The sequence below is a fragment of the Arthrobacter sp. 10T419 genome (genome assembly GCF_056394105.1).
This window is the reverse complement of the sequence record NZ_JBFTHF010000001.1, coordinates 445,869-558,212: the sequence shown is the minus strand read 5'-3', so window position 1 is coordinate 558,212 and position 112,344 is coordinate 445,869. Positions and strand designations below refer to the sequence as shown.

Annotated in this window: 107 protein-coding genes and 3 tRNA genes (2 of these 110 running past the window's edge); 42 read left to right on the top strand and 68 right to left on the bottom strand. The window is 68.1% G+C overall.

Annotated elements, in window-relative coordinates; all coding sequences use genetic code 11:
• Nucleotides 1-482 carry the 5' portion of a LuxR C-terminal-related transcriptional regulator gene (locus AC1DBD_RS02660; RefSeq protein WP_441417021.1) on the bottom strand. 208 nt of this gene lie to the left of the window's left edge, so 482 of the gene's 690 nt are visible here — the first part of the coding sequence; its start codon is at nt 480-482; its stop codon lies beyond the left edge, outside the window.
• Nucleotides 479-1,843, bottom strand: a complete 1,365-nt coding sequence (locus tag AC1DBD_RS02655) for an ATP-binding protein (RefSeq protein ID WP_476981365.1) — start codon at nt 1,841-1,843, stop codon at nt 479-481. The genes AC1DBD_RS02660 and AC1DBD_RS02655 overlap by 4 nt, the downstream gene beginning before the upstream one ends.
• 125 nt (nt 1,844-1,968) lie before the next feature.
• On the opposite strand from AC1DBD_RS02655, the gene AC1DBD_RS02650 reads away from it, so the two are divergent.
• The 5 genes from AC1DBD_RS02650 (at nt 1,969) to AC1DBD_RS02630 (ending at nt 6,097) form a co-directional block, all read left to right on the top strand.
• Complete coding sequence (locus AC1DBD_RS02650; RefSeq protein ID WP_476981364.1) at nt 1,969-3,597, top strand: PspC domain-containing protein; 1,629 nt, start codon at nt 1,969-1,971, stop codon at nt 3,595-3,597.
• A gap of 1 nt (nt 3,598) precedes the next feature.
• The gene (locus tag AC1DBD_RS02645; RefSeq protein WP_441417018.1) at nt 3,599-3,859 is read left to right on the top strand and encodes a hypothetical protein; all 261 of its coding nucleotides are present in this window, start codon (nt 3,599-3,601) and stop codon (nt 3,857-3,859) included.
• A 3-nt stretch (nt 3,860-3,862) separates the two neighbouring features.
• On the top strand, nt 3,863-4,117 hold the full coding sequence (locus AC1DBD_RS02640) for a PspC domain-containing protein (protein WP_441417017.1): 255 nt from the start codon (nt 3,863-3,865) through the stop codon (nt 4,115-4,117).
• A 187-nt stretch (nt 4,118-4,304) separates the two neighbouring features.
• Nucleotides 4,305-5,330, top strand: coding sequence for a 6-phosphofructokinase (locus AC1DBD_RS02635; protein WP_175321157.1), 1,026 nt, complete (start codon nt 4,305-4,307; stop codon nt 5,328-5,330).
• A gap of 56 nt (nt 5,331-5,386) precedes the next feature.
• On the top strand, nt 5,387-6,097 hold the full coding sequence (locus AC1DBD_RS02630; RefSeq protein ID WP_441417016.1) for a GNAT family N-acetyltransferase: 711 nt from the start codon (nt 5,387-5,389) through the stop codon (nt 6,095-6,097).
• 35 nt (nt 6,098-6,132) lie between these two features.
• Here AC1DBD_RS02630 and AC1DBD_RS02625 read toward each other — a convergent pair whose 3' ends face one another.
• The 6 genes from AC1DBD_RS02625 to AC1DBD_RS02600 form a co-directional block, all read right to left on the bottom strand.
• Complete coding sequence (locus tag AC1DBD_RS02625; protein WP_441417015.1) at nt 6,133-7,671, bottom strand: DHA2 family efflux MFS transporter permease subunit; 1,539 nt, start codon at nt 7,669-7,671, stop codon at nt 6,133-6,135.
• Nucleotides 7,672-7,701: 30 nt separating this feature from the next.
• Nucleotides 7,702-8,118 carry an ankyrin repeat domain-containing protein gene (locus AC1DBD_RS02620; protein ID WP_441417014.1) on the bottom strand — a complete coding sequence of 139 codons (417 nt, stop codon included), beginning with the start codon at nt 8,116-8,118 and terminating at the stop codon, nt 7,702-7,704.
• Nucleotides 8,115-9,197 (bottom strand): CAF17-like 4Fe-4S cluster assembly/insertion protein YgfZ, encoded by a 1,083-nt coding sequence (gene ygfZ, locus AC1DBD_RS02615; RefSeq protein WP_441417013.1) that lies wholly within the window; start codon nt 9,195-9,197, stop codon nt 8,115-8,117. The genes AC1DBD_RS02620 and ygfZ overlap by 4 nt, the downstream gene beginning before the upstream one ends.
• A 22-nt stretch (nt 9,198-9,219) precedes the next feature.
• Nucleotides 9,220-9,978: a flavodoxin family protein gene (locus AC1DBD_RS02610; protein WP_441417012.1), complete on the bottom strand. Its 759-nt coding sequence runs from the start codon at nt 9,976-9,978 to the stop codon at nt 9,220-9,222.
• Nucleotides 9,979-10,049: 71 nt separating this feature from the next.
• On the bottom strand, nt 10,050-10,664 hold the full coding sequence (locus tag AC1DBD_RS02605) for a nitrobindin family protein (RefSeq protein ID WP_441417011.1): 615 nt from the start codon (nt 10,662-10,664) through the stop codon (nt 10,050-10,052).
• A gap of 177 nt (nt 10,665-10,841) precedes the next feature.
• Nucleotides 10,842-11,576 (bottom strand): permease, encoded by a 735-nt coding sequence (locus tag AC1DBD_RS02600; RefSeq protein ID WP_441417010.1) that lies wholly within the window; start codon nt 11,574-11,576, stop codon nt 10,842-10,844.
• 363 nt (nt 11,577-11,939) lie between these two features.
• On the opposite strand from AC1DBD_RS02600, the gene AC1DBD_RS02595 reads away from it, so the two are divergent.
• The 16 genes from AC1DBD_RS02595 to asd all read left to right on the top strand — a co-directional run bounded on the left by AC1DBD_RS02595 (nt 11,940) and on the right by asd (nt 26,216).
• A complete protein-coding gene (locus AC1DBD_RS02595) occupies nt 11,940-12,638 on the top strand; it encodes a winged helix-turn-helix transcriptional regulator (protein WP_175321149.1) in 699 nt (232 codons plus the stop codon).
• 269 nt (nt 12,639-12,907) lie between these two features.
• Nucleotides 12,908-13,927 (top strand): mycothiol synthase, encoded by a 1,020-nt coding sequence (mshD, locus tag AC1DBD_RS02590; protein WP_476892107.1) that lies wholly within the window; start codon nt 12,908-12,910, stop codon nt 13,925-13,927.
• Between the two features lie 103 nt (nt 13,928-14,030).
• Entirely contained in the window at nt 14,031-16,295 is a 2,265-nt protein-coding gene (locus tag AC1DBD_RS02585; protein ID WP_441417008.1) for an RNA degradosome polyphosphate kinase, read from the top strand.
• A gap of 11 nt (nt 16,296-16,306) precedes the next feature.
• Entirely contained in the window at nt 16,307-17,272 is a 966-nt protein-coding gene (locus AC1DBD_RS02580) for an NUDIX hydrolase (protein ID WP_441417007.1), read from the top strand.
• Between the two features lie 79 nt (nt 17,273-17,351).
• The gene (locus AC1DBD_RS02575; protein ID WP_476981363.1) at nt 17,352-19,010 is read left to right on the top strand and encodes a hypothetical protein; all 1,659 of its coding nucleotides are present in this window, start codon (nt 17,352-17,354) and stop codon (nt 19,008-19,010) included.
• Nucleotides 19,007-19,456, top strand: a complete 450-nt coding sequence (locus AC1DBD_RS02570; protein ID WP_441417005.1) for a GntR family transcriptional regulator — start codon at nt 19,007-19,009, stop codon at nt 19,454-19,456. The genes AC1DBD_RS02575 and AC1DBD_RS02570 overlap by 4 nt, the downstream gene beginning before the upstream one ends.
• 9 nt (nt 19,457-19,465) lie before the next feature.
• On the top strand, nt 19,466-20,269 hold the full coding sequence (locus AC1DBD_RS02565; protein ID WP_476892104.1) for a thymidylate synthase: 804 nt from the start codon (nt 19,466-19,468) through the stop codon (nt 20,267-20,269).
• Nucleotides 20,266-20,859 (top strand): dihydrofolate reductase, encoded by a 594-nt coding sequence (locus AC1DBD_RS02560; RefSeq protein ID WP_441417003.1) that lies wholly within the window; start codon nt 20,266-20,268, stop codon nt 20,857-20,859. Before AC1DBD_RS02565 ends, AC1DBD_RS02560 begins: the two co-directional genes overlap by 4 nt.
• On the top strand, nt 20,859-21,077 hold the full coding sequence (locus tag AC1DBD_RS02555) for an NF038396 family protein (RefSeq protein ID WP_441417002.1): 219 nt from the start codon (nt 20,859-20,861) through the stop codon (nt 21,075-21,077). Before AC1DBD_RS02560 ends, AC1DBD_RS02555 begins: the two co-directional genes overlap by 1 nt.
• 179 nt (nt 21,078-21,256) lie before the next feature.
• Nucleotides 21,257-22,339, top strand: coding sequence for a WXG100 family type VII secretion target (locus tag AC1DBD_RS02550; protein WP_476981362.1), 1,083 nt, complete (start codon nt 21,257-21,259; stop codon nt 22,337-22,339).
• A gap of 14 nt (nt 22,340-22,353) precedes the next feature.
• Entirely contained in the window at nt 22,354-23,007 is a 654-nt protein-coding gene (locus tag AC1DBD_RS02545) for a hypothetical protein (RefSeq protein WP_476892102.1), read from the top strand.
• On the top strand, nt 22,994-23,413 hold the full coding sequence (locus AC1DBD_RS02540) for a hypothetical protein (protein ID WP_476981361.1): 420 nt from the start codon (nt 22,994-22,996) through the stop codon (nt 23,411-23,413). The genes AC1DBD_RS02545 and AC1DBD_RS02540 overlap by 14 nt, the downstream gene beginning before the upstream one ends.
• A gap of 161 nt (nt 23,414-23,574) precedes the next feature.
• Complete coding sequence (locus AC1DBD_RS02535) at nt 23,575-23,955, top strand: hypothetical protein (protein ID WP_476981360.1); 381 nt, start codon at nt 23,575-23,577, stop codon at nt 23,953-23,955.
• 110 nt (nt 23,956-24,065) lie between these two features.
• The gene (locus AC1DBD_RS02530; protein ID WP_441416997.1) at nt 24,066-24,482 is read left to right on the top strand and encodes a hypothetical protein; all 417 of its coding nucleotides are present in this window, start codon (nt 24,066-24,068) and stop codon (nt 24,480-24,482) included.
• 82 nt (nt 24,483-24,564) lie between these two features.
• The gene (locus tag AC1DBD_RS02525; protein WP_441416996.1) at nt 24,565-24,981 is read left to right on the top strand and encodes a hypothetical protein; all 417 of its coding nucleotides are present in this window, start codon (nt 24,565-24,567) and stop codon (nt 24,979-24,981) included.
• Between the two features lie 92 nt (nt 24,982-25,073).
• Nucleotides 25,074-26,216 (top strand): aspartate-semialdehyde dehydrogenase, encoded by a 1,143-nt coding sequence (asd, locus tag AC1DBD_RS02520; protein ID WP_441416995.1) that lies wholly within the window; start codon nt 25,074-25,076, stop codon nt 26,214-26,216.
• Between the two features lie 15 nt (nt 26,217-26,231).
• Here asd and AC1DBD_RS02515 read toward each other — a convergent pair whose 3' ends face one another.
• Nucleotides 26,232-27,347, bottom strand: coding sequence for a winged helix DNA-binding domain-containing protein (locus AC1DBD_RS02515; RefSeq protein ID WP_441416994.1), 1,116 nt, complete (start codon nt 27,345-27,347; stop codon nt 26,232-26,234).
• Between the two features lie 109 nt (nt 27,348-27,456).
• Between AC1DBD_RS02515 and AC1DBD_RS02510 the strand changes: the two genes are divergently transcribed.
• Nucleotides 27,457-27,942 (top strand): hypothetical protein, encoded by a 486-nt coding sequence (locus AC1DBD_RS02510; protein ID WP_441416993.1) that lies wholly within the window; start codon nt 27,457-27,459, stop codon nt 27,940-27,942.
• Between the two features lie 19 nt (nt 27,943-27,961).
• On the opposite strand, the gene AC1DBD_RS02505 is transcribed toward AC1DBD_RS02510, so the two are convergent.
• The 4 genes from AC1DBD_RS02505 to AC1DBD_RS02490 are packed head-to-tail and all read right to left on the bottom strand — an operon-like array spanning nt 27,962 to nt 31,287.
• A complete protein-coding gene (locus tag AC1DBD_RS02505; RefSeq protein ID WP_476981359.1) occupies nt 27,962-29,029 on the bottom strand; it encodes a UDP-N-acetylmuramate dehydrogenase in 1,068 nt (355 codons plus the stop codon).
• A gap of 53 nt (nt 29,030-29,082) precedes the next feature.
• Nucleotides 29,083-30,360 (bottom strand): MFS transporter, encoded by a 1,278-nt coding sequence (locus tag AC1DBD_RS02500; RefSeq protein ID WP_476925367.1) that lies wholly within the window; start codon nt 30,358-30,360, stop codon nt 29,083-29,085.
• Nucleotides 30,361-30,375: 15 nt separating this feature from the next.
• The gene (locus AC1DBD_RS02495; RefSeq protein ID WP_441416990.1) at nt 30,376-30,813 is read right to left on the bottom strand and encodes a MaoC family dehydratase; all 438 of its coding nucleotides are present in this window, start codon (nt 30,811-30,813) and stop codon (nt 30,376-30,378) included.
• A gap of 3 nt (nt 30,814-30,816) precedes the next feature.
• Nucleotides 30,817-31,287 carry an FAS1-like dehydratase domain-containing protein gene (locus AC1DBD_RS02490; protein ID WP_441416989.1) on the bottom strand — a complete coding sequence of 157 codons (471 nt, stop codon included), beginning with the start codon at nt 31,285-31,287 and terminating at the stop codon, nt 30,817-30,819.
• A gap of 149 nt (nt 31,288-31,436) precedes the next feature.
• Between AC1DBD_RS02490 and AC1DBD_RS02485 the strand changes: the two genes are divergently transcribed.
• Both AC1DBD_RS02485 and AC1DBD_RS02480 read left to right on the top strand, forming a co-directional pair.
• Nucleotides 31,437-31,814 carry an ArsR/SmtB family transcription factor gene (locus tag AC1DBD_RS02485; protein ID WP_476908445.1) on the top strand — a complete coding sequence of 126 codons (378 nt, stop codon included), beginning with the start codon at nt 31,437-31,439 and terminating at the stop codon, nt 31,812-31,814.
• Nucleotides 31,811-33,499, top strand: a complete 1,689-nt coding sequence (locus tag AC1DBD_RS02480) for a SulP family inorganic anion transporter (RefSeq protein WP_476925368.1) — start codon at nt 31,811-31,813, stop codon at nt 33,497-33,499. Before AC1DBD_RS02485 ends, AC1DBD_RS02480 begins: the two co-directional genes overlap by 4 nt.
• Here the strand turns inward: AC1DBD_RS02480 and AC1DBD_RS02475 are convergent.
• The 5 genes from AC1DBD_RS02475 to AC1DBD_RS02455 form a co-directional block, all read right to left on the bottom strand.
• Nucleotides 33,489-33,713: a DUF3188 domain-containing protein gene (locus AC1DBD_RS02475; RefSeq protein ID WP_441416986.1), complete on the bottom strand. Its 225-nt coding sequence runs from the start codon at nt 33,711-33,713 to the stop codon at nt 33,489-33,491. The two genes, AC1DBD_RS02480 and AC1DBD_RS02475, sit on opposite strands and share 11 nt — an antisense overlap.
• 52 nt (nt 33,714-33,765) lie before the next feature.
• Complete coding sequence (locus AC1DBD_RS02470) at nt 33,766-34,716, bottom strand: DUF2797 domain-containing protein (RefSeq protein WP_476981358.1); 951 nt, start codon at nt 34,714-34,716, stop codon at nt 33,766-33,768.
• A 29-nt stretch (nt 34,717-34,745) separates the two neighbouring features.
• Nucleotides 34,746-35,609, bottom strand: coding sequence for an HpcH/HpaI aldolase/citrate lyase family protein (locus tag AC1DBD_RS02465; protein WP_441416984.1), 864 nt, complete (start codon nt 35,607-35,609; stop codon nt 34,746-34,748).
• Between the two features lie 185 nt (nt 35,610-35,794).
• Entirely contained in the window at nt 35,795-36,772 is a 978-nt protein-coding gene (locus tag AC1DBD_RS02460) for an aldo/keto reductase (RefSeq protein WP_441416983.1), read from the bottom strand.
• Nucleotides 36,769-38,475: a glycoside hydrolase family 13 protein gene (locus AC1DBD_RS02455; RefSeq protein ID WP_441416982.1), complete on the bottom strand. Its 1,707-nt coding sequence runs from the start codon at nt 38,473-38,475 to the stop codon at nt 36,769-36,771. Before AC1DBD_RS02455 ends, AC1DBD_RS02460 begins: the two co-directional genes overlap by 4 nt.
• Nucleotides 38,476-38,548: 73 nt before the next feature.
• Between AC1DBD_RS02455 and AC1DBD_RS02450 the strand changes: the two genes are divergently transcribed.
• Both AC1DBD_RS02450 and AC1DBD_RS02445 read left to right on the top strand, forming a co-directional pair.
• On the top strand, nt 38,549-39,778 hold the full coding sequence (locus tag AC1DBD_RS02450) for an ROK family protein (protein ID WP_441416981.1): 1,230 nt from the start codon (nt 38,549-38,551) through the stop codon (nt 39,776-39,778).
• Nucleotides 39,779-39,969: 191 nt separating this feature from the next.
• Entirely contained in the window at nt 39,970-42,828 is a 2,859-nt protein-coding gene (locus AC1DBD_RS02445; protein ID WP_476917455.1) for a M43 family zinc metalloprotease, read from the top strand.
• 24 nt (nt 42,829-42,852) lie between these two features.
• Here the strand turns inward: AC1DBD_RS02445 and AC1DBD_RS02440 are convergent, their stop codons facing one another.
• The 4 genes from AC1DBD_RS02440 to AC1DBD_RS02425 form a co-directional block, all read right to left on the bottom strand.
• Nucleotides 42,853-44,424 carry a Na+/H+ antiporter gene (locus AC1DBD_RS02440; RefSeq protein ID WP_441416979.1) on the bottom strand — a complete coding sequence of 524 codons (1,572 nt, stop codon included), beginning with the start codon at nt 44,422-44,424 and terminating at the stop codon, nt 42,853-42,855.
• Between the two features lie 132 nt (nt 44,425-44,556).
• Nucleotides 44,557-45,216, bottom strand: a complete 660-nt coding sequence (locus AC1DBD_RS02435) for an SDR family oxidoreductase (protein WP_441416978.1) — start codon at nt 45,214-45,216, stop codon at nt 44,557-44,559.
• A gap of 183 nt (nt 45,217-45,399) precedes the next feature.
• Entirely contained in the window at nt 45,400-46,098 is a 699-nt protein-coding gene (locus AC1DBD_RS02430) for a hypothetical protein (protein ID WP_476981357.1), read from the bottom strand.
• Between the two features lie 504 nt (nt 46,099-46,602).
• Nucleotides 46,603-47,745 (bottom strand): tyrosine-type recombinase/integrase, encoded by a 1,143-nt coding sequence (locus AC1DBD_RS02425; RefSeq protein ID WP_476981356.1) that lies wholly within the window; start codon nt 47,743-47,745, stop codon nt 46,603-46,605.
• A 526-nt stretch (nt 47,746-48,271) separates the two neighbouring features.
• Here AC1DBD_RS02425 and AC1DBD_RS02420 point away from each other — a divergent pair.
• Nucleotides 48,272-48,493, top strand: coding sequence for a hypothetical protein (locus tag AC1DBD_RS02420; protein ID WP_476981355.1), 222 nt, complete (start codon nt 48,272-48,274; stop codon nt 48,491-48,493).
• A 1,439-nt stretch (nt 48,494-49,932) separates the two neighbouring features.
• On the opposite strand, the gene AC1DBD_RS02415 is transcribed toward AC1DBD_RS02420, so the two are convergent.
• Nucleotides 49,933-50,265 (bottom strand): hypothetical protein, encoded by a 333-nt coding sequence (locus AC1DBD_RS02415; protein ID WP_476981354.1) that lies wholly within the window; start codon nt 50,263-50,265, stop codon nt 49,933-49,935.
• 275 nt (nt 50,266-50,540) lie between these two features.
• On the opposite strand from AC1DBD_RS02415, the gene AC1DBD_RS02410 reads away from it, so the two are divergent.
• Nucleotides 50,541-51,116 carry a recombinase family protein gene (locus AC1DBD_RS02410; RefSeq protein ID WP_476981353.1) on the top strand — a complete coding sequence of 192 codons (576 nt, stop codon included), beginning with the start codon at nt 50,541-50,543 and terminating at the stop codon, nt 51,114-51,116.
• An 84-nt stretch (nt 51,117-51,200) separates the two neighbouring features.
• Here the strand turns inward: AC1DBD_RS02410 and AC1DBD_RS02405 are convergent, their stop codons facing one another.
• The 5 genes from AC1DBD_RS02405 to AC1DBD_RS02385 form a co-directional block, all read right to left on the bottom strand.
• Nucleotides 51,201-52,328: a DUF4238 domain-containing protein gene (locus AC1DBD_RS02405; RefSeq protein ID WP_476981352.1), complete on the bottom strand. Its 1,128-nt coding sequence runs from the start codon at nt 52,326-52,328 to the stop codon at nt 51,201-51,203.
• Nucleotides 52,329-52,656: 328 nt separating this feature from the next.
• Nucleotides 52,657-52,733 (bottom strand) — tRNA-Met (locus AC1DBD_RS02400).
• 62 nt (nt 52,734-52,795) lie between these two features.
• Nucleotides 52,796-52,867, bottom strand: a tRNA-Thr gene (locus AC1DBD_RS02395).
• A 270-nt stretch (nt 52,868-53,137) separates the two neighbouring features.
• Complete coding sequence (locus AC1DBD_RS02390; RefSeq protein WP_441416972.1) at nt 53,138-55,174, bottom strand: DEAD/DEAH box helicase; 2,037 nt, start codon at nt 55,172-55,174, stop codon at nt 53,138-53,140.
• Nucleotides 55,175-55,600: 426 nt separating this feature from the next.
• Complete coding sequence (locus AC1DBD_RS02385) at nt 55,601-56,248, bottom strand: MOSC domain-containing protein (protein ID WP_476981351.1); 648 nt, start codon at nt 56,246-56,248, stop codon at nt 55,601-55,603.
• 54 nt (nt 56,249-56,302) lie between these two features.
• Here AC1DBD_RS02385 and AC1DBD_RS02380 point away from each other — a divergent pair, with 54 nt between their 5' ends.
• The gene (locus AC1DBD_RS02380) at nt 56,303-57,490 is read left to right on the top strand and encodes an acyl-CoA dehydrogenase family protein (RefSeq protein WP_476917049.1); all 1,188 of its coding nucleotides are present in this window, start codon (nt 56,303-56,305) and stop codon (nt 57,488-57,490) included.
• An 87-nt stretch (nt 57,491-57,577) separates the two neighbouring features.
• Here the strand turns inward: AC1DBD_RS02380 and AC1DBD_RS02375 are convergent, their stop codons facing one another.
• The 6 genes from AC1DBD_RS02375 to AC1DBD_RS02350 are packed head-to-tail and all read right to left on the bottom strand — an operon-like array spanning nt 57,578 to nt 64,216.
• Nucleotides 57,578-58,387, bottom strand: a complete 810-nt coding sequence (locus tag AC1DBD_RS02375) for an SDR family oxidoreductase (RefSeq protein ID WP_476981350.1) — start codon at nt 58,385-58,387, stop codon at nt 57,578-57,580.
• Nucleotides 58,388-58,409: 22 nt separating this feature from the next.
• Nucleotides 58,410-59,744: an MFS transporter gene (locus AC1DBD_RS02370; RefSeq protein ID WP_476917048.1), complete on the bottom strand. Its 1,335-nt coding sequence runs from the start codon at nt 59,742-59,744 to the stop codon at nt 58,410-58,412.
• A complete protein-coding gene (locus tag AC1DBD_RS02365) occupies nt 59,741-60,259 on the bottom strand; it encodes a winged helix-turn-helix transcriptional regulator (protein WP_476917047.1) in 519 nt (172 codons plus the stop codon). Before AC1DBD_RS02365 ends, AC1DBD_RS02370 begins: the two co-directional genes overlap by 4 nt.
• Before the next feature lie 55 nt (nt 60,260-60,314).
• A complete protein-coding gene (locus AC1DBD_RS02360) occupies nt 60,315-61,592 on the bottom strand; it encodes a glycosyltransferase family 87 protein (protein WP_476981349.1) in 1,278 nt (425 codons plus the stop codon).
• Nucleotides 61,593-61,598: 6 nt separating this feature from the next.
• Nucleotides 61,599-62,813 (bottom strand): cystathionine gamma-synthase, encoded by a 1,215-nt coding sequence (locus AC1DBD_RS02355; protein ID WP_441416965.1) that lies wholly within the window; start codon nt 62,811-62,813, stop codon nt 61,599-61,601.
• A 17-nt stretch (nt 62,814-62,830) separates the two neighbouring features.
• Nucleotides 62,831-64,216, bottom strand: a complete 1,386-nt coding sequence (locus AC1DBD_RS02350) for a cystathionine beta-synthase (RefSeq protein WP_476981348.1) — start codon at nt 64,214-64,216, stop codon at nt 62,831-62,833.
• Nucleotides 64,217-64,347: 131 nt separating this feature from the next.
• Between AC1DBD_RS02350 and AC1DBD_RS02345 the strand changes: the two genes are divergently transcribed.
• On the top strand, nt 64,348-65,481 hold the full coding sequence (locus AC1DBD_RS02345) for an SLC13 family permease (protein WP_476892291.1): 1,134 nt from the start codon (nt 64,348-64,350) through the stop codon (nt 65,479-65,481).
• A gap of 7 nt (nt 65,482-65,488) precedes the next feature.
• Here the strand turns inward: AC1DBD_RS02345 and AC1DBD_RS02340 are convergent, their stop codons facing one another.
• On the bottom strand, nt 65,489-65,926 hold the full coding sequence (locus AC1DBD_RS02340; RefSeq protein WP_476981347.1) for a VOC family protein: 438 nt from the start codon (nt 65,924-65,926) through the stop codon (nt 65,489-65,491).
• 174 nt (nt 65,927-66,100) lie between these two features.
• On the opposite strand from AC1DBD_RS02340, the gene AC1DBD_RS02335 reads away from it, so the two are divergent.
• Entirely contained in the window at nt 66,101-67,081 is a 981-nt protein-coding gene (locus AC1DBD_RS02335) for a DNA-3-methyladenine glycosylase family protein (RefSeq protein ID WP_441416962.1), read from the top strand.
• Between the two features lie 80 nt (nt 67,082-67,161).
• Here AC1DBD_RS02335 and AC1DBD_RS02330 read toward each other — a convergent pair whose 3' ends face one another.
• Both AC1DBD_RS02330 and AC1DBD_RS02325 read right to left on the bottom strand, forming a co-directional pair.
• Complete coding sequence (locus tag AC1DBD_RS02330) at nt 67,162-68,082, bottom strand: hypothetical protein (RefSeq protein ID WP_476908431.1); 921 nt, start codon at nt 68,080-68,082, stop codon at nt 67,162-67,164.
• A gap of 132 nt (nt 68,083-68,214) precedes the next feature.
• Entirely contained in the window at nt 68,215-69,891 is a 1,677-nt protein-coding gene (locus AC1DBD_RS02325) for an AMP-binding protein (protein ID WP_476981346.1), read from the bottom strand.
• Nucleotides 69,892-70,003: 112 nt separating this feature from the next.
• Between AC1DBD_RS02325 and AC1DBD_RS02320 the strand changes: the two genes are divergently transcribed.
• Complete coding sequence (locus AC1DBD_RS02320) at nt 70,004-70,282, top strand: putative quinol monooxygenase (protein ID WP_441416959.1); 279 nt, start codon at nt 70,004-70,006, stop codon at nt 70,280-70,282.
• A 106-nt stretch (nt 70,283-70,388) separates the two neighbouring features.
• Here the strand turns inward: AC1DBD_RS02320 and trxA are convergent, their stop codons facing one another.
• The 8 genes from trxA to AC1DBD_RS02280 all read right to left on the bottom strand — a co-directional run bounded on the left by trxA (nt 70,389) and on the right by AC1DBD_RS02280 (nt 75,043).
• Nucleotides 70,389-70,796 carry a thioredoxin gene (gene trxA, locus AC1DBD_RS02315; protein ID WP_441416958.1) on the bottom strand — a complete coding sequence of 136 codons (408 nt, stop codon included), beginning with the start codon at nt 70,794-70,796 and terminating at the stop codon, nt 70,389-70,391.
• 79 nt (nt 70,797-70,875) lie between these two features.
• Complete coding sequence (locus AC1DBD_RS02310) at nt 70,876-71,421, bottom strand: acyl-CoA thioesterase (protein WP_441416957.1); 546 nt, start codon at nt 71,419-71,421, stop codon at nt 70,876-70,878.
• Between the two features lie 49 nt (nt 71,422-71,470).
• Nucleotides 71,471-72,199 carry a Type 1 glutamine amidotransferase-like domain-containing protein gene (locus tag AC1DBD_RS02305; RefSeq protein ID WP_476981345.1) on the bottom strand — a complete coding sequence of 243 codons (729 nt, stop codon included), beginning with the start codon at nt 72,197-72,199 and terminating at the stop codon, nt 71,471-71,473.
• 30 nt (nt 72,200-72,229) lie between these two features.
• Complete coding sequence (locus AC1DBD_RS02300; protein ID WP_441416955.1) at nt 72,230-72,634, bottom strand: VOC family protein; 405 nt, start codon at nt 72,632-72,634, stop codon at nt 72,230-72,232.
• A gap of 21 nt (nt 72,635-72,655) precedes the next feature.
• Nucleotides 72,656-73,213, bottom strand: a complete 558-nt coding sequence (locus AC1DBD_RS02295) for a GNAT family N-acetyltransferase (RefSeq protein WP_476981344.1) — start codon at nt 73,211-73,213, stop codon at nt 72,656-72,658.
• Nucleotides 73,203-74,366 carry an EAL domain-containing protein gene (locus AC1DBD_RS02290; RefSeq protein ID WP_476917038.1) on the bottom strand — a complete coding sequence of 388 codons (1,164 nt, stop codon included), beginning with the start codon at nt 74,364-74,366 and terminating at the stop codon, nt 73,203-73,205. Before AC1DBD_RS02290 ends, AC1DBD_RS02295 begins: the two co-directional genes overlap by 11 nt.
• The gene (locus AC1DBD_RS02285) at nt 74,363-74,539 is read right to left on the bottom strand and encodes a DUF1059 domain-containing protein (RefSeq protein WP_441416952.1); all 177 of its coding nucleotides are present in this window, start codon (nt 74,537-74,539) and stop codon (nt 74,363-74,365) included. The genes AC1DBD_RS02290 and AC1DBD_RS02285 overlap by 4 nt, the downstream gene beginning before the upstream one ends.
• Nucleotides 74,540-74,650: 111 nt before the next feature.
• Nucleotides 74,651-75,043 (bottom strand): DUF7793 family protein, encoded by a 393-nt coding sequence (locus tag AC1DBD_RS02280; RefSeq protein ID WP_441416951.1) that lies wholly within the window; start codon nt 75,041-75,043, stop codon nt 74,651-74,653.
• A 146-nt stretch (nt 75,044-75,189) separates the two neighbouring features.
• Between AC1DBD_RS02280 and AC1DBD_RS02275 the strand changes: the two genes are divergently transcribed.
• Nucleotides 75,190-75,903 (top strand): alpha/beta fold hydrolase, encoded by a 714-nt coding sequence (locus tag AC1DBD_RS02275; RefSeq protein WP_476981343.1) that lies wholly within the window; start codon nt 75,190-75,192, stop codon nt 75,901-75,903.
• 98 nt (nt 75,904-76,001) lie between these two features.
• Here AC1DBD_RS02275 and AC1DBD_RS02270 read toward each other — a convergent pair.
• Both AC1DBD_RS02270 and AC1DBD_RS02265 read right to left on the bottom strand, forming a co-directional pair.
• Nucleotides 76,002-76,083 (bottom strand) — tRNA-Tyr (locus AC1DBD_RS02270).
• 150 nt (nt 76,084-76,233) lie between these two features.
• Nucleotides 76,234-76,488, bottom strand: coding sequence for a hypothetical protein (locus tag AC1DBD_RS02265; RefSeq protein WP_476981342.1), 255 nt, complete (start codon nt 76,486-76,488; stop codon nt 76,234-76,236).
• Nucleotides 76,489-76,688: 200 nt separating this feature from the next.
• On the opposite strand from AC1DBD_RS02265, the gene AC1DBD_RS02260 reads away from it, so the two are divergent.
• A complete protein-coding gene (locus AC1DBD_RS02260) occupies nt 76,689-77,180 on the top strand; it encodes a YajQ family cyclic di-GMP-binding protein (RefSeq protein WP_138768479.1) in 492 nt (163 codons plus the stop codon).
• A gap of 120 nt (nt 77,181-77,300) precedes the next feature.
• On the opposite strand, the gene htpX is transcribed toward AC1DBD_RS02260, so the two are convergent.
• Entirely contained in the window at nt 77,301-78,173 is an 873-nt protein-coding gene (gene htpX / locus AC1DBD_RS02255) for a zinc metalloprotease HtpX (RefSeq protein ID WP_441416948.1), read from the bottom strand.
• A 64-nt stretch (nt 78,174-78,237) separates the two neighbouring features.
• The gene (locus AC1DBD_RS02250) at nt 78,238-79,509 is read right to left on the bottom strand and encodes an MFS transporter (protein WP_441416947.1); all 1,272 of its coding nucleotides are present in this window, start codon (nt 79,507-79,509) and stop codon (nt 78,238-78,240) included.
• Nucleotides 79,510-79,588: 79 nt separating this feature from the next.
• On the opposite strand from AC1DBD_RS02250, the gene AC1DBD_RS02245 reads away from it, so the two are divergent.
• Together AC1DBD_RS02245 and AC1DBD_RS02240 are read left to right on the top strand one after the other, a co-directional pair.
• Nucleotides 79,589-80,056: a Fur family transcriptional regulator gene (locus AC1DBD_RS02245; RefSeq protein ID WP_441416946.1), complete on the top strand. Its 468-nt coding sequence runs from the start codon at nt 79,589-79,591 to the stop codon at nt 80,054-80,056.
• 24 nt (nt 80,057-80,080) lie between these two features.
• Nucleotides 80,081-81,589 carry a catalase gene (locus AC1DBD_RS02240; RefSeq protein WP_476981454.1) on the top strand — a complete coding sequence of 503 codons (1,509 nt, stop codon included), beginning with the start codon at nt 80,081-80,083 and terminating at the stop codon, nt 81,587-81,589.
• 85 nt (nt 81,590-81,674) lie between these two features.
• Here AC1DBD_RS02240 and AC1DBD_RS02235 read toward each other — a convergent pair whose 3' ends face one another.
• The 7 genes from AC1DBD_RS02235 to exaC form a co-directional block, all read right to left on the bottom strand.
• Nucleotides 81,675-82,565: an ABC transporter ATP-binding protein gene (locus tag AC1DBD_RS02235; RefSeq protein ID WP_476981341.1), complete on the bottom strand. Its 891-nt coding sequence runs from the start codon at nt 82,563-82,565 to the stop codon at nt 81,675-81,677.
• Nucleotides 82,555-83,328, bottom strand: a complete 774-nt coding sequence (locus tag AC1DBD_RS02230; protein ID WP_441416943.1) for an ABC transporter permease — start codon at nt 83,326-83,328, stop codon at nt 82,555-82,557. The genes AC1DBD_RS02235 and AC1DBD_RS02230 overlap by 11 nt, the downstream gene beginning before the upstream one ends.
• A complete protein-coding gene (locus tag AC1DBD_RS02225; protein WP_476981340.1) occupies nt 83,325-84,167 on the bottom strand; it encodes an ABC transporter permease in 843 nt (280 codons plus the stop codon). Before AC1DBD_RS02225 ends, AC1DBD_RS02230 begins: the two co-directional genes overlap by 4 nt.
• 14 nt (nt 84,168-84,181) lie before the next feature.
• Nucleotides 84,182-85,168 carry an ABC transporter substrate-binding protein gene (locus tag AC1DBD_RS02220; protein ID WP_441416941.1) on the bottom strand — a complete coding sequence of 329 codons (987 nt, stop codon included), beginning with the start codon at nt 85,166-85,168 and terminating at the stop codon, nt 84,182-84,184.
• Between the two features lie 273 nt (nt 85,169-85,441).
• Nucleotides 85,442-86,992 carry an amino acid permease gene (locus tag AC1DBD_RS02215; RefSeq protein WP_476981339.1) on the bottom strand — a complete coding sequence of 517 codons (1,551 nt, stop codon included), beginning with the start codon at nt 86,990-86,992 and terminating at the stop codon, nt 85,442-85,444.
• 175 nt (nt 86,993-87,167) lie between these two features.
• Entirely contained in the window at nt 87,168-87,575 is a 408-nt protein-coding gene (locus tag AC1DBD_RS02210) for a DUF779 domain-containing protein (RefSeq protein ID WP_175321362.1), read from the bottom strand.
• An 87-nt stretch (nt 87,576-87,662) separates the two neighbouring features.
• Nucleotides 87,663-89,186 (bottom strand): acetaldehyde dehydrogenase ExaC, encoded by a 1,524-nt coding sequence (gene exaC / locus AC1DBD_RS02205; RefSeq protein ID WP_441416939.1) that lies wholly within the window; start codon nt 89,184-89,186, stop codon nt 87,663-87,665.
• 376 nt (nt 89,187-89,562) lie between these two features.
• Between exaC and AC1DBD_RS02200 the strand changes: the two genes are divergently transcribed.
• Nucleotides 89,563-92,913: a lamin tail domain-containing protein gene (locus AC1DBD_RS02200; RefSeq protein ID WP_476981338.1), complete on the top strand. Its 3,351-nt coding sequence runs from the start codon at nt 89,563-89,565 to the stop codon at nt 92,911-92,913.
• Between the two features lie 88 nt (nt 92,914-93,001).
• On the opposite strand, the gene AC1DBD_RS02195 is transcribed toward AC1DBD_RS02200, so the two are convergent.
• The 4 genes from AC1DBD_RS02195 to AC1DBD_RS02180 form a co-directional block, all read right to left on the bottom strand.
• Nucleotides 93,002-94,429, bottom strand: a complete 1,428-nt coding sequence (locus AC1DBD_RS02195; RefSeq protein WP_476981337.1) for a GAF domain-containing protein — start codon at nt 94,427-94,429, stop codon at nt 93,002-93,004.
• Nucleotides 94,430-94,542: 113 nt separating this feature from the next.
• On the bottom strand, nt 94,543-94,830 hold the full coding sequence (locus tag AC1DBD_RS02190) for a hypothetical protein (RefSeq protein ID WP_476981336.1): 288 nt from the start codon (nt 94,828-94,830) through the stop codon (nt 94,543-94,545).
• Between the two features lie 61 nt (nt 94,831-94,891).
• The gene (locus tag AC1DBD_RS02185) at nt 94,892-96,340 is read right to left on the bottom strand and encodes an amidase (protein ID WP_476981335.1); all 1,449 of its coding nucleotides are present in this window, start codon (nt 96,338-96,340) and stop codon (nt 94,892-94,894) included.
• A 116-nt stretch (nt 96,341-96,456) separates the two neighbouring features.
• A complete protein-coding gene (locus tag AC1DBD_RS02180) occupies nt 96,457-97,917 on the bottom strand; it encodes an FAD-dependent oxidoreductase (protein ID WP_476981334.1) in 1,461 nt (486 codons plus the stop codon).
• A 180-nt stretch (nt 97,918-98,097) separates the two neighbouring features.
• Here AC1DBD_RS02180 and rarD point away from each other — a divergent pair, with 180 nt between their 5' ends.
• The gene (rarD, locus tag AC1DBD_RS02175) at nt 98,098-99,147 is read left to right on the top strand and encodes an EamA family transporter RarD (RefSeq protein ID WP_476892066.1); all 1,050 of its coding nucleotides are present in this window, start codon (nt 98,098-98,100) and stop codon (nt 99,145-99,147) included.
• Between the two features lie 29 nt (nt 99,148-99,176).
• Here the strand turns inward: rarD and AC1DBD_RS02170 are convergent, their stop codons facing one another.
• Nucleotides 99,177-100,049, bottom strand: coding sequence for a universal stress protein (locus AC1DBD_RS02170; RefSeq protein WP_441416933.1), 873 nt, complete (start codon nt 100,047-100,049; stop codon nt 99,177-99,179).
• A 190-nt stretch (nt 100,050-100,239) separates the two neighbouring features.
• Between AC1DBD_RS02170 and AC1DBD_RS02165 the strand changes: the two genes are divergently transcribed.
• Nucleotides 100,240-101,073: an AMIN-like domain-containing (lipo)protein gene (locus AC1DBD_RS02165; protein ID WP_476981333.1), complete on the top strand. Its 834-nt coding sequence runs from the start codon at nt 100,240-100,242 to the stop codon at nt 101,071-101,073.
• Between the two features lie 129 nt (nt 101,074-101,202).
• Here the strand turns inward: AC1DBD_RS02165 and gabT are convergent, their stop codons facing one another.
• Both gabT and AC1DBD_RS02155 read right to left on the bottom strand, forming a co-directional pair.
• Nucleotides 101,203-102,558, bottom strand: coding sequence for a 4-aminobutyrate--2-oxoglutarate transaminase (gene gabT / locus AC1DBD_RS02160; protein ID WP_476892064.1), 1,356 nt, complete (start codon nt 102,556-102,558; stop codon nt 101,203-101,205).
• Between the two features lie 68 nt (nt 102,559-102,626).
• The gene (locus AC1DBD_RS02155; protein WP_441416930.1) at nt 102,627-104,057 is read right to left on the bottom strand and encodes a gamma-aminobutyraldehyde dehydrogenase; all 1,431 of its coding nucleotides are present in this window, start codon (nt 104,055-104,057) and stop codon (nt 102,627-102,629) included.
• Between the two features lie 160 nt (nt 104,058-104,217).
• Between AC1DBD_RS02155 and AC1DBD_RS02150 the strand changes: the two genes are divergently transcribed.
• Entirely contained in the window at nt 104,218-105,660 is a 1,443-nt protein-coding gene (locus AC1DBD_RS02150; RefSeq protein WP_441416929.1) for a PucR family transcriptional regulator, read from the top strand.
• Between the two features lie 94 nt (nt 105,661-105,754).
• On the opposite strand, the gene AC1DBD_RS02145 is transcribed toward AC1DBD_RS02150, so the two are convergent.
• Nucleotides 105,755-106,291, bottom strand: coding sequence for a hypothetical protein (locus AC1DBD_RS02145; RefSeq protein WP_441416928.1), 537 nt, complete (start codon nt 106,289-106,291; stop codon nt 105,755-105,757).
• A 171-nt stretch (nt 106,292-106,462) separates the two neighbouring features.
• On the opposite strand from AC1DBD_RS02145, the gene AC1DBD_RS02140 reads away from it, so the two are divergent.
• Entirely contained in the window at nt 106,463-107,329 is an 867-nt protein-coding gene (locus tag AC1DBD_RS02140; protein WP_441416927.1) for a DUF1206 domain-containing protein, read from the top strand.
• A 126-nt stretch (nt 107,330-107,455) separates the two neighbouring features.
• A complete protein-coding gene (locus tag AC1DBD_RS02135; protein WP_441416926.1) occupies nt 107,456-108,037 on the top strand; it encodes a hypothetical protein in 582 nt (193 codons plus the stop codon).
• A 27-nt stretch (nt 108,038-108,064) separates the two neighbouring features.
• Here the strand turns inward: AC1DBD_RS02135 and AC1DBD_RS02130 are convergent, their stop codons facing one another.
• The 4 genes from AC1DBD_RS02130 to AC1DBD_RS02115 form a co-directional block, all read right to left on the bottom strand.
• Entirely contained in the window at nt 108,065-109,054 is a 990-nt protein-coding gene (locus AC1DBD_RS02130; RefSeq protein ID WP_476981332.1) for a DNA topoisomerase IB, read from the bottom strand.
• 159 nt (nt 109,055-109,213) lie between these two features.
• A complete protein-coding gene (locus AC1DBD_RS02125) occupies nt 109,214-110,668 on the bottom strand; it encodes an FAD-dependent oxidoreductase (protein ID WP_476981331.1) in 1,455 nt (484 codons plus the stop codon).
• 41 nt (nt 110,669-110,709) lie between these two features.
• A complete protein-coding gene (cobA, locus tag AC1DBD_RS02120) occupies nt 110,710-111,987 on the bottom strand; it encodes a uroporphyrinogen-III C-methyltransferase (protein WP_476981330.1) in 1,278 nt (425 codons plus the stop codon).
• 149 nt (nt 111,988-112,136) lie between these two features.
• Nucleotides 112,137-112,344: the 3' portion of a putative quinol monooxygenase gene (locus tag AC1DBD_RS02115; RefSeq protein ID WP_476892059.1), read on the bottom strand. 89 nt of this gene lie beyond the right edge of the window; 208 of the gene's 297 nt are visible here — the last part of the coding sequence; the start codon falls outside the window, past its right edge; its stop codon occupies nt 112,137-112,139.

Sequence of the window (112,344 nt, the reverse complement as noted above, 5' to 3'; positions counted from 1 at the left end):
ATGTCCGCCGGGGCGGTGCCGAAGGCGTCGAGGACAAAGCCCGCCAGCCGGGGTGAGAAGACGGCGTCGCCGCCCGCCACGCGGCGCACCGCGTCGCTGATCCCCGCCCCTGAAATGCTCTTGGTGACGTAGCCCCGCGCTCCGGCGCGGATTACGGAGACGACGTCCTCGGCGGCATCCGAAACGCTCAGCGCAAGGAACCTGGTGCTGCCCAGCAGCGCCGCGGAGCCGGCCAGGACCTCGCGTCCGCCGCCGCCCAGTCCGCCGGGAAGATGGACGTCCAGCAGCACGACGTCGGGACGCGCCTCGGCGATGACGGCGACGGCTTCTTCTACGGTGCCCGCCTCGCCGACCACGAGGATGCCGGGATCCAGGTCGGCCTTCAACCCGGAGCGGAAGATGGCGTGGTCATCGACGATCACCACGCGCGTGGCCACGGGAGGGGTCCCGGCCCCGCTGCTGGCCAAGGGCTGGGTGCTCATGGTTGGTCCTCTCCGTTGGTTCTGGTGCCGTTGCCGGCGGCTGTGTTGTTGGTGGTGGCAGCGAGCGGCAGCCTGAGCCGCACCTCGGTACCGTCGGGGCCGCTGGCGATGGCGGCGGTGCCTCCGTGGCGCCGCATCCGGCCGATGATGGATTCCCGGACGCCCAGGCGGTCGGCGGGGATCGCGCCCGGATCGAACCCCGGCCCCCGGTCCTTGACGAAGACCTCGACGGCGTCATCGGTGACTTCCAGGTACACCGAGACGGCGCCGCCGCCGTGGCGGGCCGCGTTGAGCATGGCCTCGCGGGCTGCCTGGACGAGGGCCTCGAGGCGTTCTGTCATGGCGCAGTCCCCCACGGTCACGACTTCCACGGCGTGCCCCAGGGAGTCCTCGACGTCCGCGGCGGCAGCCTTGAGCCCGGCGGAGAGCTGGCCCGAGTCCGGCCCGGGGTCGCGGTAGAGCCAGCCCCGCAGCTCCCGTTCCTGGGCGCGGGCGAGGCGGACGACGTCGTGCTCGTTGGCGGCGCGACGCTGGATCAGCGCCAGCGTTTGGAGCACGGAGTCGTGCAGGTGGGCGGCGATCTCGGCCCGTTCGGTGGCACGCACCCGGCCGGCGCGCTCGGCCTCCAGATCACGCCAGAACTTCAGGCCCCAGGGGAGCAGCACCAGCGCCACGCCGCCCAGGACGGCCACGGAGGCCAGCAGCGCGAGCCAGGTCTGCTCCCAGGAGCCCGAGCCGGACACCATCAGCAGCACCCCGGCCACCACCAGGGCGAGCCCGGCCGCGAGCCTTGCCCAGCCCCCGGCTTGGTCGGCCTTGGTCTTGTCCACGAGGCCGGCCCGCCGCGTTTCATCCAGCTGCATCCAGGCAATGGCGGCGCCGCCCAGGATCGCGGCAACCGGGATAAGTGTGCCTAGCGGCACGTCCAGGCCAAAGAGCCGGGCGATCAGGATGCCGGCCGCCAGCAGCAGCCCGGCGCCGAGCAGGATTTCCTTGCCGTACGGCATGCCCGGGAACCGCGTCCGCCAGGCCCCTGCCGGGACGCCGGCGCCGGCGTCCACGCCGACGCCGCTCGCCCCGCCTACCGCGGGACCGCCTACCGTGGGCGCGCTCACCGCGGGAGCGATCGGCGACGCCGGCTGACGGGCGTTGCGCTTAGAGTTCTCGTCCGCGGTGGGCACCATGATCCAAAGCCAGGCATAGAACGCGACCCCGGCGCCGCCCGCGAGCGCCGCCACCACCATGCCGATCCGGACCATCCGCACCGGCCAGCCCAGATGATGGGCCAGGCCCGCGCAGACGCCGGCGATCACGCGGTCGCTGCTGCGGACCAGCGGCGGGCGGGAAACGGCTGTCGTCATGGGTCAATCCAAACACGGACCGGGGTTTCCCGGAGCCGTTTTCGGGCGGAACCGGGGACCGCTCAGGGGCCGTTCAGGGTCTTCCCCAGTAGAGCGCCGGGCCCCCTGGGCGGGAGGATCGAGGTATGAACCCGCACACTCCGCACCCAGATGAGGACCCGAACGCTTCGGGCCGTCCGGATAGCACTCCGGACGCCACTTCCGGCGGCCCCGCCGACACCACTGCGGCGGCCGGCGAACCAGCGCAGGAGGCTCCGCCGCTTTACCCGCCGGGCGGCCCGTACCCGTCCGGCCCCGGGGCCACCCCTCCGCCGTACACCGGCGCCCCGCCGGCCCCGGGCGTGCCGCCGCAGAACTTCTTTGACTGGATCCGCAGCCACGGGATCTACCGCGGCCGTCAGCGCTGGGTCGGCGGCGTCGCCAGCGGCATTGCCCAGCGGCTCGGCGTCGACCCCTTGATCGTGCGCGGCATCCTGATCGTTCTGACCGTGTTCGCCGGCGTTGGCGTCCTGTTCTACGGCCTGGCCTGGGCGCTGCTGCCGGAGCCGGACGGCCGGATCCACGTCCAGGAGGCGGCCGCCGGCCGCTGGAGCTCGGGCATGACCGGCGCCCTGATCACCACCATCATCGGGTTCCCCAGCCTGGGCAGCGGCGTCTGGGGCTGGGACCGCTACGGCTTCGGCGCCTTTGTCTGGACCGTGTTCTGGGTGGGCGGCGCCATCTACGTCATCTACTACCTCACGCAGCGCAACAAGGCCCGGGCCGGCGGACCCCCCGCGTCCCCAGGGCCGGGGACGGGAGGTGCCGGCTGGAGCGCGGCGGGCGCCGGCACCTACGGCACCATGTCCGGCACCGGCACCGGCCCGGGCAACCCCGCCACACCCGGCGACAGCGCCTTCGACGGCACCTACGGGAGCACTTACGAGAGCACCTACGGCGGCACCGGGCCGACCCCCACCGGCACTAACCAGACCCTCCCGCTGGAAGGACTCCCGGCGCGGAATTGGGAGGACTCCGGAGCTGCCCCCGGCTGGGCGGCACCGCCCCCCGCCGGCCCCACCCCGCCCTACGGCGGCGGTTACGGCCCCGTGCCGCCGGCCGCGCCGGTGCCGGCCCCCAAGCCCCGCAACCTGGGCCCCGGCGCTTCTGCCGTGGCGGTAACCGCCGGCATCGCACTCCTGGTCGGCGGCGGCATCAAGGCCCTCGACGCCGCCCACGCGATCAACCTCGGCACCGCGGGCAACGCCGTCGTATGGGCCAGCGCCGCGGCGGTGCTGGGTCTGGGGATCCTGGTCTCCGGGCTCCGGGGCCGGACGGCGGGCATCCTGGGGTTCTTCGCCGTCGTGGCACTGATCATCGGCGGGATCTTCAACCTGGTGCCCAACGCTGACCGGGCCCGCTTCCAGAACATCGACTGGGCCCCGGCGAGCATCGAGCAGGCCCGGGACGGCTTCGACATCACGGGCGGGACCGGCACGGTGGACCTGACCAAGCTCAACCTGAACCCGCCGCTGGGTTCCGACGTCGTGGTCCGGCTGGATGCCACGGCGAGCAATGTCACGGTGGCCATCCCCACCAGCGTCCCGGTCCAGGTCCAAGCGGACATGACGATGGGAAACCTCAGCGACAGCCGCGGCAACCACGGCGGCATGACCACCCAGCAGAACGACTACAACACGGACAAGCCCGGCAGCCGCCTGATCGTCAAGATCTCGGGGACCCTGAGCAACGTCACCGTGAAGGAAGGGAACTGACATGAGCAGCTACGACCCGGCGGACACGCCGGCAGGGCCCTCGACCGACGGCGGTCCGCGGGCCCGCGTGGGAACCGTGGTTTGGGGGCTGATCGTGCTGGCGCTGGCCGCGCTGATCATCATCTCCCGGCTGGGCCTCGTCGCCCTGAACGGAACCTATGTGCTGATCGGCCTGATGATCGGGGCCGGCGCCGCGCTGGTGGTCGGCGGATTACTGTCCGCCCGCAGACGTGACAAAGACACTACGACAGGGAAGTCTTGAACCATGGATAAGTTCTTCAGCATCGTCCGGGGCCTAGGCCTGAAACGCGGCCCGCAGCGCTGGCTGGGCGGCGTATGCGGCGGGATCGCCGCCAAGCTGAACGTCGACGTCGCGTACGTCCGGATCGGGTACCTGCTTTTCGCCCTCATCCCCGGCCCCGCCTTCGTGTTCTACCTGGCAGCCTGGCTGATCCTGCCGGACCAGCGGAACGCGATCATCCTCGAGTCCTTCCTGGAGAGGCGCGCCGGTCGGCCCTGACCCGGCCCTGAGCCGCGGCGGCAGCCGCCGGCCCCACCACGAACGCGCAGTGCCCCCGCCGACTCCGGCGGGGGCACTGCGCGTGGGTCACCGTTTGTGTGCTGCCCCACATCCGCGATTACACTTCTAGGTGAGCTCAGCGTGGCGCTCTGCCTGTACCCCTTCGAACCAGGATTTGAGCCGAGACATGAAAATTGGAATCCTCACCAGCGGCGGAGACTGCCCCGGACTGAACGCCGTGATCCGCGGTGCCGTCCTGAAAGGCATCGCCGTCCACGGCCACGAATTCGTGGGGTTCCTGGACGGCTGGCGCGGCGTGGTCGAAGGCGACATCATCGACATCCCGCGCGCGCTGGTCCGCGGCATCGCCAAGCAGGGCGGGACCATCCTCGGCACCTCCCGGACCAACCCGTTCGAGAACAACGGCGGCCCCGAGGTCATCAAGGCGAACATGGACCGCCTCGGCATCGACGCCATCATCGCCATCGGCGGCGAAGGCACCCTCGCCGCCGCGAAGCGCCTGACCGACGCCGGGCTGAAGATTGTCGGCGTGCCCAAGACCGTCGACAACGACCTCGACGCCACCGACTACACCTTCGGATTCGACACCGCCGTCGAGATCGCCACCGAGGCCATCGACCGCCTGCGCACCACCGGGGAATCCCACCACCGGACCATGATCGCCGAGGTCATGGGCCGCCACGTCGGCTGGATCGCCCTGCACGCCGGCATGGCCTCCGGCGCCCACGCCATCCTGATCCCGGAGCAGAAGGCCTCCATGGAACAGATCACCGAATGGGTCATCTCGGCCCGCGACCGTGGCCGCGCGCCGCTGGTCGTCGTCGCGGAAGGCTTTGTCCCCGAGGGTCAGGAGTCCCCGCACTCCGAGCGCGGACTGGACACCTTCGGCCGGCCGCGCCTCGGCGGCATCGCCGAACTGCTGGCCCCCGAACTGGAGGCCCGCACCGGCATCGAGACCCGGGCCACGGTGCTGGGCCACATCCAGCGCGGCGGTGTCCCCACGGCTTTCGACCGGGTGCTGGCGACCCGCCTCGGCATGGCGGCGATCGATTCGGTGGTGGAGCAGCGCTGGGGAACCATGGTGTCGCTGAACGGCACCGACATCGTCCATGTCGGCTTCGACGCCGCCTTGGGCAACCTCAAGAGCGTGCCGCAGCACCGCTACGAGGAAGCGGCCGTTCTCTTCGGCTGAGGCGTCCCCGGGCTGGGCTTTCCCGGCTGGGCGTTGCCGCTGGGTAGGGTTGAGGCATGACTCTTGCGCCCGGTTCCGCTGAAATCATCCAGCTCGCGTGGGCCCGCCGGCTGGGGCTCGACGACGGCGCTTTTGCCACCGCCGCGGGTCGCCGCCTCACCCGGGTGGACGACGCGGCCCGTTCCCTGCAGTTCGTCCGCCTGTTCGGCAGCTCCGCCCTGGTGGGGCCGGGATGGGCCATCGACGCCGCGGCCGGGTACTCCGAGGAGGAGCTGGCGCAGCACGTCACGCTGCTGACCATCACGCGCGGGCACGGCGGCCACGGCCTGGGCGCCGCCGCACTCTTCTTCGCCGACGACCTGCCGCTGCAGCAGCCGGCCGAGGAGCTGACCGTCTCGCAAGGGAACCCGGAAGCGATCGAACTCGAAGCACTGTGCCCGCCGGACGACGTCAACGAGGTCGGCCTCGCGGACCTCGAACACCGCTTCACGATCATGCACGTCGAAGACGGCCGGCGGACGCCCGTGGCCTGCGGCGCCTACACCGAATGGGAAGGCATCTTGGCACAGCTTGGCGTGCTGGTGGCCCCCGAGTGGCGGCGCCGCGGCGTCGGCACCCTGGCCGCCTCGATTGCGGCCCATGAGGCGCTGGCCTCGGGGTTGACGCTGCAGTGGCGCTCCGATGTCAGCAACAAGGGCTCGCTGGCCCTGGCCCGGAGCCTGGGCTTCACCGCCGGCGGCATCCAGACCAGCGTGCTGCTGGGCTAGTCGGGCCGGGTCCGGTTGCGCCCGGCCGCGTTGCCCTAGCCCCGCTGGGCGTCGGCGTCCTCCGTGACGGTGGCCCCGCCGGTTACTGCCGCCGGAACCGTGCCGGGGGTTCCCCAACCCTCGTGCGGCTGCGGCTTGGCGAAGAACAGCGCCACGGCAGCGCCGAGCAGGATCACCGCCGCGGGCAACAGGATGGACTGGCCCATCGCCGTCGAGAATCCCTCGTGCAGCGCCTCGGGCAGCCTGCCGCCGAACGCCATCGGGTTCGACTCCCCCGACGCACCCGGGGCTGCCGGGAGTTCCGCGGCAAGGCGGGCCTGGATCAGCACGGCGATGGCAGCGCTGCCCAGGACCGCGCCGATCTGGCGGGTGGTGTTGTAGACGCCGGAGCCGGCCCCGGCCTGGCGCGGCGGCAGGTTCCGGGTGGCGGTGGAGCTCAGCGGCGCCCAGATGCCGGCGTTCGCGAATCCCAGCACGGCGCTGGGCAGCAGGAAGAGCCAGATGGGGGTGTCCGGGTGCATCAGCGAGGCGTTCCAAAACAGCGCCACTGACATCAGGACCAGGCCGCCGGCCGTGATGAACTTCGGGTTGACCCGGTCGATGATCTTGCCCACGACCGGTGCCAGGCCGCCGGAGATCACGGCCATCGGAACCATCATGAGCGCGGACTGCGTCGGGGTGAGGCCCCGGACCACCTGGTAGTAGAAAATCAGCGGCAGGCTGAAGGCGGTCACGGTGAAGCCAACCGTGGTGATGCCCACGTTGGCCAGCGAGAAGTTGCGGTCCTTGAACAGGCCGAGGGGCAGCAGCGGTTCGCCCTTGTTGAACCGCTGCCAGGCCACGAAGGCGACGAGGACAACGACGCCGCCTATGATCAGGCCCCAGACGGTGATGGGGCCGGTGATGGTGCCCCAGTTGTAGGTTTCGCCTTCCTGGATCCCGAACACCAGCAGGAACAGTCCGACGGCGCTGAGCAGCACGCCGGGGATGTCGAACTTGTGCGGGTGCGTGCTCAGGGCCGGAACGAAGCGCAGGGCCAGGATAAAGCCGGTGATGCCGACCGGAATGTTGATGAAGAAGATCCACTCCCAGCCCAGGCCGTCCACCAGGACTCCGCCCAGGATCGGCCCCACCAGGGTGGCAACCCCGGCCGTGGCACCCCAGATGCCCATGGCGGCGCCGCGGCGGTCCGGCGGGAAGATCCGCGTGATGACGGCCATGGTCTGCGGTGTCATCATCGCGGCCCCGAGGCCCTGCAGCACCCGGGCCTCGATCAGGGTGTGCACGTCGCCGGAGAGCCCGCACCACAGCGAGGCAAGGGTGAAGACCACCAGTCCGGACAGGTACAGCTTCTTCGGACCGAAGCGGTCGCCCAGCCTGCCCGTGATCAGCAGCGGGACGGCATAGGCCAGCAGGTAGGCACTGGTTACCCAGATCACCGAGTTGATGTCAGCGTTCAAGCCCTCCATGATCCGGGGGTTGGCCACCGAGACGATGGTGGTGTCGATCAGGATCATGAAGAATCCGATCACCAAAGACCAGAGGGCGGCCCACGGCCTCGCTACGTTTTCCATTAGGTTCCTTAGGGTGCGTGGGTGGCCGGTTCAGGCGAGGAGCGCCAGAATATCGTTCCGGGCAAACATTTGGGCGGCTGCCCGGGCGGAGGGACTTCCGGCGTCGGGGTCGGCGCCCGCGTCCACGAGGACCTGGACCACGTCCGGGTAGCCCTTGAACACGGCCCCGGCCAGCGGTGTCTGGCCGCGGTCGTTGGCTGTGTTGGCGTCGCCGCCGTGCGCCAGGATGAGCCGGACGGTGTCCGCGTGGCCATGGTAGGCGGCAAGCATCAGCAGGGTATCGCCGGCCGCGGTGGTCAGCGTGGCGGGCGCCCCGGCGGCGAGGTAGCTGCCGAGCAGGGCGGAGTTGCCGTCGCGGGCGGCGTCGAACAGCGCGTGGGCGAGGGCGAGGGTCTCCTCGTCGGGGGCGGCCGGCTCGGAAGCGGCCGCTTCCGGCCCGCCGCTCACCGGGTCCCCCGGAGGAAGCCGGTCTGGCGTCCCACGACCTGACCGGCGTCGGGCGCCACAATGAGTTCCTGGGCGGCGGTGTACGCTTCGTCGCCGTCCATCACGGTGAGCACCTCGTCCGGGGCGACGGAGCGCTTGATGACGGCCAGGGCCACCGGACCCATTTCGTAGTGCTGCGCCACGGAAGTCAGCGTGCCGACCTTCCGCTCGCCGGCCCGGACTTCGCTGCCGACGGCGGGCAGCGTGTGCTGGGACCCGTCCAACTGGAGGAACACCAGCCGCCGCGGGGGATGACCTAGGTTGTGCACCCTGGCGACTGTTTCCTGTCCCTTGTAGCAGCCTTTCGCCAAGTGCACTGCCGTGCGCAGCAGGTCCAGTTCGTGCGGGATGGTCTTGTCGTCGGTCTCCGACCCCCAGCGGGGGCGCCACGCGGCGATGCGCAGCGCCTCGGCCGCCAGGACACCGGCCAGCGGGCGTTCCGCCACGGTGGCCTCAAGCTCTGCAGCCGGCACGAGGTATTCGAACCACGGCCGTTCCAGGCCAGGGTGGGTGTCCTCGCCCACCACGGCGTAGGAGTACCCGCCGGCGCCGACGTGCGGCCAGGGATCTTCCCAAACACGGAGACCGGACCACTCCGGAACCGGCCGGGTGGCGCCCAGCACAGCCCAGTCCGCCGAGACGTCGGCGACCTCGACCCGGAGCATGAACTTCATCCTGGTCAGCCATTCGGCCAGCGGCGCGGCCTCGGCCGCCTCCACGATCAGCCAGGTGGTCTCGCCGTCGTCCAGCACCCGCGCGTCGAACTCGATCCGGCCCTGCACGCTGAGCAGCAGCAGTTCGGTGGACTGGCCGGGGGCCAGGGCCGTGAGCTGCTGCGAGGACAGGGTGTTGAGCCAGCTCAACCGGTCCGGCCCGCTCACCGTGACCACGCCGCGCTGGGACAGATCGACGACGGCGGTGCCGGCAGCCAGGGCGCGCTGCTCGCGCAGCGGTTCGCCGTAATGGGCGGCGACGCCGGCGTCGGCACCGGCCGCTTCGACGGCGCCCGGGCGCGACAGCAGGGGGCTCTTGGTAGTCATATGAAGTAGAAGTCCTCAGCGCTCAGCGGTATTCCGGATTTTCGAAGTCGAATCGGGTGCCGGCTTTCCAGCCTTCGGGCAGGTTGCCGTACGCGGGGATGCCGCCGGCATCCTTGAGCATCCGGGCCAGGTGCAACAGGTTCCACGTCATGAAGGTGGTGTTGCGGTTGGTGAAGTCACTTTCCGGGCCGCCGGAGCCTTCGTCAAGGTAGCTCGGCCCCGGTCCCACCGCACCGATCCAGCCCGCATCAGCCTGCGGCGGGATGGTGAAGCCGATGTGCTGGAGGCTGTAGAGCACGTTCATGGCGCAGTGCTTGATGCCGTCCTCGTTGCCGGTGATGAGGCAGCCGCCCACCTTCGGATAGAACGCCCACTGGCCCTTGGAATTCAGCTCGCCGGAGTGCGCGTAGAGACGCTCGATCAGTTTTTTGGTCTGGGACGAGTTGTCCCCCAGCCAGATCGGGCCCGCCACCACCACAATGTCCGATTCCTGCACCGCCGGGTACAGCGCGGGCCACTCGTCGCTCGCCCAGCCGTGCTCGCGCATGTCCGGGTAGACGCCGCTGGCAATGTCGTGGTCCACCGTCCGGATGACGCTGGTGGCGACGCCCTGCTTCTCCATGATCCTGCGGCTGATCTCGATCAGGCCCTGCGTGTTGGACGTCTCCGGGGATTTCTTCAGGGTGCCGTTGAAGAAGACTGCCTTGAGGTCGCCGTACGTGCCGGGTCTCGCCGCGTCAGTGCCGGTTTCATTTGCGGTGCCACTTGCTGTGTCGTTCACTGTGGTGCTCCCTGCGTTCGCTGCGGACAACGGAAATCCAGTGAGACCCCGGCTTCGGCCGGACGTGCGGTTCAGCCGACCTTGCTGAGGATGGCGGAGGCGTGCGCTTCCAGGCCGCCGCCCGGCGTCGAGCCCTTGCCGGCGGCGACGTCCCAGCGCCAGAGCAGCTTGCCGTCGACCAGGCCGAAAATCCGTGTTGCCGCGGTGTACTCCTTGGAGTGGCTGCCGCGCATCACCATGTCGGTGCTGAGCTGGATCTGCGGTCCCTTGATCTGGCCGTAGTAGAGCTCGGAGATCCCGCCCGGATGCGAGATGGAAACGGAAATGTCGAAACCGCCCTCGCTGTTGCGCAGTTCCTCGACCTCGTCGGCGCTCTTGAGCACCGGGACGATGTCGGCCGGAATGAGCCCGGGGCCGCCGTCCTCCTCGCGCTGCTTGCGCTCAAGGGCCCAGAAACCGGTCTCCACGGTCAGCGGCCGGAGTTTGGTTCCCTCGTCGTCCGTCAGCCACGATTCGGCCCGGTACTGCAGGTACGGCAGGCCGTTGTGGGTGAAGGAGACGTGCTGGAGGAAGTGCTCCGAGTCCTCTTCCCCGGCGCCGAGCCGGCCGCGGCCCTCCCACTCACCAATGAGCCAGGACAGCGGAACAAGTTCGGGGGTCAGATCTGTAGGAATTTCAATCGGCACAGCAGCTACCTCTGGAAACTACGGGTTCTGGACGCTTAGCGGCTTTTTACTTCTGGCCCTTGAAGAGCCGGTACACCACGAAGCCGGCAAACCAGGCCATGGAAAGGCCGGCGACGGCAAGCAGGACAAGGAAGAAGATCTCAAATGCAAGTACGGACATGATGCCATCCTAACGCGTTAGTGGAGGAGTAGTTTGTCTATGAAGTAAGCCAGCGAACCGACCGCGGAGACGGGCGCCAGGCCCATGCTCAGCACGGCCGGCAGGTTCAATGTAGCGCCCCGGATGATCACCAGCCGGCGGAAGCTGACCAGGACGGCCCCGACCACGATCCCGACGAGGGCGGCCGGCAGCACGGCGATGTCGGAGAGCACGAGGCCGGCCAGCGGGCCGGCAAGCCCTGCCCCGACGATGCCGAGCGGAGCGACGATCCGGTCCGGCCAGCGGATCAGGCCCGCCATCAGGGCGATCGCCGCGCTGATGGCGGCAACGAGCAGCATTTCCCTGACCCCGTTGAAACGCGAGCAGGCGATCCAGCCGGCGCCGAGGCAGGACAGCAGCACGCCGGCGCTGGACCCCAGGGTGGACTCCAGCCGCTGGGCCTGGCCCGTGCCGCGGATCAGCTGCATGACGAAGATGGCCATCACCCCGGCCGCCACGAATGCTGGCGTCCAGTTCAGGAACCCCGGCGCGGGCAGGTAGGTGGCGGCCACAGCGGAGCCGATTCCGGGGAGGCCGATCAGGGCGGCGAGGGTCTTCTTGGCCGGGATGCCGAGGAAGTGCGGCCAGCCAATGCCGACGCAGGCCGCGGTGAGCACCGCGACGGCCAGCAGGACCTCAGGCGCGGAGTAAGCCCCGGCAATGATCGCGGCGAGTCCGGCCAGGCCGATGACGCCGACACTCCAGGACTTCACAGTTCCCCCTCCAACGTCTGTCTCAAAGCCCTCCCCAGCAGGGCACCCGGAACGCGGTCCCCCACGATCAACTTAGCCACGATCAACCGGTACCTTCGCTCACTGCGGACCCGTTGGGCCTGCTCGACTCGCCGGGCTGGAGGCCCTGACGGATCAATCCTGCCCTATGTGAACGTTTTGTGTCGCAAAAGGGCCAAGCTGGAGCGGCGGAACAGTGCCTGTCGGGGGCCGTTTGGGTATACTCAAAGCTCAGCTACGCTTCCTCCGGCAGCCGCAGGCAGGTCACCGTCCGGAAGCTCAGTACCGGCCGGTGAGAGCCCGGCTCAGACGCCCAACGATGCGCGGACACCCCTTGGAGGAACCATGTCGCACATCCTGCTACTGACGAACAGCACCGGGTCATCGGTGGATGTCCTGCCTGCGCTGGAACTGCTTAATCACCGCGTCCACATTCTTCCCGCTGAGCCCACGGCCCTGCTCGAGACCGACCCGTGCGACATCGTGCTCCTCGACGCCCGCAAGGACCTGGTCGGCGCCCGCTCCCTCACCCAGTTGCTCAAGGCGACCGGGCTGAGCGCACCCCTCATGCTGATCCTGACCGAAGGCGGCATGGCAGCGGTCTCCTCGGCCTGGGCCGTGGACGACATCCTGCTGGAGTCGGCCGGGCCCGCGGAAGTCGAAGCCCGCATCCGCCTCGGCGTCGCGCGTGCCCTGCCGGACCAGGACGACACCCCCACGGAGATCCGGGCGGCCGGCGTCGTCATCGATGAAGCCAGCTACACGGCCCGGGTCAACGGGGCGGCGCTCAACCTGACGTTCAAGGAATTTGAACTGCTCAAGTACCTCGCCCAGCACCCCGGCCGCGTCTTCACCCGGCAGCAGCTCCTGACCGAGGTCTGGGGCTACGACTACTACGGCGGCACCCGCACCGTGGACGTCCACGTCCGGAGGCTGCGGGCAAAGCTCGGCGCCGACCACGAGAACCTGATCAGCACCGTCCGCAATGTCGGATACCGCCTGACGCTGGTCCGGCAACCGGATGAGGAACTCACCGAGGCCTGAGCGGCTCCGCCCACCGCGCTGGCCCGTTTCGAACACAGAAAAGCCCCGGACTCAACAGTCCGGGGCTTCCTTACGCCGCTTGGCGCTGCAGTGGAGGACATACGGGTCGAACGTATCGAGGCCACCCCAGTGGTGGATCCCCCTCGCATCCATTCAACGTTTCGAACCGTTGAGCCGGATGAGATAACGACTATACGTGCCCCGAACGGATGCATCAAATCGACGCGGCCCCCACCCGCCGGCGGGCAGCGGACGTATAGCCTTGCATCATGAGTCCTGCGCATCCGGAAAACTGGCCCGTACTCACCCTGCAGGGAGCTGTGGACGAACAGCTGCTGCGGGACGTCAAGACGCTCGTGGCGGCCGCCGAGGAGTCCGACGGCAACCCGCCGCTGTCCGAGCAGACCCTCGTGACGCTCCGCGCCGCGGGCGCGGGCCCGCATTCCGTGCTGGCCTTGGCCCTCTACTCCCCCGACTATTCCCGCGAGGACTCCGGCGTGGATGCCGCTGCCCCCGGCCACGCCGGATCACCACACCCGGGCCGGGGCAACGACTTGGCGGGCTTCGCCGTCGTCGTCGAGGAGGCGGACGGCACCGGGGTGCTGGAGGTGGCCGTCCATCCGAGCTACCGCAACCAGGGCGTCGCAGACCGGCTGGTCGGGGAACTCCGGAAGGTGCGCGGCTTCGCGGGCCTGAAGGCGTGGTCACACGGCAACCATGAGGCCGCCGCTGACCTGGCCGCCCGCTACGGCTACGCCCCGGTGCGCGAGCTGTGGAAGATGCGGCTCGCCACCGCGGCCTCGGAACTGCCCGACGTCGCCCTGCCCGACGGCGTGTCGCTGCGCAGTTTCGTGCCCGGCCGGGATGAGGAGGCCTGGCTGGCGGTCAACCGGGCCGCCTTCGCCCACCACCCGGAACAGGGAAATATGAGCCGCGCGGACCTGGACGCCCGTATGGCCGAGCCGTGGTTCGACCCGGCCGGCTTCCTGCTCGCGGTCGACGCCGACGGCCGGATCCTCGGCTTCCACTGGACCAAGGTGCACCCCCGTCACGGCGAGCACCCGGCAATCGGCGAGGTCTACGTGGTCGGCGTCGCCCCCGAGGCGCAGGGCACCGGCCTGGGCAAGGCCCTGACCGTGGCCGGCATCAAGCACCTGCAGCAGCAGGGCCTTCACGCCGTGATGCTCTACGTCGACGCCGACAACATTCCCGCCGTCGCACTGTACCGGCGTCTGGGCTTTTCACGCTGGGATGTGGACGTCATGTATGCCCCGCTGGAAGGGCAGTAGCCGGGCCGGCGGCCGGGCACCCGGCCGGGGTCGAAACCTGGGCTCATCCGGATCTGATTCCTTGTAAGGTTGAAGCTAAATCGCGCCAGCATTAGGAGAGACCATGCAACGGGAATCTGCCCGGACAGCCACGTCTGAAGCCGCTACGCCGGACAAGGCTGCGCGTCCCGTGCGGGCGCGGTTCGGTTCCTCCGAAGTGCCCGCCTCCCGCGCCACCCAGGACCGGATCGACATCCCCGAGTTCGCCCCCAACCTGGAACCGGAAGGCGACATCAGCCCGGACCGCTTCCTGGACCGGGAGCTGAGCTGGCTCGCGTTTAACTCACGCGTCCTGGAACTCGCCGAAGACCCCAACCTTTACCTGCTGGAACGCGTCAGTTTCCTCTCCATCTTTGCCTCCAACCTGGACGAGTTCTTCATGGTCCGCGTCGCCGGCCTCAAGCGCCGCATCGCCACCGGCCTGGCGGTGCCCTCCCCCGCCGGCCTGAGCCCAATGCAGGTCCTGGAACAGATCGGCGACGCCGCCCACCGGCTCCAGCAGCGCCACGCCAGGGTCTACGCGGAACAGATCCGCCCCGCGCTGGCCTACGAGCACATCCACCTGATGCACTGGGAAGAACTCGACGACCAGGCCAAGGACCAGCTCAGCGCCATGTTCGCGGAAAAGGTCTTCCCGATCCTGACGCCGCTGGCCGTGGATCCGGCCCACCCGTTCCCGTACATCTCCGGGCTCTCGCTGAACCTCGCCGTCGTGGTCCGCAACCCGGTCAGCGACAAGGAGCTCTTCGCCCGCGTCAAGGTCCCGGACCAGCTGCCGCGGCTGATCTCCATTGACGGCCCGCGCGCCGGCTCCGTGCCCGGGCGGGTGGCCCGATTCATCGCGCTTGAGGAAGTCATTGCCGTCCACCTGGACCAGCTCTTCGCCGGAATGGAGGTGCTGGAACACCACACCTTCCGCGTTACCCGCAACGAGGACGTCGAGGTCGAAGAGGACGATGCCGAGAACCTGCTGCAGGCCCTGGAGAAGGAACTGCTGCGCCGCCGCTTCGGCCCGCCGGTCCGGCTCGAGGTCACCAACGACATCAACCCCAACATCCGGGCGCTGCTGATCCGCGAGCTCGGCGTGGAGGAATCCGAGGTCTACTCCGTCCCGGCCCCGCTGGACCTGCGCGGGCTCTCCGTGATCGCGGGGATCGACCGCGCGGACCTGCACTACCCCAAGCATGTGCCGCACACGTCCCGGTACCTCAACGAGTCGGAGACCTCCAAGGCAGCGAACGTCTTCGCGGCCATGCGGCGCCGGGACATCCTCCTGCACCACCCCTACGATTCCTTCTCCACCTCCGTGCAGGCCTTCCTCGAGCAGGCCGCCGCGGACCCCAAGGTGCAGGCCATCAAACAGACCCTGTACCGCACCTCCGGCGACTCGCCCATCGTCGACGCCCTGATCGATGCCGCGGAGGCCGGCAAGCAGGTGCTCGCCCTTGTGGAGATCAAGGCCCGCTTCGATGAGCAGGCCAACATCTCCTGGGCCCGGAAGCTGGAGCAGGCAGGGGTGCACGTGGTCTACGGCATCGTGGGCCTCAAGACCCACTGCAAGCTCTCGCTCGTGGTCCGCCAGGAAGTCGACGGGCTGCGCCGCTACTGCCACATCGGCACCGGGAACTACCACCCGCGTACCGCGCGCTATTACGAGGATCTCGGCCTGCTGACGGCCAACGAGCAGGTGGGCGAAGATCTGTCGAAGCTGTTCAACCAGCTTTCCGGCTATGCACCCAAGTCCACCTTCAAGCGGCTGCTGGTTGCTCCAAGGTCGGTGCGCTCCGGGCTGATTGACCGGATTGAAACGGAAATCCGGAACGCCCGGGCGGGAATCGCCGCCCGCGTCCAGATCAAGGTGAACTCGATGGTGGACGAAGCCATCATCGATTCCCTCTACCGTGCCTCGCAGGCCGGGGTGCAGGTGGACGTCATTGTCCGCGGCATCTGCTCCCTGCGTCCCGGCGTCCCCGGACTCAGCGAGAACATCACTGTGCGCTCCGTCCTGGGCCGATTCCTGGAACACTCCCGCGTCTTCGCCTTCGCCAACGCCGGAGACCCGGTGGTCTACATCGGCTCGGCGGACATGATGCACCGCAACCTGGACCGACGGGTGGAGGCCCTGGTGCAGCTCAGCAGCGGGGACGACACCTCGTATGTCCTGGACATGCTCCGCCGCTACATGGATCCGGGTACCGCCAGCTGGCATCTGGACAACAGCGGCGAATGGGTCCGCCACCACCTCGCGGAGGACGGCACCGCCCTGCAGGACGTCCAGTCATGGCTGCTCGCATCGCGTTCGCGGCAGCGCTCGGCGAGCCTGCGCTAGGGCCTCCGGTTGTGAGCAGCGATTCACTGGTCGCGGACCAGACCGACCATCCCGGCGAGGCCATAGCCGTCGTCGCGGCCGGCGCCCTGCCGTGGCGCGTCAACAAAGACAAGCTTGAGGTCCTGCTGATCCACCGCCCGCGCTACGACGACTGGTCCTGGCCCAAGGGCAAGCTTGATCCGGGCGAGACCGTTCCCGAGTGCGCCGCCCGCGAGGTGGAAGAGGAAATCGGCCTCAAGGCTCCCCTGGGCATCCCGCTCCCGCCCATCCATTACCACGTGGCAGCAGGCCTGAAGGTGGTGCACTACTGGGCGGTCGACGTCGACGGCGCCCCGCTCCGCCCGGATGGCAAAGAGGTGGACAGCGTCATGTGGTGTTCGCCGGAGAAGGCCGCCGGCCTGCTCAGCAACCCCAGCGACCGGGCCCCGCTGGAGCACCTCGCGGCAGCACACTCCCGCGGCGAACTGGACACCTGGCCGCTGCTGGTGTTGCGTCATGCCAAAGCCAAGCCGCGCTCGTCCTGGTCCAAGGCCGAGGGCGACCGTCCGCTGGCTGCCACCGGGACACGCCAGGCCCAGGCCGTGGGCCGGCTGCTCCAGGCCTGGAGCCCGTCGCGGGTGGTGACGAGTCCCTGGCTGCGCTGCGTAGCCACGGTCGCGCCCTATGCCAAGGCCGTCGACGCCAAGGTGAAGCTGCATGAATCACTGACCGAGCACCTGCACGGCCGGAGCCCGCACAAGACCGCCAACGTCGTCGAATCCCTGTTCGACAAGGGGCGCCCGGTGGCACTGTGCACGCACCGCCCCGCACTGCCCACGGTCTTTGCGCAACTGGGCAAGCACATGAACTCCCGGCTGCGGGCCCTGCTGCCCTCAAACGATCCATTCCTCTCGCCCGGGGAAATCATCGTCTGCCATGTCTCGCACAGCAAGGGCAAGGTCGTGGCCGTGGAGCAGTTCCGGCCCTTCGACGACTAGGGTCCTTGACCCCGGCGTCCCCCGGCCCTAGTTTGTATCAAGTACTTGGTACATAACTGCGGGATCTTTGGGGGATTTCATGCCGGGCGAGTTCTACTTTCCATCGATGCTGCTGTTCGGCCCGATCATCGCCGCCGTGCTGGTCTACGCCGTGCTGCGCTGGGTAATCTGGGCGCCGGATACAGGCACCTCCCCGGCATCGGTGTCGGAACACGCATTGTGGGTGGGGGTCATCGGCTGGCTGGCGAGCTCGCTGCAGGGCGCCATGAATCTGGGCATCATTCCGGCCGACCCTTCCGCCGGCGGCGCCATGACGACCCCCGCGACGATCCTGCCGGCCCTTACCTGGCCGATCCTGGGTTGCCTGGGCGTACACGCGCTCGGCCAGGTCAGCTATCCGGGGCCGCGGCGAATGCGGCGGCAGACCGTCCTGTCGGTCCGGCGGATCCGCGACTTCCTGCCGCACCGGCTGGCCGCGGTCACGGCGGCCGTCTTTGCCGCCGCCGGCGCGCTCATCGCGTGGACCGCCACGCTCCCGGGGTTCGCACCCGTGCCGCCCACAACCGGGGCGGACGGCCCGTACACCCGGCAGACGCTGGGCGTTGACGGCCGTATTCCCGGGGTTGAGCTAGCCGCCTGGCTGGGCGGAGCCCTGGCCGTCCTGGCCGCCGGGACGATGCTGGTGCTGTGGCTGATTGCCAGCCGCCGCCAGCTGGAGGCCCTCGACGCCGGCGACAATGCGGTGCTGCGCACCATCGCCATGAACCGCCTGCTGCGGACCGCTTCCATAGTGGCTGCGGGGCTGGGCGTGATCGCAGGCAACTTCGCAGCGCGGCCGGACCCGTCAACCGGCGTCTCGTCCTGGACGAATGCGGCCGGCCTGGCGGGCATGGGTGTCCTCTTGATGATGTGGTTTTGGGGGCCGCCGCGGCTCGCGGCCGCCGGGCTGGGCGCGCGCAACCGGCCGCCTGCAGGACTGCAGGCCGGCGGCCAGCACCCCGCGGCCCGGCTGGTCTCGTCGCTGGGTCCGCTGCTGGGACTCGCGGCGGCGGTGCCCCTGCTGGCGGGGGTCTTCATCGTCCCCGGATTGACCGCCGCCGCGGCGGGCTTCGGAATGGCGGGCTTTGCTACCCTGATGGCGGCCGCGGTGCTGGCGGTCATTGCGGCCGGCGAGCTGCTCCTGCAGCGCAACTACGGCGACCCGGGAGCGCCGCGCAACTGGCCGCGGCAGCCGGTTAGCCCGGCAATGCTGACCACCGCCGTCCTGGCCCTGCTGTCGTTCCTGCTGGCCCTGGCAGTCACGGCGGTCGGTCAGGAACGGCTCTATGGCGAGCCGGACTGGGTTCCGCCGGCCCTCCTCGCGACCGGCGGCGCGCTTGCCTCGGTGCCGGCTTTCCTCGCCGCCAGGCACCGGCAGGGGGTCCCCGGTCTTGCCGCCGGCATGGACGCCGCGCTGCGCGCCGTCGCGATCCACCGGACCGTGCGGACCCTCGCGGCCCTGTTCACCGCCCAGGCCGCCGTGTTGCTGCTGACCCAGGGGCCCGCGTGGGCTGCCTTGTTTGCAGCCGAATCCTTCGGGGGACCATTCAATCCCGACGCCAACACGTGGTGGCCGGCGACCCTGGCCGGCGCGGTCCTCGGCACCCTTGCCACCATCATCGCCCTTATCCCCGTCGCCGGCCCCGCGCGCAGCCCGGCCGGACCCGTGCCGCGGCGGGACAAGGAGCCCGCCGCGTGACCGCGGGAATCTCCATCGACCTCCGCTCGGCCACACCGCCGTACGAGCAGATCCGGGCGCAGATCGCCTCGCTGATCGTCATCGGGGCGCTTCCGCCGGGAACCCGGTTGCCGACCGTCCGGCGCCTCGCCGCAGACCTCGGCATTGCGGCCGGAACCGTCGCACGTGCCTACAAGGAGCTCGAACAAGCCGGGCTGATCCAGACCGGGCGCCGCAACGGAACCGTCGTCGCCGGCCCGGTCGGCGGGGACGGCCCGGGTGGCGCCCTCGGTGATGCTGTCCCGGCGCGGCCGGCGGCCGGACCGAACGCCGCGGTGATCGCCGCCGTCGACCGCTGCATTGCCGCGGGCCGCGCGGCCGGCCTCGACGACGGCGCGTTGCTCGCCGTGATGCGCGCCCGGCTCGGCCAAAGCCATGAATACGGCGAGCAAGACTCTTCTCAGTAGACTGGGAGCGTGAGCATCCCAACGCCCTACGAAGACCTGCTGCGCGATGTCTTCGAGCACGGCACCCACAAATCGGACCGCACCGGGACGGGCACCCGCAGCGTGTTCGGCCGGCAACTCCGCTTCGACCTGGGCAAGAGCTTCCCGCTCATCACCACCAAGCGCGTGCACTTCAAGTCCGTCGCCGTGGAACTCTTGTGGTTCCTGCGCGGGGACAGCAACGTGAAGTGGATGCAGGACCAGGGCGTCACCATCTGGAACGAATGGGCCGACGCCGACGGCGAACTCGGCCCGGTCTACGGCGTCCAGTGGCGCTCCTGGCCCACGCCCGACGGCGGGCACATCGACCAGATCGCGGAACTGGTGGAGAACCTCAAAAGCAACCCCGATTCACGCCGCCACATCGTCTCGGCCTGGAACGTGGCAGAGCTCAAGAACATGGCCCTGCCCCCCTGCCACGCCTTCTTCCAGTTCTACGTCGCCGACGGCAAACTCTCCTGCCAGCTGTACCAGCGCTCCGCGGACACCTTCCTGGGTGTGCCCTTCAACATCGCCTCCTACGCCCTGCTGACCTGCATGCTGGCCCAGCAGACCGGGCTGGAACCGGGTGAGTTCGTCTGGACCGGCGGCGATGTCCACATCTACGAGAACCACCTGGACCAGGTCCTCACGCAGCTGGGCCGGGAGCCTTACGAATATCCGCAGCTGAGGATCACCCGCCAGCCGGAGTCCATCTTCGACTACACCCTCGAGGACTTCGAGGTCGTCGGCTACCAGCACCATCCAACGATTAAGGCCCCGATAGCCGTATGAGCAACGAGACCAGCAACCCCACGGATCCCGTCGATTTCACCGAGCAGCTCCGCGGCACCGTCACCGGCCTCGGCCTGGTGTGGGCGCAGACCAGCACGGGAGTGATCGGCCAGGCCGGGACCATGCCGTGGCACCTTCCAGAGGATATGAAGCACTTCAGCCGGCTCACGGCCGGGCACCCCGTCATCATGGGGCGCAAGACCTGGGATTCCTTCCCGGACAAGTACCGGCCGCTGCCCGGCCGGACGAACATTGTCATCACCCGGCAGGAAGGCTGGGGCGGGACCCCGGAGGCCGACGGCGCCTTGGCGGTCAAATCCCTCGACGACGCCTTGCTGGAGTCGCAGTTCGCGTCCGGTCCCGAGATGGTCTGGATCATCGGCGGCGGCGAGATCTTCACGCAGTCCCTCGACCTCGCCGACGTCGCCGTCGTGACGACCATCGACACCGCGACGGAGGGCGACACCTTCGCCCCGGAACTCGGCTACGACTGGACCGCGGAGGCCAGCCTCCCGCCCGACGGCTGGCTGACTGCGGCGAACGGCACGCGGTACCGCATCACCCTGTGGCGGCGGACGGAGGCCAAATAGTGCTGCGTAAACCGGAAATCCTCTTTGTCCTCGGCTACATGCTGCTGCCCCTGCTGGCGCTGCTGTCCGCGATCGTGGGACTGACCATGATCCTCGGCGGCAACAAGATCGCGGGCGCGATCGTGCTCGTCGTCGTCACGCAGCTGTTCGCTTTCGGCGCCATGTTCGCCCTGCGCCGGCGCAAGAGCGCACTGCTGGCGGAGCCCGACGGCGAGTAGCGGCACCGGCCGCGGCTCCCGCCGGTGCCGGCGGATGGGGAGACCACCCCATCGCGCGATCCCGGCGGCACGGCTAGATTGGGGCCGGTCAGATTCTTTGGTCTGGCTGTAATGAGCTGGAATGCACTTGGTCTTGGCAGTGGCCCGTTAGGCTGTTGCCCGTAAGGGGGGATGCCATCATGGCAGGTAACGTGTGGGGCGCCGACGTCGCCCAGCTTCGGTCGCTCGCGCAGCACTTCGGCAAGACGTCGGAAACGCTACTGCAGCAGTCCTCGGTCCTCACGTCCACGATCAACAACAACACCTCGTGGAAGGGCGCCGACGGCGCGCGCTTCAAGTCCGACTGGAACGACACCCACCGTGCCTTGATCCAGCAGACCGCCCGGGCGCTGAAGCAGCAGTCCAAGGTACTCCTGACCCAGGCCGACGAGCAGGAGAAGGCCAGCAACGCCGCCCCGGGCTCCGGCGGCGGCCCGCTGGGCCCCCTCGGCCACGGCGCCGGCCCCGGGGCGTGGGCCGTGGCCGGCGGCATCCTCGCCGGCGGAGCCGCCCGCCTCAAAATGTTCATGGGGATCCAGAAGAACTTCAAGACCCCGCTCACCCTGGCCAAGCAACTCGGACAGTACGGCTGGGTCTTGAAGAACGAGCGGGATGCACTGTCCAAGGCGTTCTTCACCACCGGCCGTCACCGGTTGGGGGGACCCGGATTCACCGCAAGCAACCTCTTGCGCAGCGACCCGCTCAAGGAGCTGCTCACGGCATCGACGAAGTCCAGCAGGGCCCTCGGCCTGATCGACAAGGCCTCGGACATCGCGTCGCTCAAGGACCTCAACAAGCACATACCCGGGCTGTCACGTCTGGCGCCGCTGCTCGAAGAGCGGCAGCTCTTCGGGGCCAACAAGAGCTGGGACTGGCTCGGGAAGTCAGGACTGTCCCGCACTCTCGGCTGGGCCGGAGTCGGATTCAACGCCGTGGACACAGTAAAGAGCTTCGCGGACGGCGACCTCAAGGGTGGCGCCGCCAGCCTTGGCAAAACGATGCTCGGCGTCGGATGCTTCATGCCGCCGCCTGCCGGGACCATCTGCCAGGTGGCGAGCGTGGGCGTAGCCGTTTACGAGAACTGGGACACCATCAGCAGCGTCGGCAAGAACGTCGGGGAAGGCATCGTCGACGCCGTCAAGGATCCGGGCAAGTTCGTCAGCGATGCCGCTGACAGCGTCAAGGATGCCGGCGAATCCGTGGCACACTTCTTCGGCTTCTAGATTAGGAGAATCACATGACAGTTCAGGATGAAACTGCCTACGAGCCCCGGCTCGGCGTCGATGTCATCGGCTTCGGCATCGGGGAAATCGCGTACCTGCTTGATGTTTTCGAGGGACCGGCCCGTGACCGTTCCGTCAGCGTCTTCCGGGCTGAAGAGATGGTGGACGACGTCACTCTGGCGACCGCCGGCGCCTCCTCGCTCCTTGCACGGGACCTGGCCACGGTCAACGAGGAGGGAGAGCTCGGCGTGACCGGTGTCGCCGCCGCCGTCGCATCCGCTTTCGGCCACGCAACCCACTGGACGGAGGTGTCCCTCCTGGCACCCGAGTCGATGGACAACGTGCTGCTCATCGAAGCCCCCGACGTCGCGCTGATGCTGCAGCCCCGGCTGCTGGGCACCTGGTTCGTGTTCGCGCAGGACCCCGCCATCAGCTCGGCCGAGGCTACGCTGCGGCTGGTCAAGCAGCACGCCGCAGAAACCCCCGGCGGCTCTGCCTATTTCGTGTTCAAAACCCTCACTGCCGAGACCCGTCTGCTGGTGCGCCGGGAAGGCGAAACGTGGACGACCGGCGTGCCCGACTTCGAGACGGATGAGGTCGTGGAAACCGCAGGCCTGGACGACGCCGCGCTGCTGCGGGCGATTGAGGAGTCCCGTGGACAGGCATAATCAGAACACCCCCCAGGATCCCGCCCGCAACGGCGCGCAAGGAGAGCCTGAGCGGGGAGCCGGGCCAGAGCGCCCGATCCGCCGCAGGGCGGACAACGGGGATCTTGTCGCTTACAGCGCCGAAGAGTACGGGGTCCGCAAGGATGAAGGCCTCGGCGTGATCAAACCCGTCAATAGCGCCAACGGCATTCTCTTCCTGGCTATCCTGCTGACGATCGGAATGGGAGGGCTGGTCTACTTCGTCGTCCAGATCATCAGGCAGGACGCCTGGCACATCGCCGGCGAGGTCTGGTGGGTCTTTCCCGCCTGCATCTTCCCCTTCGCCGCTGCCTGGTTCAACTACTTCAAGGAACGCAAGGCCGAAAAGCTCCGCAAGGCCGGCAACCTGCCGCGGCCGGTCGAGTAGCGTGACGGAGGAACCGCCCCTCCCCTTTCAGTCGCGGAGCATGCTGAATTTTCCCGACGTCGCCGAGGGCCCGACGATCTCGTCGAATGCTGCGCAGGCCTACGGCACCGGAGGTAATCTCCTGAAGCCGCGAGGGTCCCGTGGCGAGGCGTAGCCGGGACGTGCCCCAGGAACGCGGTTACACACCGCCGCCGGCCCCGGAGGCGCCCGTGAAGCACCGGATGGCCGAAAATGGCGAAATTGTCAGCTATACCGACGAGGAATACGGCGTACGCAAAGACGACGGGCTGGGCATCATCAAGCCGTTAAACGCCTCCGGCGGCCTGCTGTTCCTGGGCCTGTTGATAACCGCCTTCTTCGGACTGATGCTCTACGGCGTGGTCCAGATGGCCGTCACCGACCAGTGGCACATCATGGGCGAGATCTGGTGGATGTACGTGCTGGTACTCTATCCACTGTTCGCCGGCTGGGCCGGCTACTTCAAGGAACGCAAAGCCGAGAAGCTGCGTAAGGCCCGCAACCTGCCGAGGCCGGTCAAGTAGCTTCTCCGCAGGTAAAAAGTTCCGTGGCCCGGTGGGCGCGACGGCGTCCTCTGAAGGGCCGCTGGCAACCGTCTTCCCGAGCAGATCCGCACCGTTAGTCAGGACGAACTGTGAGCTTCGATCGCGAGCGTGAACGCCGCAACGACGACGTCTATGCCGAGCACAAGGAGGCGCTCGCGCGGGGCGAGAAGCGCGTGCTGCGAAAGACCGACACAGGCGAACTGCACAGTTACCCCGCGGACGAAATCGGGTTTTCCCCCGGCCGCGGCCAGGTGCAGGTCCGGTCCTGGTGGGGCATGGGAATCCTTGCCGCCGTCATGGGGCTCTTAGTCATTCTTTCCGGGGTGATCCTGCTGGCCCCTGTGGGCCGCGGTGAGCAGCCTTTCTGGGGAGCACTGTTCCTGACGGCATTCGGCGGTTTCGGAGCCTGGTATACCTTCGGCATGGCAAGTGACGAGTACCGGGCCAAAAAGCTACGGACGGAGCGGCAGGCGCCCGAGCCTGGAGCCGGGCACATCTCGCAGTAGTTCGCAGGGCCGGGCATCGCTCGCTCGCATAACGTACCCGACTGCGAATGCGTCATCCACACCATCCAGAAGGTAGAACCACGTGCCTACAGACACTGACAACCACCAGCACGACGAAGAGATCCGGGCCCGCCATGAACGGGCAGTGGCTGCCGGGGAGAAACGGTTCCTGACCAGGACCATGGACCACGGGCGACTGCACTCCTACGCCGCGGACGAGATCGGCTTTGCCCGCGCCGGGTCCGGCCCGATCGTCGCCACGGCGTCCGGGATGGTCCTTCTGGCGGCCGTGTTCGCCGCGGTGACCGTGTTCTCGATTTTCCTCGTCGCCGCCCCTACCTCGCGGGGCGAAAGCCCGCTGTGGGGCGCTCTCGTGCTGACCGTGGTCGGCGCCTCGGGTGTGCTCTACGCTGTTCGGCTCGCCGTCTCCGAATTCAAGGCCAGGCGCATCCGCCGCGAGCGCGGCCTTCCGGAGCCCAGCCCGCGCCAGCTGAACTGATACGGGACGTTGCCGAGCCCTGCGGGAGGGCCGACGTACCCACGTGACGTAACCGGCTGCGGGCCAGGCACCGCAAAGTCTAAACTGGCCCAATGACTACAGCAGCTACCCCGTCCGTCGGACTGGTCGGTTGGCGTGGCATGGTCGGCTCCGTCCTGATGCAGCGTATGCAGGACGAGGGCGACTTCGCCAACATCAACCCGGTCTTCTTCTCCACCTCGAACGCCGGAGGTGCCGCCCCGGCCATCGCCGGTGCGGCGGCAGGCGCTGCCGGCAAGCTCGAGGACGCGTTCGACGTCGAGACGCTGGCGAAGCTGCCGATCATTGTGACCGCCCAGGGCGGCGACTACACCAAGCGGGTGCACGGCGAGCTGCGCAGCCGCGGCTGGGACGGCCTGTGGATCGACGCCGCTTCCACCCTCCGCATGAACGACGACTCGATCATCGTGCTGGACCCGATCAACCGCGACGTCATCGACGCCGGCCTCTCCGGCGGCGTGAAGGACTACATCGGCGGCAACTGCACGGTCTCCTGCATGCTGATGGGCCTCGGCGGCCTGTTCAAGAACGGCCTCGTCGAATGGGGCACCTCGATGACCTACCAGGCCGCGTCCGGAGGTGGTGCCCGGCACATGCGTGAACTGCTGAGCCAGTTCGGCACGCTGAACGCCGAGGTCAGCAGCGAACTGGACGACCCGGCGTCGGCGATCCTGGAGATCGACCGCAAGGTCCTGGCCCACCAGCGCACCGACATCGACGCCACCCAGTTCGGTGTGCCGCTGGCGGGCTCGCTGATCCCCTGGATCGACGCGGACCTCGGCAACGGCCAGTCGAAGGAAGAGTGGAAGGCCGGGGTGGAAACCAACAAGATCCTGGGCACCACCGGCGCGGACCGCGTCATCATGGACGGCCTGTGCGTCCGGATCGGCGCCATGCGCTCCCACTCCCAGGCGCTCACGCTCAAGCTCCGCGAAGACCTCTCCGTCCCCGAGATCGAGAAGCTCCTGGACGCGGACAACGAATGGGCCACCGTGGTGCCCAACACCAAGGAAGCCTCGATGGCGGACCTCACCCCAGTGGCGGCGTCCGGCACCCTGGACATCCCGGTGGGCCGCATCCGCAAGCTCGAAATGGGCCCGGAGTACATCAGCGCTTTCACCGTCGGCGACCAGCTCCTCTGGGGCGCCGCGGAGCCGCTGCGGCGCATGCTTAAGATCGCCACCGGGACCCTCTAGCCCCTGCGGGTCCGGTCAGGTTCGGTCGAGGCCGAGGAACCGGCGGTACTTCGCGGCCTGCAGCTCAAAGGATTTCCGAGCCGCAGGCCGCAGCCCGTTAACGTCGTCGAACGGTTCGGGCGCGATGGCGCCGGACCGGCCGTTGCCGGGCGCCGCCCAGGTCCCGACCACGGCGCCCCCGGCCACGAGGGTCTTCTTGAACACGCCGTTGCCGCCGGGGACGATCTTGTCCGCGTGCTGCGCGTGCAGCGCGATGGACCGGTCGGTGTAGCCGAGGAGGAACTCGTCGAATCCGGGCAGCGCCAGCACGGTGCGCTGGCCGGGGACGGCGCCGTCGAGCAGGGCCGCCGTCTGCGGGGAGAGCCAGTAGGTTTTTCCGTCAAATTCCAGCTCCGCCAGCCGGTCGCGCACGTCTGCCAGCGCAGCCCGGACCTCGGTCAGCGGGACGCCGGACCACCAGGCGAAGTCACGTTCGGTGGCAGGGCCGTGGCTGTAGAGGTAGCGCAGCAGCCACTCGGCGATCCCTTCCTCGCGGCCCAGCCGCCGCGAGTCCTTGATCCAGTCGTCAAACGCCACCACCAGCTGCTGGTTGCCGGCGAGCGGGCCCAGCACCAGCAGGCCGCGCTGGCACAGGGTCCCCAGGAGATGGATGCCGCGCTGGCCTGCCGTGGACTGGCCGGCTTGTTCGAAGGCCTGGAACAGCTCCGCCCGGCTGGCTGCTGCCCCGCCGGCGACCCGCTGCAGGGCGGCATCCGCGGCGGCGTCGACGTCCGCGGCGGAGATGCCCAGTTCCCGGTGCCGCCCCGCCAGGCCTTTGATGAGGCGGGCGGAGGTGATGTCCAGGACCCATTTCAAGTCCTCGGGCGCCAACAGGTGCAGCGTGCCGCGCATCGGCCAGGACCGGACGATTTCGCCGCGGTCCAGCGAAGCGCGGACATCGGCCGCGCGGGAGCCCGGCACGCGCTGCCCTACGGCCCACAGCGCAGCCTGGAGGTCCTGCGCCTGCATGGCGGTCATACCCCGGACGGCGCCGGGAACAGACTCGAAAGCCGGGCCGGCAAGCCCTTGGGAGACCAGGCGGAGCCGGCCCATGACGCTCCGGCTCAGACGCGTGCGCACCACTGCTGCCATGACAACATCCTAGGCCGGGCTCAGCCGCCCCGGCGGAATCCGGCCGGTGCGCGGCCACCGCCCGGTCCTCTCCCAGCCTGCGTCCAGCCGGCTTCATTACCGTGGATGCATGACTTTGGGTGATGTGTGGCCTCTCCTGCGGCCCCTGTGCAGGAGGCTGGCCCTGTTGGGATGGGCCTCCAGCGCGGCCGGTATGGCCGCCGGACTGGCCGTCGCCATCGCCAGCGGCACCCGTCTCTCCCCCATGATGACAACGTTCCAGACGGTGTCCGCCGCGTCCATGGCGGTAGCCGTGGTCAGCTTTGTCACGGCTGCGATGATCCAGCCGCGGTCTCCGGCGTTGCAGAACGCCGACCGCAGGGAAGCCGACCCGGATCCCGGCGCGGAGTTTCCCGCCACAGTGCACAGTTTCCTCCTCGGTTCGCTGGCACTGCTGGCCGGGGCGGTGGCTTTCGCCTGCGCCGGGCTCCTGCTGCGGAGCGGGCCCAGCGCCCAGTCCGTGGCGTTCTGCCAGGTCTTCCTGCTGGGCGCCGCGGCGTCCGGCTTCACCTTCATGCTCTTCAGCAAGGTGGTCCCCCGCCGCGGGAGGAACTAGGCCCGGCGGCTGCCACGACTTAGACCTCGACGCCGATCAGCAGCGGCTCGGGGTGCAGCTCAATACCGAAGCGTTCGAGGACGCCGCGGCGCACCTCGCGGGCAACCGCCAGGAGATCTGCCGCGCTGGCGCCGCCCCGGTTGGTGATGGCCAGGGTGTGCTTGGTCGACAACGATGCGCGGCCGCCGGAGACGCTGCCCGGCTCAAGCCCGAAGCCCTTTCCGTAGCCGGCATGGTCGATCAGCCAGGCCGCGGAGAGTTTGGTCAGGCCCTCGGTGCCGCCCGGGTAGCGGGGGGCATCCTCGGGCAGCCCCGCGGCAACCTCGACGGGCACGATCGGGTTCGTGAAGAAGGATCCGGTGGAGTACGTATCCCGGTCCGCCGCATCCAGCACCATGCCCTTGGAGGCCCGGAGCCGGAGCACCTCGCGCCGGACGTCGTTGGAGTAGGCCCGCTGGCCGGTCTCGACGCCGAGAGCCCGGGCCAGTTCGGCGTAGCGGATCGGAGCGCTCATCCGGCCCAGCGGCAGCTGGAATTCGACCGTGAGCACCACGTACCGCGGAGAGCCGTTGGTGGTGGTCTGTTTCAGCACGGAGTCCCGGTAGCCGAACTTGAGCTCCGAATTGGTGAACGTCTGGACGGCATTGCGTTCCCGGTCCCAGGTGCGCACCGCGGCGATGGTTTGCGAGACGTCGGAGCCGTAGGCTCCGACGTTCTGCACCGGCGTCGCGCCGGTGGCGCCGGGGATCCCGGACAGGGCCTCTACGCCCGACCAGGCATGCTTGACGGCATGCTCCACGAGGGCGTCCCAGTTGTGCCCGGCCTGGACCACCACGGCGACTCCGCCGCAGGAATCCTCAGCATTGACGGTGAATCCTTCCGACGCGATTTTCACGACGGTTCCGGGGAAGCCTTGGTCGCCGACCAGCAGGTTGGAGCCCCCGCCGATGATCAGCAGCGGCTCGCCGGCGGCGTCGGCCGTGCGGACAGCGTCGATGATCTCCGCTTCGGTGCGGGCTTCGACGTAGTTGGCGGCGGGGCCGCCGACGCCGGCCGTGGTCAGGGCGGAAAGCAGTGTCTGGGTCACCCCACCAGCCTAGCCGGGTTCGGCGTATGCCCGGAAAGGCGGCAGGGCCGGGCCTAGGCGGCCTTGCGCGCCACCGGGGAGAGCAGGAAGCTGACGACGAGCATCACCATGACGGCCAGCAGCGAGTGCAGGATGCCGACGTGCTCGGCCAGCAGGCCGAGCAGGGGCGGTCCGCAGAGGAACGCCCCGTAGCCGATGGTGGAGACCACCGAAACGCGTGCGGCGGCCTTGACGGGGTCGTCCGCGGCGGCGGACATGCCGACCGGGAAGCCCAGCGAGGCGCCCAGCCCCCAGACGGCCAGGGCGACGTAGGCCAGCCAGGGAACCGGCGCGAAGACGAACAGGCCCAGTCCCGCCACGGCCAGCGCCGCGCACCAGCGCATCACCGGGACCCGGCCGTAACGGTCCAGCACCAGGGTGCCGGCGAAACGGCCCACGGTCATGAAAGTGACGAAGAGGCCGTAGCCGGCGGCTCCGGCGGCGTCGGACTGGCCGTGCCCGTCGGCGAGCGCCAGCGCCACCCAGTCCCCCGCCGCGCCCTCGGCCAGGGCGAGCCCGAGCACCAGGACGCCGAGCAGCAGGGTCCGGCGGTCCCGCCAGGCCTGCGCGATCTGCCGTTTGTTATCCAGCGGTTCTTCCGGGCCCTGTGTGGCCTGGCTGATGATGGGCAGCGGACCGGTGGAGGGATCCTCAAAGGTGTCCGGCCCGGACGGGGTGAAATCCTTCTCGGCCTCGACCGGGGTGATGTCGGCGCGGAACCAGCTGGCGGCCGTGGGCACGGAACCGGCGACGAGCAGTCCCACGGCGGCCAGGTGCCAGAAGACCGGCACGCCGGCGCCGGCAGCCCAGGCCCCCGCGCCCGCGCCCGCGACGGTGCCCAGGCTGAACGCGCCATGCAGCCGCGGCATGATGTGCCGGCGCACCGCGCGCTCGACGGCGGCGCCTTCCACGTTGGACGCCGTGTTCCAGCTGGCCGTGCCGAGGCCAACCACCACGAGCCCAGCCGCCACCGCCAGCGGGTTGACCAGAACCGAGGTTCCGAACCCGGCAAGGACCAGCCCGGCGCCCACCATGATGCTGCCGATCCGGATGGTCTGCTTGGAGCCGAAACGCAGCACGATCAGCCCCGACGCGGAGACCGAGACGAAGGAGCCCAGCGTCATGCAGAGCAGCAGCAGGCCGACGTTCCCGGGCGTGAGGTCGAGTCCGTCACGGATGGCCGGAAGCCGGGACACCCAGCTGGCGAAGGCTATCCCGCTGAAGGCATAGGCCGCCACGACGGCGTTGCGCCACCGGGTCACCTCGGCGGACTGGGCCACACGGACCCTCACGGCTGGATCATTCGGTCAGGCCAGCCTGACGACGGCCTGGGCCTTCATGAGGACCTTCTGCCCGCCTGCGACGACGGTGAGGTCCACGCGGGCGGTGCCCGCGTCGGCGTCGAGCGCCCCAATGGCGCCGCTGACTTCGATCACCGCGCCTGCGTCCGGGGTACCGGTGGTGTCGGCCACCGGGACCGGCTTGCTGAAGCGGGTCTGGAAGTCGACGACGGCGGCCGGGTCACCGGCCCAGTCGGTCACGAGCTGGACGGCGGCGCCCATCGTGAACATGCCGTGGGCGATCACGCCGGGGAGGCCGACGCCGGTGGCGAAGGCCTCGTTCCAGTGGATCGGGTTGAAGTCACCGGAGGCGCCGGCGTACTTGACGAGGTCTGTGCGTGTGACCTCGATGCTTCGGCTGCCGAGGTCCTGGCCGACCGTGAGCTCTGAAAATGTGGGGGCCATGGCTTACTGTCCCTCTCCGCGGACCAGGATGGACGAGGTGGTGGTGGCGACGGCTTCACGCGGAGCGGCCGCATCGCTGCCGGCGAGGGCGAAGATCTCGGAGCGGGTGGTGATCATGGCGCCTCCCCCCATGGCGCGGACGCCGTCGACGTGCAGTTCGGCCACGAGCCGGTCCCCGGCGACGATCGGGCGGTGGTGGACGAAGCGCTGGTCGGCGTGGACCACGCGGGAGAAGTCGATGCCGGAATCCGGGTCCTCGATCAGCTGCGCGTCGGCGCGCTGCGCGACGATGATCGCGAAGGTGGGCGGGGCCACGAGGTCGCCGTGGCCCAGGGCCCTGGCGGCGTCCACGTCGAAGTGGGCGGGGTGGGTGGCTTTGACCGCGCGCGCGAACTCGCGGATCTTCTCGCGGCCGACGTCGTACACCTCTGCGGCAGGGTAACTGCGGCCCTGCAGATCCGGATTGATAGTCATGGTTCCAGCCTAGCGCCCTGCCTTCGGATGGCTTTCCCCGTTACACGGCCCCGCGGCGCTTGCACCCGGACGATATGATGGAAACATCAATTCGTAAATCCACGGTGCGGGCGGTGCCCGTCCGCAGGCCAAGAGAGCGCAGGACCGCCATGATTTCCGCAGCGCAGACCCCCTTGTACGAAATCAAGGCCAACCTGTTCAAGGCCCTCGCCCACCCGGCGCGGATCCGGGTGCTGGAACTGCTGGCGGCGGCCCCGGACGGCTCGGCTCCGGTCAGCTACCTGCTGGCCGAGACCGGTCTGGAGGCCTCGCACCTGTCCCAGCACCTGGCCACGCTGCGCCGGCACCGGGTGGTGACCTCGGTCCGGACCGCCAACGCCGTGACCTACCGGCTGGCCCACCCGAAGATTGCCGAGCTGCTCGCCATTGCCCGGATCTTCCTGCTGGACAGCCTGGCGGATTCGGGCGAACAGCTCCGGCTCGCGCAGGAACTGCCGGCCGCGCACCTCCAGGGGTCCGCCTCGTGACCGCCGCGACGGCAACGACGGCGGCCCGCGGCGTCCGGGGCTACCTCGCCCGCTTCCTGCCCTCCCGCCGCGACTACGACGGGCTGCGCGGGTCGTGGCGGACGGACTTGCTGTCCGGCATCACGGTGGGCATCGTGGCCCTGCCGCTGGCCCTCGCCTTCGGGGTGAGTTCCGGGGTGGGTGCCGAGGCGGGGCTCATCACGGCAGTGGTCGCGGGACTGGTTGCCGCCGTCATGGGCGGCTCCCACGTCCAGGTTTCCGGGCCCACGGGCGCGATGGTGGTGGTCCTGGCCCCGGTGGTCGCCGCGCACGGCGCCGGCAGCATCGCCCTGGTCTCCGTGATGGCCGGGCTGCTGGTCATCATCCTCGGCGTCAGCGGCCTGGGCCGGGCGGTCGCGTTCATCCCGTGGCCCGTCGTGGAGGGCTTCACCCTGGGCATTGCCGCCATCATCTTCCTGCAGCAGGTGCCGATGGCCACCGGCACTGAGGGAGTACCGGGCCACAACACCATGCTGGCCGCCGTCGAGAGCGCCGCCACGGCGACGGCCCCCACGGTGCTGCAGACCCTGGCTATCGTGGCGGGCGTCGCCGCGGTGATGTTCCTGCTGCCCCGGCTGAACAAGGCCATCCCCGCCAGCCTGGCCGCCGTGTTGCTGGCCACCGTGGCCGCCGAACTCCTGGACCTGCAGATCCCGCGGATCGGCTCACTGCCGCATTCCCTCGCCGCACCGTCCATGCCGGCACTGGACCCGTCGGTGCTGGGTGGCCTGCTCATGCCCGCCGTCTCCATAGCCACGCTCGCGGCCATCGAATCGCTGCTGTCCGCGCGGGTGGCCGCCGGCATGGTCGGCCCCGACGGCCGGCCCACCGGGACCTACAGCCCGGACCGCGAACTCACCGGCCAGGGCCTGGCGTCGGTAGCGGCGGGTTTCTTCGGCGGCATGCCGGCCACGGGCGCGATCGCCCGGACCGCCGTTAACGTCCGCTCCGGGGCGAAGACCCGGCTCGCGGCGATCGTCCACGCCCTCGTGCTGCTGGCCATCATCTACCTGGCGGCGGGCCTGGTGGGCAGGATCCCGCTGGCGGTCTTGGCCGGGATCCTGATGGTCACGGCCACCCGCATGGTCTCACGGCAAACCGTGGCGGCGGTGATGCGCTCCACCCGGGCCGATGCCTTCGTCTTTGTCCTGACAGCACTGATCACCGTCGCGTTCGACCTGATCGTGGCGATTGAGATCGGGCTGGTCGCGGCGGCGGTGTTCACGCTGCGCAAGTTCGCCTCGCTCAGCGGGGTGCAGCGCGAAGACATCCCGGGCCCGGCTGAACCCGGTGACAGGCACATCGCCATCTTCCGGCTCGACGGCGCCATGTTCTTCGGGGCCGCGGAACGGGTCCTGCAGGAGATCAGCCAGGTCAAGGACATCCAGGTCGCGATCATCCGGCTCTCGCAGGTGCGGATGCTCGACGCGACCGGGGCCCACACGCTGGTGGACGTCATCTCGGCGCTGGAGCTGCGCGGAGTCACGGTGCTGCTCAAGGGCGTCCAGCCGCAGCATCTGGACCTGGTGACCAATGTCGGCGTGATCCGCTCGCTGCGGCACCACAAGCATTTGTTCGCCAGCCTGCCGGACGCCGTGGAGCACGCCCGCAGCCACGTGGTGCGGAACGCCGCCGCTAGCGCTTGAGGTTTTTCCGGATTGTCTGGCCGCGGACCACGATCCCGGCGATGTGCAGGATGAGACCGACGCCGATGACGGCCAGCGAGGCCAGGGCCAGGCCTTGGTTGCCCGTGTTGTTGCCGACCAGATTGAGGATGATGCCTGTGGCGATCAGGCCCATGGCGCTGAAGACGAGCACCTTGTAGGTGGTTGACGCGGTGGCCCAGAATTCGTTCAGCACCGTGCCAGTCTACCGGGGACCCCTGCACCCGCCGTCGTGGGCGGACCCGGGCTCAGAACAATGCCTCCTGGACAGCGGGGACCTCGGAGCCGTGGTCGCCAAGCTCGATGGTTCGCGCTTTCAGCTCGCCGAGGTTGACGACGAATTCAAGGTCGGCGCCGTCGAGCCTGGCCAGCGCGACGCTGCCGCTCAGCGACGCGAGCCGGAAGCCGTGGGCGTCCGAGCCGAGGTCGTGGGGGTAGGCGTGCCGGGCGCCCGGGGTGCAGGCCGCGTCGGCCAGCACGGGACGCAGCCACCGTTCGTCCACGACCTCAAAGCCGTCCGTATTGGCACCGCCCAGCAGGTTCCGGACTCCGGCTGCGAGCCGGCTGTTGAGGGCCTCCAGTGCTGCGGCGGGCGGCGGCGCTGTGAGCCCGGCGGCCTTCGCCGCCGAGCGGACCTGCTGCGGCAGCCCGGCGTCGCGCGTGACCAGATCCTCCAGCACCCTGACCACCCGCCCGTCGTCGGCGCGGGCGACGTAGCGGGCCACGACGGCACCCTGCTCGGCAAGCCGGTGCCACTTGCGCAGGTTCGAGGCGGTGCCCACCTTGCTGGCGCCATTGGCGAAAGTCGCGACATAAAGCCAGTGCGGCTGCATCAGGTAGGCGCGCAGCCCCGGCGGGACCCGGCCGCCGCGGTGGAAGTCATGGATCAGCCGCGAATCGTCGACGGCGAAGCACGGCCCGCACTGCTTTCCTCGGGCGGCCGGGGCACGGTCCGGGCAGACCATGTGGTCCCGGTCCGCGGGTCCGTGCACTTTGTGGTGGCCCAGGCAGTGCTTCCCCCGCGAGGCGAGCCGGAAACCGAGGCGCGTACCGGCGTCGAGCACCAGTTCGGTGAACGCACCCGCGGGGTCCTGCAACCGCAGGACGGCCCGGCCGGCGTCGGGCTGGCCAGGAACCGGCGAGGCCGGCTGCAGACCATCCCAAAAGACCCCGTGGACCAGATAGCGGGTATCGGTCACGGGGTCTCCTTGCTGGGGCCGGGAACCGGCTACAGTGCCGGCTGCACCCCAAAGGCTACAGCGAGCTTCATGATCTTTTCGGCTCGGCCCAGGCGCGGCAGGTCGGAGCCGTCCCGGATGACGCGGCCGTTGGCCTCGAAGTCGGCCATGAAGTCGGTGGCCCAGGCGACGTCGGACGGCGTCGGGCTGATGACCTCATTGATGACGCTGGTCTGGTCGATCGCGAGGCAGAGCTTGCCGGTCATGCCCATCATCACGGTGATGCCGGTCTGCTCGCGCAGGATCGGGTGGTTGGTGCCGACCGTGGGGCCGTCGATCGGCCCGGGCAGGTTGCCGACGCGGCTGGCGACGACGAGCTTGGCGCGCGGGTAGGCCATGGCCTCCGGGGTGGCGGCCATGCCGGTGTCGCGGCGGAAGTCACCGGAGCCGAAGGCCAGCCGGAACGCGCCCTGGGCCTTGGCGATGTGGTTGGCTTCCTCGATGCCGACGGCGGACTCGACCAGCGGGATGACCGGGGTCTTGCCGTCCATGCGGTGGTAGCTCTCGGTGACCTGGTCCGCGGACTCGGTCTTGGCGAGCATCACGCCCAGCAGTCCCGGAGTGCCGCGCAGGCCGGCGAGGTCATCGGCCCAGAAGGGGCTCGTGGCGTCGTTGATCCGGACCCAGGCGCTGCCGCCGGCGGTCAGCCAGTCCACAACGTGCTCGCGGGCGGCATCCTTCTGCGAGGGATCCACCGCGTCTTCGATGTCCAGGATGATGGCGTCCGCGCGGGACTCCGCCGACTGGCCGAAGAGCTCCGGCTTCATGGCGTTGACCAGCAGCCAGGAGCGGGCGATTTCGGCCGGGACATTGCGCTGGGGCCGGACGATCCCGGCGGTGGTGGTAGAGGTCATGCCTCTACGCTAGCCGCCCGGGGCCGCCCGCCGCCAAGTAATACCCCTGTTTAGGGCGACCAATACGACCAAAATCACCCCGGCGCGCGAAACTGGCTCGCAGTTGTTGTCGTTTGAAGGAATCTAAACGACAACGACTGCGAGCCAGTTGGGCGGGCACGACGGCCGGCGCGGCCGGTGCGTGCCTAGGGGATGTTGCTGCCCCGGGCCGTGATCCAGAGCCGGTACCACTCGGTGCGCGTCATGGCCGAGGCCACCTTGGCGGCGCCGGCGCAGGCCCGGATCCGGTCCGGCTTGGCGGTGCCGATCACGGGGGCGATTCCGGCCGGGTGCTTCATCAGCCAGCCCAGCAGCACAGCCTCGCCCGTGGTGCCCTTCTCCGCGGCCAGCTCCGCGACGAGTGCCGCGGCGGCCTCCTCCGCGGCACTCGGGCTCGCCGCCGGCGCCCCGGTGTAGAGCCCGCGGGAGAGCGCCCCGTAGGCCTGCAGGGTGATGCCGTGCCGGACGCAGTGCTCCACGGTGCCGTGCGGGAAGCTGTAGTCCGTGCCCTCGGCGTGGTTGACCAGCACGGTGCTCTCCAGCCAGGCCCGCGCGGAGAGGCTCATTTCCAGCTGGTTGGCCACCACGGGCACCTCGAGCCGGTCCTGCAGCAGCTCGATCTGCGGGGCCGACATGTTGGAGACCCCCACCGCGCGGACCTTGCCCTCGGCCATGAGCTGCCCGACGGCGGACGCCACCTCGGCAGGGTCCAGCAGCGGGTCCGGGCGGTGCAGCATCAGCACGTCCACGTAGTCCGTCCGCAGCCGGTCCAGGCTGTCGTTGACCCGGTCCAGAATGCCGTCCCGGCTCAGGTCGTAGAACGCATCGAGGCCCTGTTCGCCCAGCCGGATGCCGCATTTGGTCTGCAGCCGGACCCGTTCCCGCAAGCCGGGCGTCTGCGCCAGCACCTCGCCGAAGACCGCCTCGGACTTGCCGTTGCGGTAAATGTCGGCGTGGTCGAACAGGGTGATGCCGGCGTCCAGGGCGGCGTCGACGGCCGCGGCCGCCTCGTCCACGTGCGCGGACGAGTACGGTTCCGACGACCAGCTGCCGCCCAGGCCCATGCAGCCATAAATCAGTTCCTGGGTGGGGAACCCTCCGGGCTTAGGGGGCGCGGAACTCACCGAAGCCAGACGGTGGTGTTGCCCGGGAGCAGCTGGCCGTCCAGCGGGCCGCTGCTGACCAGCACCTCGCCGGTGGGCAGTTCGACGGCGTCGTCCCCGAAGTTGGTGACGGACTGCCAGCCGCCGTGGCGGCGGAAGTGCAGCACGTCGGCGCGGCCGGTCTCCAGCCACTCCAGTTCCTCCGAGGTCTGCAGCTCGCGGCGCAGCTTCAGGGCCTTGCGGTAGAACTCCAGCGTCGAGCCTTCGGTCCCGTCCTGGGCTGCAACGGCGTAGCGGCTGAACCATGCCGGCTGAGGCAGGTGGGCGCCGCCGTCGCCGAAGCCAAAGGAGGAGCCTTCCGGGGCCCAGGGCAGCGGCACCCGGCACCCGTCGCGGCCGATCTCGACACCCTTGTTGCGGAAGAAGGTGGGGTCCTGGCGTTCGGCGTCGGGGATCTCAGCGACCTCCTGCAGGCCCAGCTCCTCGCCCTGGTAGAGGTACGCGGAACCGGGGAGTGCCAGCATCAGCAGGGTCGCGGCACGGGCGCGGCGCAGGCCCAGTTCGACGTCGAGTTCCTCGGCCGGGGCGCCGGCCAGCAGCCAGCCCTTGCCGTCCTGGCCCTTGGCGTGCCGTCCGCCGCCCTTGGGCAGGCCGTAGCGGGTGGCGTGCCGGACGACGTCGTGGTTGGAGAAGACCCAGGTGGAGGAGGCGCCGGACTCGGTGGCCTCGGCGAGGTTGCGGGTGATGATTTCGCGGAACTCGTCGGCGTCGAAGTCGGCCTGCAGCAGGTCGAAGTTGAAAGCCTGGCCGAGCCCCTCCGGGCTGGCGTAGCGGGCGCGGCGGGACGCGTGCACCCAGGCCTCGGCGACGGCGGTGCGCGGCGGGTTGTACTCGTTGAAGACCTCGCGCCATTCGACGTAGATCTCGTGCACCTCGTCGCGGTCCCAGAACGGGTGCGAGCCGTCGTCGAAGCCGTCGGTGCCGGAGTTGGCCTCGCTCAGCTCGACCTTGGACAACAGCGGCTCGGTGAGGTCCTTGGTCAGGGCGTGCGCGACGTCGACGCGGAAGCCGTCCACCCCGCGGTCCGACCAGAAGCGCAGGGTCTTGAGGAAGTCGTCGCGGATCTCGCGGTTGGACCAGTTCAGGTCCGGCTGTTCCTTGGCGAAGATGTGCATGTACCACTGGCCGGGGGTGCCGTCCGGCTCGGTGATGCGCTCCCAGGCCGGGCCGCCGAAGACGGACTCCCAGTCCGACGGCGGGATCTCTCCGTTTTCGCCCTTGCCGTCGCGGAAGATGTAACGCTCGCGGGCAGCCGAGCCGCGCGGGGAGGCGAGGGCTTCCTTGAACCATTCGTGCCGGTTGGAGGAGTGGTTCGGGACGATGTCAGCGATCAACTTGATGCCTGCGGCATGCAGCGCGGCGGACATCTCGTCGAAGTCTTCCAGGGTGCCGAGCTTGGGGTCGACATCGCGGTAGTCGTCGACGTCATAGCCGCCGTCGGCGAGGGCCGAAGGGTAGAACGGGGAGAGCCAGACGGCGTCGATGCCGAGTTCCTTGAGGTACGGGACCTTGGCGGTGATGCCCTTGATGTCGCCCAGGCCGTCACCGTTGGAGTCGGCGAAGCTGCGCGGGTAGATCTGGTACACGGAGGCCTGGCGCCACCAGTTGGGGTCTGCGGCGAGGTCGGAACCGGACAGGGTTGCCAGCGTGGCGGTGTTCGACAAGGTGAATCCTTCGGGGCTGGGGAGCGGTGTCTGACAAAAGCGGGTCTGATAATTTAGATACAAGCTAAATCTATTGCAGGTTCAATTATGGGTCCGCACTTACAGGGAGGTCAAGATTCCGAAGCCGCAGGCAGCCGCCACCCCCCAACTGCTGCGCCGCGTCAACGCCCAGGCGGTGCTTGCCGCCATCCGGGGCACCGAGGTGGCCACCGGCACGGAACTGATGGCGGGAACCGGACTCACCCGGGCTTCGGTGATTGCCGTCTGCGAGGACCTGATCCGGCGCGGCTGGATCCGCGAACTGGACGCCCCGCGGAAGGACGCTCCCGCCGCCGGACACCCGCAGAAGGGACGGCCTGCCCGGCGTTTCGAGCTCCGGGCGAGGGCCGGCGTCGTACTCGGCATCGACATCGGCGCCGCCACCACCACCGCGGCCGTCGCGGACCTCCGGGGCACAGTCCTGGGCCGCGCCAGCGGGAGTTTCCGTGCCGCGGACATCCCCGCCGCGGAGCGGATCGGCGTCGTCGACCGGGCCTGCCGAGAGGCGCTGGAGGCCGCCGGCGAGGCCCCGGGCAAGGTTCTGGCTGTGGGTGCCGGCATTGCCGCTCCGGTGGACCGCGGCGGCAATGTGCTGGCCGCCCAGCACTTCTGGAGCCTGTTCGACGTCGGGCTCCGCTCGGCCCTGCAAGACCTCCACGGCTGGACCGTGCTGCTGGAGAACGATGCCAACCTGGCAGCACTCGGTGAACGCTGGCGTGGATCCGGCGCCGGCGTGGATGACCTCGTGGTGCTCCTGGCCGGCGAGCGGCTCGGCGCGGGCGTGCTGGAGTCCGGACGGCTGTTGCACGGCCGCGGCGGCGGCGCCGGTGAAATGGGCTTCCTGGACATGGTTGAGGGCGTCGGCTCCAGCGACGGCATCGCGAGCCTGGCCCGGCAGTGGCAGTCAGCGGGCGGCGGCCCGGCCGACGGCGGCGAAGCGAGCGCCCGGCGCGTATTTGAGGACGCCGCCGCGGGGGACGCCGCGGCCCTCGCGATCCTGGGCCGGCTCTCGGAGCGGATGGCCCGGGTCATCGCCGCCATCGCAAGCTTGATCAACCCGGAGCAGGTGGTGATCGGCGGCGCCGTCGCGGATTCGGCCGGCGCACTGGTGCCCGGCATCACCGCCGCGCTGCCGCGTTTCACCGCCACTCCCCCGCGTGTCACGGTCTCGCCGCTGGGCGACAAGATCGTTACGGTGGGAGCCATCCGGCACGCCCTGGATTTCGTCGAGGCCAACGCCCTGGAAGTGGAACTGGCCGGCTGACGGCCGCCCAAGCAGGCCACTTTTCCAAGGAGCCGAATCTCAAGATTCGGCAACGATTGGATACCCAAGTCGAAAGTTTGACGCAGGTTTCCTTTTATTCTTCTCTCTCATCCGTAGACTGGCGTCACTCTGGTCACTTGCGGCCGTCCAGCTGACCCGTCGGCCGGGCGGCGGTCTCATGAAAGATAAACGTGAACTCTTTACGGATGAAGGCCGCGTTCTTTGCCGCGCTTGTCCTTGCCCTGGCGTCGGTCCCAACAACCGGCACGGCACCTGCACACGCCGAGCTGACGCCGGCACCTGTCGCGACCGCCACGGCAACACCGACTCCTAGCGCTCCGGCCGCGGCAACGCAGACGGCGACCGCCACCCAGACGGCAACACAGACGCCGACGGCGGCGCCCACCGCGGAAGCCCTGACTCCGGGCGCGGACGCCGTCCAGCCGGCGCCGACCCCCTCCGCTACTGCCGGCACCAGCCCGTCCCTCACGACGGTCGAATCGCTGCCCCCGGAAAACTCGGGCGAGCCCTTTGTGGCACACACCTTTGAGAATCCGCCCCCGGCCGGCGTGAAGGGGGCTCCGGCCACGGCCAGCGCGGGCATGCTGTCCACGGAGTCCTATTCGCTTGCCCGCCAGGGTGACATCAAGGTTCGCCTCGTCCTGGTCCAGTTGGCCGACAAGAAGGCCACCATCTCGCAGACAGCGGCTAAGGCCTCCATCACCACCAGCAGCAATTACTGGAAGACCATGTCCAACGGCCGCCTGTCGATGAGCGTGGCGACGGTGGAGAGCCGCACCAGCAAGGCCACCTCGACGCAGCGCTACCCGGACATGATGAACACCATCGCCACCGAGCTCAAGTGGACGCCGAATCCCTACACCGCACTCGTCGTCTTCGTGTCCACGCCCACGCTCTCCGACGGGGCGTACGGCGCAGGCTGGAGTTACAGCGGCACGAGCGGGCGGGTCATCATGCCGCTCCCGGCCACCCTGACCAACAGCGTGCTGACACACGAATTCGGGCACGTGCTGGGCCTGATGCACGCCAACAGCTTGCAGTGCGGCAGCGGCGCGCAGGACGTCGCCACCAAGTCGGACGGAACGTTCGCCGACTCCACCTGCAGCATCCGTGAATACGGCGACAGCCTGGACCTGATGGGCGTCTCCCAGACCACCCAGCCCGCCATCAGCTCGACCCTCTGGACCTATGGAGGATTCGGCCGCGGGGACGAGGTTCTCGACGCCGGGATCCTCAAGGACGTCAAGAAATTCACCTTGAAGGCCTGGGCCGGCACCGATGCCAGACGCGCCGTGAAGTTCACCGACCCGGTGAGCGGCGAAGTCTATTTCCTCGAGTTGCGCCTGCCGGTCAGCTACGACACCGCGAAGGCCGTGAACCTCAACAGCGGCGTCAAGATTGTCCAGCAACTGGGGGCGGGCTCGCTGATCCTGCTGCCAGACTCACGACCCTTCTCCGGGTACTACAACCCCAGCCAAACCTGGCAGGCCGGCCAGACCTTCAGCACCCATGCCGGCACCCGGGTGAAAATTGATTCCATCTCGGCTACCGCCGCGGCCATCACCATCACCGCTGCCAACGCCGTGACCGGAGTGTTCCGGGACGCCTGGCTGCAGGCCGGCGGGGAAGCCAGCCTGGGCTACAGCACCAGCGACGTGACCTGCCCGTACGGCGCGGCGGCCACCACCACTTGCCACCAGACTTTCCAGCGCGGCGTGGTCTACAGCACCCCGGGCGTGGGCACCTATGCCGTCTCGAACACCTACATGTCCGGGTGGAAGGACGCCGGCTGGCAGCAGGGCATCGGCTACCCCACCGGGACCGCGAGCTGCGGCCTGTACGGCGGAGGCTGCTACCAGCCCTTCCAAAAGGGCAACATCTACTACTCCACAGCGTCGGGCGCCCACGCCGTCGTCGGCGTCTATTGGAATGCCTGGCGGGACGCCGGCTGGCAGCCCGGCATCGGCTACCCCACCGGAGCACCAAGCTGCGGACTCTACGGCGGCGGATGCTTCCAGCCCTTCCAGAAGGGGAACATCTACTACTCCACCGCATCCGGCGCCCACGCGGTCATCGGCGCCTACTGGAACGCCTGGCGGGAAGCCGGCTGGCAGCCCGGCATCGGCTACCCGACAGGCGAACCCGTCTGCGGGCTCGCGGGCAGCGGCTGCTCCCAGTCGTTCCAAAAGGGCAATGTCTACTTCACCACCGCCACCGGCGCCCACGCCGTGAGCGGTGTTTACGCCACAGCCTGGGCAGCGGCCGGACTCCAGCCGGGCCTCGGCTACCCGACCGGCGCACCGGCGTGCGGGTTGTACGGCGGCGGCTGCTACCAGCCCTTCCAGAAGGGGAACATCTACTACTCCTCCGCCTCCGGCGCGCACGCGGTCATCGGCGTCTACTGGAACGCCTGGCGGGAAGCCGGCTGGCAGCCCGGCATCGGCTACCCCACGGGCGAACCCGCCTGCGGGCTCGCCGGCGGCGGCTGCTCCCAGCCGTTCCAAAAGGGCAACGTCTACTACACGCCCACCACCGGCGCCCACGCCGTGAGCGGCGTCTACACTACGGCCTGGACGGCGGCCGGACTCCAGCCGGGCATCGGCTACCCCATCGGAGCTCCCAGCTGCGGGCTCTACGGCGGCGGCTGCTACCAGCCTTTCGAAAAGTCCAACATCTACTACTCCGCCGCGTCCGGCGCCCACGCCGTCACCAGCCGGTACTTCAACTCCTGGCGTGCGGCCGGATGGCAGAAGGGCGTGGGGTACCCCACGGGCCCGGAAAAGTGCGGATTGTGGGGCGGCGGCTGCTACCAGCCCTTCCAGACCGGCAACAGCTATTACACCGCCGCGACCGGCGCGAACATGATCGGCCAGCCCTACCGGGAAGCCTGGCGGCTGGCTGGCTGGCAGTCCGGCGGACTGGGCTACCCGCTCGGCGCAGCTGTGGCCTACAACGGCTACCGGACGGTGCCGTTCCAGGGCGGTTCCATGATCTACAGCTCGACGGGAGTCAAGGTCGTCCGTAAGTAACGGCCTTACCGGTGGGCCGGTGCGTCACTCCGGCATGATCATGGTGCGCAGATCCAGCTGCCGCAGCACCCGGTCCGCGACCTCCGGGTCCATGTCGGGTTCGTTCCGGGCCGCCACAACCTCCTGACGCGCGGCGTCGAGGGCGATGGTCTGGACGGCAATGGCCAGCTCGCGGCCGCGCTTGCGTTTTTCGGTGACGCTCTCGTTCCGCAGGCTGCCGTCCAGGAGTTCCGCGTGCAGCCGGGTCATCTTCTCCTTGACCAGGGCCACCTTTTCCTGCGGCAGCTCCTTCATAAGCTCGTGGTCCTTCAGCGCCGCAATGGCCGCCTGCTGGGCGCGGGAGGCCAGCAGCCGGGCGGCGTCGCGCTCCACGGACCCGTCCTCCGAGGCCTTCAGGACCCGCATCAGCCACGGCAGTGTCAGGCCCGGCAGCACGAGCGTGGCCAGCAGCACGGCGCACGCAATCACCAGCAGCTCGCTGCGGGCCGGGAACGGGGTCCCGTCGGCCAGCGTGGCCGGGAGGGCCAGCGCCAGCGCCAGGGTGGCCAAGCCGCGCATGCCGCACCACGTCAGGATCAGGACCTCTTTCGCGGAGGTGGGACGCAGCGTGTTTTTCTTGCTCCGCGCCAGGCCCGACATCATCGCCAGCCAGCCGAACCGCACGGCGAAAACCAGCACGCAGACCACGGCGGCTGTTCCGGCCATGCCGATCACCGCGGTGCCCTCGTCGTGGATGACCTGGCGGATCTCTAGGCCCACCAGCCCGAAGGCGAGGCCCGTGGCGAGCAGCTCCACCACGTCCCAGAACGCCGTGCGGGTGACCCGCTCGGCGGCCTCCTGCGGCCGTGAATGCCGCTGGATCTCCAAGGCCGTGACGACGACGGCGATCACGCCGGAGGCGTGCACCTCCTCAGCGAGGATGTAGGCGGCAAACGGGACCACTAGCGTGACCGCGCTGCGGGCCACCATCGAGTGCACCAGACGCGTGATGAGGCGCGTGAGCCAGCCCATCCCGATCCCGACGCCGACGGCAAGGGCCGCCCCGACGGCGAACTGGAGCACGACGTCGGGCCCCACCCTGCTGCCGGCAACGGAGGCCGCGACGGCCGCCTGGAAAATGACGATGGCGGCCGCGTCGTTGAACAGGCCCTCGCTCTGCAGGACCGTGATGAGCCGGCGCGGCATGTGGACCCTGCCTGCGATGGAGTCCACCGCCACGGGATCGGGCGGGGCCACCATGGCGCCCAGGGCGATCGCGGCCGGGATGCCGATACCCGGGATCATGAGCCAGGCGGCGCCTGCCACGACGGCGGTGGAAACCACCACAAGCGCTACGGCGAGCATCAGCAGCGTCCGCCAGCGCACCCGGAAGACGGCCCAGGAACTGCGCTGCGCGGTCGCGAAGAGCAGCGGCGGCAGGAAGATGGGCAGGATCAGTTCCGCCGGAATGTCCACCTCCGGAAAGCCCGGGATAAACGTCAGCGACGCGGCGAGGATCAGCATCAGGACCGGGTATGGCAGGCGGAGCCGGTCACCCAGGCCCACCGCCACCACGGTGGCCAGAAGAAGTCCGATGATGAGGGCCAGCTGGTCCATGTGCACTCTTTCCCCGGGGTGACGGCGACCAGTCCCCGGCCATCGACGCGCCAGCCGCCCCCACCACCCTATCGGGGCACTGCTTCGCCGGGGCCGGCCCGGCGGACTACCTCACGGGTCCAGTTCGCCGGTTTAGCTCACGGGACCGAGGGCCGCGGCGAGCGGCAGGGTTCCGTCCCGGAACTCGATTGTCCGGCCTGCGGTCTGCGGCAGACCGAGCACCGCGGCGGCGACGAGCGCCACGTTGGAGCGCGAGGTGCCGGTGCCGTCAGAGGTATCGGTGGGGTTGACGTCCAGCAGACCGTTGCCGGGGCCGTCGGTCAAGGCTCCCGGGCCCAGGATGGTCCACTCCAGGCCGCTGCCACGCAGGTGGGCGTCCGCGGCAGCTTTGGCCTCGGCGTAGGCGTGGAAGCTGTTGTCCGCGGGGACGCCATGGTCCGGCCCGGCCCCGAGGTAGGAGACCATAACGTAGCGCCGGACGCCGGCGTCGCCCGCGGCGTCGATCGACCGGATGGCCGCGTCCCGGTCCACGGCATAGGTGCGTTCCGGGCTACCGCCGCCCGCGCCGGCGGACCACACCACGGCGTCGTGGCCCTTCAACGCTTCGGCGATTTCCGCCGTCGTCGATTTCTCCACGTCGAGCACCAACGGGGTGGCGCCGGTGGCGGCGACGTCGTCCCGATGGTCCGGGTTGCGGATGATGGAAGTCACCTCGGCCCCGTCCTTCGAGAGGATGCCGGACAGTTCCATAGCCACTTTTCCGTGGCCGCCGATGATTGCGATTCGCGTCATCGTCCCATTCTGTCCCACGAGTGCTGTCCCCGCACCCGGTACGTGGCCATTCGAGCGCGTTGCGCTATTACTTCGGGCCGTCATGGGCGCGGCAGAACAGCCATAAGTGACAGAGCAACGGCGGAACCCGGACCGCCGACCGGGTGGCCGCGGACGACTAGGCGGTCCGGGCGTCCCGGAGGCCTACCAGATGGTGTAGCCGGTGAAACCGTGCCCGACTTTCACCCGGTGCCCCATAGCGGTTCCCCCCGAAGCGCTGGGGTAGAACCAGAGGTCGCCGTGCGTGTCGGTGGCGACGAGGTCCAGGTAGCCGTCCACGTTCTCGAAGTCCCCGTCTGAGACTATGCGCGTGTAGCCGCCCCATCCGGAGCCGAAGCTGTGCACCCCTCGGCGGATGGTCCTGCCGTTGTCGGAGTACGGACAGAGGGTCCCGTGGGTGTCTCGGGCGTAGAAGTCGGGGTACTCGGTCCCGATCTTCATATCCACAAGCATCCGCCCGGCCCATCCGGTGCCGACCCGCTGGCGCGGAAGCCAGCGCGGCATATCGTGACCGATGGACACTTTGTAGGGGTACCGCCACAGCGTGCCGGAGTGGTCGATGGCCAGCAGGGCGAAGTGGCCCGTCTCGTCGATGATGCTGGTCATCGGGTTCCAGCCGCCGCCGACCCGTTTCGGCTTGAGCCAGCCACCATGTCCGTTGCTCGGGTATATCCAGAGGGTTCCAGACTTGTCCCGCGCGTACACCCCGCCGTAGGCTCCCACGTGGGCGTTGATGATGTTCGTGAAATGCCACCCAGTGCCCGACTTGATCCGCGGCTTGAACCCGCCGTCCCCGTTGCCCGGGTAAATCCACAGGGTGCCGTGGCTGTCCTGCGCGAGCAAGTCGGGCCTGCCATCGCAGGTGTAATCCCGGACAGCGGGTCGATACGGCTCGCAGCTGGATCGGACAACCGCGCGTGACGGGTCGGCTTGCACTGGCCCTGCGAGCAACCCGGTTGTCAGGAGCAATGGCCAGGTGATGCTGATCAGAAGACGCCGGCTTGCTTTCATGGCCCGGAGCCTAGACCCGTGTGCCATTGTGCACACGAGTATCAAAACCCGTGACTAGTACGACCCGTACGCAAGTAGCGGCTGCCGCCCTCGGCGCTCACCTGGTTCCGCGGATATGAAACGCAGCCAGCAAGACCGATGACCTGCTTCTTCGTGGCGGTTAAGACAAAAGGACCCCGCAGGCCGGGCCTGCGGGGTCTTTCTGTAGCGGCGGGGAGGCTCGATCTCCCGACCTCACGATTATGAGTCGTAAAGTATCGCCCTTAGATTGTCTAGGTTTGCCAGCATTTCATATCCATTTTGTATCCATACCGCTTGGGTGGTAGATCGTTCGCGTTACGCCAGGACGCGACTGAAGAGCGCATCCACCGCCTGTGCGGATGAATGTGCGTCCTCGGCGAAGAGCTGGGCGTACACGTCCAAGGTAGTCACGGCGGAGCTATGGCCCGCGATCTGCTGAACCAGTTTCACGTTTGCACCGGCGCTCACAGCCAACGTGACGGCAGTCCGCCGCAGGTCATGAAACACGACGTCAGGGAAGTCCGGGGCCACCGCCTGACAGCGCTCCACGGCAGGATGGAAAACGCGGCGAGCAAAGTTCGAGCTCCGCAGCTCAGCACCTGACGGCGACGTGAAGACCAACGCGCCCGGCTCCAGATTGCCTACATGCTGTTCCAGAAGCGTCGCCACAAACGGTGGGATCGGAACAGTACGCGGCCTTCGGCCCTTTGTGGTTTCACGGAACTGCAAACGGCCATCGACAGGCACCAGGGTGGTCCGGACGACAACCTGCGGCCGCTCGCCAAGGGTCAGGGCACCGGCTCGAAGGCCTGCAATCTCAGACCACCGGAGGCCGGTGGTGCCCGCGAACATAATCAGAGCCTCATAGAGGTCATGGGAGGCGTCTTCGTACCGCCCGCCCGCAGCCGCCTGCTCCGCAAGCGACTGAAGCTGCGGAGCTGTGAGGGCCACATGCTCCCTCACCGGATCAGGCTTCGGGACGTGGTTGATCGTAGCGTTGCGGGCGGGATTGGTTGACAGAAATCCCGAATCCGCCGCGTACTGAAGCATCCGGCCAAGTTGACGGTATGCACGCTGGCGCGCATCGTCGCTGTCAAAGGTCGTCAGCCATTCGTTGATGACGGTGAGCGTCACCGTTGCCAGTGTCCGGTGTTCTAGGTGCGGCCTCAGATGTTTCTCATATATCCGCCGGTACCCGGCCACGGTGACGGGTGACGTCGGGCGGGCGCCCTTGGCTCCCACCCGCTCAATGCGGTCAATCCATTCCAGGTAGAGGTCATGAAACCTCATCTTGCCGCCGGTGCGCGTGTCTACCAGCGTGCCCCCGGCCCTAGCGGCGTTGATCTTCAGCTCATGGGCCTGCGCTTCGGCCTTAGTCCGGAACGTCGGGTAGAGCCTCTTCCCATCCACGCGGTAGTCGTGCCGCCATTTCCCGTTGGGGAGTTTCTTGATCGCCATCGGCCAAGACTATCCACATAATCGTAAGTTCGCGAAACGTTGGACGCCTATTCCTGGGGCGCTTCGCGTACACACACGACACGCCCAAGTTCGATGCACGGAACCTCCCGCCGCGCCGACAGTTTCCTGTGGGCTACAACGGTGAATGACACCCCATTTCCCCCGAGATCCCGGGCGAAACGAGGTTTCGCCGAGCAGGTTTCCTGTGGATTAACGGGGGGTTAAATGACATGATTGTCATACGTCACCCGGGCTCCCCCGGGGGGCTCTTGCACTACATGTAGGATCGTAGAGCTTGACACGGAGCCAGCGAGAGCGCTAGGGAAATTGACCCAGCGCCCCTGCCCGGTCAGCCACCACCGACTACGGCTTCACCCTCGCAAGTTTGACTCGCAGCCCCCATGATTCGGCGCGATCCTCGCAGGCATCGAAGCTCCCGTCAGTCACCCCCGCGCGCCCGTCCAGGTCGCCTTCCAGCACTGCCGCATGCCCAAATGGCATCGGTCCCTTCCCATCCGGAGTCTTGTTGTCCACGATTACCACCGCCATCTCCCCCGAACGGGCGCGAGAGATCACATCATCCGTCTACCTGAGCCGCCGCGACGCGGCGCTTTATATGTGCGTAAGTGAAAAGTTCCTGGCGACCCACCTAAACGACGGCCCCCTGCGCTTACGCCTTGGGTCCAAGATTGTTTACCGCCTGTCCGACATTGAGGACTGGATGCGCCAGCAGGAAGTGCGCCGATGAGCGGGGACTCTCCGCTAGGGCTACGAGTCCCACAGGAGGAACTCCCCCGGCCGGTTGTCCTAATTATGCAGCCACCCCCAGAGCCGCTGGCGCTAGGTGCCAATCCCCCGCCAACACGGGGAAACCGGCTACATTGCCAGCCCCAGAGGGCCGTAGTTTCTTGAACACATTTGTTGAACGGAATTCGAATGCCAGACCGGGCAGGCCGAAGGCTCAGAGCAAGTGCAAAGTCAAGGGATGCGACAAGGATGCTGCCAGCAGGAACAGGTGCTGGACCCACTACAGACAGTGGGAACGCAAGTACGGGCATCTCCGGTGCCATTGGTCCGGTTGCCGGGTGCACCAGGACGACGGCGGCCGACGGATGAACGGCGTCTTTTACTGCCGCCGCCATGAACACGAACACCTGAGGATCACCCCACAAGCGCAAGTTCTAAACGGCGGGCGCCTAGGCTGCCTGATCACACCAGATGCCAATGGCTGCTGGCTATGGAGCGGGCCAATTAATGACGGCGGTTATGGCCTGTTTGTCCCCGAGGGCGCGAACACAGCCAAGTGGTACGCGCACCGGGTGGCATGGGGTCTCCTGATGGGCGGGCATGAGCCCGGCCTGGAACTGGACCACCGGACGTGCAAGCGGCCCAACTGCGTGAACCCCTCACACCTGGAGCCAGTCACAAAGAGCGTCAATCAGAAGCGCAAGCGGAATAGTCCCGAATGGGACTGGACCAACCCCGACGCGGTGAGCAATCCCCGCGTCTCCCAATTCGCCAAGGAGCACGGCCTACCCGCGCCACTCCCGACCACAAGCTCACACATCGTCAAGCGTCGCCGTCCGGCCACGCTCTCACCCACCACCAGAAAGACCCGAAATGCCCCCAGCAACACCCGCCGAACTCGCACACGCCAAGGAGTTTGACGTGTGCAACAACCGCTATCGCAAACTTGGGCTTTGCACCCGTTGCGCACCCCAGGCAGCATACGGACACCAAGACGGCTTCACTAACGTCAAGCCTCCCTGCTCGGACTGCCTCCCAATCATCATGGGCTTCCCTACCAACGAGCCCGGTGAATGGCGAAGTTATAGCCGCCGGCATGGACGCCGCCTCTCCCCCGCATTGGCTCTGGCTGGGGTCTCCTAAGGGCATTGAGGTGGGAGGTTCAGGCCTCCCCCTCCCGCCCTGCCGGATAGGCCGTAACCCACCTTAGAATCCGGAAAAGCTCTCTAACCCGTTCACGACCGGAGGCGCTATGACCACCGGGGCGGCGGCGGGGCCGTCAGGGGGTCCCTCCCCCACCCCTTTGGGAGCGGGTGAATGATCCAGCGAATCCTTTGGTGGTCCGGGCCGTAGTGGTTCCCCTGGCACGGCGGCGGTTGGACGGCTGGTGTTCCGAGCGCTGCTCAAGCGAGGCAGGTTGAGTATGATTTCCGCCCTCGTCTACGAAGAGGCAAAACCGATCCCTCCTACGACGAAAAATAGGCCCCCGATCATGCACATGAATCCCATGCCTCTAATCGTCGGCACGTCGGCGAATGTAAAGCCCCCTGGCTTGATTCCGCGACTTTCCTTGTAGATCCTTGACCACGCGGTCGCCGTGTCGTTGATGTCTCGGAAGACGCACAGCCCGAACAGGAACAGGAAAAGGCCCGCTGCACTAAAACCAATGCCCACCCAGTTCATCCGGGTTGCTGCGCCGAGAACGAAGGTGGCTAGGAACACTGCGTAGAACAGCCAATAGAACGTCCTCGCGGGTTGGGGCAATTCGGTCAAGAGCCGCCTAATCCCCCTGAGTGTTTTGATGATGCTCCTTCCGCCGGTCAGTTGATCACAACGAAGATGTGGTCCCCACCATTGGCCGAGCCTAGCTGACCCGGTTCTCATAAACGTGTTCTCAGAAACGATCGTTTACTGCGAGTGAGAGTGACGGCCAGCTCTGGGCAGCTGGTCCCCGGAAATTAAGGTGGGTTGTGTTCTCATAACTCATAACATAATCTAATTATCAAAACATCGTTTGGAATTGAGTATACGAGAATGAGGCAATCAGAATGGCACTAGTTGGGTACATGCGAGTCAGCACGGCGGATCAGAATACAGACGGTCAGTTGGACGCGTTGGTGGCGGCGGGTGTCAAGGCCGACCCCCGCCACCTGTTCCAAGACCACGGAGTGAGCGGTGCCAAGGCGGAGCGTCCGGGGCTCACTGAGTGCCTGAAATCCCTCAGGGAGGGAGACACACTGGTAGTCGCCAAGTTGGACCGCCTGGGGCGGTCCCTCGGGAATCTGGTCCAGTTGTTCCAAGAGCTTGCAGATCAGGGTGTGGGTGTCCGTGTGCTGGATAACCCTATGCTCAGCACGGACGGCAACAGCGCCCAGGCGAAGCTCATGCTGGGTATCTATGGGGCGTTCGCTGAATACGAACGTGACCTACTCCGTGAACGCACGAACATCGGACTCGCGGCAGCCCGTGCACGCGGCCGCAACGGGGGCCGGCCCAAACTGCTGGACACAGCGAAGGTCACCAGGGCGAAGCAGTTGCACGCCGCTGGTGTCATGAGCCCCAAGGAAATCGCGGACGCGGTGGGCGTCTCCGTTGCCACGCTGTACCGATACCTCGCCAAGTAGGACTCCATCCAAGAAAGCCCCCGGGGAAATCCGGGGGCTTTCTCGTGTCTTGGAACAGGCTCAGAGTCGGCACCCGCTCACCACTCAGGCGGGAATGTGCGGGTTCTTGAACACCCGATGAGGTATGGGCCATTCATAGTGATCAAGTGCCCGCTCCGAACTTTGCCTTCGAGGGTTTTTGAAGTCGGCGCGCCTGGTGTCCGCGATGGGCGTGACTTCATAGTCCGCTAACGTCTCAGCGGGCGGCTCGGTGGCAGTGGATTCGCCACCCCGCCCATTGAAGGCTGCACCCCAACCCTCTCGACTCACCCACTCATCCACGCCGCCATCATCAACCTCGTTGACCACGGGCTCGTGAAGCACGACGTCAAGCAGCGGGTTATCGGCAGGGTGGTGGAAGACGGAACGCCGTGCATTGTTTGCGGTAAGGGAATTGAAGTATCGGGCGATGACCGTTGTCCCCTGAAGATGGGTATCTGGCATCTCCGGTTGCCCCATGTACAGCCCCACGCGGCGGGAGAGTGGTACGAGAAAAGCCCCGGCAGTGCCCAACCCTACGCCCATCATGGGATGGGCGTCGGGATGAGCCAACAACGTAACCGGCGTATCCGATGTCAAGAGCGCACGGCGGCGAAAGCGATATAGCGACCACCCACAACCAGCGAACATCTGGGCAGTGGGCTCGATGAGGTCGCGCAGGATTCTTATGTGCGCGCTTGCCCCGAGTTCTATCTTCGGACCTCCTGGCTTCGTAAGGTCCTCCCACTCGCATTCAAGTTCGGCTTCTCCTACCTCGCGTTGAAGCCCCTCGGTCATTACCTTCTTCAGATACGCAATACCTGCCACAGCCGTCTGCACGCGAATAATCGCGGCCACGTGATCCTGTTGCTGGTTGCGGATAGCGGGGCTTCGCAAGTGCTGGAGTGCCGCCCAAAGCGCGATAGCGTCACGGTCCTCGTCCCGAGGAGGCCATATCCGATCATCGACAACGGCCTCGAACGCCTTCGCGGCCGTCCCCTCAACTTCCGAGAACCGCTTCTCCCAGAAGTCGCTCAGGGTCGGCTCTGCCTTTGTCCCGATGTTGATGTTGTAGAAGTCGCGGATCACCGAGGCATTGCTTATGGACACGGGGTGCTGACGGTCGCCTGGAAGCCAGACTTGTTGCACCCGATCACCGGCATCCGCGAAGCGCTCCAAATAGAAGCGTGGCACCGTGTGGTGCCGCCTCGACAATTGGCCCAAGTCTTCCCCCAACCCAAAATGTCACCCGTGTGACGACGACACACTAGCACCGCCCCCAGAATGGGCCGACGCCGAGCCCCTGTCGCCGTCTCGTTGCTGCCGGAGCTTCATCTGGGTGCGTGGCACGTCCTTGGTTATCCCCCCGAACAGTGCGGCAGATGGTCGCGTATCCATTTTGTATCCACGAGCCGGAGAAAAGGATGGATTTCCGGGGAAAGGGAAGGATCGGCCCCTGGCCCTTCTCCAAGCGGAGAGACAGAAAGACCCCCGGAATCTCGCGGATTCCGGGGGTCTTATCTGGTAGCGGCGGGGAGGCTCGATCTCCCGACCTCACGATTATGAGTCGTGCGCTCTAACCAACTGAGCTACGCCGCCACGAATGAGAAAAACCTGCGCCAAGCCGGTCAAAAACCGCCTTGACGCAGGCCCTCATTCAGAGCCCCCCACCGGAATCGATCCGGTGACCTCGTTCTTACCAAGAACGCGCTCTACCACTGAGCTAGGGGGGCAACGAGTAAATACTCTACCGGAAGATTCGGCTCCCAACAAATCGGCCGGCCTCCCCTGCCGGCGGTGCCAAAATCCGCGCGATTTCGGGGGTATCCCGGACCTTCGGGCATCCCCCGCGGGCCCATTCCGGCCGGTCCGCACCCCGGATGTGACGAAGGCGACTCACGGGTCCGGAGCGTGCCAGGAACTGCGCACGCTCCGGACCTTAAAGCAGGACGGGCCGGCTCAAAGAGAGCCGGCCCGTCCTGGCACTGCCTAGTAACTAGGGGTTACCACTTGTTGCGGGGCTTGAAGCCGCCTTCGGTGCGGGGCTTGCGGGTGTCGGTGCCGACGCTGCGCTCGTTGCGATCGCTGAAGGAGCGGCCGCCGCGGTCAGCCGAGGAACGCTCGCCGTCGTTCTTGCGGAACTCGCGCTTGAAGCCGCCGTTGCCCTTGAAGTTGCCGCTGCCACCGGAGTAACCGCCGCGCTCGCCGCCACGGTTGCCCTGGTAGGCGCCCCGGTCGCCGGAGGGCTTGCGGCCGTTGTCCAGCTCGAGGTGGATCAGCTCGCCGCCGATCCGGGTGCGGGACAGTGCCTTCAGCTGATCCGGGCTCAGGTCCGCCGGGAGCTCCACGAGGGAGTGGTCCGAGCGGATGTCGATGCCGCCGATCTGGGCCGAGGAGATGCCGCCTTCGTTGGCAATGGCGCCCACGATGGAACCCGGCATGACGCGCTGGCGGCGTCCGACGGCGATCCGGTAGGTGGCGTTGCCCTCGGTCAGGGTGCGGGTCGGGCCACGGGAGCCGAACCCGTCCTTGGAGCGCTCGCGCTTCTGGAATTCCGGCGCGGCGGGCAGTTCCTTGACCAGGAGCGGCTGTCCGCCCTGCGCCATGACGGCCAGTGCGGCGGCAATCTCGGCGGCCGGAACGTTGTGCTCTTCCTCGTAGGAAGCGATCAGGTCACGGAACGCCGAGACGTCCTCAGATTCGAGGGTCTCGGTGATCTTCTCGGCGAACTTGCCCAGCCGCAGGGTGTTGACCGTTTCCGCGGTAGGCAGGTGCATCTGCTCCACCGGCTGGCGGGTGGCCTTCTCAATGGAACGCAGCAGGTACTTCTCCCGCGGGGTCATGAACAGCACGGCGTCGCCGGAACGGCCCGCGCGGCCGGTGCGGCCAATGCGGTGCACGTAGGACTCGGTGTCGTGCGGGATGTCGTAGTTGATCACGTGGCTGATGCGCTCGACGTCCAGGCCGCGGGCCGCAACGTCGGTGGCGACGAGGATGTCGATCCGGCCCTCCTTCAGGGCCTCGACCGTGCGCTCACGCTGCTGCTGCGGGATGTCGCCGTTGATGGCTGCGGCCTGGAAGCCACGCGAGCGCAGCTTGTCGGCCAGGTCCTCGGTGGCCATCTTGGTGCGGACGAAGGCGATGACGCCGTCGAACTCTTCGACCTCGAGGATGCGGGTCAGTGCGTCGAGCTTGTGCGGGCCCATGACCTGCAGGTACCGCTGACGCGTGTTGGCGCCGGTGGTGGTCTTGGACTTGACCTGGATCTCGGCCGGGTTGTTCAGGTACTGCTTGGAGAGGCGACGGATCTGGCTCGGCATGGTGGCAGAGAACAGTGCAACCTGGCGGCCCTCGGGGGTCTGCTGGAAGATCTGCTCCACGTCATCGGCGAAGCCCATCCGCAGCATCTCGTCAGCCTCGTCCAGCACAAGGTACTGGAGTTCGGACAGGTCCAGGGAACCCTTGGCGATGTGGTCGATCACACGGCCGGGGGTACCGACGACGACCTGGGCGCCGCGGCGCAGGCCGGCCAGCTGGGGTCCGTAGGCGGAGCCGCCGTAGACCGGCAGGACGGTGAAGTCGTCGATGTGCTTTGCGTAGGAGGTGAAGGCCTCCGCGACCTGGAGCGCAAGCTCGCGGGTCGGAGCCAGGACCAGGGCCTGCGTCTTGCGGGAGGGGCCGTTCAGGTCGTGGAGTTCGGCCAGCCGGGACAGTGCCGGTACTGCGAATGCTGCAGTCTTACCGGTACCGGTCTGGGCTAGGCCCACAACGTCGCGGCCTTCAAGCAGCACCGGGATGGTCGCTGCCTGGATCGGGGACGGCTTCTCGTAGCCGACGTCCTGCAGGGCGGCAAGGACGCGGGCATCAATGCCGAGGTCGACGAAGCGGAGACCGGTTTCGTCGTCACCGGCATCGTTCGGGGTGTTTTCGGCCGCGGTTTCCACCGGCGTGGTGGCTGCTTCGGCGGCAGGGGTTTCGGTGATCTCGACGTCGGCCTGGGTGTTTTCAGTGTCGACGGAGTTGTCCTGATTTTCGGGCATAGGGGAATCTTCCTCATCCATAGGGGCCAGGCGGCACAACCCGAGGTGAGCGGAGCCGCAGTACACGTGCCGTAATTGCCGGGCATACGTTGACCGGCCGGTCACATAGAAGCCCGGCGCTTTCGCAATCCCGTGGCAGGACTTCCCGCTGCAACTCTTGGCTGCTATCCCAGCAGTCTGTACAGCGTTTTCTTTAGCCGGCTCTCCCTATGAAAATGCCCGCATCACAGTAGCGGGCCCCAACACTTGCCAGTCCTGCCTCAAAAATTGGGCAGGAATAAGGGATTTCCGGAGTGGGGGATATTTCAAGTGTAAGGCATGCACACCTGCAGGTGGTAACGCAGGGGTCGACGGCGGCGGTGAGCTTGCGCACATGCCGCACCGCCCGGGCCTGTGCGGGCCCCGGACCGCGCTCCGGCGGGCGTGCTAGTCCGCCGGTTGCAGCTTCGCAAATTCCTGGTGGTACTCCGGCTGCAGCCGGATCAGGCCATCGGCGTCGGCATCCCGCAGCGCCTCCATGTCCTGGACCGTGGGGTCGGAGAACCATTTGCCGATCGTCACGCCGTGCGCCGGGACGTAGAGCCGGTGGATGTGGTCCCCCGCCTGGATGCTGCCGGTGCGCGCCACGCGCAGATAGGTGCCTACAAGTCCGGCCTCGGTGAACCGCTTGACCCAGTGGGGTTCGTTCACGCGCCGCTGGAAGGTGCTGCACGGCCGGCGGGGCGAGGTGACTTCCACTTCGACGTCGAGCCCGATCTTCCAGCGTTCGCCGATCACCGCGTTGGTGGCGTCGATGCCGGCAACCCGGAGGTTCTCGCCAAAGTATCCGGGCGGGATGTCCCGTCCAAGTTCCGCGGCCCAGTAGTCGGCGTCGGCCTGGGAATAGGCGTACAGCGCCTGGTCTTCGCCGCCGTGGTCGATCCGGTCGGCCTGGATGTCACCGCGGAGGCCCAGCCGGTGGACTTTCACGGGTCCGTCCACGGGACGCTTGTCGATGGCGGTCACGCCCAGTCGTCCCTCGTCGCTGAGCAGCTGGTGCACCCGGCAGACGGCAAGCACAGAAGCGGTGTTCATGGCACCAGTGTAGGCCCGGGGCCGCGTCCGGACGGCGGAACGTAGGATGCTCCCATGAGCAGTGTTGGAGCAACAGACGTGTCCGATGTCCTGGCGATCGATTCCCTGCTGAGCGCCGAAGAGCTGGCTGTTCGGGAAAAGGTCCGCGATTTCACCAGCCAGCGGATCCGGCCCGGGATCGCGGCCTGGTATGACGACGGCGTCTTCCCGCTCGAACTGGCAGCGGAACTGGGCGAGCTGGGCGTGCTCGGGATGCAGCTGGAGGGCTACGGCTGCCCGGGCCGCTCCGCCGTCGAGTACGGCCTGGCCGCGATGGAGCTCGAGGCCGGCGATTCCGGCATCCGCACCTTCGTCTCGGTGCAGGGTTCCCTCGCCATGACCGCCATCCACCTGTGGGGCTCGGAGGAGCAGAAGCAGGCGTGGCTGCCCCGGATGGCCGCGGGCGAAGTGATCGGCTGCTTCGCCTTGACCGAGCCCACCGCCGGGTCGGACCCGGCGGCGATGCAGACCTTCGCCCGGCGGGACGGTACGGGCGATGACGCCGGCTGGATCCTGGACGGGGCGAAGCGCTGGATCGGGCTCGCCTCCGTCGCGGACGTGCTGGTGGTGTGGGCAATGACCGACGACGGCGTGCGCGGCTTCCTGGTGCCTGCCGGCACGCCGGGGGTGACTGCCACGCCGATCGGGCAGAAGCTTTCGATGCGCGCCTCGATCCAGTGTGATGTGGGCTTCGACGGGGTCCGGCTGGGCCCCGAGGCGCAGCTGCCCGCCGCCCGCGGGCTGCGGGGACCGTTCAGCTGCCTGAACGAGGCACGCTACGGGATCGCCTGGGGCGCGATGGGCGCCGCCCGGGACTCCTACGAGGCTGCGCTGCGGTACTCGCAGGAGCGGCTGCAGTTCGGCAAGCCGCTGGCCGGGTACCAGCTCACCCAGGAGAAACTGGTGAACATGCTGCTGGAAATCCAGAAAGGCACCCTGCTGGCGCTGCAGCTGGGCCGGCTCAAGGACGCCGGGAAGCTGAGGCCGGAGCAAATTTCGCTGGGCAAACTGAACAACGTGCGGGAGGCCATCGCGATTGCCCGCGAAGCCCGCACCATCCTGGGCGGGAACGGGATCACGCTGGACTATTCACCGCTGCGGCATGCCGCCAACCTCGAGTCGGTGCGCACCTATGAGGGCACCGACGAGGTGCACACCCTGGTCCTGGGCCAGCACATCACCGGGCTGGCCGCCTTCCGCTAGCGGCGCGGGGTGAGATGACAGTTCGCGGCAGTGTTGCCGCACCACACTGCCGTGAAATGTCATCTCGACGGCGGCGATGGCGCGGCCTCAGGCGGAGAAGCCTCCGTCTGCCTTGACCAGCTGCCCGGACACCCAGCGGCCCTCGGGTGAGAGCAGGAACGCCACCGTCCCGGCCACGTCCGCGGGGGTGCCGAGCCGGCCGCCGGGATGCCGGCGGGCCAGGTCCTCGCGCAGTTGCGGGTCCATCCAGCCGGTGTCCACCGGCCCCGGGTTGAGCACGTTGGCGCTGATGCCCTGCGGGCCCAACTCCCTCGCGGCCGCGATCACGATCCGGTCCAACGCGCCCTTGGACGCCCCGTACGGCAGGTAGAACGCGGTGTGGTCGCTGGTCAGCGCCACGATTGCACCGCCTTCAGCCGGCGCCTGCCGGGCAAATGCGGCGATCAGCTGCCAGCTGGCGCGGGTGTTGACGGCGAAGTGGCGCTCAAAGCTCTCCAGGGACGTGTCCAGGATGCCCGAGTCCACGGATTCGGCGTGGCTCAGCACCAGACCCTGCAGGGTGCCAGCCTCTTCCGCCACTGCGGCCATCAGCCGGTCCACGGCCTGCGGATCCTCGAAGTCGGCGGGCACGGCCAGCACGGCGGCGCCGGTCGCCTGCAGCTCGGCTGTGAGGCGTTCGACGTCGTCCGGCTGCACGCCCCAGGGCATCCGGGTGTCGTAGTCCTGCCAGTAGGTGAGCACCAGGTCCCAACCGTCCGCTGCGAGCCGCCGCGCAATGCCTGCACCGATGCCGGCGAGCCTTCCGACGCCGGTAACCAGGGCCGTCTTGCGCTGCACCGGCGGGGCATCGGCGGCCGGCGTGTCCGGGTTATCTGGCCTGGGCGGGGTGGAAACCATGGTGCCCAGCCTAACGTCCGGCCTAGGCCGGGACCGGGACGGCCGCCTGCTTTCCGGTGTCCTTGCGGATGGTCGCGCTGATGACGGCGGCGATGGTGCACATCGCCGCGGCGGCGAACCAGGCGTACGTGTACTGGCCGGTGGCGTCCCGGACGGCACCGGCCGCCAGCGCTGCCGCGGCGGCGCCGAGCTGGTGCGCGGCGAAGACCCAGCCGAACACGACACTGCCGTCCGCGCCGAACACCTGGCGGCAGATCGCGGCCGTCGGCGGGACGGTGGCTACCCAGTCCAGGCCGTAGATGATCACGAAAACGATCATGCTGGGCTGGATCTCGGCGCTGAGCAGCAGCGGCAGCACCAGCAGCCCGATGCCCCGGAACTGGTAGTAGACGGCGAGCAGGATCCGTGGATTGAAGCGGTCCGTCAGCCAGCCCGAGGCGATGGTGCCGAGAATGTCGAAGATGCCGACGACGGCGAGCAGGCCGGCGGCCGTGGTTTCGGCCATGCCGTGGTCGTGGGCGGAGGGGATGAAGTGGGTGCCGATCAGTCCGTTGGTTGTGGCTCCGCAGATGGCGAAGCCGGCCACGAGTGCCCAGAACGTCCGGACCCTGCTGGCCCGCTTGAGCACCTGGAGTGCCCGGACGGCGGCATTCCGGCGGGGCCCGGCCGGGACCGCCTGCTCCCCCGGCGTTGCGGTCTCGCCGGCTGTAGCCCCACCCTCCGCGGACTCGGTCTCGGCGCCATACGGCAGCGCACCGACGTCGGCCGGTGAGTTCTTCAAGAACTTCAGCACCAGCGGCACCACCGCCAGGGCACCGGCGGCGATCAGCAGCGAGGCCTGCCGCCAGCCGGGGCTCTGCGCGAGGGCGGCGATGAAGGGCAGGAACACCAGTTGCCCGGCCGCGCTGCCCGCGGTGAGGATGCCGATCACCAGCCCGCGGCTCTTCACGAACCAGGTGTTGGCGACCGTGGCGGCGAACACCAGCGCCATCGATCCGGTGCCGAGTCCGATCAGCAGCCCCCAGGTCAGCAGGATCTGCCACGACTGGTTGACCAGGACGGTCAGGGCGCTGCCTGCCCCGATCAGCACCAGCGCCACGGCGGTCACGGCGCGGATGCCGAAGCGCTCCATCAGGGCCGCGGCGAACGGTGCCGTGAGGCCGAACAGCACCAGGTTGATGCTGACCGCGGCCGAGAGGACCGTGGTGGACCAGCCGAACTCGGTCTGCAGCGGCACCATGAGCACGCCCGGGGCGGCCCGGAAACCGGCAGCGCCGACCAGTGCCAGGAACGCGACGACGGCGACGATCCAAGCCGGATGGATGCGGCGCCGGGTGGAGGTCCGGGGCTCACTCATGCTGCGGTTCCGTTCTTCCGTCTCGCCGGAGCGGTGGCGAGGGGGACCGGGTCGGCGGTCCGGGTGAGGCTGTGCCAGCTGGTGTTTTCGGCCGTGAGCCGTTCGCCGCAGGCCGTGCAGCTGTCCGCAGAGGAGGTGCGCTGCCCGCAGCCGCTGTGGACCACAAACATGTGCGCCTGTTCGGACGGCGCGGCCAGGTGCTTCTCGGACCAGATCACGACGGCATTGAGCACCGGCAGGGCGTCCTCGCCTTTGGCGGTGAGCACGTACTCCTGGCGGCGGCGGCCGCCGCCGTCGTCGTAGGGGCGGCGGGTGAGCAGGCCGGCGTCGACGAGTGCTGCCAGCCGCCGGGTGAGGACCGAGTCAGCAGCGCCCAGCCGGGCCTTCATGGCGTCGAAGCGTCCGTTGCCGAAGAAGACTTCGCGCAGGACCAGCATGCCCCACGGGTCGCCGAGGATGTCCAGGCCGCGGGCCATGCTGCAGTTGCGCCGGGACCAGTCGGATCGAAGTGCCATACCGGCAGATTAGCTGGCTTTCTTCAAGATAGCTAGAGGCCGCAGCTGCCGGGACCTAGAGGTACGGCCGGAGCCCGGCGCGGGACGGCCGGTAGGCCAGCGCCCAGTACACCAGCATCGCCATCCCGCAGACCACGCCGAGGCTGGCGACCGTGAGCTGCCACTGCGTAGTGGGATCCTTGCCCCACTCGTGTGCCCCGGCCATCACCGCGAGGTACTTGGGGGTGAGGTAGAAGGCGACGGCGGAGGCGGCGACGATGATCCAGCCGGCCAGCCGCATTTTGCCGTCGCGCGAGGGGACTCGGTGGATGGCGAACCCCATGCACGGCAGCGCCACGGCCATCCAGACCCAGTGGTGGGACCAGGACACCGGGCTGATCAGCAGCATCAGCAGCGCGGTGGCGGACACAGCCACGAAGTTCTCCTCCGCGTCAACCGCCCACATGATCACCAGCGCGGCGACGGCGGCGAGGCCCAGCGCGAGCACCAGCCAGACCACGGAGGTCAGGGACGAATCCGGCATCCCCAAGTGCAGCAGCAGGCCCTTGACCGAGAGGTTGTCCACGTAGGCCGGCCCACCGATCCGTCCGGTGTCCGGCAGGATCTTGGTCCAGAACGTCACCGAAGCGGTGGGCAGCATGGCCCAGGCCAGCGCGATCGAGCCGAAGAACCCCGCGGCCATCCAGCCCAGGGCCTTGAAGTCGCGGCGGACCAGGAAGTACAGGCCGAAGGCGAGCGGGGTCAGCTTGATCCCGGCCGCGATCCCGATCAGCAGGCCCGCCGGCCAGCGGAACTCGCCGGCCCGGGATTTTCCGTAGAGTGCGAAGTCGGCCAGGATCAGGCCCATCAGGATGATGTTGATCTGGCCGAAGTCGAAGGTATCCCGCCACGGGCCCATCAGCAGGATCGCCGCGGTGCCGGCCAGGGCGACGGCCCGGAACCGCCAGTCCGCGACGGCGTCGCGCCAGCGGCCCAGCCCGAAGTAGTGCCGGGTCAGCCAGGCGGACACGACGGCTGCGCCGAGCAGCGCGGTGGCAGTGAAGACAAAGCCGCCGGCGCTTTGGCCCAGGGTGGCGAGGGCGGCGAAGATCAGCGCGGCGAACGGCGGGTAGGTGAACGGAAGCCCGTCGCGCGGGGCGTAGAGCTCGTTCACGCCGGCTTCGCCGGTCTGCAGCACCCGGTTTCCGCCGTAGAAATAGACCTCGAAGTCGTTCAGCAGCGGGATGTAGGCCGAGTACAGCACCACCAGGGCGGCGACGACGGCGGCCGCGCCGGCCGCCGTCGCGATCCAGCCGCGGATGGTGGAGCTGGCTGCCCTGGAAGTGCTGGTCACCGGAGGCTAGCTGCCCGTCTCAATGCGCGCGAAAGCCTGCTCGAGGTCCGCAATCAGGTCCTCGACGTCCTCGATGCCGCAGGAGAGCCGGATCAGGTTCTCCGGGACTGCCAGTTCGGTGCCCTTGACCGAGGCGTGGGTCATCTCGGAGGGGTAGTTCATCAGCGATTCGATGCCGCCCAGGGATTCCGCCAGCGTGAACACGGAGGTGGATTCGGCCACCTTGCGTGCCGCGGCCTCGCCGCCCTTGAACTGCACGGAGATCATCCCGCCGAACTTCTTCATCTGCTTCTTTGCCAGTTCGTGGCCCGGGTGGGAGGGCAGGCCCGGGTACAGCACGGCCTCCACCTCGGGGCGCTGCAGCAGCCATTCGGCCACGGCCTGGGCGTTGTCGCTGTGCCGGTCCATCCGCACGCCGAGCGTCTTGAGCCCTCGGGTGGTGAGGAACGCGTCCATCGGCCCGGACACGGCGCCGACGGCGAACTGCACGAAGCCGATCTTCTCGGCCAGCTCGGGGTCGTTGACGATGATCGCGCCGCCGACGACGTCGGAGTGCCCGCCGATGTACTTGGTGGTGGAGTGCACCACGACGTCGGCGCCGAGGGCCAGCGGGTTCTGCAGGTACGGCGAGGCGAAGGTGTTGTCCACCACGAGGAGGGCGCCGGCGTCGTGCGCCACCTTGGCGAGCGCCTCGATGTCGGTGATCTTCATCATCGGGTTCGACGGCGTCTCCACCCAGACCAGCCGGGTCTTGCCGCCGGCCGCGCCGCCGTTCGATCCGCCTGCGGCGACGGCCTTCGCGACGGCGTCAAGATCGGACATGTCCACCGGGGTGTTGCCGATCCCCCACTCGCCCAGGACGCGGCTGATCAGCCGGTACGTCCCGCCGTAGGCGTCGTTGCCGAGCACGATGTGGTCTCCGGGCCGGGTGAGGGCGCGGATCATGGAATCCTCGGCGGCCAGGCCGGAGCTGAAGGAGAACGCCGCTGCGCCGCCCTCCAGCGCGGCGAGCTGCTCCTGCAGGGCGTCGCGGGTGGGATTGGTGCCGCGGCCGTATTCGTAGCCTGCCCGGAGGCCGCCGATCCCGTCCTGCGCATAGGTGGAGGAGAAGTGCACCGGGGGCACCACGGCGCCGGTGCGCGGCTCGAAGGCCTGGCCGGCGTGCACGGCGCGGGTGTTGAAGCCGGCGTTGGCCGTGGAAGAGCTTTCTGGCTGGGACATGGGACTCCTTGAATTGGTCAGTTGCTGAGGTAGGCGAGGAGGTCGTGGCGGGTCAGGATCCCCACCGGAGCGCCGACGAACGTCACCATCAGGGTGTCGGTGTCGGAGAGGAGTTCGCGGGCCGTCGAGATCGATTCGAGCGAACCGATCACGGGCAGCCGTGCCTCCATGTGTTCGGAGATCTTGTCGGTGAGGTTCGCCTCGCCGCGGAAGAGCTTGGCGGTCAGGGTGCGCTCGTCGACGGCACCGAGCACCTCGCCCATCACGACCGGCGGTTCCTGGGACAGCACCGGAATGTGGGAGACGCCGTACTCGTTCATGATGTTGATGACGTCCCGCACGCTCTCGTTCGGGTGGATATGCACCAGGTCCGGCAGCTCGCCGGTCTTGGACTTGAGCACTTCTCCCACCGAGGCTTCGTCGCCGCCGGCGAGGAAGCCGTAGGAGCGCATCCACTGGTCGTTGAAGATCTTCGCCAGGTAGCCCCGGCCCGAATCGGGCAGGATCACGACGACGACGGCGTCGGCGGGCAGGTCCTTGGCGGCCTGCAGCGCGGCGACGACGGCCATGCCGGAGGAACCGCCCACCAGCAGGCCCTCTTCCCGGGCCAGGCGGCGGGTCATGGCGAAGGACTCGGCGTCGCTGACGGCTATGACCTCATCCGGAACGGCCTTGTCGTAGTTGGCGGGCCACATGTCCTCGCCGACGCCCTCGACGAAGTACGGCCGGCCGGTGCCGCCGGAGTAGACCGAACCGGCCGGGTCGGCCCCGATGATCTTGACCACGCCGCCGTCGGCCTCGGGCCGGTCCGCGGAGACTTCCTTGAGGTAGCGGCCGGTGCCGGTGATGGTGCCGCCGGTGCCGGCGCCGATCACGCAGTGCGTGACCAAGCCGTCCGTGTCCTTCCAGATCTCCGGGCCGGTGGACTCGTAGTGGCTGGCCGGCGCGGCCGGGTTGGAGAACTGGTCCGGCTTGTAGGCCCCCGGGATTTCAGTGACCAGGCGGTCCGAGACGCCGTAGTAGCTCTGCGGGCTGTCCGGCGCGACGGCGGTGGGGGTAACCACCACTTCGGCGCCGTAGGCCTGCAGCACGGCGCGCTTGTCTTCGCCGACCTTGTCCGGGACCACGAAGATGCAGCGGTAGCCCTTCTGCTGCGCCACGAGCGCCAGGCCCACACCCGTGTTGCCGGACGTGGGCTCCACGATGGTCCCGCCGGGCTGGAGCTTGCCGCTGCGTTCGGCCTCTTCGACCATCTTGGCGGCGATGCGGTCCTTGATCGAACCGCCGGGGTTCAGGTATTCCAGCTTCACCAGGACCGTGGCGGCGATGCCGTCGGTCACGTGATTGAGTTTGACGAGCGGCGTGTTGCCGATGAGGTCCAGGACGGACTGGGCGTACTTCATAGGTACAAAGTTACCGTCTCCGGGACGGCGGGCACGTCGCGTCGCCGGCGCCGCGGTCCGGGTGCGACGATAAGGCAGTGAAGCGAAGGACCTGGTTGAAGACGCTGAGGAGCTACCTCGTCCCCGGCGGGATGCTCCTCGCCGGGGTGGCGGTGCTGGGCACCGGGCTGTTGCCCTGGCCCGCATTCGAGGAGCTCACCGGCCGCACGGTGCCCGTACTGGGCTTCGTGGTGGCCATGTCCCTGGTGACGGAACTGGTGGACGACGCCGGGCTGTTCCGGGCCGTCACGGACCGACTGGCCGCCCTGGGCCGGGGCAGCGTGCTGCTGCTCTGGCTGCTGGTGATCGCGCTGGCAACGGTCTCCACCGTGTTCCTGTCGCTGGATACGACGGCGGTGCTGGTCACGCCCGTCGTCGTACTTCTGGCCGTCCACGCCCGGATCCCGCCGCTGCCCTTCGCGCTGACTACCATCTGGCTCGCGAACACGGCCTCGCTGCTGCTGCCGGTGTCCAACCTGACCAACCTGCTGGCCCAGTCCCGGCTGGGTCTCAGCCCGGCCGCCTTCGCCTCGCTGGTCTGGGCCCCCGCGCTGGTTGGGATCCTGCTCCCCCTGGCTCTGCTCTGGCTGGCCTTCCGGAAGGATCTGCGGGGCCGCTACGGCCCCCAGCCGGTCCACCGGGTGCGTGACAAGGTGCTGCTGTACGCCTCGGCTGGCGTGATGCTGCTCCTGCTCCCGGCCCTGGTGTCCGGAGTGCCGGTACAGATTCCCGCCGCTGCCGCGGCCGCGGTCCTCCTGGGGCTGTTCCTGTGGCGGCGCCGCTCGGCCCTCCGCTGGGCCATGGTCCCGTGGCGGCCGCTTATGCTCACCGTCGGCCTGTTCATGGTGGTCGAGGCGTTGCACGCCAACGGCCTGACCAAGGTCCTGGCGGGCGTCGCCGGGTCCGGGGAGAGCCTTCCCGCGCTGCTCCAACTGGCGGGGCTCGGCGTGGGAGCCGCGAACACCGTCAACAACCTGCCGGCCTACCTCGCGCTGGAACCGGCGGGCGGCTCGCCGGTGAGGCTCGCGGCCCTCCTGATCGGCGTGAACCTTGGCCCGCTGGTGAGCCCCTGGGCGTCCCTGGCGACCCTGCTCTGGCACGAGCGCCTGCGGGCCCTCAACGTCGAGATCCGCTGGGGCGGCTTCGCGCTGGCCGGCCTCGCCGCCGTCGTCCTCACGGTTCCCCTCGCGGTCGTGGCCCTCTGGCTGGCCAGCGGCATGCACTAGGCGCGGGTCAGGCCCCGATGTCGTTTCCGGCGGTTTCGCCGCTGCCGCCGGCCGGAGCCGGTGCCGCGGGCGCGGCGTTCTGCCACAGCCCCACTACGTTGCCCTCGGTGTCCGTGAAATACGCGTTCCAACCGGACCCCGGCACCTCCATCTTTGCCCGCTGCACCGAACCGCCCCGGGCCACGATCTGCTCCAAGGCGGCGTCGATGTCGTCGACGTCGACGGTCACCACCGGGGCGGTGAGCTCGCCGCGGCGGAACAGGCCGCCGTTGATCGACCCGGAGACCGCGGGCCGGCCCTCCTCGTCCATCGGGGTGGTCAGCGCCAGGCTGTAGTCCATCTCCGGCATGACCTGGAAACCCCAGCCGAACACCGAACTGTAAAACTCACGCGCACGGTTCTCGTCGTCCGCGGGAAGCTCGAAGTGCACCACTCCACCAGCCATCACACTCTCCTGACCATCAAGGGATCCGATCCCGGGGCGGGCGCGGGAAGTCCGGGCCACAGCCGGAGTCTAGTCCCGTCCGGGGCCGCGGATAAGGGCCGTCCGGTTGCGCGCATCCCTCCGCCCAACAGCCCGGATGTGCCCGCCGTCGGCCGGGCGTGGGAACATATTCGAGTGACCACCGCAGAGCTCCCCGCCGGCGTGCCCGCCGCGGCGGACGCCTCGCTGCGGTGGCACCCGGGCGGCCCGTTCGATCTCCTGCAGACCCTCGGCACGCTCCGCCGGGGCCACGGCGATCCGTCCATCCGGGTCACTGCGGACGGCTTCTGGATGGCGTTCACGACGGCGGCCGGTCCGGCCACGCTGCGCCTGGCCTCCGCGGGTCCGGCGGCCGCGCCCTGGATCGAGGCGCGCGCCTGGGGGCCCGGGGCAGCCGCGGCGATCGAGGCCGTTCCGCGAATGCTGGGACGCGACGACGACTGGACGGCCTTCGACGAACCCGGCTTCCACGCCACGCTCCCCCGGATGGTTGTCGACGCACGACGCCGCAACCCCGCCCTCCGGCTGCCGGCCACCGGGCGGATGATCGATTCCCTGGTGCCTACGGTGCTCGAGCAGAAGGTCACGGTGATCGAGGCACGCCGCGGCTACCGCTACCTGATGTACCGCTTCGGGACAGCGGCGCCCGGCGCCGGCACCGTGGCCCCCGCCAACCTCCTGGTCCAGCCCACGCCCGAGCAGTGGCTGCGCATCCCGTCCTGGGAATGGCACAAGGCCGGAGTCGGCCCGCAACGATCGGACACCGTCATGCGGGCGCTGCGTTCCGCGGCCGCGCTGGAACGGCTGGCGGCGCTGCCGGCGGCCGAAGCGGCCGCGAAGCTGCAGACCCTTCCCGGGATCGGCGTCTGGACGGCGGCCGAGGTGGTGCAGCGCACGCACGGCTGTCCGGACTCGATCGCGGTGGGCGACTACCACCTCGCGGCCTACGTCGGCGCGGCCCTGACCGGGCGGCGGACCGACGACGCCGGGATGCTGAGGCTGCTGGCACCCTGGGCCGGGCACCGCCAGCGGGTGGTGCGCATGATCGGCCTCAGCGGGTTCCGCAAGCCGGTTTTCGGGCCGCGGATGACCATCCAGGACCACCGCGGCCACTGACCGGCGCCGCTGAAGCAACGCGGGGTCACATCCGGCCCATCCGGGGCGCCTTTATAGGCGCGATCTGACCCCGCGTTGCGTTAGACCGAGCGGAGCCGGGTCTTCTTGATCCGGCCAACGACGGCTTCGAAGCCATCGGCGAGGTCATCGGCGTTGGCCTTGAAGTACGCCCAGCCAGCGCCGCGGAACGCTTCGTCCCGCCGGATGTCCCTGGATTGTTGTTCCCGGGTGAGGTGGTGGGCGCCCTCGTACTGGATGGCGATGCGGTACCTCCGGTAGCCCAGGTCTGCGGCCGGCGAGCGCCGGTCGTCAGGGTCCAGCCTGATCTGAAGCTCCGGCTCCGGTAATCGCGCGTCCATCAGCGCCAGCCGCAGAAAGGTCTCCGGGAACGAATCCGCCCCCACCCGCATCTCGTCCAGGGCCAGCCGGGCTTTCTCGACGCCCTTCATGTTGGGATGCTGGCGGATGAGTAGCCGCAGTCCGTCCTTGTACGCGTAGGGCTCTGAGCGCTGTTCCAGGCCAGGCCGGGGTATCCGAATGATCTGGTCGCCCAGGGCGATGAGGTAGTTGAGAGGCAGGCCCGAGGCGAGATCCAGCCAGGTCCGCGGCGGTGCCGTCACAGGGACGCCGTCGACGTCGGTCAGCTCGCCGGGGATACACCGCACGCGGTGTCCCGTAACCCCGGCCCGGCGGACGCGAGGCAGTTCGTGCGGCTTGCTGAGGTGGATGGTGGAACACCCGCCCAGCCACGGCGGCAGCCCGAGCCGGGTGAGCACGGCGGCGGTCTCGTGGGACACCCAGGCGCCGGGCGTGGCTGCGCTGAGTACCCGGGCACGTTCGAAGATCTCCAGGTGCCTGCCGGCCGGCAGATAGATGAGACGGCCGCCGTCGGACAGGTCCTTCGCCCGGAGTCGCTTGGACGTAACGCCGGCCGCACGGGATTCGTAGACCGTGAACGGCGTCTGGAAGAGACTTTCGGGGAGCGGCACAATGCGGACCATGGGCACCATTGTGGCCGCGGATTAGGCTCGCTGCCTGAGTTATCCACAGGCCTGCCTAATTCGAAGCATCGCGGGGTCACTTACGGCCCATCCACGGCCCCGCGATGGGCCGTAAGTGACCCCGCGTTGCGGTCAAAGATGCAGCCTGGCCACGGCTTCCTGGCGCATGTCCACCTTGCGGATCTTGCCGGACACGGTCATCGGGAAACTTTCCCGGACGTCCACGTAGCGCGGGATCTTGTAGTGCGCCAGCTTGCCCCGGCAGAATTCCGCCAGCCCCGCGGCGTCCAGCCTGCCGGCTCCGGGCTTGAGGATCACGCACGCCATCAGTTCCTCACCGTACGTGGCGTCAGGGACACCGATCAACTGAACGTCCTGGATATCCGGGTGCGTGTAGAGAAACTCCTCGATCTCGCGCGGGTAGACGTTCTCGCCGCCGCGGATCACCATGTCCTTGATCCGGCCCTCGATCACCAGGTAGCCGTCCTCATCCATGCGCGCCAGGTCGCCGGTATGCATCCAGCCTTCGGCGTCGATCGCCTCGGCCGTCTTGTCCGGCTGGTTCCAGTAGCCCTGCATCACGGAGTACCCGCGGGTGCACAACTCGCCGATCTCGCCGCGCTGCAGCACCTCCCCGGTCACGGGGTCCACGATCCGGTTCTCCAGCTGCGGCATGGTGCGGCCGACGGTCTGCGTGCGCTGGGCCATGGTGTCCCCGTCGCGGGTCATGGTGGAGACCGGAGAGGTCTCGGTCATGCCGTAGCAAATGGCCACGTCGCGCATGTTCATTTCCGAGATCACCCGGTTCATGACCTCGATGGGGCACAGCGACCCGGCCATGACGCCGGTGCGCAGCGTCGAGAGGTCGTAGGAGGCGAAGTCCGGCAGCGCGAGTTCGGCGATGAACATGGTCGGCACGCCATAGAGCGACGTTCCGCCGAAGTCCTGCACTGCCTCCAGCGCGGCGGCCGGCGTGAACCCGCGGCCCGGAATGATGGTGGCGGCGCCGTGGCTGAAGGCGGCCAGGTTGCCGATCACCATTCCGAAGCAGTGGTAGAACGGCACCGGCAGCACCACCCGGTCGTGCTCGGTGTAAGCCAGCAGCTCGCCGATGGCGAAGCCATTGTTGAGCAGGTTGTGGTGGGTCAGGGTGGCGCCCTTGGGAAAACCGGTGGTGCCGGAGGTGTACTGCAGGTTGATCGCGTCGTGCGGGTCCAGTTCGGCCATCCGCGCCTTCAAGCCGGAGTGCGCGACGTCGTCGGCCCGCCTCAGCAGCTCGGCGAATGTCCGCTCCGCCTCACTTTCCGGGACCCCGGCGGTGAGGCCGGGCTGGCCGGAATCGGGCAGGAACACGACTTCGCGCAACTCGGGACATTCCGCCAGCGCCTGCCGGGCCATCACCGTGTAGTCGCTGTTCCGGTCCGACGGCGCCGCCACCAGCATCCGCATGCCGTTCTGCTTGACGACAAACTCCAGCTCGTGGCTGCGGTACGCCGGATTGACGTTGACCAGGATCGCCCCGATCTTCGCTGTGGCGTACTGCAGAATGGTCCATTCGGCGCAGTTCGGGCTCCAGATTCCGATCCGGTCTCCCTTGGCGACGCCGAGCGCCAGCAGCGCGCGGGCCAGCCGGTCGACGTCGTCGTTCATCTTGGTGTAGCTCCACCGCCGGGCCTCCCCGCCGGGAACCGCCGCGGCCTCGATCAGCGCGTCGTGGTACGGGAACCGGGCGACGATCCGCTCAAAGTGGTCGCCGATGGTTTCATCGATCAGCGGGACGTCAGTGTCCCCGGCTGTGTACGCAAGCATGGTGTGACGCTACCAACAGGCCGCCGGCAAGAGAAGGGCAAAGCGTGGAAGTCCTAGGAAATCTTCAGGACATCTTCCGACGCCGGGTCGGCCGCCCGGTAGGGTAAAACCCATGAGCGCACCCATTGACCTGCAGGCCACTTTCATTCCCAACGAGGGCGAATTCTTCCGCGTGAAGCTTGCCCTCGAAATCGCGATCGACGAGGTCGTCAACGAACCCGGTTGCATCCGCTATGAGCTGACCGAGGCGAGCGAGGACAAGCTGGTTCTGACCGAGCAGTGGGCTTCCCAGGCAGACCTGGACAAGCACTCCAAGGGCACCGCGGTCCAGGACCTGAACGAGTCCCTGAGCGCCTTGCTGGCCGAGCCGGTCAAGCTGGAAAAGCTCTAAGCCCGCCCCGCCTCCGAACACAAACGCGGGGTCACCTCGCGCCGGTAATCCCTCAAGGGATGGGCGCGAAGTGACCCCGCGTTGCTGTTTGTTGCGGCAGTCCGGCTTAGATATCCGGAATCTGGCTGCCGTCCTGCTGGGTTGTTGCGGCCTCGGCCTGGGAACGGGCCACGTGCGCGTGGACCTCCTCCATGTCGAGGGCCTTGACGGCGTCGACCACCTGCTCCAGCTGCTGGGCGTTCAGCGCACCGGGCTGGGAGAACACCAGTACCTTTTCGCGGAAGGCCATCAGCGTGGGGATCGAGGTGATTCCGGCCTCGGCGGCAAGCTGCTGCTCCGCTTCGGTGTCCACCTTGGAGAAGACCACGTCCGGGTGCTTCTCCGAAACGGCCGAGTACGTGGGGCCAAACTGCTTGCACGGGCCGCACCATTCGGCCCAGAAGTCTACGAGGACAATGTCGTTGTCCTCGACGGTCGATGCGAACTGTTCACCTGTAATGTCTACGGTAGCCATGCGTCAACGGTACGCGAGCCGCCCGCGAAAGTCCCCTGCGTTTCGCTGATGGCACATCCCGGCGGGCACGGCGCGTGGGTCACGCCCAGACGTGCGGGGCGGGGCGGCGGGCGCCCGGCAGCGCGTTCGTTTCCCGCCACTCGTGGATCCATTCGGGCAGCTCCAGGTCCGCCGGCGGCGCCCCGAACTCGCGGATGATCTCTTCCTGGCTGACCGGCTTGCCCTTGCTGACCAGCCGGGTGGCGATGTGGGCGCGGGCGTAGATTTCGCCGTCGACCACCATGCGCTGCTCAAAGTAGATGGCCTTCTCATCCAGGCCGATGACCTTGGACTCGATGGTGTACTGCTGCCAGAGCTGCAGGGAGCGGCGGAAAGCGATCGTCTCCCCCGCCACCACTGGCGTCCAGCCGCGCCGGCGCATGGCCTTCCAGGTCCCGCTGCGTGCCATCAGGTCGAAGCGGCCCAGGTCCATCAGCGAGAGGTACATGCCGTTATTGACATGCATTGCGATGTCGATGTCTGTCGGGAGCACGCGGAGCGGCAGCGAGGACGTGTCCCAGATGCTCAGCGGCGAGCGCCGGGCGGACTTGATGAGCAGGAGGAGGGTGCGGAGCAGCAGGTGCATGGGACTATGTTACCCGCGGGTAACAAAGGTGCCAAGAAGGGTCGGCCGCTCAGCCGGCGGACAGCACCGCCACCGTGGCCTTGCGGCCGGAGCCGCGGATGGTCCAGCAGTTCCCGGTGCCGAGCACCTCAAGGTCCTCGAGGCCCGCGTGGCGCAGCACCAGCGCGGTGTTCTCGTCCACGGCCACGGCCCGGTCCACCAGGCCCTCCGCCACCGCCGCGACCGCGCGGCTCAGGGTCCCGGCCTGCGCGGTATGGACGTCGACGGCGAACGGCACCAGGCCCAGGCCGTCGCGGACGTCGATTTCGTCAAGGCCTTCGGAGCATTCCTCCGAGCACACCTCGATGCCCCGGATCCGGTAGCCGCCCACAAGCGCCCGCTGCGGCGCGATCATCGCCCCCGCGGAGAACCCCAGATAGGGCACGCCGGCAGCGACCGCCTTCCGGATCGCCGCCGCCGAGCCATGCAGGCCGGCCAGGTAGTCCGGGGTAGGGCCGCCTCCGACGACGATCCCGTCGACGTCGTCGAACGCTTCCGGGTCCGCCGGCTCATTGGAGCGCAGCAGGACCGGTGTCAGCTGGCAGGACGTGCGACTCTGCAGCGGCTCCAGGTACGCGGGGAGGAAATACTCCGAGCTGCCTTCGCGGTCGAACAGCACGACGGCGATCCGGGGAGGCGGGCTTCCCCCGCCGCGGTTCCGGACATCCTTGACGAAGCGGTCAAAGATAACCGGGGTGGTGACGGTATCGGGGCCCCCGCCCACCAGGATGATGCTCATGGGTATCACGGTACCCGCCCGGCCGCCGGGTCAGCCGGTGGCGACCAGCTCGACTTCGAAGCCGTCCGAGTTCACCAGGTAGGCAGCGTAGTGTCCGGGGCCGCCGGCGTGCGGATATTTTTCCGGAAACAGCTCGGTCCAGCCGTTGCCGGGGCCGTCCGCGGCCAGCGCGTCCACCTGCTCCGGCGTTCCGCCCCGGAACGCCAGATGGTTCAGCCCGGGCGCGGTGCGGTGGTGGTTCCGGCCGTCCAGGTCGGGTGACTCCTCGACGACGATGTACGTGGCGCCGCGCCGCCAGCTCCGCCCGCGGGGCCAGTCCTGGAACTGCCCATAGCCGAGCCTGGTCAGCAGCCAGCCCCATTCGTCCCGGGCCCGCGCAAGGTCCGGCACCCAGAGCTCGACGTGGTGCAGGGCGCCGAAGGATTCGTCAGTCACTGTGTGAGTCTCGCACGTGCCTCAGTGCAGGATGCGCTGGAACAGGAGATGGTCCTGCCAGGCGCCCGCAATCTGCAGGTACTCCGGGGCATGTCCGATCTGTTGGAAACCGGCCCGCTGCAGCACCCGCTGGGAAGCGGCATTGTGCGGCAGCGTGGCCGCCTGGATCCGGTGCAGGCCCAGCGCGGTGCTGGCGGCTCCGACAACATGAGCGACGGCGGCCGATCCGATGCCCCGCCCGTTGAAGTCCTGATCCACCCAGTACCCGAGGTTGGCGCTGAGGAAAGGCCCGCGCACGATGCCGCTCAGCGTCATCGTCCCCACGGCCTCCCCGCCGGCCAGCAAGACCCACGGAACGCCGGTTCCGGCGCCGAACATGGCGAGTTTGCCGCCGATGTTGGCGCTCTGCCCCTCCGTGGTGAAGAACTCGGCGCTCCGGGTCGGTTCCCAAGGCGCAAGATGATCCCGGTTCCGCCGGTACGCGGCCCCCAGCCGTTCGGCGTCGGAACCGCGAAGCAGCCTGATGCGGACACCGCCGGGCAGCTCTCCCGCCAGCGCGCTTGGGGCGTCAGTCGTCACGTGCCCCTGCCGTCCCGGTGAGCGCAATGATCATCCGCTCCATCCTGGCAACGCCGGCGAAACGCCCCGCGTTGTCCGTCACCAGGAGCGAGTCGAACCTCTGGTTCTTGGGCCTCGTCATGGCCCGGGCCAGGGCCTGGCTGAGCGGGGTATCGAGGTTCACGCGCATCCCGGGGCTGACCACGCCCAGTGCGGACGCTCCGGCGTCCAGCACCGCGACCGGCCGCAGGTGCTCGCCGAGCAGCACGACGGCCTCCAGCGCCGGGTTGGCCGCGAAGGCGTCAGCGGCCTGGGTGACGCTGCCGGCCGTCGTCGCCGGTTCGACGACGTCGCGGATGACCGTCTTGTGTGCCACCGGACGGGCGCTGGCGAGGCGGTGGGCCAGGTCAAGATCAATGCCGGCCCAGGGCGGGGCAGGCCGGGCGAGGTAGTAGCCCTGCACGAGCGGGACGCCCAGCGAGACCAGCGCCTCGAGCTCCTCGGCCCGTTCGACGCCCTCGGCCAGGATCCAGGCGTCGACCTGACTCGCAAACGCGCCGAGCATCCCGATGAGGGCACGCTTCGCCTCATCACGGTCGACGTCCTGGATCAGGTCCCGGTCGATCTTGATCAGGGCGGGGCGCAGGGCCAGCAGGTGGCGCAGTCCCGCGTAGCCGGCTCCGGCGTCGTCGACGGCGATCAGGGCACCGGCGGCGCGCAACTGGTTGAGGTCCGGTTCCAGCTCCACGTACGAGTCGATCGGTGTTTGCTCTGTCAGTTCGATGATCAGGCCGCCCAGTTTGCCCTCGTCGCGCCAGACGCTGCGGATGCATTCCGTGATGAGCAGCTCCGGTGAGACGTTGAGGGTCAGGAAGCAGTTGGCTGGCAGGGCGGCGCGGGCCTTGAGCGCGGTGCGCAGCGCGGCCGCTTCGAGTTCAGCGGCTTTCCCATGTTGACGCGCAGCGGCGAACCAGACTTCGGGGTTCTTCTCGGCATAGCCGGGAAACCTGGCGAGGGCTTCATAGCCCACCACCGCTCCCCGCGCGGTATCAACGATGGGCTGGTAGGCAGCCGCCAGGCCTTCGCCGCGGCAGGCCGAGGCCAGCAGCCCATCCCAGTCCGGCGGTGCAGTGGCGCCGGACCCGGAAGGTGGACCGCCCGCCGCAGGAATCAACTAACCGGGTGGATTGCTTTGTGCACCGAGTCGACGAGCTCGGCGGGAAGCTCGGTCAGGCCGTGCACGGACGCGGCATGGGCGCCGACCTGGACCAGGATTTCGTCATCGGTGCTGCAGACCCAGCGGGCTTCACAACCGGGAACAACGTCACCACATGCAAACGATTTCATGTCAACTCCTCAGGCTCATTCGATCAACGCGCCTAACCCTACTCCGCAGTAATGCCGGATCGGCCGATTATCCGCCCGGGTGTCGCCGGAGCCTCCGGTGCCGCGGAAGGATCAGCCGGCGACGCTCTGCGGTTCGTCGCTGGCGGCCAGCTCACCCAACCACTCCAGGGCGTCGGCGCGGGAGGTGAAGTAGCGTTGCGGGCAGTCGTTGCCGCGGCGCATCCACGCGGCGACAACCCGGTCCACGTTCGATTCGCCGACGAGTGCCACGGAGGAAACGAAGCGGCTCTCCAGGTAATGGTTGCGGGCTCCGGCGGTCAGCTTGACGTCGCTGATGTCGATCAGCAAGGGCAGCATCCGCCCGGCGCTGATTTTTGAAATGGCAACGACGGAATCGACGGCGTCCGCCGTATCGAGCATGGACCCGGAGGCCCAGGCCAGCCGAAGAATTCCGCTCTCATCCAGGTTGAGCGTCCCCTTGCCAGCTGCCAGGACTATCTCCATGTGATTCCCCCTCCTGCGACAGAGTAGCGCCTCAGCGGGCCAAGATGTGACGCCGGGCACGTTTTCGACCGGAAAATGACGTTCGACGGCGGAAAACCCCAGCGTTGCGCGCCTTCGCCAGCGGCCGGACCGCGTAGGGTGCCGTCATGGACATCATCCTGGTTCCCGGTTTCTGGTTGGACGCGTCGTCGTGGTCGGAGGTCACGCCGCCGCTGGTCGCCGCGGGGCATCGGGTCCACCCGCTCACGCTGCCCGGGCTGGAGTCGGCTGACGCACCGCGCGCCGGCATCGGCTTGCGCACCCACATCGACGCCGTCGTGGCCGCCGTAGACAGGGTGGACACCCCGGTGGTCCTGGTGGGCCACTCCGGCGGCGGGGCGATCATCCATGGCGCCGTGGATGCGCGACCGGACCGCGTTGCCCGCGCCATCTACGTGGACAGCGGCCCGCTGGGGGACGGCGGCGTCGTCAACGACCAGCTGCCGGCCGACGGCGACGAGGTGCCGCTGCCGCCATGGGAATTCTTCGAGGACGAGGACCTCGTTGACCTGGACGAGGAGCTCCGGTCCGCCTTCCGGGCCCGCGCCGTCCCGGAACCCAAGGGCGTTGCCTACGACCAGCAGAGGCTCCACGATGACCGCCGCTACGACGTTCCGGCAACTATCATCGCCTGCGAATTTCCGACGTCGGTGCTGCTCGAATGGATTGCCGCGGAGCAGCCGTATGTCGCGGAGCTGGCACGGATCCGCGACGTCGAATACCTGGACCTGCCGACCGGGCACTGGCCGCAGTTCACCAGGCCCGCGGAACTGGGTGCTGCCATCCTCGCCGCCGTGGACCGAACGCCGATTGCTCCATAACTGCCGTTTTCACGTCCCATAACGGCACCTACGGAGCAGTCGCGCAATAAAACAAAAAAGCCTCCGGAACCGTTTGGTTCCGGAGGCTTTCTCGAGGGTGGCAGATGAGGGATTCGAACCCCCGTAGGCGTTGCCAGCTGATTTACAGTCAGCCCCCTTTGGCCGCTCGGGTAATCTGCCGAACTTCAAAAGAAGATCACTCGCGGCTTCCATCTGCCGAACGCCTGTTTCCAGTCCGTTCCGCTTCCAGCAACCGCGGGCAAGACAACTTTACAGAACTTCCGCCGAAGAATCGAATCGGCGCCGCGTGGCCCCGGGAGGCCCGGAATATCAGGCTTCTCCGAGGATGCGGCCGGCGAGTTTGGCCTCGAACTTCGCCGCCTGCTCGGCGGTGACCTGGTTCAGCTGCACCGCCCGGGCCAGGTCCGCCTGCACGCCACCGAGGCGGGCGGAAGCGTCTGCGGCCGGGCTGAGGATGATGGAGGCCGCCAGGGCCGCGGCGGCCACCGACGTCACCGCCGTCGTTATGGAACCCGCGGCTGCGGCGGTGGTGCTGCTGACGTTACGGATGACCCTGCGGTTCATGTGCCCTGCCTTTCAAGCGGCTCTTCCAACGGTCCCAACTCTCCCGGGCCAAGCTTCGTTCCCCCCGGGGTTCAGCTTTGAGCCAACTGTGAAGACCGGCCGCCCCGCGGCACCTTCACATCCGGAGCATCCGTACTAGGCTGGAATGCAGAAAACACCGCCCTCCAGCAGGGCGTCCGGACAACATCAGGAGGACAGTCATGGCAGGCGAATCCACATTCGACGTCGTCAGCAAGGTCGACAAGCAGGAAGTCGCCAACGCGCTGAACCAGGCGCAGAAGGAACTGGCGCAGCGGTACGACTTCAAGGGCGTCGGCGCCGAGGTCGACTTCAGCGGCGAGAAGATCCTGATGAAGGCCAATTCCGAGGAGCGGGTGCTGGCCGTCCTTGACGTGCTGCAGTCCAAGCTGATCCGCCGCGGCATCTCGCTGAAGTCCCTCGACACGGGCGAGCCCTACCCTTCCGGCAAGGAATTCCGCCTCGAGGCCACCATCAAGGAAGGCATTGCCCAGGACCTTGCGAAGAAGATCAACAAGTTGATCCGCGACGAGGGCCCCAAGTCGGTCAAGTCCCAGATCCAGGGCGACGAGCTGCGCGTGACGTCCAAGTCCCGCGACGACCTCCAGGAAACCATGAACCTGCTGAAGGGCTTCGACGAGGCCGATCTCCAGTTCGTGAACTTCCGCAGCTAGCTGCGCTCCGCGTCGGGCACTCCCCTGCGACGCACAAAAGGGCTGGCGCCACCGGTATTCCGGCAGCGCCAGCCCTTTTGTGCGTCATGGAACCAGGCGCGCGTCGTCAGGCCGGCGGGCCTAGCCCAGCTGACGCCCCGCCATCCGCTCAAGCCGGCCGATCCGTTCGCTCATCGGCGGGTGCGTGGAGAACATCCGCGCCATGCCGCCGCCGCGGAACGGGTTGGCGATCATCAGGTGCGAGGCGTTCACCAGCCGCTGGTCCTGCGGCAGCGGCGCGAGCTGGACGCCCTGCTCGATCTTGCGCAGGGCCGAGGCCAGCGCCAGCGGGTCGCCGGTGAGCGCCGAACCGTCCTCGTCGGCGTCGTACTCGCGGGTCCTGGAGATGGCCATCTGGATCAGCGACGCGGCAAACGGCGCCAGCAGGGCCATCGCGAGGAGGGCGAGGGGATTGCCGTTGCGGCGGTCGCCGCCCCCGCCGAAGAACAGCAGCATCTGGCCCACCGAGGTGATCACGCCCGCGACGGCGGCGGCCACCGACGAGGTGAGAATGTCCCGGTTGTAGACGTGCATCAGCTCGTGGCCGAGCACGCCGCGGAGTTCGCGGGCGTCGAGCAGCTGCAGGATGCCCTGCGTGCAGCAGACCGCGGCGTTTTGCGGATTCCGGCCGGTGGCGAAGGCGTTGGGTGCCATGGTCGGTGAGATGTAGATCCGCGGCATCGGCTGGTTGGCGCGGGCGGAGAGCTCCCGGACGATCTGGTGCAGCTCCGGCGCCTCGGCCTCGGTCACCGGATAGGCCTGCATGGACCGGATCGCGATCTTGTCGCTGTTCCAGTACCCGTAGGCGGTGGTGCCGACGCCGATCAGGGCCATGATCCAGATGGGCGCCGAACTCCGCATCCCGGATCCAATCACCGCGCCCAGGCCAAGCAGCACCGCCCAGAGCACGCCGAACAGGGCCGCCGTCTTCAAGCCGTTGTGATGGTTATGCACTGATCCTCCCAAGCCATGCCGTCGATCGGGTGTCCCACGGGTCACCCATCTAAGAAACGAACCGCTAGGGAACCGGGTTCCGCGCGTCGTACTTCAGGAACCCGGACTGCCAGCGCGCCACGAGCCAGGCCACCACCGCGCACAGCACCCCGCCGGCGAGCAGAACCCAGCCTTCACTGAGCAGCTTAGTCGCGCCGCCGGCCAGCATGTCCCCCACCCGGGGGCCGCCCGCGACGACGACCACGAAGACGCCCTGCAGCCGGCCGCGCAGGTGGTCCGGGGTGGCCGATTGCAGGATGGTGGTGCGGAAGACCGCGCTGACGGAGTCGGCGATACCGGCGAGCGCGCAGCACACGGCGGCAGGCACCAGCCAGGGGGTCACGCCCGCGGCGCCGGACCGGCCGGCGAGCACGACGACGAGGCCCAGCCCCGCGATGGAGGCGCCCCAGCCCATAACGGACCAGACCACCGCCGTGCCCTGCGCCCGGACCGCACCGAGCGGGCCGGAGAAGAGCCCGGCCAGGAACGCGCCGACGGCAGTTGAGGCCAACAGCACGCCGACCGTGGCTTCGCCGCCACCGATCATGAGTGCGGCGATGGCCGGCAGCAGCGCCCGCGGTTGCGCCAGGATCATGGCCACGAGGTCGATCACGAAGGTCATGCGCAGGTTCGGCCGCGTGCCGAGGAAGCGGAAGCCCTCGACGACGGAGCGCAGGCCGGCCCGGTGCGACTCATGCCCTGGCGGCATGGGCGGCAGCTTCAGCAGGGCCCAGACGACAAACGCGAAGCTGGCCACATCGATCGTGTAGGTCCAGGCGAAGCCGACCGTGGCCACCAGCACGCCGGCCAGCAGCGGACCGGCGGTCATGGTCAGGCCGAAGATCATCATGCTCAGGGCATTCGCCGCGGGCAGGAGCTCTTTCCGGACCAGGACCGGGATGATGGCGCTGCGGGCCGGCTGGTTGATGGCCTGCGCGCCGCTCTGCACCGCGACGAGCAGGTACAGCAGCCAGACGTTGCCCAAGTGCAGCCACGCCTGCAGCGCCAGGCCGACCGTAGTCAGCCACAGCACCGCGGAGGCGAGCAGCGCGACCTTGCGGCGGTCGTGGGCATCCGCGATGGAGCCGCCGAGGAGGCCGCCGAACACCAGCGGGACCAGGGCAAAAATGCTCAGCAGCCCCACGTACAGGCTGTCCTGGGTGAGCCGGTAGACCTCGAGGCTCACGGCCACGAGGGTGAGTTGGCTGCCCAACGCCGAGGCGGCGGATCCAAGCCACAGACGGCGGAAGGCCGGGCTTTCGCGTAACGGCGTGATGTCCGCCAGGAATTTCCCCACCCGGCAACTCTAGTGGGCCACAAAGGAAATAAGCCGAACCTTATTGTGACCAGCTCAAAATAAGTGCTTGAATGGGGCCATGACGGATTCGGTGGGCGGCAGCGAGGCATGGACCGCCGCCCTGCATGCCCACGGCCGCCGGGTCACTAAGCAGCGGCTGGCCGTGCTGGCCGCCGTCGAACGCCACCCGCATTCGCCGGCGGAGAGCATCCTTGCCGCAGCCCGCGAGGAGCTGCCCGAACTTACGGCGCAGTCCGTCTACGTGGTCCTCGGCGACCTGACCGAGCTGCAGATGCTGCGCCGCTTCGAACCCCCGCACTCGCCCGCACTGTATGAGACGCGTGTGGGGGACAACCACCACCACGCCGTCTGCATCAGCTGCGGCCGCGTGGAGGACGTTGAATGCGCCGTCGGCCACGCGCCGTGCCTCACCCCGCACTGGGACTCGGGCTCCAAGCCCATGACCATCCAGATCGCGGACGTCCTGTACCAGGGCATCTGCGAGGACTGCCAGCGCACCCAAAAACTCCCCGCCGACCGTAACTAAGTTAGAAACAGAAATAGGAGAATGATGACTCAGAACATCTCTGCGCCCGCAGTGTCCACGACACAGTCCGGTGCCCCCGTCACTTCCGACGCCCACTCGCAGTCCGTCGGTGCTGACGGCGCGATCATCCTGACCGACCACTACCTGGTGGAGAAGCTCGCCCAGTTCAACCGCGAGCGCGTGCCGGAGCGTGTCGTGCACGCCAAGGGCGGCGGCGCCTTCGGCACGTTCACGACCACGGGGGATGTCTCCCAGTACACCAAGGCCGCGCTGTTCCAGCCGGGCGCCGAGACGGACATGCTCATCCGTTTCTCCTCCGTCGCCGGCGAGGCAGGCTCCGCCGACACACTCCGCGACCCGCGCGGCTTCGCCGTGAAGTTCTACACCACCGAGGGCAATTACGACCTCGTCGGCAACAACACCCCGGTGTTCTTCATCCGCGACGGCATCAAGTTCCCGGACTTCATCCACTCGCAGAAGCGCCTCCCGGGCACCCACCTGCGCGACGCCGACATGCAGTGGGACTTCTGGACCCTCTCCCCCGAGTCCGCCCACCAGGTCACCTGGCTCATGGGCGACCGCGGCCTGCCGGCCTCCTGGCGTGAAATGCAGGGCTACGGCTCGCACACCTACCAGTGGATCAATGCAGCGGGCGAGCGCTTCTGGGTCAAGTACCACTTCAAGTCCAACCAGGGCGTCAAGTCCCTGACGGGCGACGAAGCGGAAGAGCTGGCCGGCGCGGACGCGGACTTCTACATCCGCGACCTGCAGGAGAACATCGACGCCGGCAACTTCCCCTCCTGGGACCTGCACGTCCAGGTGATGCCGTACGAGGACGCCAAGACGTACCGCTTCAACCCGTTCGACGTCACCAAGGTATGGCCGCACGGCGACTACCCGCTGGTCAAGGTCGGCACCATGGAGCTGAACAAGAACCCGGATAACTACTTCGCGCAGATCGAGCAGGCCACCTTCGCGCCGTCGAACTTCGTGCCGGGGATCGCCGCCTCCCCGGACAAGATGCTGCAGGTCCGCATCTTCTCCTACGCCGACGCGCACCGCTACCGCGTGGGCACCAACCACGCCCAGCTCCCGGTGAACCTGCCCAAGAGCCAGGTCAACAACTACAGCCAGGACGGCGCGGCGCGGTACCACTTCAACGCCCCCTCCGTCCCGGTGTACGCGCCGAACTCCTTCGGCGGTCCCGCCGCCGTGGAACCCCAGAACCCGGCTGGCGGCTGGGAGAACGACGGCGAGCTGACGCTCTCCGCGCACTCCCTGCACGCTGAGGACGGCGACTTCGGCCAGGCCGGCACGCTGTACCGCGAGGTGTTCGACGACGGCGCCAAGGCCCGCCTGCTGGACACCCTCACCGGTGCGGTGGGCGGCGTCAAGGACGCTGGCATCAAGGAGCGCGCCATCCAGTACTGGACCAACGTCGACGCCGAGCTCGGCGCGAAGCTTCGGGCCAACCTGGGTGCCGCCGCCGGTGCTGCCACCTCGGACGCAGAGGCTGCCAACAAGATCGGCTAGCCTTTCCCAGCAATGAAAGAACACCCCGCCGCGGAGAACCGCGGCGGGGTGTTCTTTTCGTCCGGAGCCCGGACCGGCGGGACAGCTAGGCGCCGCTGGCGCCGGGGTCCGCCGCCGGGGCCGCCGACGCTGCCGCGGTAGCTGCTGCCGGCGCGCCCGCCGCTGCGGGGCGGTGGCCCCTCTTGGCGAGCTGGATCTGCTCGTAGACGTGGTGGCGGAGCTCGGTGAACCGGGGCAGGGAACGGGTCTCCAGCTGGTCCCGCTCGGCCGGAAGGTCGATCACGATGTCCTCCTGCACCACGGTCGGGGAGCTCGAGAGGATGATGACCCGTTCACCGAGGTAGACCGACTCGTCGATGTCGTGGGTCACGAAAAGCACGGTCACGCCGAGCTTCTTCCAGACCACCCGGATCAAGTCCTCGAGGTCCGCGCGGGTCTGCGCGTCGACGGCGGCAAACGGCTCGTCCATCAGCAGGACCTCGGGCTGGTATGCGATGGCACGGGCGATCGCCACGCGCTGCTGCATGCCGCCGGAAAGCTGCCAAGGGTAGGAGCGCGGCACGTGGGCCAGGCCCACGGCCTCCAGGGCCTCGTCGACGAGCCGGTCGCGTTCGGCCTTGGGCACGCCCTGGTTCTTCAGCGGCAGTTCCACGTTGTCCCTGACCCGCATCCAGGGGAACAGCGAGCGTCCGTATTCCTGGAAAACCACCGCCATCTTCTTCGGCGGCCCGGACACCCGCTTGCCGTCCAGGAGCACTTCCCCCTCGGTGGGGGTCATCAGGCCCGAGATGCACTTGAGCAGGGTGGTCTTGCCGGACCCCGAAGGGCCCACGAGGCAGGCCAGTTCACCGGCGCGGAGATCGAAGGTGAGGTTCCGCACCGCTTCGACGTCGCCGCCGTCGGTCTGGTAGACCTTCTTCAGTCCGCGGACGGAGAGCATCGCCTCCGGGGCCGCTTGCGCTGCACTAGGCTGCATTTTCTACCTCTTTCTGGCCGTGGTACCAGCGCAGGATGTTCCGCTCGGCCCATTGGAAGATGAATGACATGGCCACGCCCAGCAGTCCGAGGACCACGATGCCGGACCACATTTCGGGGATGGCGAAGGACCGCTGGAACTGGACAATGGTGAAGCCCAACCCGGAGGACGAGGCGAACATTTCGGAGATGACCATCAGGATCAGCCCCAGGGACAGCGACTGGCGCACGCCGGCGAGGATCTGCGGGCTGGCCGAGGGCAGCACCAGGTAACGCACACGGGCCCAGCCGTCGATGCCGTAGGTGTGGGCCGAATCCGAGAGGACCCCGTCCACGGCGCGGACGCCCTCAATGGTGTTCAGCAGCACCGGCCAGACACAGCCGGAGATGATGACCGCGATCTTCATCGAATCGGTGATGCCCATCAGCAGGATCAGGACCGGGACCAGCACGGGCGGCGGGATGGCGCGGAAGAATTCGAGCGTCGGTTCCAGCAACGCCCGGAGCCATTTGACCGAGCCGATCAGCACGCCGCCCACGACGCCGATCACGATCGCCGCGACCACGCCGATCAGGAGCCGGGCGATGCTGGGCAGCACGTCCGAGAAGAAGCGGGGGCCGAACCAGACCTCGCCGAACTTGTTGACCAGGGCGGCCGGGGTCGGGACGAAGAAATTGACCGTTCCGAGGGTGGAGGCCCACCAGGCCAGGACGAGCAGAACTGGCAGCGCGAGCAGGTAGGCCGCCGTTTTCAGTGCTTTCATACGATCACCTCAGAACGGACCGAGGAATGCCAGGACAGGGTCTTCTTTTCGATGAAGCGCATCAGGACGTTGATCAGCACACCGATCAGCCCGGTGGCGAGCACCAGGGCGTACACGCCCGAGATGGCGCCGCCGGATTGCGCGAGCGCGATTTCACGGCCTAGCCCCGGCGAACCGATCACGAGTTCCGCCGTGATGGCCAGGACCAGCGCCACCGTGGCTGCGAGCCGGACACCGGTCATCAGGTAGGGCAACGCGGTGGGGAACACGACGTAGCGGATCCGCGCCATCCACCCCAGCCCGTAGGTCTTGGCGGTGTTGTTGGCGACCATGTCGACGTCGGCCACCCCGTAGAGGACCTGAATGAGGACCTGCCAGAAGGCGGCATAGGTGATCAGCATCAGTGACGACTCGATCTTCACGCCGAAGAGCAGCACGGCCAGCGGGATGAGGGCCACAGACGGAATCGGGCGCAGGAACTCGACGGTGGAGTTGGTGGCTTTGCGCAGGAAGCTGCTGGATCCGATGATGAAGCCCAGCAGCACGGCGAGGGCAACCGCGATGATGAGGCCCAGGAACCAGGCCTTCATGGTTTCACCGACCGAGACCCAAAACGCCGTCAGGCCGAAGTCGAGGGCCAGGGCGGAAATGACCTCGCTGGCGGGCGGAAGGTAACGTTCGTCGATAATTCCCAGACGCGGAATGAGCTCCCAGGTTCCCAGGAACCCAATTATCCCGACCACACCGAGCAACTGCTTCACCGGAAGTTTGTGGCCGGACCGGCGGTTCCGCCTCCCGCCGGAGGCGGAACCGCCGGACGCCACAGCGTCGGAACTCATGGAACTTACCGAACTCACGGGAGGAGGTCGCCTGCGTTCGGGGCCTTGGACAGCGTCCCGTACTTGGCGGCAGCATCACCGAGGGTCTTGAAGGCGTCCTTGTTGAACTCCACACGGTAGCGGGGCAGGACAATCTTGGCCCGGGTGGCTTCGTCGATCTTGGTGTAGGTGCCCACGATGTCGCGGACTTCCTGCGGGTGCGCCTGGGCATATTCGAGCGACTTGTTCATGGCCCGGGTGAACTTCTGGGTCAGCTCGGCCTTGCCCTTGATGGTGTCCGCCTTGGTGAAGTAGCCGGCGATGTCCAGCTCAGGGCTCATGTCCACGAAGTTGGAGGAAATGATCTTGCCGCCCTCTGCGACGGCCTTGGACAGGAAGGGCTCCAGGATCCAGGCCGCGTCCACCTGCTTGTTGGCCAGCGCGGCGGGGGCGTCCGGGAAGGCCACCTCCACGAACTTCACGCTCGAGGGGTCGCCACCGGCCTTTTCGACGACCGACTTGATGGTGGTGTCCCCGATATTGGAGAGGTTGTTCACCGAGACGGTCTTGCCCGCAAGGTCCTTCGGGGACTGGATGCTGGACCCGGCGGGGACGACGACGCCGCCGATGTCCTTGCCCTTCTCGCCCGTGGTTGAGGCGCCGTTGGCGACGAATTTCAGGTCAAGGCCCTTGTCCTTCGCCACCATGACGGAGATCAGGTTGGAGAAGGCGAAGTCGAAGCTGCCGCTCACCACGCCGGGGACGATCGCCGCACCGCCGGTGGCCGTCTGGATGTCCAGCTGAAGGCCTTCGTCTTTGAAGAATCCCAGCTTGTTGCCCAGGTAGATGGGGGCGCAGTCGACGATCGGGATGACGCCGACGCTGACCTTGGTCAGATTTCCGCCGCCCGTTGCACCGCCGGATGCGCTGCCCCCGCCGGTGGAACTCGGCGATCCGCTGCCGCAGGCCGAGAGGGCCAGGACCGATGCGGCCGCCAGCACGGCGATAATACGACGTTTCATGTTCACTCCTATGTGCGCATTGGCGTGGGCGTGACAAGCTCCCAAGCCCCAAAGTTCGCTCTCCGAACAAGCGTTCAAAATCAAGTCTGACCTAAGGCTACTGTGAGGTCAACCACATTAGGCGCATTGTTACAGCTCCGAGACGAGCGCGGAAGAGGCCGCGGCAATACCTCCCGCAACGCAGCAACGCGGGGCCCCTACGCCCGTCCGGACAGGCCGGACGGGCCGTAGTGACCCCGCGTTGACTAACCGCGTGGAAGTGCAGCGTTGCAGCTACGAGCGGGTGAGCGACTCCGCATCCTCGTCCGCAACCGGATCGGCGGCCGGGCCGTTGACGGCGGCCCTTGCCTCGGCGAACTTCTCGTTGAGCCGGGAGTGGCGCTGGCCGTAGGCGAAGTAGATCGCGATGCCGATGACCAGCCAGATCGCGAAGAAGATCCAGGTCTCCACCGCCAGGTTCGTCATCAGGTACAGGCACAGGACGGCCGAGACGACCGGGAGCACCTTGCCGAACGGCACGCGGAAGGCCGGCTTAAGGTCCGGCCGCTTCCGGCGCAGCACCAGGATGCCGAGGCTGACCATCACGAACGCGGAGAGCGTGCCGATGTTGATCATTTCCTCGAGCAGGTCCACGTTGGTCAGTCCGGCCACGACCGCCACGGCCGTGCCGCAGATGATCTGCAGGCGTGCGGGGGTCGCCCGGATGGTGCCGGTCTTGGAGAGCGAGCGCGGCAGCAGGCCGTCGCGGCTCATGGCCAGGACCACACGCGAGAGGCCCATCAGCAGCACCATGATCACCGTGGTGAGGCCCACGAGGGAGCCGAAGGCGATGACCTTTGCGGCGTCGGTGTTCCCCACGGCCTCGAAGGCAGTGGTCAGCGTCGGGTTCTTCGCCTCGGCCAGCTTGGTGTAGGACACCATGCCGGTCAGGGCCAGCGAGACCAGGATGTAGAGCACGGTGACGATCGCCAGGCCGCCGAAGATGCCGCGGGGCAGCGTCTTCTGCGGGTTCTTGACCTCCTCGGCGGAGGTGGCGACGACGTCGAAACCAATGAAGGCGAAGAACACCAGGGCGGCGCCGGCGAAGATGCCGAGCGTGCCGTACTGGGCCGGGGCCGCGCCGGTGAGGAAGCCGAAGAAGGACTGCTTGAGCACGTCCGTGGCGGCGGTACCGCCGGTGGGTTCGGAGGCAGGGACGAACGGGGCGTAGTTCTCAAACTTCACGTAGCTGAAGCCGACGACGATGACGAAAAGCACGACGGCGATCTTGATCAGCGTGAACACGTTGCCGACACGGGCGGACAGCTTTGTCCCCAGCACCAGCAGCACGGTGAACACGGCAACAATCAGGAAGGCGCCCCAGAAGAGGTCGACGCCGGCCACGGAGATCGACGGCGGGACGTCCAGTCCCATCAGCGCGAACACTTTGCTGAGGTAGATGCCCCAGTATTTGGCGATCACGGCGGCGGCGGTGAAGAGCTCGAGGATGAGGTTCCAACCGATGATCCAGGCGAGCACCTCCCCCATGGTGGCGTAGGTGAAGACATAGGCTGAGCCGGCCACCGGGATGGCGGTGGCGAATTCGGCATAGCACATGATCGCCAGGGCGCAGGTGACGGCTGCGATGGCGAACGAGATGGTGACGGCGGGGCCGGCGAAGTTGGCGGCAGCCTTGGCCCCGACCGAGAAAATGCCTGCGCCGACCGCAACGGCGACGCCCATGATCATCAGGTCCCAGGTGCTGAGCGAGCGTTTCAGCTTGCGTCCGGGCTCATCGGCGTCGGCGATCGACTGCTCGATGGATTTGGTCCGGAAAAGGTTCATAGGAAAGTCCAAAATCTCGGTAGCTGGTTGGAAACAGACCTATTAATAGTAGTGTCCATCCACTGGACGGCCGCTTTTATCCCACATCGTGAGACGCAAAAGAGCGCGAACATACCCTTGGGGGCCCCGGCCGCGGGGCCCCCAAGTGAACGTTCGCGCCCAGGGCTTCAGTGGCTCAGGCGGGCCAGTCCATCAGCGTCGAGCGGATCAGGAAGCGCTTGCCCTCGGGAGCCTCGACGGAGAAGCCGCTGCCGCGGCCGGGGACGACGTCGACCGTCAAGTGGGTGTGGCTCCAGTAGTTGAACTGCTCCTTGGACATCCAGAATTCCAGCGGCTGCGGCTGCAGGCCGTCCGAGATGTCGAACAGGCCCAGCAGCACATCGGAGTCTCCGGTGAGGAACTCCCCCGCCGGGTAGCACATGGGCGAGGAGCCGTCGCAGCAGCCGCCGGACTGGTGGAACATGAGCGGGCCGTGCTGGAGCCAGAGCTTGCGCAGCAGCTCAACGGCTTCGGGGGTGAGCGCCACGCGGGAAAAGTCCTCGCCGGCCTGTGTCACGGCGGCGTCGAGCCTGGTCTGGGTCATCGGAGCTTCTCCTGCAAGTAGGGGCGGCTGTCACGGGCGGGACGGGAAGGCGGGGCGGACCGGTCCGGTCCGCCCCGCCGCAACGGCTTAGAAGAAGCCGAGCTTGTTCTCGTTGTAGCTGACCAGCAGGTTCTTGGTCTGCTGGTAGTGGTCCAGCATCATGGCGTGGTTCTCGCGGCCGATGCCGGAGGACTTGTACCCGCCGAACGCGGCGCCGGCCGGGTAGGCGTGGTAGTTGTTGACCCACACCCGGCCCGCCTGGATTTCGCGGCCGGCGCGGTAAGCGACGTTGCCGTTGCGGGACCAGACGCCGGCGCCCAGGCCGTAAAGGGTGTCGTTGGCGATGCCCATGGCGTCGTTGTAGTCGCTGAAGCGGGTCACCGAAACCACCGGGCCGAAGATCTCCTCCTGGAAGATCCGCATCTTGTTGTGTCCCTCGAAGATGGTGGGCTGGACGTAGTAGCCGCCAGCGAGGTCGCCGGACAGTTCGGCGCGGGCGCCGCCGGTAAGCGCTTTGGCGCCCTCCTGCTTTCCGATGTCGATGTAGGAGAGGATCTTCTCGAGCTGGTCGTTGGAGGCCTGCGCGCCGAGCTGCGTGTCGGTGTCCAGCGGGTTGCCCTGGATGATCTTCTGGGTGCGGGCCAGCGCGTCGGCCATGAAGGAGTCGTAGATGCCTTCCTGGACCAGGGCACGGGAGGGGCAGGTGCAGACCTCGCCCTGGTTGAAGGCGAAGAGCGTGAAGCCCTCAAGAGCCTTGTCGTAGAAGGCGTCGTTGTTATCCGCGACGTCGTTGAAGAAGATGTTGGGGCTCTTGCCGCCGAGCTCCAGGGTGACCGGGATCAGGTTCTGGGACGCGTACTGGCTGATCAGGCGGCCGGTGGTGGTCTCGCCGGTGAAGGCGATCTTGCGGATTCGCGGGCTGGAGGCGAGCGGCTTGCCGGCTTCGACGCCGAAGCCGTTGACGACGTTGATGACGCCCGCCGGCAGCAGGTCGCTGATCAGCTCCATCAGCACCAGGATCGAGGACGGGGTCTGCTCGGCCGGCTTGAGGACGACGGCGTTGCCGGCGGCGAGCGCGGGGGCCAGCTTCCAGACGGCCATCAGGATCGGGAAGTTCCACGGGATGATCTGGCCGACGACGCCGAGCGGCTCGTGGTAGTGGTAGGCGGTGGTGTCGTCGTCGAGCTGGGACAGCCGGCCCTCCTGGGCGCGGACGGCGGAGGCGAAGTAGCGGAAGTGGTCCGCGGCGAGCGGGATGTCGGCGTTGAGGGTTTCGCGGATCGGCTTGCCGTTGTCCCAGGACTCGGCGACGGCGAGCATCTCGGTGTTCTCGTCGATCCGGTCGGCAATCTTGTTCAGGATGGCCGCGCGCTCGGCGACGGAGGTCTTCCCCCACGACGGTGCGACCTTGTGCGCGGCGTCCAGGGCCAGCTCGATGTCCTCGGCGGTGCCGCGGGCGACCTCGCAGAAGGCCTTGCCTGTCACCGGGGTGATGTTCTCGAAGTACTGGCCCTTGACCGGGGCAACCCATTCGCCGCCGATCCAGTTCTCGTAGCGGTCCTTGAAGGTGACCTTCGAGCCCTCGGTACCGGGCTGTGCGTAGACAGTCATTGCTAGCTCCTTTGCTGTGCAAGATTGGTGGCGGGAGCGGCCAGGATCTCTGCGGCCGCCGCTGGCACCAGCCTAGGAGCCGGGAGGTTGCGAGCAGGTTGCAACCATGTGAGCCGGATCACGCGGACTCTCATTGCGCTGGGCTCGTTCAGGAACGCGGCCACCATCCAGGCAATAGGGCCCGTGTTCTGGTACTTACCTCCACCCCGCAATACCTATGGACACCGCCGGAGCCCCCTCCGATACTCAGCGTGACGCCGCAGGCTGTTGCGGCGTGGGCGTCCAGCTGCTCACCAACGGCGCTCACACCTTCATTGAGGGGGCTCTTGGCATGGTGGTAAAAACGGCAACAAAAGCAGGAGGAAGAGGCTGGCGGATGGCGTCGGCCATTGCATTGGCTTCGGCGATGGCCAGCACCTTCGTGGTCTCGCAGGCTGTCCCGGCGAGTGCGGCGACGTCGGGCGGGATGGTGATCTCAGAACTCAACTACCATTCCGGATCGGATCTGGATACCGACGACTTCCTGGAACTGACCAACACATCAGGCGCTCCGCTGGACATCTCGGGATGGTCCTTCACCGCCGGCGTCACGGCCGTCTTCGCTGCGGGCACCGTGGTTCCCGCCAACGGCTACTTTGTGGTGGCGAAGGATGCCGCCCAGTTCCAGACCACATACGGGTTCGCCCCGAACGCCGTCTACGGCGGAAACCTCAGCAACGGCGGCGAAGCGGTCACGCTGGTCGATGCGGCGCTGAACGTCGTGGACACCGTCACTTACGCGGACGTCGCGCCCTGGCCATCGACGCCTGACGGGACGGGCCCCACCCTCGAACTGCGCGACCTGACCTTGGACAACACACAGCCCGACAGCTGGGGCGCGAGCCTGGCTGCGGGCGGCACCCCCGGGGCCAAGAACTCGCTCGACGGGACCGGGCCGGCGCCGGTCGTCGCTGAGCTGAAGGCGACCCCGGCGCGGCCGTCCGCCGGTCAGCCGGTGGCCGTTACGGCCCGGCTCCGGACCGGCTCCACAGCTCAGCTCACCTACAAGGTGATGTTCGGCGCCGACGTCGTGGTTCCGTTCGTCGATGATGCGGCCAGCCCCGGCGGGGCAGGCGACGGCGTGTATTCCGGAACCATCCCGGGTCAGAGCGCGGGCAACCTGATCCGCTACCGGGTCGATGCCTCCGCGGGCGGTACCGGCTACTCGGAACCTGCGGCCGGTGACTCGGTGCGCTACCGCGGCGTGGTCGTCCTGAACTCCGCGGTCAGCAGCTCGCTTCCTGTCATCGAGTGGTTCATGGATGACGCCGTGTACAACGACATTCTGGCCAACCACCGCTACGACGATTACCAGGGCGCGGCGGTCTGGGCCTACAACGGCCAGGTCATCGACGGCGCCCTGATGAACGTGCGCGGCAACACCTCCCGGAGCAATGCCAAGGTGAGCTGGAAGGTCGAGCTGCCCAAGGGTTACATCTTCGATCTTGGCGGCAAGCTGCCCTATCCGCTGGACGAATTTGCGCTCCAGAACTACGCGGACAACTTCGCCGACGTCGGCTGGGCGACCGTGAAGGCCGGCGGCGACCGGGCCCTGAACATCGTCCCGGTCCGTACGCAGCGCAATGGCACCTTCTGGAGCCTGGGCCGGATCATGGAGACCGAGGACGGCCGCTGGCGGGATGACCAGGGCGTGTCCAACTGGGCGATCTACAAGGGCGACGGCGGCAGCGTGGGCGCCACGTCGTCTCCGGCCGCGCTCCAGGCCTCGGGCTGGCTGGACAAGAAGACCCGCAAGGATGAGGACTTCTCCGACGTCTGGACCCTGTCCAACTCGGTCGACGCCTCGCCCTCAGCGGCGCAGCAGGCCTGGATCTACCAGAATGTGAACATGCCGGAGCTGGTCAACTATATGGCGATCAACTCGATCATCCGGCACCAGGACAGCGGCTGGTACAACTGGTGGCTGGCCCGCGACACCGACGGGACCGGCCGGTGGGAGATGTGGCAGTGGGACCTGAACTGGATCTTCACCACTCCCTCCTCGGACGGCAAGGGCCTCTTCCTGACCCCGGACACCTCAAACAATTTCACTCAGGCCATGCTGAGCTACCCGGAGATCAAGGAAATGTTCTACCGGCGGCTGCGTACCCTGGCCGACCAGTTCCTTCCGGCCGGGCAGTACGAGGCGCAGTGGGACGCGATATCGGCCCAGACCACGCCGGACTGGAACCTGGACCGCGCTAAGTGGGGCGGGTACACGCCGGCGTCGGCGCGGACCGCGTTCCTGGCCGGCCTGGCGGATCGCCGCAACACGATCAACGGCAACACGGGCCCGGGCCTGCCGGTGCCCACCACCCAGGCGGCCGACGCCAATGTGGTGGTCAATGAGATCCAGTACCACCCGGCCGGAAGCGGTGGGGAGTACATCGAACTGGCGAACCCCGGCAGCACGGCCGTGGATATCTCGGGCTGGACGATCGATGCGGTCGGCCTGAAGATCCAGCCCGGCACGGTGATCCCCGCCGGCGGACGCGTGGTGTTCGTGGCGAATGACAAGGCGTTCCGCCTCGCTTACACCGGGGCGAACCGCTTTGTGGGCGGCACGTTCACGGGCACTCTCGACGACGCCGGCGAAGCCATAGTGCTGCGCGACGGCAGCCGGGTGGTGGACTCCGTGACCTACTCGAACGCGGCGCCGTGGCCGACTGCGGCAGACGGCACCGGCCCTTCGCTGGAGCTGACCTCGCCGACGGCGGACAACTCCGTTGCGTCGAACTGGACCGCGGTGTCCACCACCGGCGGCACACCGGGACTGGCAAACACGAAGGGGACTCCGCCATCGAATGTGGCGCCTGTTGCGGCGTTCACGAGTGGGGTGAGCGGGTTGACGGCGAACGTGAACGGGGCCGGTTCAACGGACTCGGACGGCACGATCGCCTCGTACGCCTGGGACTTCGGTGACGGCGGGACCGGGACCGGGGTGACGGCGAGCCACACCTACGCTGCCGAGGGGACGTATACGGTCACCCTGACCGTAACGGATAACGGCGGCGCCAAGGGCACGGTCAGCCATTCGGTAAGCGTTGCCGCGCCGCCGGCGGGCAGTGTCCTGGCTCAGGACACGTTCACCCGCACGGTCACCGGCGGTCTGGGGACGGCGGAAACGGGCGGGCCCTGGACATTGTCCGGGACAGCCTCGAACTTCGCCGTCAACGGCAGTGCGGCCACGATTGCCAGCCCCGCTGCCGCCAACCGCTACGCCTACCTTGACGGTGTCTCCTCCACTGACACGGAGGTGCGGGCAACGATCGGCTTCAACCGGCCGACCGCCAGCAGCATCTACACCGGCCTGATCGGCCGCCGGGTGGGTGCGGATACCTACGGTGCACGGGTGGTGGTTAATTCCGCCGGCGCGGTGAGCCTGCACCTGACCCGCAGCACGAATACGAACATGAGTGCCGCGACAGTGTCCGGGCTGACCTTCAATACCGGGGACCGGCTTCAGTTCCGGCTGCAGGTTACCGGAACCGCACCGACCACCATCCGGGCGAAGGTCTGGAAGGTGGGCACCGCGGAACCGGCGAACTGGCAACTGAGCACAACCGACAGCACGGCCASGCTGCAGAGCGCCGGTGGAATCGGCATCTACAGCTACCTCAGCACCACCGGAACGCCGACCCCGTTGACCGTCAGCTTCGACGACCTCTGGGCCGGGCGCACCAACTAGCGATACTCGGCAAAGAAGTCCCCGCCGGCGCAGACGACGCCGGCGGGGACTTCTTTGTGCGCCATGCAGCGCCGAGAGCGCGTCCTGCTCAGGCGCCGAATTCGGCTTCGAGCCGCTCCAGGTCCGCGACGACGGCGGCGCGTCTGGGCGAGCGCGGCGGCAGCAGCTTCAGCGCGGCGGTGCGGACCTCGACGTCGTCCCGCGCTTCCGGCAGTTCGGCATATTTCAGCAGCGATTCGGCGCTGCCGTCGGTCAGTACGGCCTCGCGCAGCAGGGACGAGACGCGGCTGCGGAGCTCGGTGATCCCCGGCGCCTCGGAGCGCGGCAGGACTGCGCCGCGGTAGATTTCCAGCGCGATCCGGTGCGCGCCGCGCTGCAGGCAGCTGAGGACCTGGCCGGAGTCCGGCACGAGGTCCACCGGGAGGCGGTACGGCCTGGACTCCGGGACGGCGTCCGGATTGAGCTGCTGCAAGACCTTGCGCAGCCGCACCATCTCGGCGCGCAATGTCATGGTGGAGCCGTCGCGCGGGTAGAGCAGCGAGCTCAGCTCCTCGGCGTTGAGGCCTTCCGGATGCGTGCTCAGCAGGGTGAGGATTTCGCTGTGCCGGGCCGAAAGCGTGACGGTGCGGCCGTCGATGCTCAATACGGCCTGATCGCGGCCGAGCAGCTGCAGGCTGTTGCGGTACAGGCTGCCGGGCGCCCTGGAGCCCGCCCGGGCGGGCCGCGCTCCGCCGGACGCGGCGTCGGACCCGGCGTCGGACCCGGCGCGAGACGCGGCGGCGGTCTGCCGGCGTCGAACCGGGGCGGCCTGCCGGGCGGCGGCAAGCTGGAGGCGCTCCACCCGCAGGTGCGCCTGCGCGGCGGCGACGGTCGCCTCGACGAGGGACAGGGTGTGCGGCGCGACGGCGGATTCGGTGCCGGTGATGTCGACGACGCCCAGCAGGGCCCCGGAATCCGGGTCGTGGAACGGCACGGCCGTGCAGCTCCAGGGGTGGACGGAGCGTTTGTAGTGTTCGGCGCCGGCGATCTGGATGCCGCGGCCAAGGGCGAGCGCGGTGCCGGGGGCGCTGGTGCCCACGGTGGCCTCGGACCAGTCTGCGCCGGGGACGAACATCATCCCCTCGGCGCGGCGCTGCATGGCGGGGTCCCCTTCGACCCAGAGCAGCCGGCCCACCTCGTCCCCGACGGCCACCAGCATGCCGCTGTCGTGGCTGGGCAGGACCAGCAGTTTGTGGATCACGGGCATGATCGCGGCCAGCGGGTGCTGCCGGCGGTATTCCTCGAGTTCCTCGCGGTCCATGGCCAGCGGGGCTTCGGGGTTGTCCGGGTTGGCGTGCAGTTGCGCGGAGCGCTGCCAGGATTCCCGGATCAGGCTGCGGAGCCCGGGCGGCTGCTCACCGGCCAGGCCTATGGAGTCCAGTTGCTCGTGCCCCGCGTAGGCATACTGCTGGCGCAGCTCCGGGCTCAGGCCGTGGCCGGAGCCGCGCGGGGCCGTCTGCTCGACTGGATTCCTCATTGAACTCCCACCTGGCTGGCGCGCTCTTGAGCGCGCGACGGCATGCCGGAGGCAGCGTCGTCCGGCCCAGTCTAGTTCCGTGCCGGGAGATTGGGAATGCACCCGCCCGGGCCTCAGCCAGTGGCGCCCGACGGAAGAACGTAGCTTTGAATCTCGCCAAGAGCCCGGATCTCGGGGCTGGGCAGGCCGGCGTCGGCAGTAAGTTTCCGGAATTCCGCGCTGCTGCTGAAGCCGTCAAAAACCTCCCTGCTAGGGCAGGTATCCAGGACAACGATGCCTTCATCGGTCTGCACGCAAAGATGTAATTCCAGTTGGCCGGCGGGCAAGAGCGCCAGCATCCGGTCGTGTGCTGCAAGGAGCTCCGCCGGGTTCCCGCGGAAGGTGTACATTCCCAGATACATTGCCTGTCTCCTTTGCATTGATTGCGGTGTTTGGTTTCTCCGGCGCGGTCCTCGCGGAGGCTCACCGCGCAGTGGTTGCGGGCCGTCGCCCGGCCCAGGGTCTGGCCTGTTCAAGCTGGGCAGCAAGCCTGAAGAGACTTGCTTCGGCGCCGAAACCCGCGAGGAAAGACATCCCGACGGGCAGCCCGGCGGAATCCGTGCCCAGCGGAATGGACATGGCCGGGTTGCCTGTGACGTTTGCGTACTCGCCGTCGAACATCAGGAAACGGCCGGCCTCCTGCTCCCCGCGGAGGGGGTTCTCCGGAGTCGCCGTGAGCGTGCCCAGCGGAAGCGGCGGCCAGCCGACCGTCGGCGTCAGCCAGAGATCGTACAGCTCGAAGAAGCCGGCAACGCGGCGGCTGAAACGCTGCAGTTCCTCCACGCCCTGCAGGTAGTCCCCCGCGCTGACGTTCCGGCCGCGCCCGAACAGGACTTCGGTGTAGAGCTCCAGCTCGCCCGGTTCGGGCCCCCGCCCCAGTCGCCGGGTCCAGTACCCCTCGATCCAGGCCGCTGCAGCAGCGTACACGTCGCGGAGGGCCCGGCGTCCGGCCCGGTCCAGCGGCGCCGGGCGCCCTTCCTCGAGCTCGTGACCGAGGTCGCTCAGCAAGTCCACGGTCGCGTCGAAGACCCGTAGATAGTCAGGATGAACCGGCTGGCCGCGGTTGGGGGTAGCAGTGGCCGCGATCCTCAGCCGTCCCGGTGGTGTCGCGGTTTCGGCCACATAGGGACGGAGCTGCGGCGGGGCCCGGTAGGGGTCCCCCGGAGCCGCACCCGCGACGGCGTCGAGCAGCGCCGCCGCGTCGCGGACCGTGCGGGTCAAGGCGAATTCGGCAGCGAGGCCGCCAACAACGTCGCCGTATTCCGGCCCCAGCGGCACACGGCTGCGGGTCGGTTTGAGACCGAACACTCCGCACCATGCCGCCGGATAGCGCAGCGACCCGCCGAGGTCGTTGCCGTGGGCCATCGGAACGATCCCCGCCGCGACTGCCGCTGCCGACCCGCCGCTCGATCCGCTCGTGGACAAGCACAAGTCCCACGGGTTGCGTGTAGCCCCGTGCAGGAGCGGTTCGCAGTGCGGGCTCAGGCCGAACTCACAGGTGTTGGTCTTGCCGATGACGGCCAGTCCGGCGCGGCGGAAGCGGCGTGCGAGCTCCTGGTCGTGGCGGGAGACGTTCCCCGCAAGCCAGCGGGAGCCTTCGGAGAAGGGCGTTCCGGCAATTTCCAGCGCCAGATCCTTGACGAGGAACGGCACGCCGGGGAAAGGAAGAGCATCGGAGAAGACGTCACCGGGCTGGGCGCTGCCGGTGTTGGGAGCGTCCCCGTCCAGCTCGACAATCACGGCATTCAGGGCTGGGTTCAGTACCCTGATCCGTTCCCTCGCCTCGGCGAGGAGTTCTGCCGCACTAACCTGGCCGGAGCGGACCAGATCGGACTGCCCTGTCCCGTCCATCCACCGAAGTTCGTCATCCACGGCTGCCTCCCGGAGGGGGACCCGGGGCTATGAGCGAGCCGTTGCAGTCCCCGCGGGTGAATTCTACGTCCGGGCGCAGCGCAGGAACAGGTCAACGCCTACTGCGGTTCGGCGGTTCAGTCCCGGGAAATCCGGATCATCTCTTCCCGCGGCACGACCTTGATGCGTTCGCGCACCACGCCGTCGTCCGGATGGGAAGCGGTCCACGCCGCGCCGAGGGCCAGCTCGTGGGCGTCCAGCTTGTTCCAGCCTTCCCAGGTGGTGTACTGGATGCCGCGCTCTTCGAGCAGGTCGATGATGGCCTGCGGATCCGGGTTCTGGGCTGGCGGAAGGGTCAGCCGGTCCTCGAGCAGGAAGCCGATGGTCTCCAGCGCATCTCCCTTGGTGTGGCCGATCAGGCCGACCGGGCCGCGCTTGATCCAACCCGTGGCGTAAATGCCGGGCACGGGCTTGCCGTCGGCGCCGAGCACGCGGCCGCCTTCGTTGGGGATGACGCCGCGCCGCGCGTCGTACTCCAGCTCGTCGAGCTGGGAGCCGTGGTACCCGATGGCGCGGTAGACGGCCTGGACCGGGTAATCGACGAACTCGCCGGTGCCCTTGACGTTGCCTGTGCCGTCCAGCCGCATGCGCTCGAACTTGATGCCCGTCACCTTGCCGGGATGTGCGGCGGCGCCTGTTTTTTCGCCGAGGATCTCGACCGGATTGTGCAGGAAGTGCAGGTGCAGCCGGCGGGAGGACGGTTCCTCGGCCTCGGCGTGCTCCTCGACGAGCCAGTTGCCAAGGGTGCTCACCATGGTCTTGATCTGGTTGTTCGTGCGGATGGCCTCGTCGGAGGCTTCGTCGAATTCGAAGTCCTCCGGGTAGAGCACGATGTCCACGTCCTTCGCGTGGCTGAGCTCGCGCAGCTCCAGCGGCGTGAACTTCACCTGCGCCGGTCCACGGCGGCCAAAGACGTGCACGTCCGTCACCGGCGAATTCTTGAGCCCCTGGTAGACGTTGTCCGGAATCTCGGTAACCAGCAGGTCATCTGCGTGCTTGACCAGCATCCGGGCGACGTCCAGGGCCACGTTGCCGTTGCCGATCACCGCGATTTCTTTGGCCTCCAGCGGCCAGTCGCGGGGAACGTCCGGGTGCCCGTCGTACCAGGAGACGAAGTCGGCCCCGCCGAACGAGCCTTCGAGCCCGACTCCCGGAATGTCCAGGTCCGCGTCCTTGATGGCGCCGGTAGCGAAGATCACGGCGTCGTAGAAAGCGCGGAAGTCGTGCAGGGTCAGGTCCCGGCCGTAGCTGACGTTGCCGAGGAAGCGGATATCGCCGCGGTCCAGCACCTTGTGCAGGGCGTTCACGATCCCCTTGATCCGCGGGTGGTCCGGCGCCACGCCGTAGCGGATGAGCCCGTAGGGCGCCGGGTAGGCCTCGAACAGGTCGATGCTGACCTCGAAGTCGCCGTCCTTGACCTCGTTGGACTTGGTCAGGATGTCCGCGGCGTAGACACCGGCCGGTCCGGCGCCGACAATCGCAACGCGGAGGGGACGTTTGGTCGTTCTTTCAGGCGAGGTTTCGGCCGAGTTGGACACCGGGAGCCCTTCTGAGTCTTGGCGGGTGCGCCGGCAGATACAGCGCACAGTCCCCTATTCTAAATGCCCCCGCGGTGGGGTGGTCCCCGGGTGAGGGAGAACGCAGGTGACGGACATCGCAGACGCCGCGGCCGCCCTGCCGGGCTCCGCGGCAGGAATAGCCGCGCCGGGGGTGGTGTTATGGGTCTTGTGCCTATCTCCGACGGATCCCCCGCTCCCGCATCCCTGACTTCCCCGGGCGGCGTTGCCCCCGCTGCCGGAGCCGCCGGTGACGCCGCTGGCCCCGCCGCGGCACCTGGACTCAAGGCAGTGGACAAGGACACGACGGCGGGGATCCTGTTCGGCATCGGCGCCTACGGCTTGTGGGGCCTGCTCCCGCTGTACTTCTTCGTGCTGCACCCGGCCAGCGCCGTCGAGATCGTGGCCAACCGCGTGGTCTGGTCCCTGCTCTTCTGCGTCCTGCTGATCACCGTCACCCGCGCCTGGCGGGTGATCGGCGCCGCGTTCCGGAACCGTACCGTGATCGGTCCGCTGGCCCTCGCGGCCGTCCTGATCGCGATCAACTGGCTGACCTACACCTACGGCGTGACCACCGGCCAGGCCGTCGAAACATCGCTGGGCTACTTCATCAACCCGCTCGTGTCCGTGCTGCTGGGCGTCTTTGTCCTGAAGGAAAAACTGCGGCCGCTGCAGTGGGCCGCCGTCGTCGTCGGTTTCATCGCGGTGGGCGTACTGACATATTCCTACGGCAAGCTCCCGTGGATCGCCCTGACCCTGGCGTTCAGTTTCGGCCTCTACGGCTTCGTCAAGAAACGTGTGGGTCCGCGGGCGGACGCGATCACCAGCCTGTCGGTGGAAACCATCGTGCTGGCGCCGATCGCCGGCGTGACCATGATCGTCCTGGCCCTGACCGGCGCCGCCTCGCTCACCACCAACGGCGCCGGACACTTCTGGCTGCTTGCCGCGTCCGGCGTCATCACCGCTGTCCCGCTGCTGTTCTTCGGCGCCTCCGCGCGGCGGCTGCCGATGACCACGATCGGGCTGCTGCAGTACTTCGCCCCGGTACTGCAGTTCATCGTGGCGCTGGTGGTGTTCAAGGAGGCCATGACCCCGGAGCGCTGGATCGGCTTCAGCGTCGTCTGGCTCGCGCTGTTGCTGCTCACGGCGGACATGCTGCGGACGGCCCGGAAGAACTCCGTCACCCGCAGGCTGGCCCGCGCCGCCGCCTAGGGCAGACCAGCCCAGGCGGCGGCGCCGGCTTAGTCGTCCGGGCTGGTGTCGATGCGCACGTAGTCGCGCGGCACTACGACCATGGGGACCGGCAGGGCGCGGAGCACCTTGTTGGCCGTGCTGCCGATGAAGAGCTTGTTCTTCTCCGCCAGGCGGGACGAACCGACAATCATAATCTCCGCGTCGTCCCAGTCGAGGTCATCGATGGCTTCCTCAATGGTCCGGCCGTGCGCGACCTCCACGGTGACGTGGTGTCCCGCCGGCAGGCGCTCGGCCGCGGCCTTCAGGACGGTGTTCGCGTGGACATGCGCGGCGTTGACGTTTTCGCCGCCGTCGCCCTCGGCGTCCAGTTCGACGAGCGAGACCAGCCGCAGCGGCACGCCGCGGCGCTCGGCCGACTCAATCGCGACGTCGATCGCCGCCTCCGCGCCGGTCCGCTGGCCGACGGCGAGGGTCAGCCGGGTGATGGGGTCGGTGTTGCGGTAGCCGCGGGGCGCCAGCGCAACCGGCACCGGTGAGGCATGCAGCAGGGCGTTGGCCACGCTGCCAACGCTGTACCGCTTGAACAGGCCGCTGTTCGCGGCACCCACGACGATCAGGCCGGCGCGGTATTCCTTGGCGGCGTCGATCAGTCCCGCGGCGAAGGAATCAGCCTGGCGCACGTGGAACCTGGCCTCCAGGCCCTCCGGAACCAGGGACAGTCCCTGCCGCTCCGCCGTCAGCACGGACTGCTCCGCGGCACTGACGCGGTTTCCCTGCGGGTTCAGCGCGACATAGGGGGTGTTCCGGTCCACCACATGAACCAGGTCCAGGTGCGCGCCCTGGGCGCGGGCCATGGCGGAAGCCAGGGCGACGGCGTCGGCGCCGCGGTCGTTGGGTGTGTAGCCAACTACGTATCGCATGTAAGAACCCCTTATGGGTCTGGGGCAGAATCCAGCTTGGCTCCGGGGTTCCGGGCGACGTCGGCCGGTCTGCGTTCCTGCAGTGGTAGGAACGACTCTAGCCCAGCGTTGCGGGGAATAGTGGGTGACTTTTGGCCCTGCGGCACGCAAATTTCCGCGACTACGCTGAAGCCGTGGAGGGGAGCTCACCATGAGTCTGACCAGGAACACCGGGTTCGCGGCAAAAACGAGCGGGCTGGGAGTGCTGATCTTCCTGTTCGCGCTGACCGGCTGCACCCCTTCTTCGCCCCAACCCTCCGGGAGCAGCCCCGCGTCGGCGACGGAATCAGCGACGGCATCGGCGACGTCGACCTCCACACCTTCCGGCACTGCGACGCCCTCATCCACCGCCTCGGCGACGCCGTCGGCCTCCGCGACGCCGTCTCCGGATTCCGACGAGACCAAAGCCCCGCAGGACGGCGACCGCGTGATCTCCTCGACCATTACCCATGACTGGGCCTGGCCTGGAGCGAAGTCGCCGTTCAAGACCACGCACACCAATCCCGTACCGTTGGCCCCGCCGCCGGCGGAGCCCCTGCCCACGCTGTACGCCATTGGCGCCGGCCAGCACCCCTCGGACACCCCGCCCTATGACCAGCTGAGCTTCCGGTTCAACGGTGCCTTTCCCAGTTACGACATCTCGTTCGTCCCCGAACTGATCGCCGACGGCAGCGGCCTGCCCGTGCCGATGCCCGGGACGGGCGCCATCCTGAAAGTTGTCTTCCACGGCGCCCAGGCGCACACCGCAGACGGGAAGGGCAGCACCGTCAAGAGCAGCCCCGCCCCGTCGATCGGCTACCGGGCACTCACCCGCTACGCCCCGGCCGGGGACTTCGAAGGGGTCCTTAGTTACGGGATCGGCGTCGGCCGCCCGGGTACCGCCGTGCAGCAGACCAAGGTGCGGGTCTACGAGGTGGAGAAGATCGAACAGGGCCGGCACCTGTACGTCGTCGCGATCCAGCTCGACGCCAGCTCCTGGAAGTAGGCCCGGACGCGAACGAGCCGCGGACTTCTCGGTCCGCGGCTCGTTCATGTTGCTCTGTGTTGTCCCGCTGGGGGTGTCCCGCCGGGGGTGTCCCGCTGGGGGTGTCCCGCCGGGGGTTCCCGCCGGCGCTTAGGCGTTGGCGCGGACCGCCGCGGCCAGCACCTCGAGTCCGTCCAGCAGCAGCTCGTCGCTGATCACCAGCGGCGGCAGCAGCCGGATCACGTTGCCGTAGGTGCCGCAGGTGAGGATGATGACACCCTCTTTGAGGCAGGCGGCGGCAACGGCCTTGGTCAGTTCCGGGTTCGGTTCCTTGGAGCCGGCCTGGACCAGTTCGATCGCGAGCATGGCGCCGCGGCCACGGATGTCACCGACCACGGTGAGCTCGGACGCGAGCTCCCGCAGCTTGCCCAGGGCAAGTTCCTCGATGTGGCGGGCCCGGGCGTTCAGGTCGTACTGCTCCATCGAGCCGATGGCCGCCAGCGCCGCGGCACAGGCCACCGGGTTACCTCCGTAGGTGCCACCGAGTCCGCCCGGGTGGACGGCGTCGAGCAAGTCGGCGCGGCCGGTGATGGCGGAGAGCGGCATGCCGCCGGCGATTCCCTTGGCCATGGTGACGATGTCCGGGATGACACCCTCGTGGTTCACGGCGAACCATTCGCCGGTGCGGCAGAACCCGGACTGGACCTCGTCGGCAATGAAGACGATGCCCTTCTCCTTGGCCCAGGCGGCAAGGGCCGGCAGGAAGCCCTCGGCCGGGACGATGAAGCCGCCCTCGCCCTGGATGGGTTCGATGATGATCGCGGCCACCGACTCGCCACCGATCTGCTTCTCGATCATGGTGATGGCACGCTTGGCGGCCTCGGCGCCGGTGATCTCCGGGTTTTCCTCGCGGTACGGGTAGCTCATCGGCATCCGGTAGACCTCGGGCGCGAACGGGCCGAAGTTGGTCTTGTACGGCATCGCCTTGGCGGTCAGCGCCATGGTGAGGTTGGTCCGGCCGTGGTAGGCGTGGTCGAAGGCGACGACGGCGTCCCGGCCGGTGGCGAGGCGGGCCACCTTGACGGCGTTCTCCACGGCTTCGGCGCCTGAGTTGAACAGCACGGTCCGCTTCTCGTGGTCGCCCGGGGTGAGCCGGTTCAGCTGCTCGGCGACGGCGACGTAGCCCTCGTAGGGCGTCACCATGAAGCAGGTGTGGGTGAAGTGCTCCACGGCTTCCTTCACCGCGCCGACGACGGCGGGATCCGAGGCGCCGACGCTGGTCACGGCGATGCCGGAGCCGAGGTCGATGAAAGAGTTGCCGTCGACGTCCTGGATGATGCCGCCGTCGGCGTCGGCGACGTAGACCGGGACGCTGGAGGCGACGCCGGACGCGACGACCGCCTTGCGGCGCTCGGTCAGGGCCACGGACTTGGGGCCGGGGAAGTCGGCCTGGACGCGGCGCTTCTGCTCCAGACGGTAGGTGAGGTCGTTTGCTGTGGTGGTCATGGGGAAGGCCTTTCTAAACGTGTAAGGGTCGGCGGGGCCGGGTCTGGCGGGAGCGTTAGGCAGCCGCGTCAGGCATCGAGCGCACTCATGACGTGCTTGATGCGGGTGTAGTCCTCGACGCCGTACATCGAGAGGTCCTTGCCGTAGCCGGACTGCTTGAAGCCGCCGTGCGGCATCTCGGCGGTGAGCAGGATGTGGGTGTTGATCCAGACGGCACCGAAGTCCAGGTCGCGGCTGACCCGCATGGCGGTGCCGTGGTCCGTGGTCCAGACGCTGGAGGCGAGGGCGTATTCGACGTCGTTGGCCAGCTCGATCGCTTCGGCCTCGGTGCTGAACTTCTGCACCGTGATGACCGGGCCGAACGTCTCCTTCTGGACAATGTCGTCGGTCTGCTTGGCGCCGGTGACAATGGTGGGCTCGAAGAAGAAGCCCTTCTCCCCCGCCCGGTGGCCGCCGGTCTCAATCTTGCAGTTCGCCGGCAGGTGCTCCACAACGTCGGTGACCGCGTTGAAGTGGTTGACGTTGTTCAGCGGGCCGAAGTAGTTGTCTTCGTCGTTCTGCGAGCCGGTGTGCAGGGTCTTGGTGTGTTCTACCATGGCGGCGACGACGTCGTCGTGCACGGAATCCTCGACCAGGACCCGGGTGATTGCCGTGCAGTCCTGGCCGGCGTTGAAGAAGGCGAACTCGGCGATGGCCGCGGCGCTCTTCTTGATGTCCGCGTCCTTGAACACGATCGCCGGTGCCTTGCCGCCGAGCTCCAGGTGCGCGCGCTTGAGCCCTTTGGCGGCGCCGGTGGCGACAGCAATGCCGGCCCGGACGGAACCGGTGATGGAGACCAGGCCCGGGACCTTGTGCTCCACCATCATGGCGCCGGTCTCGCCGGTGCCGAGGACGACGTTGAGCACGCCGGCGGGGAGGATCTCGCCGGCGAGGCGGGCCAGGACCAGGGTGGATTCCGGCGTGGTGTCGGAAGGCTTGAGCACCACGGTGTTGCCGGCGGCCAGTGCGGGGCCGATCTTCCAGATCGCCATCAGGAACGGGTAGTTCCAGGGGGCAACCTGCGCTACGACGCCGATCGGTTCGCGGCGCACGTAGGAGGTGTGGCCCTCGAGGTATTCACCGGCGGACTTGCCCTCCAGGATCCGGGCGGCACCGGCGAAGAAGCGCAGCTGGTCTGCCCCCGCGGCAACCTCCTCGGCGGCGATCAGGGAGCGGACCTGGCCGGTGTTGCGGTGCTGGGCCTCGACGAGTTCGTCACTGTTGGCTTCGACGGCGTCGGCGAGCTTGAGGAGCATGAGCTGGCGCTGGCCGGGGGTGACGTGCTTCCAGCTGGCGAAGGCGTCCTTCGCGGCGGTCATGGCGGCGTCGACGTCGGCCTGCACCGAGACCGGCGACTTGGCCACCACCTCCCCGTTGGTGGGATTGACAATGTCCAGCAGGGCCGTCCCGGCGGGGGTGACGAACTCGCCGTTGATGAAGTTCTGCAAGGTTTGAACCACGGTGTACAACCTCTTTCGTGCTGGCCTCGGAAAGGCAGGTATGAGGGGATCTGCGACTGCTCCGAGCCTATGCCAGGCACGCAAGGCAGGGAATAGGCAGCTGCACACCGAAGCAGCGCGACTTTAGTGCGGTTGACCAGCCCCCGGCTATCCTGATTCCATGGCAATTTCACTCGCGGCCCTGCTGGGGGTTCCGTCCCTCAAGCTGACGAAATCGGGCCTCGCGGAGACCACCTGGCACCAGGACATCCACTGGGTCGCGGTGACGGAGCAGGAAGACCCGCACCGCTTCCTCAACGGCGGGGAACTGGTCCTCACCACCGGGATGCGGCTCAGGACCGCCCCGGAGCAGCGCCGCTTCGTCCGCCAGGTCCAACGCGCCGGCGCCGTGGGCATCGGTTTCGGGATCGGGCTGACACACGACGCGGTGCCGCCGGCCCTGATCGCCGAGGCCAACCGCTGGGGCCTTCCGGTGGTGGAAGTGCCCTACGAGACACCCTTCATCGCCATCGGCAAGCTCGTGGCCGACGCCCAGTCCGCGGACCACTACGCCAAGCTGGAGCGCCTGATCGCGGGGCACCAGGTCTTGGCCCGCGCCCTGCTGACCGGCGGCGGCCTCGCCGAGCTGCTCAGGCACCTCGGCTCCATGCTGCGCACCGAGATCGTCCTGACCCAGTTCACCGCGCAGCTCTACAACAGCGCCGCCGGCAACCCCTCCCCCACGGCGGACGGCTGGGCCTCGTACCCGATCCCGACCGGCCGCCGCGACGCCTGCACGCTGTGGGTCAGGCACCCGTTCGAAGACTCCGGAATCATCGGCTATGCGCAGAACCTGATCAGCGTCGAGCTCAACAACATGGTCAAGCAACGCCAGTCGCAGCGCGCCCTGGCCGGGCAAGTGCTTGAGGACGTGATCCACGGGACCCTCGATGCCACCGAAGCCACCCGCCGGCTCGCCGGCATCGGCGTCAACAGCACCCGCAAGAACGTGGTCCTGCTGGCGGAATCGGCCGCCCACGCCAAGCAGCTGGGCAGCTCCTCGCTGCCTCAGCCGCTGGCGGCGGCGGTGACCGCCGTCGTCGGCAAGGACCTGGTGGTGCTGGTGCACGACGACGGCAGCGGCGCCGGCGCCCTGGCCCGGAGCCTCAGCGACCACCTCGCCGAGGCGGGCATCCACGCCACGATCGGCATCGGCGGGGCGTACACGAAGCCGAACGGCCTGCGCTGGAGCTACTTCGAGGCCCGCGACGCCGCCAGCCACGGCCTGCCGGTCAACGAGCCGGAGCGGCTGAGCCTGACCTCGCTGCTGCTGGCCAGCGAGGACGTTCCGCTGGCGGACATGGCGAACGAGTCGCTGAACCCGCTCCGGAACTTCGACGCCGCGCACGGCGCCGAACTGATGACCACACTGGAGAGTTACCTGAGCAACAACGGCTCGGTCGCCGCCGTCGCCGAGGAGCTCACCCTGCACCGCAACACGGTCCGCTACCGGCTGGCGCAAATTACCGAATTGACCGGCTACGACCCGGCGCAGACCGCGGACCGGGTTCAGCTCTGGCTGGCGCTGGCCGTGCAGCGGCTCAGCGCCCGGCAGCCGCGCTGACGCACCCGCCACCAACAACGCGGGGTCAGACCGCGCCCATCCGGCAACTGCCGTGGGAACGTTCTGACCCCGCGTCGGAGTGGAACCAGCGCGGCTAGCGGGAGAGGCCCTTGAAGACGTTCTTCGGCCGCTGCATTTCGCCGTGCTTGGCGCCCAGGACGATCACCCAGCCTGCGAAGACCGGGATGGCCCACTGCAGGATCTTCAGCTGCTGCTGGGCAGAGCGAAGTTCCTCCGAGGCGCCCGGCTTGGGCTCGGTGGCGCCCTCGGCACCCTCGGCGGCGAGCTTGTCCACCTTCGCGCCCTGCAGTCCGGCGTACAGGGTCACGGCTGCACCGGCCAGGGTGACGATCGACTTGTAGATGCTCAGCCGGGTCACGCCGTCCTGCTTGGTCATCCGGCCCTTGTTCTCCCACATGATGGCGAGGCCGGAAAGGAAGTGCGCGCCGAATGCGGCCGTCTGGTACGGGGCCCACTTCTTCCAGCCCAGGCTGGACAGACGGGTGCGCTCGGCGGGATCCTTGGCCTCCGCCGTCGCGCCGTTCAGCCCGATGGCGCCCATCAGCGAACCGCCAAACCACGCGCCGGCGGTCAGGTCGTGGATGGATCGGGCAACAAGATTACCTGCCATGGTGAGCTTCCTATCGTGTGAATTCGAATCCGGAATGGTGCGGCCACATGCGACGCCGCACCCCGGACATCGTAAGCACACTTACCAACAAGTTGGTAGTCCCGGTTTCGGGCCGCCGACCGCCGGACGGAGCTTCCAGGCAGCCGATCCGTTACGCGTAAGCTCGAAGCAATGGAAGAAATCAGCAGGGAGCTCCCGCAAGGGCAGGCCGTGCCGCGCCACGCGGCTGGCATCGGCGAAGCCGCCGATGCCGCAGAGGCCGCCTCAAACAGCAGGGTGCTCGACGTCGTCGCGCGGTGGGGGTTCGCCGTGATGGCGTTGCTCCACATTGTCATCGGCGTGATCGCCGTCGCGCTGGTCCTGGGGGCGCCGGGCCAGGCCGAACCCACCGGAGCGATCGAGCAGCTCGCCGCCAACCCCTGGGGTCCGGCGGTGTTGTGGCTCTGCTTCACCGGCTGCGCCGGACTCGCCCTGTGGCAGCTGAGCGAGGCAACCCTGCGGGCCAGGCACCTGCCCCGCGGCGAACGGCTGGGCAAGCTGGTCTCCTCGGGCTTCCTGGCCATCGCCTACGGCAGCGTCGGCTTCACCTTTGCCAGCTTCGCCCTGGGCTTCCGCAGCGACTCGGGGGATTCCACCGCGGCCTTCAGCGAAGCCCTGATGAACCGGCCGCTGGGCGCACCACTGCTGATCGGCCTGGGACTGACCGTGGGTGGGATCGGCGTTTTCTTCGTGGTCAAGGGCCTGGGCAAGAAGTTCAAGGAGGAGCTGCGCCACTTCGAAGGCACGCACCGCGGCCACCTCATCAGCGGCCTGGGCGTGGCCGGCCACGTGGCCAAAGGCCTGGCGCTGGTCCTGACCGGTCTGCTGTTCGTGATGGCCGCGGCCACCAATGACCCCGGCTCGTCCACCGGGCTGGACGGAAGCCTCAAGGCGCTGCAGCACCACCCGTTCGGGCCGTACCTGCTGCTGGCCATTGGCGCAGGGTTTATGGCCTACGGGGTTTTCGCCCTGATCCGCGCCCGGTTCGGCCGGATGTAGCGCGGGTTTCCTCCCTTGTTGCCGAGCGGAGCCGGGGATATCGTTTTAGCTACCCGGCACGGCGTTCCCTTCTCTTCCGACAGGTGCAGCGCACGCCCCCGGTGGTCGGTTCTTCGAGGTAGGGCCATGAGCTACGTCCCAGTCAGCAGGCGCACCATCCGGCGCCACCGTGAGTCCGAGCGGTCCACCCGGCGCCTGGTGATCGTCCTGTCCGCGGCGGCGGCAGTGGCGTGGCTGCTGTCGGTCACGATGTCCACGGCGGTCCGGGTCGGCGGCTACGCCCACGACCTGGCCGTCGTCCTGCACGTCCTGTCCCTGGTGGTGTCTTTCGGCGCCATCATCCTGGTCGACTGGCACGGCTTCCTGTGGCTTGTCGGCCGCCGCAAACTGGCTGAAACCATCCGGCTCGACGGCGCTGCCACGCCGCTGATCTGGGCCGGTCTCGCCGGCCTGCTGGCCACCGGCGTGTTCCTGAACCCGCACCTGACCAACCCGATGACAGACGTCAAACTGGCCGCCGTGCTGGTTCTCAGTCTGAACGGCATCATGCTGATCCCGCTGATGCGGCGGCTGGTTCATCTTCCTCCGGAAACCCCGTTCCGGGGCCTAAGCGCCGGTCAGCGGACCCACCTGCTGGTCTGCCTGGTTATCTCGCAGGCGTGCTGGTGGACGGCGATAATCATCGGATTCATCAACGCCGAGTTCTGACGCGCCGGGTCCTGAGCGTCACACCGGTCAGCGCAGCGGGACGACCGCACCCTCCTGGTACAGCAGCGCCCGGATCTCCGATTCGGCCGAATCCAGCCGCTTCGGATCGATGGTCTCCCCCGCCGCGAAGTGGTCCAGCAGGCGCGGATCGACGTAGCTCTTTCGGGCGATCGACGGCGTGTTGCCCAGCACCGCCGCGGCGTCGACCATGGCGCGGCTCACGGCGCGCTTCCGGGCCGAGACCTTGGCCTGCGGGCCGCTCTTCGCCAGGTTCACGGCCGCCGCGACGGTGCCGCGCAGGGTGCGGAAGTCCTTCGCGGTGAAGTCCGCGCCGGTTCGTTCCTTGACGTACTCGTTGATCTCGGCGCTGGTGACCGGATGCCAGCTGCGGCCGTTCTTGTAGGCCAACAGCCGGGCGTTGCCGCCGCGGCGCTTGAGCGAGCGCACGACGGCGGCGAGGTCGGCGTCGTCGATCCGGGACTCCCAGGTCTTGCCGCTCTTGGCCGGGAAGCTGAGCCGGAGTTCGTCTTTGCGCACGTTCACGTGGGCGCAGAGCAGGGTGGCCAGTCCGTGGCTTCCGTTCTCGTTGGTGTACCGCTCGGAGCCCACGCGCAGCGATCCGCTGTCCAGCATCCTGAAGGCGGCCGCGAGCACGCGCTCCCGCGTGAGGCCTTCGGAGCGCAGGTCCAAGGTCACCAGGCGGCGGGCCGACGGCAGGGTTTCCGCGAGTTGGAGCGAACGGTCGAACTTCAGCCGGTCCTTCCGCTCCCGCCAGCTTGGGTGGTAGATGTATTGGCGCCGGCCGACGGCGTCGACGCCGGTGGCCTGGATATGCCCGTTCTCATACGGCGCGATCCAGACGTCGGTCCAGGCCGGCGGGATCCCGATGCTTTCCAGCCGCTCCCGCACCGGGCCGGCCGGCAGGGTCGACCCGTCCAGGTCCTTGTAGCTGAACCCGCTCCCGGCGGGAACCCGGCGGTAGCCGCGGCCGGACGCGTTGCTGTGACGGAGCCTCATCGGCCGGATCCTGGGTGCCTGGCAGTGTCCATGACGGTAAGCCTACTGACTACCCGCCGGGAATGCGCCGTTAACAACCAACGCGGGGTCACTTCGCGCCCGTCCCGGAGGGGATTTTGGGCGCGATATGACCCCGCGTTGCAGTTGTGAGGCGGCCGCTTAGACCTCCGCAGCGACTCCGCCTCGGGAGATCTCCACCATGTCCTCGCGCGGGACCACCTTGATGCGTTCGCGCTGGACGCTGCCCGCGCCGGCGCTTGCCTTTTCGCCGAGGGACCGCTCGTGCGCGTCCAGGGCCAGCCAGCCCTCCCAGCTGGTGAACTGCACGCCCCGGTTTTCCAGCAGTCCGACGATCGCCTCCGGCGCGGGTGCCGCCGCCGGCGGCAGGCTGCCGCGGTCCTCCAGCAGGTAGGTCACGGTTTCCAGGGCGTCACCCTTGGTGTGCCCGATCAGGCCCACCGGGCCGCGCTTGATCCAGCCGGTCGCGTAGATGCCGGGCACGTGGGCTCCGGAGGCGTCCAGCACGCGGCCGCCGTCGTTCGGGACAACGCCCTTGCTGTGGTCGAACTCGACCTCGGGCAGGGCCGAACCGAAATAGCCGATGGCGCGGTAGACGGCCTGGACCGGGTAGTCGATGAACTCGCCGGTGCCGCGGGCGTTGCCCGTGCCGTCCAGTTCGGTGCGCTCAAACTTGATGCCGGCGACGCGGCCGGGGGCGGCGGCGTCGTCGAAGATCTCGACCGGGCTGTGCAGGAAGTGCAAGTGCAGGCGGCGGGACGCGGTGAGCTCGGAGAGATTCTCCGGCTGCTCGGCGATCCAGTTGGTGAGCGTGCCCACCATGGTCTTGGTCTGGTTGTTGCTTTGGATCTGGCGGTCAGATTCGGCGTCGAACTCGAAGTCCTCCGGGTAGAGGACAATATCGACGTCCCTGGAGTGGGAGAGTTCGCGCAGTTCCAGCGGCGTGAACTTCACCTGCGCCGGGCCGCGGCGGCCGAAGACGTGCACGTCGGTGACCGGGGAGTCCTTCAGCGCGCGGTAGACGTTGTCCGGGATCTCGGAGACCAGCAGGTCATCGGCGTGCTTGGAGAGCATCCGGGCGACGTCCAGGGCCACGTTGCCGTTGCCGATCACCGCGATTTCCTTGGCCTCCAGCGGCCAGCCGCGGGACACGTCCGGGTGCCCGTCGTACCAGGAGACGAAGTCGGCGCCGCCGTAGGATCCCTCAAGCTCGATGCCCGGGATGTTCAGGTCCGCGTCCTTGATGGCGCCGGTGGCGAAGATGACGGCGTCGTAGTGGGTCCGGAGGTCCTCGAGTGTGAGGTCCGTGCCGTAGTCCACGTTGCCGAAGAACCGGATGTCGCCGCGGTCCAGGACCTTGTGCAGGGCGTTCACGATCCCCTTGATCCGCGGGTGGTCCGGCGCCACACCGTAGCGGATGAGCCCGTAGGGCGCCGGGTAGCGGTCGAAGAGGTCGATGCTGACGGTGAGCTCGCCGCTCTTGACGGCCTCGCTTTTGGTCAGGATGTCCGCGGCGTAGACGCCGGCGGGGCCGGAGCCGACGACGGCGACGCGCAGCGGGCGGGCGGCGGTTCCTACAGGGGTGTTCGTTGACACGGCTGTGTTCCTTTGGTTCGATCCGGGTGCTGCGGGTGAAACTAGCGGGCGGCGACGCGCGGGGCGTTCGGGGAGGTGGTGCTGTAGTCCGCGGTCTTAAAGTGCGACGGCGCGAACGGGCTGACGCGGACCACGTCGCCGATCACGATCACGGCAGGATTCGCGACGCCTGCTGCCTCCGCCTGGTCCGCGATGGTTTCGAGCGTTCCGATGGTCACCCGCTGGTTGGGCAGGTATCCATTCTCTACGATGCCAACAGGCGTCCCGGCTGGCAAACCGGCGCGTTCCAGCGAGGCCGCGGAATCGCGCAGTTGTCCCACGCCCATGAGCAGAATCACGGTGTGGTCGGAGCGGACGGGCACCTCGGAAAGCTCCTCATGGCCGGTGACTACGCTGAAGCCCTTGGCGAGGCCCCGGTGGGTGACCGGGATCCCGGCGGCGGCGGGGACGGAGATCGCCGAGGTGACGCCGGGCACCACTTCAACCTCGACGCCGTGCTGCCGGCAGAATTCGGCTTCCTCGCCGCCGCGGCCGAGGACGTAGGGGTCTCCGCCCTTGAGCCGGACCACCCGGTGGCCGGCGAGGGCTTCGTCGACGAGGATCCGGTTGATTTCGGACTGCGGGACCGGGTGGTGGCCGGGGGTTTTGCCGACTTCGATCACGCGGACGTCGGGGGCCAGTTCGCCCAGGAGCTCACGCGGGCCGAGCCGGTCGGCGACGACGACGTCGGCCTGGCCCAGGAGCCGCCGGCCGCGGACGGTGATGAGTCCGGTATCGCCCGGCCCGCCGCCCACGAGCGCCACCGTGCCGTCCCCGGCGCCTGGGCCCGTGCCCGAAGCGCGGTGTCGGCGCAGCGGCAGGTCTCCGGCCGCCAGGGCGGTGGCGACGGCGTCGCGCAGGGCCATCGCCCGGCGCGGGTCTCCCCCGGCGTTGACGGCGATCTTGACGTCATCCACGACGGCGACGGCCGGCGTCCAGGCGGCGGAGGCCTCGTGGTCGGAGGCGTTGACGCACCAGATCCGCTGCGCCTCGGCGTCGGCGGCGACCTGCGCGTCCACGCCGGCGTCACCGGTGGCGGTCTGGACGAACCAGACGCCGTCGACGTCGGAGCTGCGGTAAGGGCGGGGCTGCCAGCTGAGGAGCCCGGCGTCGGCCAGATCGTTCAGGGCCGGGCAGGCAAGCGGCGCCACGACGGTGACTCGGGCGCCGGCGTCGAGCAGTCCCCTGGCGCGGCGTGCGGCGACGGGTCCGCCGCCGACGACCAGCACGGGCCGGCCGAGCAGGCGCAGCGCGGTGGGGTAAATGTCCTGAATTGCCATGCATCGACGATAGGGCGGCGTCCGAGAGCGGAACAACGGTGCGGAAACACCCGTTCACGCAGGGTAACGGGGCGTAACCTGGGGCTCCGCCGGCTGGCGGGGCCGCCGATGTTGGGATGGGGTGCCGAGTCCCGAAAGAGCCCTCGCCTCTACTTCACCGCAATGACTTCGACCAGTTTGATGTCAGGATCCTTGGCCAGCAGCTCCGGGCCGTGTTGGCCGAGGGCAGCAGGAATGGCCCCGTTGAGGTGGGCCTGCCGGTCCTCCTCGGTGTCAAAAGTGTCGAAAATGCCGAAGGTGTTCTCGTTGACCCGGAACGCGTACCAGGTCCTTGTGCCCGGCTCGGTGAGCACGATC

Excerpts from the sequence above, each read along its gene's own strand:
- AC1DBD_RS02655 (WP_476981365.1), bottom strand. The coding sequence starts at position 1,843 with ATGACGACAGCCGTTTCCCGCCCGCCGCTGGTCCGCAGCAGCGACCGC.
- AC1DBD_RS02650 (WP_476981364.1), top strand. The coding sequence starts at position 1,969 with ATGAACCCGCACACTCCGCACCCAGATGAGGACCCGAACGCTTCGGGC.
- AC1DBD_RS02645 (WP_441417018.1), top strand. The coding sequence starts at position 3,599 with ATGAGCAGCTACGACCCGGCGGACACGCCGGCAGGGCCCTCGACCGAC.
- AC1DBD_RS02640 (WP_441417017.1), top strand. The coding sequence starts at position 3,863 with ATGGATAAGTTCTTCAGCATCGTCCGGGGCCTAGGCCTGAAACGCGGC.
- AC1DBD_RS02635 (WP_175321157.1), top strand. The coding sequence starts at position 4,305 with ATGAAAATTGGAATCCTCACCAGCGGCGGAGACTGCCCCGGACTGAAC.
- AC1DBD_RS02630 (WP_441417016.1), top strand. The coding sequence starts at position 5,387 with ATGACTCTTGCGCCCGGTTCCGCTGAAATCATCCAGCTCGCGTGGGCC.
- AC1DBD_RS02625 (WP_441417015.1), bottom strand. The coding sequence starts at position 7,671 with ATGGAAAACGTAGCGAGGCCGTGGGCCGCCCTCTGGTCTTTGGTGATC.
- ygfZ (WP_441417013.1), bottom strand. The coding sequence starts at position 9,197 with ATGACTACCAAGAGCCCCCTGCTGTCGCGCCCGGGCGCCGTCGAAGCG.
- AC1DBD_RS02595 (WP_175321149.1), top strand. The coding sequence starts at position 11,940 with ATGTCGCACATCCTGCTACTGACGAACAGCACCGGGTCATCGGTGGAT.
- mshD (WP_476892107.1), top strand. The coding sequence starts at position 12,908 with ATGAGTCCTGCGCATCCGGAAAACTGGCCCGTACTCACCCTGCAGGGA.
- AC1DBD_RS02585 (WP_441417008.1), top strand. The coding sequence starts at position 14,031 with ATGCAACGGGAATCTGCCCGGACAGCCACGTCTGAAGCCGCTACGCCG.
- AC1DBD_RS02575 (WP_476981363.1), top strand. The coding sequence starts at position 17,352 with ATGCCGGGCGAGTTCTACTTTCCATCGATGCTGCTGTTCGGCCCGATC.
- AC1DBD_RS02560 (WP_441417003.1), top strand. The coding sequence starts at position 20,266 with ATGAGCAACGAGACCAGCAACCCCACGGATCCCGTCGATTTCACCGAG.
- AC1DBD_RS02550 (WP_476981362.1), top strand. The coding sequence starts at position 21,257 with ATGGCAGGTAACGTGTGGGGCGCCGACGTCGCCCAGCTTCGGTCGCTC.
- AC1DBD_RS02545 (WP_476892102.1), top strand. The coding sequence starts at position 22,354 with ATGACAGTTCAGGATGAAACTGCCTACGAGCCCCGGCTCGGCGTCGAT.
- asd (WP_441416995.1), top strand. The coding sequence starts at position 25,074 with ATGACTACAGCAGCTACCCCGTCCGTCGGACTGGTCGGTTGGCGTGGC.
- AC1DBD_RS02515 (WP_441416994.1), bottom strand. The coding sequence starts at position 27,347 with ATGGCAGCAGTGGTGCGCACGCGTCTGAGCCGGAGCGTCATGGGCCGG.
- AC1DBD_RS02510 (WP_441416993.1), top strand. The coding sequence starts at position 27,457 with ATGACTTTGGGTGATGTGTGGCCTCTCCTGCGGCCCCTGTGCAGGAGG.
- AC1DBD_RS02495 (WP_441416990.1), bottom strand. The coding sequence starts at position 30,813 with ATGGCCCCCACATTTTCAGAGCTCACGGTCGGCCAGGACCTCGGCAGC.
- AC1DBD_RS02490 (WP_441416989.1), bottom strand. The coding sequence starts at position 31,287 with ATGACTATCAATCCGGATCTGCAGGGCCGCAGTTACCCTGCCGCAGAG.
- AC1DBD_RS02485 (WP_476908445.1), top strand. The coding sequence starts at position 31,437 with ATGATTTCCGCAGCGCAGACCCCCTTGTACGAAATCAAGGCCAACCTG.
- AC1DBD_RS02465 (WP_441416984.1), bottom strand. The coding sequence starts at position 35,609 with ATGACCTCTACCACCACCGCCGGGATCGTCCGGCCCCAGCGCAATGTC.
- AC1DBD_RS02440 (WP_441416979.1), bottom strand. The coding sequence starts at position 44,424 with ATGGACCAGCTGGCCCTCATCATCGGACTTCTTCTGGCCACCGTGGTG.
- AC1DBD_RS02435 (WP_441416978.1), bottom strand. The coding sequence starts at position 45,216 with ATGACGCGAATCGCAATCATCGGCGGCCACGGAAAAGTGGCTATGGAA.
- AC1DBD_RS02425 (WP_476981356.1), bottom strand. The coding sequence starts at position 47,745 with ATGGCGATCAAGAAACTCCCCAACGGGAAATGGCGGCACGACTACCGC.
- AC1DBD_RS02410 (WP_476981353.1), top strand. The coding sequence starts at position 50,541 with ATGGCACTAGTTGGGTACATGCGAGTCAGCACGGCGGATCAGAATACA.
- AC1DBD_RS02390 (WP_441416972.1), bottom strand. The coding sequence starts at position 55,174 with ATGCCCGAAAATCAGGACAACTCCGTCGACACTGAAAACACCCAGGCC.
- AC1DBD_RS02385 (WP_476981351.1), bottom strand. The coding sequence starts at position 56,248 with ATGAACACCGCTTCTGTGCTTGCCGTCTGCCGGGTGCACCAGCTGCTC.
- AC1DBD_RS02380 (WP_476917049.1), top strand. The coding sequence starts at position 56,303 with ATGAGCAGTGTTGGAGCAACAGACGTGTCCGATGTCCTGGCGATCGAT.
- AC1DBD_RS02375 (WP_476981350.1), bottom strand. The coding sequence starts at position 58,387 with ATGGTTTCCACCCCGCCCAGGCCAGATAACCCGGACACGCCGGCCGCC.
- AC1DBD_RS02370 (WP_476917048.1), bottom strand. The coding sequence starts at position 59,744 with ATGAGTGAGCCCCGGACCTCCACCCGGCGCCGCATCCATCCGGCTTGG.
- AC1DBD_RS02365 (WP_476917047.1), bottom strand. The coding sequence starts at position 60,259 with ATGGCACTTCGATCCGACTGGTCCCGGCGCAACTGCAGCATGGCCCGC.
- AC1DBD_RS02355 (WP_441416965.1), bottom strand. The coding sequence starts at position 62,813 with ATGTCCCAGCCAGAAAGCTCTTCCACGGCCAACGCCGGCTTCAACACC.
- AC1DBD_RS02350 (WP_476981348.1), bottom strand. The coding sequence starts at position 64,216 with ATGAAGTACGCCCAGTCCGTCCTGGACCTCATCGGCAACACGCCGCTC.
- AC1DBD_RS02345 (WP_476892291.1), top strand. The coding sequence starts at position 64,348 with ATGCTCCTCGCCGGGGTGGCGGTGCTGGGCACCGGGCTGTTGCCCTGG.
- AC1DBD_RS02340 (WP_476981347.1), bottom strand. The coding sequence starts at position 65,926 with ATGGCTGGTGGAGTGGTGCACTTCGAGCTTCCCGCGGACGACGAGAAC.
- AC1DBD_RS02330 (WP_476908431.1), bottom strand. The coding sequence starts at position 68,082 with ATGGTCCGCATTGTGCCGCTCCCCGAAAGTCTCTTCCAGACGCCGTTC.
- AC1DBD_RS02325 (WP_476981346.1), bottom strand. The coding sequence starts at position 69,891 with ATGCTTGCGTACACAGCCGGGGACACTGACGTCCCGCTGATCGATGAA.
- AC1DBD_RS02320 (WP_441416959.1), top strand. The coding sequence starts at position 70,004 with ATGAGCGCACCCATTGACCTGCAGGCCACTTTCATTCCCAACGAGGGC.
- trxA (WP_441416958.1), bottom strand. The coding sequence starts at position 70,796 with ATGGCTACCGTAGACATTACAGGTGAACAGTTCGCATCGACCGTCGAG.
- AC1DBD_RS02310 (WP_441416957.1), bottom strand. The coding sequence starts at position 71,421 with ATGCACCTGCTGCTCCGCACCCTCCTCCTGCTCATCAAGTCCGCCCGG.
- AC1DBD_RS02305 (WP_476981345.1), bottom strand. The coding sequence starts at position 72,199 with ATGAGCATCATCCTGGTGGGCGGGGGCCCCGATACCGTCACCACCCCG.
- AC1DBD_RS02285 (WP_441416952.1), bottom strand. The coding sequence starts at position 74,539 with ATGAAATCGTTTGCATGTGGTGACGTTGTTCCCGGTTGTGAAGCCCGC.
- AC1DBD_RS02280 (WP_441416951.1), bottom strand. The coding sequence starts at position 75,043 with ATGGAGATAGTCCTGGCAGCTGGCAAGGGGACGCTCAACCTGGATGAG.
- AC1DBD_RS02275 (WP_476981343.1), top strand. The coding sequence starts at position 75,190 with ATGGACATCATCCTGGTTCCCGGTTTCTGGTTGGACGCGTCGTCGTGG.
- AC1DBD_RS02265 (WP_476981342.1), bottom strand. The coding sequence starts at position 76,488 with ATGAACCGCAGGGTCATCCGTAACGTCAGCAGCACCACCGCCGCAGCC.
- AC1DBD_RS02260 (WP_138768479.1), top strand. The coding sequence starts at position 76,689 with ATGGCAGGCGAATCCACATTCGACGTCGTCAGCAAGGTCGACAAGCAG.
- AC1DBD_RS02245 (WP_441416946.1), top strand. The coding sequence starts at position 79,589 with ATGACGGATTCGGTGGGCGGCAGCGAGGCATGGACCGCCGCCCTGCAT.
- AC1DBD_RS02240 (WP_476981454.1), top strand. The coding sequence starts at position 80,081 with ATGACTCAGAACATCTCTGCGCCCGCAGTGTCCACGACACAGTCCGGT.
- AC1DBD_RS02235 (WP_476981341.1), bottom strand. The coding sequence starts at position 82,565 with ATGCAGCCTAGTGCAGCGCAAGCGGCCCCGGAGGCGATGCTCTCCGTC.
- AC1DBD_RS02230 (WP_441416943.1), bottom strand. The coding sequence starts at position 83,328 with ATGAAAGCACTGAAAACGGCGGCCTACCTGCTCGCGCTGCCAGTTCTG.
- AC1DBD_RS02225 (WP_476981340.1), bottom strand. The coding sequence starts at position 84,167 with ATGAGTTCCGACGCTGTGGCGTCCGGCGGTTCCGCCTCCGGCGGGAGG.
- AC1DBD_RS02220 (WP_441416941.1), bottom strand. The coding sequence starts at position 85,168 with ATGAAACGTCGTATTATCGCCGTGCTGGCGGCCGCATCGGTCCTGGCC.
- AC1DBD_RS02215 (WP_476981339.1), bottom strand. The coding sequence starts at position 86,992 with ATGAACCTTTTCCGGACCAAATCCATCGAGCAGTCGATCGCCGACGCC.
- AC1DBD_RS02210 (WP_175321362.1), bottom strand. The coding sequence starts at position 87,575 with ATGACCCAGACCAGGCTCGACGCCGCCGTGACACAGGCCGGCGAGGAC.
- exaC (WP_441416939.1), bottom strand. The coding sequence starts at position 89,186 with ATGACTGTCTACGCACAGCCCGGTACCGAGGGCTCGAAGGTCACCTTC.
- AC1DBD_RS02195 (WP_476981337.1), bottom strand. The coding sequence starts at position 94,429 with ATGAGGAATCCAGTCGAGCAGACGGCCCCGCGCGGCTCCGGCCACGGC.
- AC1DBD_RS02190 (WP_476981336.1), bottom strand. The coding sequence starts at position 94,830 with ATGTATCTGGGAATGTACACCTTCCGCGGGAACCCGGCGGAGCTCCTT.
- rarD (WP_476892066.1), top strand. The coding sequence starts at position 98,098 with ATGGGTCTTGTGCCTATCTCCGACGGATCCCCCGCTCCCGCATCCCTG.
- AC1DBD_RS02170 (WP_441416933.1), bottom strand. The coding sequence starts at position 100,049 with ATGCGATACGTAGTTGGCTACACACCCAACGACCGCGGCGCCGACGCC.
- AC1DBD_RS02165 (WP_476981333.1), top strand. The coding sequence starts at position 100,240 with ATGAGTCTGACCAGGAACACCGGGTTCGCGGCAAAAACGAGCGGGCTG.
- gabT (WP_476892064.1), bottom strand. The coding sequence starts at position 102,558 with ATGACCACCACAGCAAACGACCTCACCTACCGTCTGGAGCAGAAGCGC.
- AC1DBD_RS02150 (WP_441416929.1), top strand. The coding sequence starts at position 104,218 with ATGGCAATTTCACTCGCGGCCCTGCTGGGGGTTCCGTCCCTCAAGCTG.
- AC1DBD_RS02145 (WP_441416928.1), bottom strand. The coding sequence starts at position 106,291 with ATGGCAGGTAATCTTGTTGCCCGATCCATCCACGACCTGACCGCCGGC.
- AC1DBD_RS02140 (WP_441416927.1), top strand. The coding sequence starts at position 106,463 with ATGGAAGAAATCAGCAGGGAGCTCCCGCAAGGGCAGGCCGTGCCGCGC.
- AC1DBD_RS02135 (WP_441416926.1), top strand. The coding sequence starts at position 107,456 with ATGAGCTACGTCCCAGTCAGCAGGCGCACCATCCGGCGCCACCGTGAG.
- AC1DBD_RS02130 (WP_476981332.1), bottom strand. The coding sequence starts at position 109,054 with ATGAGGCTCCGTCACAGCAACGCGTCCGGCCGCGGCTACCGCCGGGTT.
- cobA (WP_476981330.1), bottom strand. The coding sequence starts at position 111,987 with ATGGCAATTCAGGACATTTACCCCACCGCGCTGCGCCTGCTCGGCCGG.